Source organism: Gordonia humi, assembly GCF_014197435.1.
Classification (GTDB): domain Bacteria; phylum Actinomycetota; class Actinomycetes; order Mycobacteriales; family Mycobacteriaceae; genus Gordonia; species Gordonia humi.
On record NZ_JACIFP010000001.1, the window covers coordinates 2755298 to 2869714 of the forward strand.

Here is a 114417-nt window from a genome sequence, read left to right on the forward strand (position 1 = left end):
CAGCCCGGAACTGGCGACGGTGATGGCGCATGTGAAACTGCAGACCAAGGGTCGGCTGCTCGCGACGACCCTGCCCGACAGTCCGCTGCTCGCCCCGCTCGCCACCGAGTACTTCCCGGCCGCGGTGCGCGACAGATTCGCCGACGGCATCGCGGCCCACCGCCTGCACCGGGAGATCGTCACCACGTGCCTGGTGAATCAGATCGTCGACGACGGCGGCATCACCGGACTGCTCTCGACTCGGGAGACGACCGGCGCCGACACCGAGGCGGCCGCGCGCGCATTCGTCGTCGCCGACGGCGTGTTCGGCCTCACCGCCCTCGTCGACGCGATCCGCGCGCAACCGATCCCCGCGGCGGTCGGCGACCACATGACCCGCCGCGTCCGCGGACTGTTGGCCACCGCGTCCCGGTGGCTCCTCGCTCACCGCCCCCAGCCGCTGGCGATCGCGGCCGAGACCACCCGCTACGCCGACATCACCCGGTTCGCACCCGATCTCGCCCCGTGGTTGCGACCGAGCGGGGCCGATGCGATCGAGGCCGAGCACGCGGCGTACGTCGACGCCGGGTGCGACGGCGATCTCGCGCGCACCGTCGCGCAGATCACTCGGCGCGTGCACCTGCTCGACGTTCACGACCTCGCCGACATCGCCGACCGCGAACCCGACGAGGTCGGCGAACTGCTGTTCGCGGTGCTCGACCACTTCGGCATCGACCGGCTGATCGCCGCCGTCGACGAGCTGCCGCACGGCGACCGGTGGAACCTCCTGGCCCGTGTCGCGCTCCACGACGACCTCCTGGCCGTGCTCCGCGGACTGACCGGCTCCATCCTGGCGATGAGCGAACCGGAGGAGACGCCGCGGGAGAAGATCGCCGACTGGTCGGCCGGACGCAGCGCCCTCCTCCAGCGGTCCGGTGCGAGCATCGACGAGCTGACCGCACTCGGTCGCTGGGACATCGCCACCCTGTCGGTGGCGGTGCGCTCGTTGCGTAGTGTGATCGGGTAGGCGAAAGGAGCTGCGCGCGTGACGGATCAGGATCACCCGGCATCGGGGGAGCGACGGTTGTTCGACGACGGCGGTCACCGCACCGACGACGGCTACGTCGTGTCGGTACCGGTCCGCTGGTCGGATATGGACGTCTTCCAGCACATCAACCATGCGCGAATGGTGACTCTGCTCGAAGAGGCGCGGATACCGTGGCTGTTCTACGACGACAAGCCGACGGTCGCGATGCGCCAGGGCTGCCTCGTGGCCGACCTGCACGTGAAGTATCAGGGACAGATCAAGCACGACGAGTCGCCGATCGAAGTGACCATGTGGGTGCAGAAGCTGCGAGCCGTCGACTTCACCGTGGGCTACGAGGTGCGTCCGCACGGCGCCGAACCCGGATCCAAACCGGCCGTGGTCGCAAGCACCCAACTCGTGTCCTTCGACATCGACACGCAGCGGCCCCGCCGGATGACTCCGGAGGAGAAGGCGTACCTGACCGGATTCGTCCGCTCGTGAGCGACGACGCGCGCGGAGTGCGACCGTACCGCGACTCCGACCGTGCCGACATCGCCGCCTTCCTGGTCCGAGCCCGCCGCGCCGACGAGGCCGGCGTGCTCCGACTGCACGAACGCGACGACGCTCGCGTCGGACTGTGGGTCCGCACCGGATTCGACGTGCTGGCCACCCGGTCGGTGTTCGGATCGGTCACCCCGAACGACGTCGTCGCCGACGCCGCCGTCATGGCCGCCTCGGTTCAGGCGGGCGACGACCTGATCGAGATCGGCACGATGCCGACGGTCGCCTGGCACGGTGCGCTGCCGGGAAACAAGGGATTCGTGCACGTCGACGATGTCCCGGCCCGCGAAGTGGTCGGCCTGGCGCGCCGTGGGGCGGACGTGGCCCGCGACGAGTCGGGTGCGCTCGGCATGGCGTCGTCGTTGCTGGATCAGAAGGTGCTGTCGGTCGCGGGCGGCGGTGACGACGTCGACGTCACCATGCGCGCCGTGTTCGCGTTGACGTCGATGGGCTTCGTCCGCGATGCGAACGGCCGTGAGGTCACGGTCGACTCCCCGCTGGAGAACATCAGTCCCGATGAGCCCGTCCGCATCCGAGCGTCCGCCGCCTGGCTGCGCCTGGACGCGCGCTTCGGCTCGGTCTACCAGCGACGAAGCGTCCTGAACGTGCTGACCTAGCCCGGTCGGTCGGTTGTGCCGGTCTCGACTCGGCCCGACCGGTGTACGCCGCCGGGACGGGCGTGTCCGCGGCCTACGCGCCCGGAACGGGCACCAGCCAGGCCGCGGTGTTCGGAGGCAGCAGACCCTCTTCGAGCGGGGTGCTGACCAGAAGCACCTGGCCGGGCGGCAGCGGGATCGGCGCGGGCGAGGCGTTGAGGGCACAGATCAGGCCGCCGGGGCGACGGAACGCCAGGCAGCCGTCGGGGGCGCCGTACCAGTCGACGGTGTCGCCGGAGAACTCCGGGCGCGCATAGCGCAGCTCCAGTGCCTGCCGGTACAGCGACAAGGTGGAGAAGATGTCCTCCAACTGCGCTTCGACGGTCAGTCCCGCCCAGCTCGCCGGGATCGGCAGCCACGTGTTCGGGTTGGTGCTGAACCCGAACGGCGGTTCGGTGCCCTCCCACGGGATCGGCACCCGGCAGTCGTCGCGTCCACGATCGGTGTGGCCGGAGTACTCCCACACCGGATCGACGCGGGCCTCGTCGGGCACGTCTCCGTCGGGGAGTCCGAGCTCGGCGCCGTTGTAGACGAAGACGGTGCCGGGCAGGGCGAGTTCGACCAGCGCCATCGCCCGGGCGCGCATCGCGCCGACGGCGAGCGAGGCGGCGTCGGGTGCGTACCGGGTCACTTCGCGCGGCACGTCGTGGTTCGACAGGGTCCACGTGGGGACCGCGCCGACCGACGACGTCGCGGCCAGCGACTCGGTGATCGCGGCCCGGACGTCGGCGGCGTCGAAATCGGCGGTGGCCAACCGGAAGTTGAAACCCAGGTGCAGTTCGTCCGGTCGCACGTAGCGGGCGAACTGCTCGTTCGAGGACACCCATACCTCGCCGACATTGGCCGTGCCCGGGTACTCGTCCATCACGGCGCGGATCGCGCGATGGATCTCGTGCACGCCGTCGTCGTTGAACCGGGGATCGTCATCGGTGTGCCTGAGGACCTCTCCGGGACGATCCATGTCGGGCAGGCCCGCGGGTTTGGCCATGCCGTGGGAGACGTCGATGCGGAACCCGTCGATACCGCGATCGAGCCAGAAGCGCATGGTGGTGCGCAGATCGTCGAGGACCTCGGGGTTGTCGAAGTTCAGATCGGGCTGTTCCGGTGCGAACAGATGCAGATACCACTGCTCGGGGGTGCCGTCGGCGTCGACGACGCGACTCCACGCGGGTCCGCCGAACACACTGGTCCAGTTGTTCGGCGGCAGTGAGCCGTCGTCGCCGCGACCGTCGCGGAAGTAGTAGCGGGCGCGTTCGGGGCTGCCCGGGGCGGCGACCAGCGCCTGCGCGAACCACGGATGCTGATCGCTCGTGTGATTGGGGACCAGGTCCATCGTGACCTTGATGTCGCGGTCGTGAGCCTCCGCGACGAGTCGGTCGAAATCGGCGAGGTCGCCGAACACCGGGTCCACATCGCGCGGATCGGAGACGTCGTATCCGTGATCGGCCATGGGCGAGCGCATGATCGGCGACAGCCAGATCGCGTCGACTCCGAGGAGTTCCAGGTAGCCGAGCTTGTCGATCACGCCGGCGAGGTCGCCGACACCGTCGCCGGTGCAGTCCGAGAACGACCGCGGATACACCTGGTAGACGACGGCGTCGCGCCACCATGCGTCATCGTTGTCTGCGGCATCGGTCACGTACTGTTCGCTCACGGTCGCGATTCTTCCATATTTGTCAGCCCGGACTGTTGATCATCGAGTCCGCGGCCATCTCCATGTACTCCAGAAGCTTTCGACGATGATCGGCGTCGAGCACATCGTCGCCGATCGAACCGATCGCGATCCGCATGCATCGCAACCACGCGTCGCGCTCGAGGAGACCGATGCGATACGGCATGTGACGCATGCGGAGACGAGGGTGCCCGCGCTCGTCCGAATAGGTGTGCGGGCCGCCCCAGTACTGTTCGAGGAACATCCGCATACGACGCTCGGCCGGGCCGAGGTCCTCCTCGGGGTACAAGGGGCGCAGGATCTCGTCGTCCGCGACCTCCTCGTAGAACCGCGCGGTGATCTTGGTGAAGGTGTCGTGTCCGCCGACTTCGTCGTAGAAAGTGCTCACGCACACCATTGTCCACGACGGCGGCCGCCCGCCGCGGGCGGAGCGGGTCGATCTACGACGCTGTGTAGGGCCTATGGGGACACCGCCGTCCCGGTGCGATAAATTGGTCGACAGTGATCTGCACACGGCAGGTCGTGTGCGCTGACCTCCAGGCACTAGTCGAAAGGATGGGGTGTGGACAGTCTTCTTGTCCCCGTCGGAATGACAGTTGTCGTACTGTGCGGAATCGCAGTGCTGCTGTGCGTCGTCTCGATGGCGTTCTCATGGGGCGTCAAGCGCCCTCAGCCCAAGGAATACACGCTCGACCAGCGGTGGGACCGCGGCCCCGCCCTGTTCACGGCGACCGACATTCAGCCGATGACCCTCGCTCGTCACACCGAGCCGGGCGACACCGAAGGAGCGTCCGCAAGTGGCAAGTGGTGACATCGCCCATGTCGATCCGGCGTCGCTGCCGATGGGTTCCGCCGTCACTCCGAGCGGTCGCGTGTCGTCCGCTCTGTGGCCGGGCACCGGTTTCGGTACACCGCCGTTCGCTCGTGACGAGCTGATCCTCCTCGACGACACGCTGAAGGAGACCAGCGACGTCGCCGAGATCCGCTTCTCGGTCTTCATCGGCGACCTCGGCTCCGATGCCGTCGCCGGCGCCCGCGCCGCTCTCGAGCAGGCCCCGGAGCCGTACAACGGCGCCGTGCTCGCCGTCTCGCCGAACACGCGCGACGTCGTCGTCGTGTCCGGCAAGGACGTCGCCGGTCGCCTCAACGACCGGGTCGCCGAGCTGGGCGTGTCCGCCGCACTGTCGGCGTTCAAGCAGGGCAGGCTCGTCGACGGTCTCGTCTCCGCGTTGCGGGTGATGGCGACCGCGGTCTCGCGCCCGTAAGGTCCTCTCGTTCAGCAGAACAGCCCCCGGCCGAATGGTCGGGGGCTGTTCTGCGTCATCGGAGCCTCGAGGTCCCGAACGACCGCTTCGTCAGATCAGCTCGACGCCGCGTCGAACGCCCGCGCCCGCATCGCACGCTGTGCGGAGTCGCGACCCTCGAGGATCAGGCGACGCAGCGCGGCCGGGACGTCGGTCGCCAGGAGCGAGTCCGCCGCGGCGATCGCCTCATCGGACAGATCCCACGCGGGGTAGAGGCCGATCACGACGGTCTGCGCCACTTCGCTGGTCCGCCGCGCCCAGAGGTCGACGACGGAGTCGAAGTAGCGACCGGTGTAGGGCCGCAGGATCGCGCCCTGACCGGGTCGGGTCAGCCCCTCGACGATGGCGCGGACCGTCACGTTCGCGATCGCGTCGTCGTCGAACGCGGCCGTCCACGACGTCTCCTTCGCCTCGGCGGTGGGGAACGCTGCGCGGGCGGCGGCCGCGTGACGGACGCCTGCCGCGGTGTTGTCGCGCGCGGACTCCGCGACGATCACCGCGTCGTCGATGCTGCCGTGCGTGGCCAACGCCTTCACCAGACGCCAGCGGAGCTCGTCGTCGACCACCAGACCGGTCAGCCCGTGCGACTCGGGCGCGTCGCCGTCGAGCAGACTCCGCAGCACCGACTGCTGTGCATCGGTGGTGACACCGGCCAGCAGCGTGTTGACGAACGCGAGCTGGTGGTCTGATCCTGCCTCGGCCTCGCGGGCCAGTTCCAGAAGCCGGTCGGCGAACCGAGGCCACCCGGTCGCGGCGGCCCACGTCGGTTCGGCGTACGACTCCAGCGCGGTGGTGGCCTGCATCAGGACGCGCTGAACCACGCCGACCTCGGTCTCGGCGGCGATACCGCGAGAGACCAGCTCGACGAAGTCGCGCGCGGTCATCTCCGCCTGGCGGGTCATCTCCCAGGCGGCCGACCACACCAGAGTGCGGGGCATCGAGTCCTCGATGTCGCCGATCCGCGCGGTCGCCGTCGCGAGTGACGCGGGGTCGAGGCGGATCGAGGCGTAGGTGAGGTCGTCGTCGTTGAGCAGGATCAGCTCGCCCCGGTGCTTCCCGATGAGCTCGGGCACCTCGGTGCGCGGGCCGTCGACGTCGAGCTCGACGGATTCGGCGCGGGCGAGTCGGCCGGTGGGGGAGTCGGCGTAGACGCCGATCTTCATCCGGTGCACGCGGGTCTCGCCCGCCCCGGGCGCGGCGCCCTCCTGGACGACGGCGAACGAGGTGATGACACCGGAGTCGTCGGTGCTGAACTCGGGCCGCAGCACGTTGATGCCCGTGGTCTTGAGCCACTGGGCGCCCCAGTCCGACAGATCGCGACCCGAGGAGCGCTCCAGTGCGCCGAGCAGATCGTCGAATGTGGCGTTGCCGAAGCGGTGCGCGGCGAAGTAGTCCCGCAGCCCGGCCAGGAAGGGCTCGAGACCGACGTAGGCGACGAGCTGTTTGAGGACCGATGCGCCCTTGGCGTACGTGATGCCGTCGAAGTTGACCTCCACCGCGGCCAGATCGGGGATGTCGGCGGCGATCGGGTGGGTGGAGGGCAGCTGGTCCTGGCGGTAGGCCCACGACTTCTCGACATTGGCGAAGGTCGTCCAGGCGTTGGTGTACTCGGTGGCCTCCACCTGTGAGAGGACCGAGGCGAAGGTCGCGAACGACTCGTTGAGCCACAGGTCGTCCCACCAGGTCATGGTCACCAGATCGCCGAACCACATATGCGCCATCTCGTGCAGGATGGTCTCGGCGCGACGCTCGTACAGATAGCGCGTGACCCGTGACCGGAAGACGTAGTCCTCCAAGAACGTGACCGCGCCCGCGTTCTCCATGGCGCCCGCGTTGAACTCCGGGACGAACAGCTGGTCGTACTTGCCGAACGCGTACGGGACGCCGAACACGCGGTGGTAGAAGCCGAAACCCTGCTTGGTCTCGGTGAACAGGCGCTCGGCGTCCATGAACTCGGCCAGCGACGCGCGGCAGTACAGGCCGAGCGGGATCGTGCCGTGCTCGTCGGTGTACTCGTCGGTCCACGTCGCATACGGTCCGGCGATCAGGGCGACGAGGTAGGTGCTCATCAGTTCGGTGGTCGCGTACCGGTGCACCACGGCACCAGAGTCGATCGACTCCGGCTCGCCGACCGGGGCTCCGTTCGTGATGACCCGCCAGTCGGCCGGCGCGGTCACCGTCGTCGTGAACGTCGCCTTGAGGTCGGGCTGGTCGAAGCAGGCGAACATGCGCTTGGCGTCCGCGGTCTCGAACTGCGAGTACAGGTAGACGGCGCCGTCGGCCGGGTCGACGAAACGGTGGAGACCCTCGCCGGTGTTCGAGTACGCGCACTCGGCGACGACGGTCAGCGTGTTCTGCGCCGCGAGATCGGGCAGGGGCAGTCCCACCGACTCGTCGTACCCGGTCACGTCGAGCGGGGCGCCGTTGAGCGTCGCCGAGACGATGCGCGGGGCGATCAGATCGATGAAGGTCGACGCGCCCGCCGTCGCGGAGAAGGTGACGGTCGTCGTCGAGGCGAACCGTTCCTCGCCCGGTGCACCCGCACCGTCGGTCAGATCGAGGTCGACGACGTACGCGTCGACCTCGAGAAGTGCTGCGCGCTGCTGCGCCTGGTCACGTGTCAGATTCGGTGCGCTCACGCGGCCCATCGTACTGACGGCGGGGAATGCGGCGCGGCGAACGGTGGTTGAATCGGCACATGGCTGAAAACGATCGCGTTGACTTCTGGTTCGACCCCTTCTGCCCGTGGTGCTGGATCACATCGCGGTGGATCCTCGAGGCGGCCCAGGTGCGCACCCTGGACGTCCACTTCCACATCATGAGCCTGGCGGTTCTCAACGAGGGCAAGGACATTCCCGACTCGTACCGCGAGATGCTCAAGAACGTGTGGGGTCCGGTCCGCGTCCTCGCCGCCGCTCAGGCCCGCCACGGCGACGAGATCCTCGCCCCGCTGTACACCGCCATGGGCACCGAGCTCCACGACAACGGCAACAAGGACGTCCCGTCGGTCGTCGTCAACTCGCTGGCCGCGGCCGGCCTGGAGGCCGACCTGGCGAAGGCCGCCGAGTCCGACGAGTTCGACGCCACGATCCGCACCAGCCACCACGAGGGCATGGACAAGGTCGGCGACGACGTCGGGACGCCGACCATTCACGTCAACGGCGTCGCGTTCTTCGGCCCGGTGCTCTCGCGGATCCCGCGCGGTGAGGACGCGGGCAAGGTGTGGGACGGCGTCGTCGCCCTGGCGTCCTACCCGCACTTCTTCGAGCTCAAGCGCACCCGCGACGAGGACCCGGTCTTCGACTGAGCACTCCCGCACGACCGGTCCGGGTCCCGCGCCCGGGCCGGTCTCAGTAGGTGCCCGTCTCCGACAGCCCGTTGGGGAGTGATCCGGCGGCCACCGAGGCCGGTGGATGCGGTGCGGGCACGGCGGCGACGTTGCCGCTGCCGGTGCCCCGGACGAACCATCGGGGCCGGAACAGGATCGCGCCGCTGCGCGTGCGGTCGCGGAGGGCGGCGGCCCGCCAGGTCAGGATCGGGTGCGATGCGAGCAGGTTCACGACCCAGATGAAGAATCCGCGTTCGTGGACGGCGCGGTCGGCGAACTGGTCGAAGTCGACGGCGCTCAGCAGGTACTTGCCCGAGGAGAGCGCGCCGATCATCGGTGCGGCGCCGTCCGGCCGCGAGTAGTAGCCGTAGTTGTCGGCCGTGTACTCCTGGGCGCGTGAGAGCAGCGAACCGAAGATCGGCAGGCTCATGATCAGACTGCTCAGCAGTTGGCGCCAGTACGAGGTGTGTCCGGCCGCGATATGCCCGATCTCGTGGCCGATCACGAACTCCAACGCCTCCGGGCTGCGCGCGGCGCCGCCGACCTCGAACAGGTCCGAGTAGACCACCACGTACCGGCGGAATCCGTGGCCCGACGCGAACGCGTTGAGCTGCCCGTTCCCGTTCATCACGTAGGCGTCCGGCACGAACTCCATGCCGTAGCGCGCCGACGCCTCGACGACGATGCGGAACGCGTCGGGGAACTGTGTCGGCGTGATCTGGACCGCGTTGGCCCGGATGCTCGCGTAGCCGACGCCGCGCCCGAGGAACACCAGGATCGGCAGAGCCAGCGGGATCAGCAGGAACTCGCTGATGGCGCCGAGGGCGACGAACGTGATCACCGCGGCGTACGCGCCGAGTGCGGCGAGAACCGCGATCACCAGGACCGGGATCTCCCACGGATGTCGTCGCGGGCGACCGGCGTACGCGGCGGGCGGCTGCCAGACTGACGTCGCCCCGATCGGCCGGGGCTCGACGGGCAGGACCGAGTCGTCGACACCGGGCACCGACGGGATCGGCGCGCCGGGAAGGCGATGGTGGGGTATCGATTCAGCGGGGTCCACGCCTTGAAACTATAGTGACCCCATGCGCATTTACCTCGGGGCCGACCACGCTGGATTCGAACTGAAGAACCAGATCGCCGATCATCTGACGTCCGCGGGCCACGAGGTGGTCGACTGCGGCGCACACGAGTACGACGCCGTCGATGACTACCCGGCGTTCTGCATCGCGGCCGCCGAACGCGTCGTCGCCGATCCGGGCAGCCTCGGCTTCGTCCTCGGTGGCAGCGGCAACGGTGAGCAGATCGCGGCGAACAAGGTCACGGGTGCCCGCTGCGCCCTCGCGTGGAGCGTCGAGACCGCGCAGCTCGCCCGCCAGCACAACAACGCCCAGCTGATCGGCATCGGGGGACGCATGCACTCCACCGAGGAGGCGTTGGCCATCGTCGACGCGTTCATCGGAGCCGAATGGTCCGATGAGGCGCGTCATCAGCGTCGCATCGACATCCTCGCCGAGTACGAGACCACCGGTGTCGCGCCGGAGCTGCCTGAGCCGCCGCGCTGATTCCGATCGGGTAGGCGGTGCCGGAAGGCCATGCGCTGCACCGTCTCGCGCGGCGACAGCAACGATTCTTCGGTGGACAGCGAGTCCGCGTCACCAGCCCGCAGGGAAGGTTCGCCCGCGAGGCGGCCGACCTCGACGGGTTGGTGTTCCGTCGTGCCGAGGCGTGGGGCAAGCACCTGATCCACCGCTATACCGAGCAGAACGTCGGACCGGTCGACGCCGGCCCGATGGTGCACGTGCACCTCGGCATCTACGGCGCGTTCAGCGAGGAGCCGACGCCGATGGGCGCGCCGACCGGCGAGGTCCGGATGCGGATCGAGGGAGACGAGACCGGCAGCGACCTACGCGGTCCGGCGGCGTGCGAGCTGTATTCGCCCGCCGATCTCGACGCCCTCATCGGGCGGCTCGGACCGGACCCGCTGCGCGACGACGCCGACCCGGACAGGGCCTGGCGGGCGATCTCCCGTTCCCGCCGCGCCATCGGCTCCCTGCTGATGGATCAGAAGGTCATCGCCGGCATCGGCAACATCTACCGCGCCGAGGTGCTGTTCCGCGTCGGCGTCGACCCGTACCGTCCGGGAACGCGGATCTCCCGTGACGAGTTCGACGCGATCTGGGCGGATCTGTTGCATCTCATGCCGATCGGCATGCGGCGCGGACTGATTCACGTGGTCCGTCCCGAGGACGATCACGGTGCGCCCGCCTACGCCGTCGACCGTCCGCGCACGTACGTGTATCGGCGGGCGGGGGAGCCGTGCCGACTCTGCGGCACCACGATCGTGTGGCGTGAGATGGAGGGGCGAAACCTGTTCTGGTGCCCCGGCTGTCAGTCGTAGGCGATCCACAGCGGCTCCTCAGCAAGTCGAGGAGAGTCCTGTCAGAGTCGGCGGGCACAGTGGAGTCCATGAGCGATTCCACCGCACCGATCACCGTCCTGGCCGTGGGCGGCACGGGCGAATCGCGTCCCGGGGACCACCGACTCGAGGTGACCGGGATGCTCGCCGCCGTCACAGACGTCCTCGACGACCGTTTCCGCAGTCGCTGGGTGGGGTACCCGGCGAGCTACGGACCCACCGCGGGGCGACACGGCATGGCCTACGTCGACAGCGTCGCCTGCGGCGTGGCCGCCCTCGCGCGGGCGGTGCGCGCCGTCGACGGTCCGATCATGATGATCGGCTACTCGCAGGGGGCCGCCGTCGTCCGCACGTTCCTCGCCCATCCGGCGACCACGGATCTGCTGGCGCGGGTGATGGCCGTGGGCTTCGTCGCCGATCCCCATCAGCCTCCGGGGGCCGTCGACGGCTGCACCGGATGGGGCGTCGCGGGTCCGGGGGCGCCGGTTCCCGGCGACGTCCCGGCGTGCTGGGTCGGCACGTCCGCCGACGTGATCTGCAACGCCTCCGACGACTCGCTCGTCCGTGACATCGCGGATCTGACCGACTCGCTGTCGATCCTTCACCTCCGTCGGTGGATCACCGACATGGGCGCCGCCGTGCTCGGCAGGCGGATGCAGAACGCCGAACGGACGTCCGTGACGCCGCGGCAGTGGAGGCGTGACGCCCACCGAGTGCGCGCCGCCTGCCGCGAGGTCCGCGGATACCTGCCCGCGCGTATCGCCGTCGGCGGCCGGACGCTTCCGAATCCGATCGGCGGACGCCACGTCTCCTACGACGCTGAGCCGTACCTCCACGCGCCGTTGACCGACCCGGACATCACCGGCTGCCAGATGCTGGCGCAGTGGATGCAGGTCGAGGCGACGATGCAGCACGCGCGACTGGCACTCGCGGCGTAACCCTCAGACCCGCCGACGAGACCGGGCCCCTACCGACTGATCGTCGGAAGGGGCCCGGTCGTACGTCGCGTGGATGCGACGCGGGAGTCTAGCTGCCGGGGACGTACTGTCCGCCGACGGTGTTGCGCACCACGATGGCGGTGCCGCGTCCGACGTTGTCGAACACCCACTTGCCGTTCTCGGTGCTCACGTTGATGCAGCCGTGGCTGGCGTTCGAGACGCCCTGCTGGGCGACCGACCAGGGAGCGGCGTGGATGAAGATGCCGTCCCACGACATGCGGGTCGCGTACTCGACGTAGGTGCGGTAACCCTCCGGGGAGTCGACCGGCACACCGTACGTGGACGAGTCCATGTACATGTCGCGGTACTTCTCCATGGTGTGGTACACGCCGTTCGGCGTCGGGTGCTGGTTGGTGCCCATCGAGATCGGCATCTGCTTGACGAACTCGCCGTCCTTCCACCAGTAGATCTGGTGGGTGGCGTCATCGGCCAGGGCGACGTAGCCGGTCTCGGTCTGGACCTTCGGCATCGCCGGGATCGCGGGCTTGGCCGGAGTGGTCGACTTCGGCTTGGGCTTCGGCGTCTCCTTCGACTTCGGAGTCGTCGGGGTGGGCAGCTTCGGAGGCGTCGGGAGATCGGGGACCTCGACCGGCGGAAGGCCCGGGATGACCGTGACAGGCGTCGCAGAGGCGACGGCGGGGACGCCGGCGCCGAGGGCCGCCACGCTCACTGCGATAGCGGTCAGGCGAGCCGCACGGCTCGCACTCTTCTTCTTGAACACGTCGTTTCTACCTTCGTTTCGTCGTAACGACACGCCACCCCCGTGGACGCTCGCTGATCATCGTTACACAACCGTTGTCTCTCCGCCAACCGAAATCGCCGCGGGATCGGCTTCCGCCGTCCGATTAACGAGACATTTGCCCGTGAATCCGGTCACAGGAGTGTCCGATGTGATGCTCGTGTGGTCAGAGGGGAAGTGGGCTGGTGATGACCACGACGGCCTCGGCGGCGCCGTCGACGGCGGTGAACTCGTGCGGACGGTCGCTGCGCCAGGTGTGGACGTCACCGGAACGCAGCGTCGTCGTGGCGCCCACGTGGCCGGCCCGCACGATGCCGGTGACGACCGCGAGCTGCTCGCGGACGTCGCTGCCGTGCGCGGGGGAGACGTGGTGGGCGCCGCGCGGGAACTCGAGGCGGAACACCTCGACGGTCGCTCCGGTCGGATGATCGGTCGACGGCTCGAGTCGGCGTGTGGAGAGAAGGACGGTCACCATTCCGCCCGCCGCGGTGCCGTGTGCGCCGGGGGACTCGCCGAGGAGGGCGGTCAGTGGCACGTCCAGCGGCGCACACAGGGCGTACAGGGTCTCCACCGTCGGATTCCGGCGCCCGCTCTCGATCTCCGACAGCGTCGCCTTGCCGACGCCGGCGCGCCGGGCGAGTTCGGACAGGCTGAGCGCGCGCGCGGCGCGCAGTTCCCGCAGGCGATCGCCCGGGCCGTTGTCGTTCACCTCGATGATCCTATCCGTCATAACGTTCCGTTTACAGAACGTTCTGTTTATGGAACGATCGCAGCATGGCTGACGGGACGACAGGGCAGGGGGTGTCGATCGGCGTGCCGATCGGTGCCGGGATCGTGTGTGCGCTGGTGGGATTCACGTCGTCGTTCGCCGTCGTGCTGGCCGGGCTGCGCGCGGCGGGCGCCGACGCCGGTCAGGCCGCGTCGGGACTGCTGGCGGTGAGCGTGGCCATGGGGGCGGCGACCGTTCTCCTGTCGTGGCGGTTCCGGATGCCGATCACGTCGGCGTGGTCGACGCCCGGTGCGGCTCTTCTGGTGACCACCGGTGCGGTCGGCGGAGGCTGGGCCGCCGCGGTCGGCGCCTTCGTGTGTTGCGGTGTGCTCCTCGTCGTCACCGGACTGTGGCCGAGTCTGGCGGCCCTGGTGGCGCGTATTCCGACGCCCGTCGCGCAGGCGATGCTCGCGGGCGTCCTGCTGCCGCTGTGCGTGGAGCCGCTGCGCGGACTCGTCGCCGATCCCGTGGCCGTGGCGCCGGTCCTGGTGGTCTGGCTGGTCCTGTTGAAGGTCCGGCCGCGCTGGGCGGTACCCGCGGCGTTCGCGGCGGCGCTCGTGGTGATCGTGGTGGCGATCGTGCGCGACGGTTCGGGTCCGGCGCTCGGCGATCTGGTGCCGACGTTGACCTTCACCGCGCCGTCGCTCACGGTGAGTGCGCTGACCGGTGTCGCGATTCCCCTCTATCTGGTGACCATGGCGGCCCAGAACATTCCGGGGGTGGCGGTGATGGCCGGCTACGACTACCGGGTGCCGTGGCGGCCGGCCCTGACGGTGACGGGCGTCGGCTCGATCGTCGCGGCGGTGTTCGGCGGGCACGCGATCAACCTCGCCGCGATCAGTGCGGCCTTGGCCGCCGCACCGGAGGCCGACCCCGACCATCGGCGACGCTGGGTCGCCGGATTCACGGCGGGTGTGACGTACCTGGTGCTCGGTCTGGGGTCGGCGGGACTGGTCGCGGTGATCGTCGCCGCGCCGGACGGGGTCGTGCAGGCCGTCGCCGGGGTCGCGCTGGTCGGCGCGTTCGCGGGCGCCTGTGCGGGCGCCATGGGTGATGCCGACGGGCGCATCCCCGCGGCGGCGACCTTCGTCGTGGCCGCGTCGGGCGTGTCCGTCGTCGGCATCGGTTCGGCGTTCTGGGCGCTCGTCGTCGGTGTGGTGATGTGGACGCTCGGCGTCGGGCGGGTGCGCGCTCAGGCGTAGTCGGCGAACGGCTTCGGTCGCTTCGAGACCTCGTCCCACCTGATCGCGAGGCGGGTCGGGTCGGCGCGGTCGACGATCACCGGGAGGTTCTGACCGCTTTTCGGATACTTCTTCACCGGAACCGAGCAGTGGTGTCTGACCTTCTTCGGCGGAACGTCCGGCGCCGACACGACTCCGAGAATAAGCGCCGAATAGGAGATCGACGGAATGTCGCCGCCGCCGCTCGCGGGAGTGGGGCACACGTCCACCGTGAACTTGCCTAGGACCGGGTCTTTCATCCGCTTGGTCCGCCACCACAGCATCAGGCCCACGGCTCGGCGCTCCTCGTGTCATGTGTTCGGACGATCGATGTGACCATCGCTGTGTTCTACCACGCGGTCCGGGTGGATCCGGCGGTTAACCCGCATGCGTCGTGATCGGGATGGGATGCTCTTTGCGCATGTCCCTCACAAGGGGGACAAATCCGTGAAGGGGACGCTCATGAGAAGAACAATCGGCCTGGCCGCGACCGTGCTCGCGGCGGGCGCGTTGCTCGTCGGCTGCAGCAGCGACGACGACTCGAAGGACAACACGTCGTCCGACTCCTCGTCGGCCTCGACGACGACCGACACGTCCTCGGGCGGCGGCACTGTGGTGAAGGTCGACGGATCCGACCTCGACGGACTCGACCTCGACTCGGTGAGCTGCATGAAGCGGGCAGGCAAGATCACCATCGGCAGCACCGCGACCGCGGACGGGAAGGAAGCGCTCGGTGTGGTCATGAGCGACGGCAACCCGCCGAAGGTCGACACATTCGGCATCGTCTACGACGGCTCCGCGCTGGCCGTGGCCCCCGGTGTGGGGTCGGCCGAGGTGAAGGTGGACGGCGACGAGTACACCATCACCGGAACCGCCGCGGGAGCCGATATGGCGAATCCGACCGCGGGCATGCTCGAGAAGGACTTCGAGATCGTCGTCACCTGCAAGTGAGGTCATGAGCGCGTAGGCGCGAGAGCGATCAGGGCCCGGTCTCCACACTGGAGACCGGGCCCTGATTCGAATGAGCGGGCGACGGGAATCGAACCCGCGTAGCTAGTTTGGAAGACTAGGGCTCTACCATTGAGCTACGCCCGCGTCGCACTGCTGTGCGCTTGCAGAACACTACAGCAGACGCGTCGGGAAGTTCAAAATCGGTGCCGGGTTCGTGTCGTACGGCCGTCGGCCCGTACTATGTGCGTTTGGCCGTGTCCGACCTTCGGATCCGACCACGGGATGTGGCGCAGCTTGGTAGCGCATCCGCTTTGGGAGCGGAGGGTCGCAGGTTCGAATCCTGTCATCCCGACGATCACGAGTCGTCCGTAAGACCTAAGGAGCATCTACGCCGTGAAGAGCATCGTCGAGCAGCTGAGCCCGACCCGAGTCAAGCTGAATGTCGAGGTCCCGTTCGAGGAACTCTCCGGCGACTTCGACCAGGCCTACAAGGCTCTCGCTCAGCAGATCCGCATCCCCGGCTTCCGTCCGGGCAAGGCCCCCGCGAAGCTGATCGAGGCGCGCGTCGGTCGGCAGTCGATTCTCGAGCAGGTCGTCAACGACGCCCTCCCGAACAAGTACTCTCAGGCCGTCGCCGAGGCCGACGTCAAGGCCATCAGCCAGCCGGAGATCGACGTCGCCGAGCTCGTCTACGGCGAGCCCGTCAAGTTCACCGCCGAGGTCGACATCCGTCCGGAGATCGAGCTCCCCGATTTCGCGACCCTGTCGGTCGAGGTCGATCCGATCGAGATCTCCGACGCCGACGTCGAAGAAGAGCTCGAGAACCTGCGTGCCCGCTTCGGCACCCTGGTCGGCGTCGAGCGCGGCGCCCAGGACGGCGACTTCGTCTCCATCGACCTGGAGGCCTCGGTCGACGGCGAGGTCGTCGATGACGCCACCACCGAGGGTCTCTCCCACGAGGTCGGCAGCGGCAATCTCATCGAGGGACTCGACGAGGCGCTGCAGGGACTGTCCGACGGTGAGAAGAGCACCTTCACCACCAAGCTCGTCGCCGGTGATCACGCGGGCGCCGATGCCGAGGTCACCGTCACCGTCCAGTCGGTCAAGGAGCGCGAGCTGCCCGCCGTGGACGACGACTTCGCCCAGCTCGCCAGCGAGTTCGACACCGCGGACGAGTTGCGCGCGAGCCTGAGCGACCGGGTCGCCGAGGGCAAGAAGTACGAGCAGGCCGGCGCGATCCGCGACGCGGTCCTCGCTCAGCTGCTCGACACCGTCGAGTTTCCGCTTCCCGAGGCCGTCGTCGACGCCGAGGTCGAGGGCGTCCAGCACCAGCTGGTCCATGCCCTGGGCCACGACGACGCTCAGGTCGACAAGTTCCTCGAGGCGCAGGGCAAGACTCGCGACGAGTGGAACGCCGAGAGCCGCGAGGAGGCCGAGAAGTCGGTCCGCACGCAGCTGCTGCTCGACGCCATCGCCGACGAGGCCGGCACCGAGGTCGACCAGAACGAGTTGACCCAGCAGATCATCATGCAGAGCCAGCGCTACGGCGTCGCTCCGCAGGAGTTCATCCAGCAGCTGCAGAGCGCCAACCAGATCGGCGCCCTGTACGCGGACGTCCGCCGCAACAAGTCGCTCGCCGACATCATCGGTCAGGTGTCGGTCACCGACACCAACGGTGAGGTCATCGACACCGAGGCGTTCTTCGGCGGCGACGACGAGGACGAGACCGAAGGCGACGACGCCGACGCGTGATCTCCTCGCCCGCACGGGCCTTTCGACAGCCGGGACGGCGAGTACGTCCCGGCTGTCGTGTTCTCCGGGACCGGTTTCGCTTCGGGCGAAGGGGTTCCGCTGTAAGCGAATTAGGGGTGTCGGCGGAACAATCCGAGGCCCGGAATTGATTAATCTCGATGACAACGCCGCGACCTCCCGCGTGAGCACGGCCACCATTTCGACAGATAGGGACAACCAGTGAGCAATCTCTACACGCCCTCCATGAGCTCGGGCGTCGCCGGCCTGAACCTGACTGATTCGGTCTTCGAGCGACTGCTCCGCGAGCGCATCATCTTCCTCGGCACCCAGGTTGACGACGACATCGCCAACCGCCTCTGCGCGCAGATCCTGCTGCTGGCCGCGGAGGACGCGGAGAAGGACATCAACCTCTACATCAACTCGCCGGGCGGCAGCGTCACCGCGGGTATGGCGATCTTCGACACCATGCAGCTGGCGCCCTGCGACGTCGCGACCTACGCGATGGGCATGGCGGCCTCGATGGGCCAGTTCCTGCTCGCCGCGGGCGCCAAGGGCAAGCGTCACGCTCTGCCGCACGCCCGCATCATGATGCACCAGCCGTCGGCGGGCATCGGCGGCACCGCGGCCGACATCGCCATCCAGGCCGAGCAGTTCGCCGCCACCAAGCGCGAGATGAACCGCCTCAACGCCGAGTTCACCGGTCAGCCGCTCGAGACGATCGAGGCGGACGCCGACCGCGACAACTGGTTCACCGCGACCGAAGCCAAGGAGTACGGCTTCGTCGACCACGTCGTGGCCAACGTCGCGCGTCCGAACGCCTGATCGCCCACCGACCACCTCTCTCACCGGTTACGGAGACACCATGAACTACTCCTCCCTTCCCGCCGACGTGCGCGCCGGCATCCCGGACTCGGCGCTGGCACTGAAGAGCATGCAGGCCCGCTACATCCTTCCGTCGTTCATCGAGAACACCCCGAACGGTCAGCGCCAGTACGACCCGTACGCGAAGCTCTTCGAGGAGCGCATCGTGTTCGTCGGCACGCCGATCGACCAGACCGTCGCCAACGACGTCATGGCGCAGCTCCTGGTTCTGGAGAGCCAGGACCCCGACCGTGACATCACCATGTACATCAACTCGCCGGGCGGCAGCGTCCCGGACATGCTCGCCATCTACGACACCATGCAGTACGTGCACTGCGACGTCGTCACCGTGTGCCTCGGCGAGGCGGCGTCGGCGGCGGCCATTCTGCTGGCGGGCGGCACTCCGGGCAAGCGGGCGGCGCTGCCGAACGCGACCGTCCTGATCCACCAGCCGCGGACCGGCGGCGCATACCAGGGCCAGGTGTCCGACCTGGAGATCCAGGCCGCCGAGATCGAGCGCATCCGCAAGCGCCTCGACGAGATCCTCGCCTCGCACACCGGCCAGGACCCCGAGAAGATCCGCAAGGACACCGATCGCGACAACATCCTCACCGCCGACCAGGCCAAGGAGTACGGGATCATCGACGAGGTGTTCGACTATCGGAAGAAGTCGGCGCGCAAGTAGTGCGCGTTCGACCCGTCGATCTCGCTGTGCGCGAGTACCGTTGCCGGTGACGCGCATCATCCCCACGAAGCCCTAGAAAGCAGGTGCGACCCATGGCACGAATGGGAGACGGTGGCGACCTCCTGAAGTGCTCGTTCTGTGGAAAGAGCCAGAAGCAGGTCAAGAAGCTCATCGCCGGTCCGGGCGTGTACATCTGCGACGAGTGCATCGACCTGTGCAATGAGATCATCGAAGAGGAGCTCGCCGAGTCGAGCGGCGACGTGAAGCTCGACGAACTCCCCAAGCCCGCCGAGATCCGTGACTTCCTCGACAACTACGTCGTCGGACAGGACACGGCCAAGCGGACGCTCGCCGTGGCGGTCTACAACCATTACAAGCGGATCCAGGCGGGCGAGCGCAAGACCGACAAGCGGACGACCGGTGAACCGGTCGAGCTGGCGAAGTCGAACATCCTGATGCTCGGCCCGACGGGCTGCGGTAAGACCTACCTCGCGCAGACTCTCGCGAAGATGCTGAACGTTCCGTTCGCGATCGCCGATGCCACCGCCCTCACCGAGGCCGGATACGTCGGCGAGGACGTCGAGAACATCCTGTTGAAGCTGATCCAGGCCGCCGACTACGACGTCAAGCGTGCCGAGACCGGGATCATCTACATCGACGAGGTCGACAAGATCGCTCGCAAGAGTGAGAACCCGTCGATCACGCGCGACGTGTCCGGCGAGGGCGTCCAACAGGCTCTGTTGAAGATCCTGGAGGGCACTCAGGCGTCGGTGCCGCCGCAGGGTGGACGCAAACACCCGCATCAGGAGTTCATCCAGCTCGACACGACCAACGTCCTGTTCATCGTCGCCGGTGCGTTCGCCGGCCTCGACAAGGTGGTGGCCGACCGGATCGGCAAGCGCGGCATCGGTTTCGGCAACGACGTGCCGAGCAAGAACCAGGCGGACCTGAGCGACTACTTCGCCGAGGTGATGCCCGAGGATCTGATCAAGTTCGGTCTGATCCCCGAGTTCATCGGCCGTCTGCCGATGGTGGCGTCGGTGCGCAACCTCGACAAGGAGGCGCTCGTCTCGATCCTCTCCGAGCCGAAGAACGCACTGGTGAAGCAGTACACCAAGCTGTTCGAGATGGACGACGTCGAGCTCGACTTCACCCAGGACGCGCTGGAGGCCATCGCCGATCAGGCCATCCACCGCGGCACCGGAGCTCGCGGCCTCCGCGCGATCATGGAAGAGGTCCTGCTCCCGGTGATGTACGACATCCCCAGCCGCGACGACGTCGCCAAGGTGGTCGTCACCGGCGAGACCGTCCGCGACAACGTCCTGCCCACCGTCGTGCCCCGCAAGGACGACGACGGTCCCGCGGAGAAGTCCGCGTAAAGTTCGTCAGTCGGCTCACGCCCGAGGCGTCGGTTCCCGCTCCATCTCAGACAGAGAGCGGGAACCGACGCCTTCGGCGTATTCAAGTCTCGATACCGGCGCGACACATCCGTCGCCGGAGCATCGGGATCATCGCGCCGCTGCGGAGGTCGTCGTAGATCCATCGGGCGACGTCGCCGACGTGATCGCGAAGGCGATCCTCACGGATCTTCTCGGCGACGACGGCGTCCTCGACGTTCTGTCCTGGTTTGAGATCGCGCCAATATTTTCGTAACCCGTCGAACTCGGCGGCGAGCGAATCGCCCCAGCAATAGTCCGTGTACGCGATGGTTCCATCGACGAAGTCGAATCGGCGCTGGAGCACAGGGGACGGCAACTTGGCCTCGATCATCTGAGCGCGACTCCACGATTCGCCCGGATTCGCCGAGAGTGGATCGGCATGGCGCAGGGCGATGCGGACGACGGCGACTCCTGCGCGTCGTCGCTTGTCGATCTCGTTTTGGAGAGCTTCTCGCGACGCGCCCAGACGCAGTGCACTGTCGAGAGCGGCGAGAGCCTTCGGAAACGGTTTGCCCGCTGCGACGTCGACCGCGGTGCAGACGAGGTCGGATACGAGCACGCCGTCGACTTCAACGACACTGTCGTCGGGGAGGCCGGTGTGGATGTGCCGACTCGCCATCGTGCGTCCGCCGCTGCTCGTCGGCTTCGAGACGTGAACGACGGCATGATCGGGGAACAGCAATTCGAGACCGTGGACAGCCGCTGCCGAATCGTAGCTGAGTGGAAGACTCTGCGTGTCGGCGGCGGCGAGGGCTCGGAGTCGGTACTTCGCGTCCTGGACATCGTACTTCGGCAGCCGATCGCCCAGTACGTATGCTCCGGCCTCAATCTGTGCGAGGGTGCAGTCCCGCAGGCGGCGCTTGATCTCGGCGTCCGACATTCCCGTGTCGATCAGATCCGATCGGCGGATGACGCCGTGTCTTCCTTCAGGCCACATGCGAGCAGTGAACACCGGAACGTCAGATTTGTCTCTCCCGTTATCCACAGGCACGTTGCGATGAGTGTTCACGCCAGAGGCGTAGCTTCGCGCTCACTGTCGGACAAGGTGCGCGAACCGACGCCGCGGGCGTCCTTGCGCGGTTACGGTGGTCTCTATGAGCTACGACACAGTCGCTGGAATCATTCTCGCGGGCGGGCGTTCGCGCCGCATGGGGCAGGACAAGGCAGGGCTCGAGTTCGAGGGGGTGACGATGCTGACGCGGGTCGCGGGCGTCGTCGAGCAGCGGTGTGCGCCGGTGCTCGTCGCCGCGCCGGAGACCTCTCAGGCGTACCGAGAGCTGTCGCGGGAGTCGGATCTGCGGTGGGTCACCGACGAGAAGCAGGGGAGCGGTCCGCTCGGCGGACTCGCCGCGGCGCTCGCGGCCGCAGGTGCCGCCGGGGCCGACGTCGCGTTCGTGTGCGCCACCGACATGCCCCTCATCGGGACGGGTCTGATCGAGGAACTGCTCGCCGGACTCACCGAGCAGGCCGACGCCGTGATCGCGCGCGACGCACAGCGGGACCACCCGATGGCCGGTGTGTACCGGACCCGGGTCGCCGAGACTCTCCAGGCGTTGGTCGATGGCGGCGAACTCCGTATGACGGCGGCCGTCGAGGCGCTCGACACCCGACGCGTGAGCGTCACCGATGAGAACTGGCTCACCAACGTCGACGCGCCCGAGGACCTGCACCGACTGCGCGTCGGGAGCGTTTCCTAAGATTGAAGGGTGAGCAACCCCGAGCTGAGTAACGCCCTGCCCAAATCCTGGGACCCGTCCGACCACGAATCGGCCCTGTACCAGGGCTGGGTGGACGCCGGATACTTCCGTGCCGACGCCACGAGCGACAAGCCCGGCTACTCGATCGTGCTGCCCCCGCCCAACGTGACGGGATCCCTGCACATGGGTCACGCCCTCGACCACACCCTCATGGACACCCTGACCCGCCGCAAGCGGATGCAGGGCTACGAGGTCCTGTGGCTGCCCGGTATGGACCACGCCGGGATCGCGACGCAGACCATCGTCGAGAAGCAGCTCGCCGCCGAAGGCACCAGCCGTGAGGAACTCGGTCGTGAGAAGTTCATCGAGCGAGTCTGGCAGTGGAAGGCCGAATCCGGCGGCACCATCCAGGGGCAGATGCGCCGCCTCGGCGACGGCGTCGACTGGAGCCGCGACCGCTTCACCATGGACGACGGTCTCTCGCGCGCCGTCCACACCATCTTCAAGAAGATGTACGACGACGGTCTGATCTACCGCGCCGAGCGACTGGTCAACTGGTCGCCCGCCCAACAGACCGCGATCTCCGACATCGAGGTCAAGTACCACGACGTCGAGGGCGAGCTGGTCTCGTTCCGCTACGGCTCCCTCGACGACGCGCAGCCGCACATCGTCGTCGCCACGACGCGTATGGAGACGATGCTCGGCGACACCGCCATCGCCGTCCACCCGGACGACGCCCGCTACGCCGACCTGATCGGCGCCGAACTCGACCACCCGTTCCTCGATCGCAAGATCCCGGTGATCGCCGACGACTACGTCGATCCCGAATTCGGTTCCGGCGCAGTGAAGATCACGCCCGCGCACGATCCCAACGACTTCGCGATCGGTCAGCGTCACGACCTGCCGATGATCACGATCATGGATCAGACCGCGGTCATCACCGGTACCGGCACGCAGTTCGACGGCATGGACCGCTTCGAAGCCCGGGTCGCCGTCCGCGAGGCGCTGGCCGCGCAGGGACGCATCGTCAAGGAGGTGCGCCCGTACCTGCACAGCGTCGGACACTCCGAGCGCGCAGGCGAGCCGATCGAACCGCGACTGTCCATGCAGTGGTGGGTCAGCGTCGAGAAGCTGGCGAAGGCCGCGGGCGACGCCGTGCGCGGCGGCGACACCGTGATCCACCCGACGAGCCAGGAACCGCGGTGGTTCGCCTGGGTCGACGACATGCACGACTGGACCATCTCCCGCCAGCTGTGGTGGGGGCACCGCATCCCGATCTGGTACGGACCCGACGGACAGATCGAATGCTTCGGTCCGGACGACACCGTGCCGCAGGGCTGGGAGCAGGACCCCGACGTCCTCGACACGTGGTTCTCCTCGGGCCTGTGGCCGTTCTCGACCATGGGCTGGCCCGAGAAGACCGCCGAACTCGACAAGTTCTATCCCACGTCGGTGCTCGTCACCGGCTACGACATCCTGTTCTTCTGGGTCGCCCGCATGATGATGTTCGGCACCTACGTGGGCGCCAGCGACACGGCCGGCCTCGCCGACCGGTCGGCGAAGGTCCCCTTCACCGACGTGTTCCTGCACGGACTGGTCCGCGACGAGCACGGCTCCAAGATGAGCAAGTCGAAGGGCAACGGCATCGACCCGCTCGACTGGGTGGAGCGCTTCGGCGCCGACGCCCTCCGCTTCACCCTGGCCCGCGGCGCCAACCCGGGCAGTGACATCTCCGTCGGCGAATCGCATGCGCAGAGCTCCCGCAACTTCGCCACCAAGCTGTTCAACGCCACCAAGTTCGCGCTCATGAACGGCGCGCGGCTGGGCGAACTCCCCGCCGCAGATCGGTTGACGATCTCCGACCGCTGGATCCTCGGCCGTCTCGACGAGGTCCTGGCGGACGTCGACACCGGCTTCGAGACCTACGAGTTCTCCAAGGCCTGCGAGGCGCTGTACCACTTCGCCTGGGACGAGGTCTGCGACTGGTACCTGGAACTCGCCAAGGTTCAGGTGGCCGAGGGAGGCGACCGCGCCGCGACCACCGCACTCGTCCTCGGCACGGTCCTGGACAAGCTGTTGCGCGCCCTGTCGCCGGTCATGCCGTTCGTCACCGAGACCCTGTGGACGACCCTCACCGGCGGCGAGTCCGTGGTGATCGCCCCGTGGCCGACCCCGTCGGGCGACGCGGCCGACGCCGACGCCGCTCGGGCCGTCGACGACCTGCAGAAGCTGATCACCGAGGTGCGACGTTTCCGCAGCGATCAGGGACTCAAACCGGGACAGCGGGTGGCCGCCGTCGTCGACGGTCTCGACGAGCTCGGCCTCGCACCGTTGCGCGGCCAACTCGACTCCCTGGCCCGCCTCGAGGCGGCGGACGAGAGCTTCTCCGCGACCGCGACCGTCGAGGTCCGCCTGTCGGCGGGCACCGCGACCGTCGCCATCGACACCTCCGGCACCGTCGACGTCGAGGCCGAGCGCAAGCGCGCCGCCAAGGACCTCGCCGCCGCGGAGAAGGAACTGGCGGGCACCACCGCCAAACTCGGCAACGAGCAGTTCCTGTCGAAGGCGCCCGACGCCGTGGTCGACAAGATCAAGGCCCGCCGGGACCTCGCCGAGGCCGACGTCGCTCGGCTGCGAGCCAAGCTCGACGCGTTGGGCGCCTGATGTCCGCCCCGTCGCCCGACGACCTCGCCGAACTGACGGCGGTCGAAGCCGAACTCGACACCCGCTGGCCTGAGACCAAGATCGAGCCGTCGCTGGCCCGGATCACCGCGCTCCTCGAACTCCTCGGGAACCCGCAGCACGCATATCCGTCGATTCAGATCGCGGGCACCAACGGCAAGACGTCGGTCACCCGCATGATCGACGCCCTGCTGCAGGCGTTCCACCGGAGGACGGGCCGGATCACCAGCCCGCATCTGCAGCTGGCGACCGAGCGGATCGCGATCGACGGCGCGCCGATCAGCCCGCGCCTGTACGTCGACACCTACCGCGAACTCGAGCCGTTCATCACCATGGTCGACGACTCGTCGACCGCCCAGGGCGGTCCGCGGATGAGCAAGTTCGAGGTGCTCACCGCGATGGCGTACGCCGCCTTCGCCGAGGCGCCGATCGAGGTCGCCGTGGTCGAGACCGGGATGGGCGGACGCTGGGACGCGACCAACGTCGTCGACTCGCAGGTCACGGTCATCACGCCGATCGCCATGGATCACGCCGACTACCTGGGCGACACGCTCGCCGAGATCGCCGGGGAGAAGGCCGGGATCATCAAACCCGGGCCGGCCGACGCACTGGTCCCCGCCGACCCGATCACCGTGGTCGCACCGCAGGCGGCCGAGGTCAGCGACGTGATTCTGCGGGCGAGTGTCGAGGCGGGCACGATCGTCGCCCGTCAGGACTCGGAGTTCACCGTGCTCTCCTCGGCGACCGCGGTCGGGGGACAACTGCTGTCCATCCGCGGACTCGGCGGCGTGTACGACGAGATCTTCCTGCCGTTGCACGGGGCGCACCAGGCGGCCAACGCCGCGCTCGCACTCGCCGCGGTGGAGGCGTTCTTCGGCGCCGGGGTGGACCGGCGACTCGACGTCGACACGGTGCGGGATGCGTTCGCCGCCGTGACGACGCCGGGACGACTCGAACGCATGCGCAGCGCGCCGAGCGTGTTCATCGACGCAGCGCACAATCCGCACGGCGCTCAGGCTCTGGCACGCGCCGTCACCTCCGAATTCGACTTCCGGCGCCTGATCGGCGTGATCGGGGTGCTCGGCGACAAGGACGCCCGCGGTCTGCTGACCGAACTCGAGCCGGTGCTCGACACGGTGGTGCTGACCAACAACGGCTCGCCCCGAGCCCTCGACACCGAGGACCTCGCCGACGTCGCCCGCTCGATCTTCGGGGACGAACGAGTGGAGACCGTGCCGTTCCTGCCCGACGCCGTCGAACGCGCTGTGGCCCTCGCCGAAGACGGCGAGACGGGCACCGTGTCGGGTGCGGGCGTGATCATCACCGGATCGGTCGTCACGGCCGGCGCCGGCCGCACATTGTTCGGGAAGGACCCGTCATGACCGAGAACCCGGAACGCCGAGTCAACCCGCCCGCGACCGACCCCTGGAAGGGATTCCGCGGCGTCATGGCGGGCACCCTGATCCTCGAAGTCATCATCGTGCTGCTGGCCCTGCCGATCGTCGCGAAGCTCGGCGGCGGTCTCGGTTGGGGATCGGGCCTGTTCCTTGGGCTCCTGACACTCGCGTTCATCCTCCTGTCCGGCATGTGCGCGCGTCCATGGGCGTTGCCGACCATCCTGGGCCTGCAGGTCGTGCTGATCATCGGCGGTCTGTTCCACTGGTCGATCGCCGTGGTCGGGGTGATCTTCCTTTGCGTCTGGCTGTACATCGCGTACATTCGACGCGACGTCGCTCGTCGGATCGAGCGAGGACTGCTGCCGAGCCAGCAGATGAACTGACACGACTGGCGTGTCGTTCGTTCGGGGGATCGAGTCGACTAGACTCGACATTCGAGATCTCGCCGCTCGGCGAGGGAGAAGGGTGGAGCGCATGGCATTGCGGCACGATCGGGTACGACGCGGCACGACGCGGATCGCCCTGGCGACGATGGCCTGTGCGGTCGCGATGTCGGCGGCGGTCACCGGGACGGCGCAGGCCGATACGAGCGAGTCCGCGGTCCCGACGCCGGACGCACCCCCGCGCAGTGCTCCGTCGGCGACGCTCGACGACGCCGTCAAACCCGGCGTCCCGCAACCGGTCGCCGAGGGGTCCTTCGGCTACATCGCCACACCGAGCGCCACCAAGTGGATGCACGATCGGCACCCCGAGGACGTCATCGCGAACCTGCCGGTGGGTCACCACAGCGACAACCAGATGATGGCGCAGCTGCTCGGCGGGCAGCTCGACGCGGCCGTCGCCCAGCGCGGTGCCTGTGTGCAGATCATCGTCGGCGGCCCCCGCGACGGAGGCCTGTTCACGTACGGTTTCTACGCGGTGGAGCCCGAATACTGCCCCCGCTGACGTGTGGCCGAGGCATCGGGTCGTTACAGTGTGCTGGTGACTGAACAGACTCTCGTACTCATCAAGCCCGACGGTGTGCAGCGCGGTGTCATCGGCGAAGTGATCTCCCGCATCGAGCGCAAGGGCCTGCGTCTGGCCGCTCTGGAACTGCGGACCGTCTCCGTCGAGGTGGCCTCCGAGCACTACGCCGAACACGCCGAGCGGCCGTTCTTCGGTTCGCTGCTGGAGTTCATCACCTCCGGTCAGGTGGTCGCCGCCGTCGTCGAGGGCCCGCGCGCCATCACCGCGTTTCGCCAGCTCGCCGGCGGAACCGATCCGGTCGAGAAGGCCACGCCCGGCACGATCCGCGGGGACTTCGGCCTCGAGACCCAGTTCAACCTGGTCCACGGCTCGGACTCACCGGAGTCCGCCGCCCGCGAGATCGCCCTCTGGTTCCCGAACTTGACCGCCTGACGAACACCCGAAGACCAGTAGAGCCGTGCGACCGGGACCCGGTCGCACGGCTCTACTCGTCCGCGGCGCACCAGCGGAGTCGGCGACGCGCGGAGGGGATTTCTCCATGCCGTGCGGGTCTTGCCCGATCCGTATGGGATACTTGCAGAGGTTCGTACGCGTCACACTTTGACACATGCGGATCAGGCGGAGCTCTCGACGACCCGCCCGCCGTCCGTCGCACCCCACCGGGTCCGGGTGAGCGGTGGTCGTCGGGGAACCGTCGACAGCCAGGCGTCGAAAGCAGACGCGAAGACCACACAACACCCGGTCGTCAGGCCGGCACACATTGGGAAGGCCCTCGCGTGGCCGCGTCGTACCAGCACACGGTGTGACGCGCCCGGGGGTCTCGAGGAGACCACGTGACCGATAACGGGTCGCCGGTGAACGCCGATACGGCGCATCTCACGGCGGAAGACATTCCCCTCCGACTCCGCGTGCACGCGCTCGCCCGCCTGGTGGGAACCACCAGCCGGGACGTGCTCGGGCACCTCGGAGAACTCGGAGTGACGGCGCGCACCGCGCAGTCGTCGATCTCGCGCGACGACGCCATGCTCGTCGCGCGACGCCTCGGTGTCGCCGCACCCGAGGACACCGCGCAGTCGGATGCGCCCGCCGCCGAGGAGTCGACGCCGGGCGAATCGACGCCCGACTCCCGGGCCGCGGACGCGTCGACGGCGGACGTGCGGCCGACCGCCGAACCGAATCTGTTCTCGGCCGTCGAGGTCGTGGAGCCGACGGCGCCGCCCGCGGCGTCCGAGCCCGCGGTGCCGCTGTTCCTGGCGGCGGAGCCGGGGGAGAAGAAGGCCGACGCCAAGAAGTCCGATGCCAAGAAGGAGACGGCGAAGAAGAGCGACGGCAAGAAGTCGGACGCCAAGCGATCCGCCGACAAAGCCGCCGCCGAGCAGGCCGACGACGCGGCGCGGCAGGACAAGAGCGCCGAGAACAAGAGTTCCGAGAACAAGGGCGCCGAGAACAAGAAGACCGACGACAAGAAGAGCGACGGCAAGAGATCTGACGGCAAGAAGTCGGACGCGAAGAAGTCCGACACCAAGAAATCGTCGAAGAAGGCCGACTCCAAGAAATCGTCGAAGAAGTCCGACGCCAAGGAACCGACGGTCGCGACCGAGGCCGACGGGGCGACCGAGACCGACGGGGCGACCGAGACCGACGGGGCGACCGAGGTCCGGGCGGACGGGCCCGCCGTCGAGACCACCGACGTCGTGCCGGCCGCCGAGAGCGAGACGGCCGCACCCGAGTCGGCGACCGCGGACGCCGACGCATCGCCCGCCGCGGACTCCGAGCAGACCGACGACCAGACGGACCAGTCCGACGACGGCGCGGGCGAATCGCGCTCTCGTCGCCGTCGCCGCGGCCGTCGCGGACGCGGACGCGGACGCGGCGACCAGCCGGAGGCCGGCGAGCAGGACGACGCCGAGGCCGCCGAGTCGACGGACGGCCCGTCCGAGGACGGACGGTCCGCGGAGAGCACCGACACCGAGCAGCCGACCGACGACGACTCGACCGATGATGATTCGGACGCCGACGACGCGTCCGACGATCAGGCGCCGAGCAGCAAGCGTCGCCGTCGCAGGCGTCGTCGCCGTGGCACCGGCGACTCCGACGACGCCGCGACCACCGACGATCCGCCGAACACCGTCGTGCACGAGCGCGAGCCGCGCACCAAGCGGGTCCGCGACGAGGTCCAGGGCATCTCCGGGTCGACGCGTCTGGAGGCCAAGCGTCAGCGTCGTCGTGACGGACGCGACGCCGGGCGTCGTCGTCCGCCGATCCTGACCGAATCGGAGTTCCTGGCCCGCCGGGAGTCCGTCGAGCGGGTGATGGTGGTCCGCGAGCGCTCTGCGAACGCCGCCGTCGCCTCGCACGAGTCGCACGCCGCGCCCACCGAGGACTACACGCAGGTGGCCGTCCTCGAAGACGGCGTCTTGGTGGAGCACTTCGTCACCACCGAGACCAGCCAGTCGATGGTCGGCAACATCTACCTCGGTCGTGTGCAGAACGTGCTGCCGGGCATGGAGGCCGCCTTCGTCGACATCGGTCGCGGACGCAACGGCGTCCTGTACGCGGGCGAGGTCAACTGGGAGGCCGCCGGACTCGACGGCCGCTCGCGCAAGATCGAACAGGCGCTCTCCCCGGGCGACTACGTCCTCGTCCAGGTCAGCAAGGACCCGGTGGGGCACAAGGGCGCGCGACTCACCACGCAGATCTCGCTGGCCGGCCGCTATCTCGTCTACGTGCCGGGCGGCTCGTCCACCGGGATCAGCCGAAAACTGCCCGACACCGAGCGCAAGCGGCTCAAGCAGATCCTGGCGAAGGTCGTTCCGTCCGAGGCCGGTGTCATCATCCGCACGGCGTCCGAGGGCGTCAGCGAGGACGAGCTGGCCGCCGACGTCGCGCGCCTCGAATCGCAGTGGAAGAGCATCGAGGCCTCGGCCGCCGAGCACCAGGAGAAGGCGTCGGGCAGCCCCCGAGCCCTCTACGAGGAGCCGGACCTGCTGGTCCGCGTGGTCCGGGACCTGTTCAACGAGGACTTCTCCAAGCTCGTCGTCGAAGGCGACAAGGCGTGGTCGCTGGTCTCCGGGTATGTCGGCGACGTGGCGCCGGACCTGTCCGAGCGCGTCGAGCGGTTCACCAAGGCGCATGCCGACTCGCCCGACTCGTTCGTGGTGCACCGGATCGACGAGCAACTCGCCAAAGCGCTCGATCGCAAGGTGTGGCTGCCCTCGGGCGGCACACTGATCATCGAGCACACCGAGGCGATGACGGTCGTCGACGTCAACACCGGCAAGTTCACCGGATCGGGCGGCAATCTCGAGGAGACGGTCACCCGGAACAACCTGGAGGCGGCCGAGGAGATCGTTCGTCAGATGCGCCTGCGCGACATCGGCGGCATGATCATCGTCGACTTCATCGACATGGTGCTCGAGAGCAACCGCGATCTGGTCCTGCGCCGTCTCACCGAGGCGCTCGCCCGCGACCGGACCCGCCACCAGGTGTCGGAGGTCACCTCGCTCGGACTGGTCCAGATGACGCGTAAGCGGCTCGGCACGGGTCTGCTGGAGGCGTTCTCCACGACCTGTACCGCGTGCGCCGGTCGAGGAGTCATCGTCCACGCGAACCCGGTCGAGGTGCGTCCCTCCGACGACGCCGGCCGCGGTGACGCGGGCGGCCGACGGTCGCGTCGGAAGAAGAGCGGCGGTCGCGGCGACGGCGCGCCGTCGCCGACCGCCCCGGAACAGCCGAAGGCGCAACAGCACAAGCCCGCCGCCGAGCATCCGATGTTCAAGGCGATGGCCCACCACGACGAGGACGGCGCGGCCGAGCCCGAGAACGCCGATACGGCAGATCGGGGTCGGGTCGACGCCGAACGCGCCGCGGAGCCGGAGACCTCGACACACGGGGGCCAGGCGCAGGACACTCGCTCGAACAACGCCGACGGCTCCCGCGGAAGCAGGCGTTCGCGTTCGAACGGCGGTCGTAACGGACGCCCGATCGACGGCGCCGCCGAGTCCGCACCGACGGCGACGGAGACGGGTACGGCGTCGGCCGATGCACCGGCACCCGTGACCGCGGACGAGGCCGCACCGGTCACGACCGTCACGCGGCGTCGCCGGGCGGTGCGTCGTACGTCGGCGCCCACCGCGGTGCCGCCCGAGCCGATCACCGTGACGCCCGACCACCCGGTGACCACCGTCGCCGCGCAGACGGCGGAGCCCGTCGTGGCGGCCACCCGGACACCTCGTCGGCGCAGCGGCCGTCGGGCGGCGGGACCTCCGCCGTCGGAGCAGTGACACACTACGCGATGAGTTTGACCTGATAGGTTGCGGTGCCGTAGCCTTGACAGGTCGCCTTCCGCAGACGCGCGCTGATGTGCGCGCAAGGCGCGGAAGCTGCTTCGAGAGGATTCTCGAGGCTGCAGTACACCACAGAATCGCCGATGAGCAGGATTGGCCTGCGGGTTCGGCCCGATGAGACGAGTTAAGAGGACAGCGGGAATGGCAACGTACGCGATCGTCAAGACCGGCGGTAAGCAGTACAAGGTCGCAGAGGGCGACATTGTGAAGGTCGAGAAGATCGACGCAGAGCAGGGCAGCAGCGTGTCGCTCCCTGTCGCGCTGGTCGTCGACGGTGCGAACCTGACCACCGATGCAGACAAGCTGGCCGCGAAGTCGGTCGACGCCGAGATCCTCGAGCACGTCAAGGGCCCGAAGATCCGCATCCACAAGTTCAAGAACAAGACCGGCTACCACAAGCGCCAGGGTCACCGTCAGAACCTGACGGTCCTCAAGGTCACCGGTATCAAGTAATCCTGCTCGGGCTCACCCCCGGCACCGAATTCCCTTTCTTCCCAGGAGGATTGATTCATGTCAAGCAAGAAGGGTGCATCAAGCACTCGGAACGGTCGCGATTCCAACGCCCAGCGCCTCGGTGTGAAGCGCTTCGGTGGCCAGGTCGTCAGCGCCGGTGAGATCCTGATCCGCCAGCGCGGCACCAAGTTCCACCCGGGCGTCGGCGTCGGTCGCGGCGGCGACGACACCCTGTTCGCTCTGCAGGCCGGCTCCGTCGAGTTCGGCACCAAGCGCGGCCGCAAGACGGTCAACATCGTTCCGCAGCCGTCCGAGGTCTGACGACCCGGTCGAACGCCGAACAACTCAGCTCTGCAGCAGGGCGGGTCAGGGTCACTGAGAACCCCGACCCGCCCTGCTTCATTCTCTCTCCGGCCTCTGCGGTCGTTATGTAAGGAGACGCCACGTGTCACGCTTCGTCGACCGCGTCAAGATCGATGTCGTCGCCGGTAACGGTGGGCACGGCTGCTCGTCGGTCCACCGGGAGAAGTTCAAGCCGCTGGGCGGACCGGACGGCGGCAACGGCGGTCACGGCGGCGACGTCCGCCTCGTCGTCGACCCGCAGGTGCACACGCTGCTCGACTTCCACTTCCGGCCGCACGCGCGGGGCACCAACGGGCGTCCCGGTGAGGGCGGCAACCGCAACGGTGCGAACGGTGACGAACTGGTTCTTCCGGTGCCCGACGGCACCGTGGTCCTCGACTCGCGCGGACAGATCGTCGCCGACATGGTCGGGGAGGGCACCGAGTTCATCGCAGCGCAGGGCGGCCGCGGAGGGCTGGGCAACGCGGCGCTCGCCTCGCGCGCCCGACGCGCCCCGGGATTCGCGCTGCTCGGCGAGCCCGGTGAGGAACGCGAGCTGGTCCTCGAACTCAAATCCGTCGCCGACGTCGGTCTCGTCGGCTTTCCGTCGGCGGGCAAGTCGTCGCTGGTGTCCGTGCTCTCGGCTGCGAAGCCGAAGATCGCCGACTACCCGTTCACCACGCTGACGCCGAACCTCGGCGTGGTGACCGCCGGATCGGACGTGTTCACCGTCGCCGACGTGCCCGGACTGATTCCGGGTGCGTCCGAAGGACGGGGACTCGGACTGGAGTTCCTGCGCCACCTCGAGCGATGCGCGGTGCTGGCACACGTCGTCGACTGTGCGACGCTCGAACCCGGCCGCGACCCGATCTCCGACATCGACGCGCTCGAAGCGGAGCTCGCGGCGTACAAGCCGGCACTGGACGCGGACCACTCGCTCGGCGACCTCGCCCACCGTCCTCGCATCGTCGTCCTGAACAAGGTCGACATCCCGGAGGCCGACGAACTCGCCGACCTCGTCGAGGCCGACATCGCCGAACGCGGCTGGCCCGTGTTCCGTATCTCCGCCGTCGCTCACAAGGGACTGGCCGAACTCACCTTCGCGCTCGCCGAGATGGTGCGCGAGTACCGCGCGACCCAGGCGAAGCCGGTCGCCCGCCGGACCGTGATCCGTCCGAAGGCCGTCGATCAGAACGAGTTCACCGTGGTGCCCGATCCCGCGGTGGAGGGCGGCTTCATCGTGCGCGGCGCACGCCCGGAGCGGTGGATCCGACAGACGCAGTTCGACAACGACGAGGCCGTCGGCTACCTCGCGGACCGACTCAACCGGCTCGGTGTGGAGGACGCCCTGGTCAAGAACGGCGCGGTGCCGGGCGCCTCGGTCACCATCGGCGACGTCTGCTTCGACTGGGAGCCGTCGACGCCGACGGGTGAGCACGTGCCGCTCACGGGCCGCGGAACCGACGTCCGCATGGAACGCAACGATCGCGTCGGTGCGGCCGAACGCAAGGTCGCTCGCGCCATGCGTCGGCAGCGCGCCGACGCCGAGTCGGAGGATTCGCTCGGCTGGGACGGCGATCTCCCCGACGACGATGAGTGAGCTGCGCGCCGGGATCGCGGGCGCCCGCAGCATCGTCGTCAAGATCGGCTCGTCGGCGCTGACCGACCTGGCCAGCGGGCTCGACCGGGACAGGCTCGACGCGCTCGTCGACGCCCTCGAAGCACGGATGCAGGCCGGATCGGACGTCGTCGTCGTCTCGTCGGGAGCCATCGGGGCGGGAATCGCCCCCCTCGGCCTGCGGAAGCGTCCGACCGATCTCGCGACCAAACAGGCCGCCGCCAGCGTCGGACAGCTGGCCCTGGCTCATGCGTGGGGGACGTCGTTCGCACGTTACCGGCGCGTGGTGGGCCAGGTCCTCCTGACCGCCGACGACTTCTCCGACCGGGCGCATCACGCCAACGCGCAGCGGACGCTCGACCGTCTGCGTGCGTTGCACGCCGTGGCCGTGGTGAACGAGAACGACACGGTGGCCACCAATGAGATCCGCTTCGGCGACAACGATCGTCTGGCCGCCCTCGTCGCGCACCTCGTCAGCGCCGACGCGCTGGTGCTGCTCTCGGACGTGGACGGTCTCTACACCGGCGATCCGCGACGCCCGGGGCCGGACGGTCGACCCGCACGTCTGATCGAGCAGGTCGACGGACCGGAGGACCTCGACGGAGTGATCGCCGGATCGGGTGGGGCCCTCGGCACCGGCGGCATGGCCTCGAAGCTCGCCGCGGCGCGGCTCGCCTCCGACTCCGGGGTGCCGGTGCTGTTGGCGTCGGCGTCGGACGCCGCGGCGGCTCTGCGCGACGCGTCCGTCGGCACAGCGTTCGCCGCACGTCCCGAGCGACTGTCGGCCCGACGTTTCTGGGTTCGGCACGCCGCCCAGTCGCACGGCCGCCTCGTCCTCGACGACGGTGCCGTCCAGGCTGTCTGCCTGCGACGACGTTCGCTCCTCGCGGCGGGCGTGACCGCCGCGCACGGCAACTTCTCCACCGGGGACGTGGTCGACCTCGTCGATCTGCGCGGCGAGGTCCGAGGCCGCGGAGTGGTCGGCTACGACGCCGACGACGTCGCCCGAATGATCGGACGCTCGACCGATGAGCTGCCCGCGGATCTGCAACGACCGCTCATCCACGCCGACCATCTGGTGCCGGTGTAGACGATCCCTCCCACGACCGGAGAGAGGGGAGTGCGCCCGACCCTCGGGTCGAGCGCACTCCCCTCAATCGACCGGAAAGTGAACCGGCGGTCCCTTACGCGCGATGCCGTCCGGCATCCTCCAACGGCGGGACCTCCACGAGCGGGTAGATGCCGTTCTCATCGTGCACCTCGGTGCCGACCACGGGCGGGTTGAAGACGCACAGCATGCGGAGCTGGGTCTTCGCGGTGACCGTGTGGCGGTCGTACTTGTCCATCATGTACATCGTCCCCGCGGCGAGCGGATAGGTGATGCCGGTCTCGCGGTCGAGGAGTTCACCCTCGCCCTCGACGAGCCAGACGGCCTCGATGTGGTTCGCGTAGTGGAACTCGTTGACCGATCCCGCCTTGATGGTGGTCTCGTGGAACGAGAACCCGACGCGGTCGCCTCCGAGGACGATCCGCTTGGAGACCCAGTTGCCCGACGGGTCGGCGACTTCGCGGTCGGTGCCGGTGATCTCTTCGGTGGTGCGGACGATCATGCGAAGACCTCCTCGACAGAAGCGAACAGGATGTTCAGGCCCTCGGTCAACTCGTCGTCGGTGATCGTGAGGGCGGGCAGCAGCTTCACGACCTCGCCCGACGGGCCGGACGTCTCCGCGAGCAGGCCGCGCTTGAACGCCGCGGCGCAGACCTCGCCCGCCTTGGCCGGATCGTCGAAGACGAGTCCCTGGGCCATGCCGCGGCCGCGGTGCTTGATGCCGTCGAACTTCGCGCACAGCTCGTCGAAGTGTTCGGAGATCGCGATGCCCTTGGCCTTGGTCGAGACGGCGAGCTTGTCGTCGGACCAATAGGTGTCGATGGCCGTCTTGGCGGCGACGAACGCGGGGTTGTTGCCGCGGAACGTGCCGTTGTGCTCGCCCGGCTCCCACACGTCGAGCTCGGGCTTGATCAGGACCAGCGCCATCGGCATGCCGTAGCCGCCGATCGACTTCGACAGGGTGACGATGTCCGGAACGATGCCTGCCTCCTCGAACGAGAAGAAGTCGCCGGTGCGGCCACAGCCCATCTGCACGTCGTCGACGATGAGCAGCATGTCCTGGCGCTTGCAGAGGTCGGCCAGGCCGCGCAGCCATTCGGCGCGCGCGACGTTGACGCCGCCCTCTCCCTGCACGGTCTCGACGATGACGGCGGCGGGCTTGTTGAGGCCCGACCCCTCGTCGTTGAGGACGCGCTCGAACCACGCGAAGTCCTCGGTGGCGCCGCCCATGTAGTTGTCGAACGGCATCGGCGTCGAGTGGACCAGCGGGATGCCCGCACCGGCGCGCTTCATCGCGTTGCCGGTGACCGACAGCGATCCGAGCGTCATGCCGTGGAAGGCGTTGGTGAAGTTCACGATGGCCTCGCGACCGGTCACCTTGCGGGCCAGCTTCAGTGCGGACTCGACGGCGTTGGTGCCGGTCGGTCCGGGGAACTGCATCACGTAGTCGAGGCCTCGCGGAGCGAGGATCTTCTCGGCGAACGTCTCGAGGAACTCGCCCTTGGCGCGGGTGTTCATGTCGAGACCGTGGGTGATTCCGTCGCGCTCCATGTAGTCGAGCACGGCGCGCTTGAGGATCGGGTTGTTGTGCCCGTAGTTGAGTGCGCCTGCGCCCGCGAAGAAGTCGAGGTAGGTGTTGCCGTCCACGTCGGTGAGACGAGACCCGACGGCGGTGTCGAACAGTGCCGGCCAGTCCCGGCAGTACGAGCGGACTTGTGATTCGTGCTTGGTGAAAGTGTCGTCGTCCAGTGCGTTGTGCATCGTCGTCATTTGGAGTTTTCCCCTTGGGTGTTGTCGATGTCCTATCGGATGGACATCGGCTCGAGCCGGTACAGGTCTTCCGGCTCGTGCGAGTCGCCGAAGAGTTCGGCCTCGAAGAAGGACTCGCGTGTGAAGTCGAGTCCGAGCGATCGTGCCGCCCCGGCGAACAGCCGCTGGGAAGCGGCGTTGTCGGGACTGATCGTGGTGTGGATCGCGGTGACCCCCGATGGAGCGCAGCGTTTGAACAGCTCGCAGAGCATCGTGCCTGCGATCGCCTTGCCGCGCTGATCGGCGTCGACCGCCACCTGCCACACCATGAGGGCGTCGTCGGCGTGCGGCCGACGATACCCGGTCACGAAGCCGACGGGCCTTCCGTCGACCTCGGCGATGATGGATGTGTCAGTGAACTCTGCCGCCCACAGCACGTAGGCGTAACTCGAATTCACATCGAGGACCTGCGAATCGCGGGCGATCTCCCACATCCTCAAGCCATCAGTAGCCCGGGGTCGCCGGTAGGCGACACCGTTGTGGTCGTCCAGATCGAACGTGTTTTCAGTTTCCGGGTTCATGACTTGATCGAGGCTAACGAGACCCCACCGTGATGTCACCCGCGTGGGCGACACACCGGCGTGATGTCCGATCTTTGCGCAGTTCATCCACCGGATGTGGGATAAATCACAGTAACGTCGATTCCAGGGTCGAGTGAGGGTTTCCGGTGCGTGTTTCATTGAGAATGAGCGGAATTACTATTTCGCAACGATGGTCCACTTTGACTGTTGCGAGGCGGTCGCCGCGCGTGCCGCCGCGGTTGACGATCACCACCGGCTTGCCGGCGTCGGCCGCGCGGCGTACGAAGCGGAGCCCGGACATCACGGTGAGCGATGACCCGGCGACGAGCATCGCCTCCGCGTCGTCGACCATCTCGTACGCGTGTGCGGTCACCTCGGCGGGCACCGTCTCGCCGAAGTAGACGATGTCGGGTTTGAGGACACCGCCGCAGGATGCGCAGTCGACCATGACGAAGTCGGCGGTGTCGTGCAGGACGGCGTCGGCGTCCGGGGCCACCTCGATGGCGCCCGCGCCCCGGACGCGGTCGGCGAATCCGGGATTGGCGTCCTCGAGTCGCTCGGCGAGTCGATGCCGGGAGATCCGGACGCCGCAGTCGAGGCAGACGACGCGACCGTACGAGCCGTGCAGGTCCAACACGGGTCGAGTGCCCGCCTTCAGGTGGAGCATGTCGACGTTCTGAGTGATCACGCCCGTCACGATTCCGGCGTGCTGGAGATCGGTGATCGCGAGGTGGGCGGCGTTGGGAGTCGCCGCGTCCATGTGGCGCCAGCCGAGATGATTGCGGGCCCAGTAGTGGCGGCGGAAGTCGGGGGAGCCGCGGAACTGGTCGATCGTCATCGGGTTCCTGGGCGTCGCGTCGGGGCTGCGGTAGTCCGGGATGCCCGACGGCGTCGACACCCCGGCCCCGGTCAGCACCACGGTGCGCCGACCGTCGAGGGCGGCGGCGGCCTCGACGGCCCGTCCGGCCGGGTCGGTGTCGGCGACGGTCTCGGGGGCGGGAGTCCAGGCGGTGGCGCGCGTACGCATGATTCGACGATACGATGGTCTACCGATATGACCAGGATCATCGCCGGAGAGTTCCGGGGCCGCAGGCTCGCCGTACCCGCCGACACCACGCGTCCGACGTCGGACCGCGTGCGGGAGGCCGTGTTCTCCATGATCGGCTCGCGCGCCGATCTGGAGGACATGCGGGTCGCCGATCTCTACGCGGGGACCGGTGCGCTCGGGCTCGAAGCGGTCTCGCGGGGAGCGGAGTCGGCTGTTCTCGTCGAGGCGGACCGTCGCGCGGCGAAAGTGGTGCGGGAGAACATCGCCGTCTGTCAGGCCCAGCGCCGCGTCCGCGTGGTCGAGCGCACGGTCGAGTCGTTTCTCGCGGCCGTCGCCGGTCCATTCGATCTCGTCTTGATCGATCCCCCGTACGACGTGTCGTCCGACGACGTCGCCGCCGTGCTGCGCTTGTTGATGCCCGCGCTCGCCGACGGTGCGTGGGTCCTTCTCGAACGTGGAACGCGCGGCGCCGCCGTCGACCTGCCGCCGGGGCTGGAGTCGGTGGCCGATAAGAAGTACGGCGACTCGATGGTTCGGCTCCTGCGCCGGGTAGATTCCTTCGCATGAGTGCAGCGGTATGCCCCGGTTCGTACGATCCCTTCACCCTCGGACATCGATTCGTCGTCGAGCGGACAGCGGCCCGTTTCGACCGCGTGGTGGTCGCCGTCGTGGTCAACCCCAACAAGCAGGGGATGTTCTCCATCGACGAGCGCATCGAGCTGATCCGCCGTGACTGTGCCGACCTGCCGAACGTCGAGGTTCGGAGCTGGAGCGGCCTGCTGGTCGATCTGGTGCGCGAGGACGATCTGCCGACCATCGTCAAGGGACTGCGGTCGGAGACCGACTTCGCCTACGAGACGCCGATGGCGCAGATGAACCGCGAACTCGCCGACGCCGAGACCCTGTTCATGCTCACCGACCCGAAGTTCGCCCACGTGTCGAGCTCCCTGGTCAAAGAGGTCGCCAAACTCGGCGGCGATGTGACGCCGTACCTGTCGTCGCACGTCCACGCCGCGTTGAGCGACAAGCTCATCGGCGTGCGATCGGTGTAGACCCTAAACCTCAACCGAAGATTTCGACACGCCGACACAACCTCGCCAGTCACAGGCGCAACATTCGGCACAATGGCCTCAATGATGTCAAGGCCTTGTGCCGGATCGGAGTAACCGTGTACCGCGTATTCGAAGCGCTGGACGAACTCGTCGCTCTCGTCGAAGAGGCGCGCACCGTCCCGATGACCGCAGGCTGCCTCATTCCTCGTGGGGACGTTCTGGAACTGCTCGACGACCTGCGTGACGCCCTGCCCGCCGAACTCGACGACGCCCAGGACGTGCTCGACGAGCGCGACACCCTCGTGTCCAACGCCCGTGAGACCTCCGACAAGCTGATCACCGGGGCCGAGAACGATTCGGAGGCGATGGTCGCCCATGCCAGGGCGGAGGCGGATCGCGTTCTCGCCGAGGCTCAGGCCCGGGCCGAGCGCATCGTCGCCGATGCGGGCGTCCACGCCCAGGAGGCCGTCGACGCCGCGGCCGAGGAGGCTCAGCGTCTGGAGGCCAGTGCCAACCGCGAGTTCGAGGCCGTGACGGGCCGCGCGCGCGCCGAGGCGGCACGCGTGGTCGAGGCCGGCGACGCCAGCTACCACAAGTCGGTGGCCGACGGCATCGCCGAACAGCAGCGCCTGGTCTCCGAATCGGAGACCGTCGCGGCGGCCAAGAGTGAGGCCGAGCGCATCGTCGACGCCGCGCATGCGGAGTCGGACCGACTGCGCGGCGAGTGCGACGTGTACGTCGACGACAAGCTGGCCGACTTCGAGGACATCCTCACCGGAACGCTCCGCTCGGTGAACCGCGGGCGGCAGCAGCTGCGCACCGGCGCGGGAATGCACGACTACGTCGAGTACCCGCACGGGGTCGACGAGGAGGTCGCGCCCGCGCAGATGGCGGGCTGACGCACGGCTTCTACCACTCGCGTAAAATACGTGATCGTGAGTGTCAAACCCTTTGTGATCGACGTACGCAGCGTGCCTCGTCGTGCCGGTTCCATGGTCGAAGTCGACCGCACCGTCGTGACGCCCGACCGCATCGGGGCGGAGATGATCGGCATCCCCGCCGACTCGGATGTTCATCTGGACCTGCGTCTGGAGTCGGTCACCGAGGGAGTCCTGGTCTCCGGAACCGTCAGCGGTTCCACCGAGGGGCAGTGCGGTCGGTGTCTCGAAGCACTCGACGACTCGGTGTCCGTCTATCTGACCGAGCTGTTCGCGTATCCGGACTCGGAGACCGACAAGACCTCCGATGACGAGGACGTGGAGCGGATCGTCGACGAGGAGATCGATCTCGAGCAGACGATCATCGACGCGATCGCTACGGAGCTGCCGCTGTCGCCGGTCTGCGCACCGGACTGCGCGGGTCTGTGCCAGATCTGCGGGGTCCGTCTGGCCGACGCCGAACCGGACCACGGTCACGAGGTCATCGACCCCCGGTGGGCCAAGCTCGCCGACAAGCTCGTCGATCCCGAGCCGGACGGCTCGGAGGGCGGGCGCGCATGAGCAAGCGTCCCGACCCGCAGATCCTGCTCGACGCGCTCGGCGTCCACATCGACCGCGACCTGCTGACTCTGGCGCTGACGCACCGGTCGTACGCCTACGAGAACGGCGGCCTGCCGACCAACGAGCGGTTGGAGTTCCTGGGCGACGCCGTGCTCGGCGTCGTCGTGACCGAGCGGCTCTACGTCGGATTCCCGGATCGTCCCGAAGGCGAGTTGGCCAAGATCCGCGCGAGCGTGGTCAACATGCACGCGCTGGCCGACGTCGCGCGGGGTCTGGGCGAGGGCGGCCTCGGCGCCCACATCTATCTGGGGCGCGGTGAGGAGCTCACCGGCGGTCGCGACAAGGCGAGCATCCTCGCCGACGGTCTCGAATCGGTGTTCGGCGCATTGTTCCTCGACCACGGCATCGAGTTGGCCAAGAAGGTCATCATGGGGCTGTTCGAGCCGATCATCGCCCGCGCGGGTGAATTGGGCGCCGGACTGGACTGGAAGACCTCTCTCCAGGAACTGTCGGCCGAGCGCAACGCCGGTCCGCCGCAGTACCAGGTCACCTCGACCGGACCCGATCACGACAAGGAGTTCACCGCCGTCGCGATCGTCGCGGGTCGTGACCTCGGTCAGGGCATCGGTCGCACCAAGAAGGAGGCCGAGCAGAAGGCCGCCGCGCTCGCCTGGCGGACGCTGAACGAGTCGACCGATCTCCTGGTGCCGGACGACACGGTGTCCGACGATGCGGCGCCCGCGAGCAACTGACGCGACGTGCCCGAACTCCCCGAAGTCGAGACCATCCGCTCCGGCCTGGCGCCGCATGTGGCGGGCCGTCTGATCGACGACGTCCAGGTGCTCCATCCCCGAGCGGTGCGGCGTCATGTCGGCGGTGCGACGGATCTCGAGAACCGCCTGCGCGGCAAGCGTTTCGACGCCGTGCAGCGACGCGGTAAGTATCTGTGGCTCACCGGTGCCGACGCCTCGGACGAGGTCGCCGTGGTGGTGCACCTGGGCATGAGCGGCCAGCTCCTGATCAGTGATCCCGAGGCGCCCGCGCAGAAGCATCTGCGGATCCGGTTGCGGCTCGACGACGGCAACGAGGTCCGCTTCGTCGACCAGCGGACCTTCGGCGGCTGGCACGTCGACGATCTGGTCGACGTGCACGGTCGGCTGCTGCCGGAGTCGGTGGCGCACATCGCGCCCGATCCGTTCGAGGATCTGTTCGACCCCGATCGGGTGGTGGCCGTGCTGCGTCGCAAGCAGACCGAGGTCAAGCGCGCAATTCTGGACCAGACCGTGGTGTCGGGCATCGGCAACATCTACGCCGACGAATCGCTGTGGCGCGCGAAGGTGCACGGCGCGCAGAAGACCGACCGCACCTCGAAGCCACGGCTGCGCGGTGTGCTCGACGCCGCGAGCGAGGTGATGGCCGAGGCCGTGAAGGTCGGCGGAACGTCGTTCGACGAGCTGTATGTGAACGTGAACGGGCAGTCGGGGTACTTCGATCGTTCGTTGAACGCGTACGGACGGGAAGGGCAGCCGTGTCGACGGTGCGGCACGGCGATGCGACGTGAGTCGTTCATGAACCGCAGCTCGTACTTCTGCCCGACGTGTCAGCGGAGGCGATAGGTACCGCCGACGTCGCGATGGCTGGGTGATCGGTACACGTCGACACGAGTCGGCACCCGGACTGGTCGCGTCGCTCGCCGGACTCGGCGCCGTCGTGAATGTGCTCGCCTCGGCGGGGGAATCATCGTCGGCCGCACGCGGTTAGACCGTGCGAAGTACTGCGTAACATCGTCTCCGAGTCCCGTGACCACGTACTGGTCACCCGGCTCGGAGCTACGGACACGAAGGAGCCGAGGACAGACATGACAGAACTGTGGGTGCAGCGCACCGGGACCCGCCGATACACCGGCAAGAGCTCTCGCGGCGCGGAGGTCCTCATCGGTTCGGAGGATGTCGAGGGCGTGTTCACTCCCGGCGAGCTGTTGAAGATCGCGCTCGCCGCCTGCACCGGCATGTCGACTGATCGACCGCTGTCCCGTCGTCTCGGTGACGACTACGACGCGACCGTACGGGTCTCCGGCGCCGCCGATCGGGAGAACGAGGTGTACCCGGTGCTGTCGGAGACGCTCGAAGTGGACCTGTCCGAGCTCGATCCCGAAGCGGCACAACGCCTTCTCGTCGTCGTCGAACGCGCCGTCGACAAGGTGTGCACCGTCGGACGCACCGTCAAGGCGGGGGCGCAGGTCGATCTGACGATCGAATCGGAATGACGCAGCGGCTCTCCGCCTGGGTGCACGGACACGTGCAGGGCGTCGGATTCCGGTGGTGGACGCGCTCGCGCGCCCTGGAGCTGGGGCTGGTCGGCTACGCGTCGAACCACGTCGACGGGCGGGTGCACGTGGTGGCCGAAGGTCCGCGCGAGAAGCTCGACGCTCTGGTGGCCGCCTTGCGGTCCGGGGACACACCTGGCCGCGTCGACCTGGTGGTCGAGGACTTCTCGTCGGCGCGCGGAGACCACAGCACGTTCTCCGAGAGATGACCGACCGCCGGTAGACTGGCCGGTCGTGCACCTGAAGAGCCTAACCCTGAAGGGTTTCAAATCGTTCGCGTCGTCGACGACGCTGCGATTCGAGCCCGGCATCACCTGTGTGGTGGGGCCCAACGGGTCGGGCAAGTCGAACGTAGTGGACGCGCTCACCTGGGTGATGGGGGAGCAGGGGGCCAAAGCGCTGCGCGGGGGCAAGATGGCCGACGTCATCTTCGCGGGCACCTCCGGGCGGTCGCCCCTCGGGCGCGCCGAGGTGACCCTGACCATCGACAACTCCGACGGCGCCCTCCCCATCGACTACTCCGAGGTCTCGGTGACGCGCCGGATGTTCCGCGACGGCGCGGGCGAGTACGAGATCAACGGGAACTCGTGCCGCCTCATGGACGTGCAGGAGCTGCTGTCGGATTCGGGCATCGGTCGGGAGATGCACGTCATCGTCGGGCAGGGGCGTCTCTCGGCGATCCTCGAGTCCAAGCCGGAGGACCGCCGAGCGTTCATCGAGGAGGCCGCGGGCGTTCTCAAACACCGCCGCCGTCGGGAGAAGGCGGTCCGCAAACTCGACGCGATGGCCGCCAACCTCGCGCGGTTGACCGACCTCACCACGGAACTCCGCCGACAGCTCAAACCGCTCGGCCGGCAGGCCGAGATGGCCCGTCGGGCGGCGACGGTGCAGGCCGATCTGCGTGATGCCCGGTTGCGCCTGGCCGCCGACGACCTCGTCGCGCGACGCACCGAGATGGCCGAGCACACCTCCACCGAACACGAGGTCCGCGCGCGTCAGGACGAGGTGGCCGCGCAACTCGACGAGGCGACGACGGCGCTGACCCAGGCACAGGAGCACCTCGCGCAGGTCGCGCCCGCCGCCGCGGAGGCCGGACGCGTGTTCCATCAGCTCGCGACCCTCACCGAACGCGTCGACGGCACACGCCGCGTCGCCGGTGAACGTGCGTCGCACCTGTCGAGTCCGGCGGCCGCGCCGAGCGGTCCCGATCCGGATCGGCTCGACGAGCAGGCCGAAGAAGCCGCGATGACCGAAGCCGAGCACGCCGAGGCCGTCGAGGAGGCCGCGGCGAGACTCGAATACGCGACCGCCGCGTTGCAGGCCGCCGAACAGGCGTCCGCCGCCGCCGAACAGGCGCATATGGCAGCGGTGCGGGCCGTCGCCGACCGCCGCGAAGGCCTCGCCCGGCTGGAGGGACAGGCCGCGAACCTGCGCACCAAGGTCGAGTCGGTCGACGGGGAGACGTCCCGGCTCACCGAGGCCATCGAGGCCGCGCATCGACGCGGTGACGACGCCCAGGCCCGACTCGACGAGCAGGCGGCGACCACCGCGCAACTCGAATCCCGGGAACAAGGGCTCAACGAACACCACGAACGGTGCATCGCGGCGCTGGAACAGACCAGCGAGACCGTCACGACACTGGAACAGACCGAGCGCGACGCCGAGCATGCGATCGCCTCCCTGACCGCCCGGATCGAAGCCCTCCAGATGGGCCTCGACCGCGGCGACGGCGGGGCGTGGCTGCAGGAGAACGCCTCCGACGGGCTGGGATCGCGGCTGTCGGATCTGATCACCGTGCACGACGGATACGAGGCGGCGCTCGCACTGGCGCTCGGGCCCGCCGTCGACGCGATCGCCACCGTCGACGGACTCGCCGCGGTCCGGGCCCTGGGCGCTCTCCGCGACGGCGACGGCGGACGGGCATCGCTCATCGTCGGCGGCCTGAGCGGGCGGACGCGCGGCGATCGTCCGACGCTGCCGTCCGGCGTGGTGTGGGCACGCGATGTGGTCGACGCCCCCGCCGAGGTCAGCGGGGCCGTCGACGTGCTGCTGGACCGTGTGATCATCGTCGACGACGCCGCGCGCGGACTGGATCTCGCGATCGAGCACGGGCTGATCGCGGTGACCGGCGACGGCGACCGGATGTCGGCGGCGACCGTCGAGGGCGGATCGTCGACCCGGCCGTCGACCCTCGAAGTGCAGTCGGCGATCGACGCCGCGGCCGCCGACCTCGTCGAGGCCCGCGCGACCGTGGACCGCGCGGCACACGAGCTGACGGCCGCGACGGCGTCCCGCGAGCAGGCGCAGGAGGCGGCCGAAGGATCGCTCGCCGCGCTGAACGAGTCGGACGCCAACGTCGGCGCCGCCTACGAACAACTGGGCAGGCTCGGCATGGAGATCCGGGCGGCCCGCGCCGAAGCCGACCGGCTGACCCGGCAGCGGCGTCTCGCCGAGGAGGGCCGTGCGGACAACCTCGCCGCGCTCACCGACGTCGAGGAGCGGCTCGCGCGCGCGGTCGACGAGGGCGACGACCCGACCGCCGCCGACACCGACAGCGAGATGCGCGAGGCCGCGGCCGCCGAGGTCGCCGAGGCGCGGTCGGTGGAGGTCGAGACCCGACTCACCCTGCGCACCGCGGAGGAACGCCTCGCCTCGGTGCGCGGCAAGGCCGAGAGCCTGCGCCGCGCGGCGGTCAACGAACGCGCCAACCGCGAGCGGCTCAAGAAGCAGGACGCCGCACGACGATACGCAGCAGGCGTTGCCAGCGCCGTCGTCGACGCCGGAGCGCTGCTGGCCGACGCCGTCGCGCGGGCCGCCGACGACGCCGCACGCGGGCGAGACGAACTCGAGGCCGTCAAGGCCGCGCGGACGGCGGAGGCCGACGAGCTGCGACGTCTCGTCGACGAACTGACCGCCACCATGAACCAGTTGCGCGACGCCGTCCACCGCGACGAGATCGCGAAGGCGCAGGCGGCGCTGCGCATCGAGCAACTCGAGGAGCAGATCCTCGAACAGTTCGCGATGGCGCCCGACGACCTCGTCGCCGAGTACGGTCCCGATGTCCCGATGCCGCCGTCCGATCTGGAGATGCGCGAGTACGAGATCGCCAAGGAACGCGGCGAACAGGTCGTCGCACCGGTGCCGATGCCGTACGACCGCGCCGCACAGGAGGCGCGGGCGAAGCGGGCGCAGAAGGATCTGAACGCGCTCGGCCGAGTGAACCCCCTGGCCCTCGAGGAGTTCGCGGCGCTGGAGGAGCGGTACACGTTCCTGTCGACACAGCTCGAGGACGTCAAACAGGCGCGCGAGGACCTGCTGGACGTGATCGCCGACGTCGACGCCCGCATCCTGCAGGTGTTCACCGACGCCTACGCCGACGTGGAGAAGGAGTTCACGCAGGTGTTCTCGACCCTCTTCCCCGGCGGCGAGGGCCGACTCGTCCTGACCGACCCGTCCGATATGCTCACCACCGGCGTCGAAGTCGAGGCGCGACCGCCGGGCAAGAAGGTCAAACGGCTGTCGCTGCTGTCCGGCGGGGAGAAGTCCCTGACCGCGGTCGCGATGCTCGTGGCCATCTTCCGGGCCCGGCCGTCGCCGTTCTATGTGATGGACGAGGTCGAGGCGGCGCTCGACGACGCCAACCTCCGTCGCCTCATCAGCCTGTTCGAGCAGTTGCGCGAGAAGTCCCAGCTGATCGTCATCACTCACCAGAAGCCGACCATGGAGATCGCCGACGCCCTGTACGGCGTGAGCATGCGCGGTGACGGTATAACTCAGGTCATCTCCCAACGGCTCCGCGGAGTCGACCTGCAACCCTCCACCTGAAAGGCAACCTCCCAGTGAGTACTGAAGTCCTGATCGGCATCGTCGTCGGAGTGGTCGCGCTGATCATTCTGATCGGCGTGGTCGGTTATGTGGTCAACCGCAAGCGGCAGATCTCGATCACCGACAAGCCTGCTCAGATGGAGCCGACCGACGGCACCGTCCGCGAGGTCGACAGATCCGGCGGATACAAGGCCGGATCGGGCTTCAACTTCAGCCAGGGCGGCGGAGGGTCGGCGACGATCGACAAGCCGAAACCGGAGCCGAAGCCGGAGCCGGAGCCGAAACCCGAGCCGAAGCCGGAGCCTGCGCCGACATCCGATCCCGGGCCGGTCGCGCCGACGCCCGAGGTCGAGACTGGGCCCGATGTAGAGACTGAGCCAGAGGTAGAGACCGGGCCGGAGGTTGAGACTGAGCCGAAGGTCGAGACTGAGCCGAAGGTCGAGGCTGGGCCGGACGTAGAGACGGGGCCGAAGGTCGAGACAGAGCCGACGCCGGAGCCGGAGTCGGAGCCGGATGTCGTCCCCGAACCTGCCGTCCCCGAACCCGCTGTCGAGCAGAAGCCCGAACCCGAACCGCAGCTCGACGAGATCGAGCCGACCGCCGGACGTCTGTCGCGTCTGCGCGGGCGCCTGTCGCGGTCGCAGGGTGCGATCGGCGCGAGCGTTCTCGGCCTGCTGGGTGCCGGAGACCTCGACGAGGACTCGTGGGAGGAGATCGAGGACACGCTCGTCATGGCCGACCTCGGCACCGCGGCCACCTCCACCGTCGTCGAACGGCTCCGGGAGGAGCTCGCCGCGGGCAAGGTCCGCACGGCCGACGACGCGCGCGCCGCGCTCAAGCGCATCCTCGTCGAGCAGCTGCATCCCGATCTCGACCGGTCGGTCCGGGCACTCCCTCATGCGAACGGCCCGGCCGTGGTCCTCGTGGTCGGCGTGAACGGCGTCGGTAAGACCACGACCACGGGCAAGCTGGCCCGCGTCCTCGTCGCCGACGGGCGTCGGGTCACGCTCGGTGCCGCCGACACCTTCCGCGCCGCCGCCGCCGACCAGCTCCAGACCTGGGGCGAGCGCGTCGGCGCGGGCATCGTCCGAGGCAAGGAGGGCGCCGATCCGGCGTCGGTGGCGTTCGACGCCGTCTCGACCGGCATCGACGACGGCGTGGACGTCGTCCTCATCGACACGGCCGGCCGCCTGCACACCAAGGCCGGTCTGATGGACGAACTCGGCAAGGTCAAGCGCGTCGTGGAGAAGAAGGTCGAGGTCGACGAGGTACTGCTCGTCCTCGACGCGACCGTCGGACAGAACGGCCTGATGCAGGCCAAGGTCTTCGGCGAGGTGGTCTCCCTGACCGGTGTGGTCCTGACCAAACTCGACGGAACGGCCAAGGGCGGCATCGTCTTCCGGATCCAGGAGGAGCTCGGCGTCCCGGTGAAGCTCGTCGGCCTCGGCGAGGGCGCCGACGATCTTGCGCCGTTCGAGCCCGAGGCGTTCGTCGACGCGCTGTTGTAGCGGTTCCCCTCCGCAACCATTGAATCCTGCTTCAATCCTTGGTAGACAAGGAGTGAAGCAGGGTTCAATCTTTCGTGAGGAGCGACGAGTGGCGTACCGGCCCACCGAGAACACGCGACGCAGCGCGCAGGCGAAACGCGCCGCGATGCTGTCGGCGGCGCGCGGTCTGGTCGCCGAGTCGGGATTCTCGGCCGCCACCGTCGCGGCGATCGCCGAGGGGAGCGGCGTCAGCGTCGGCTCGGTGTACTCGTACTTCGACAACCGGGACACACTGCTCGCCGAGGTGTTCCGAGACACGGCCGAGTACGAGTTCGCGCGGGTGTCGGCGGCGGTCGACGCCGCGGACTCGCCGGTGGCGCGGCTCGACGCGCTGATCGTCACCTTCGCCGAACGTGCGCTGCGCGGGCGTCGCCTCGCGTGGTCGCTGCTGTTCGAGCCGGTGATCCCCGCCGTCGACGCGCAACGGCTGCGTCTACGGCGGTGGTACCGCGACCTCGGTGCGCAGGTGATCGACGATGGCGTGGCGGCCGGTGTGTTCATTCCCCAGGACGCCGGGGTCACCGCGTCCGCGCTGCTCGGCGCGATCTCCGAATCGCTCGTCGGTGCGCTGAACCCCGACATCGCGCCGCCGGTCGCCGACGATCCCGACGCCCTGCTCGACACCATCCGCGCGTTCTGCTTCCGAGCCCTGGGCGCCACTGAGAAGGAGAGGTCATGACCGCAACCCACGAGGTGTTCAATCAGGCGCCGCCGCGCGTCGACGTCAACGAGTACCTGAGCAATCGTCCACTGACCGAGGCCGTCGAGGCCTACGGTGCGGGGTGGGCCGACGAGCGTCTCGCCGCCGCGGGCGCCCTCGTCGGTCGCGCCGACTTCCAACGGGACGCCGATCTCGCCAACACGATCACACCGACGCTGCACACGCACGACAGATGGGGCAATCGCGTCGACGAGGTCGAGTTCCACCCGGCGTACCACCGGATCATCGGCGATGCGATCGCACACGGCGCGCATACGAGCTGTTGGGCCGATCCGCGCGCGGGCGCACACGTGGCCCGCGCCGCGATGTTCACCCAGTTCGGTCAGATCGAGCCAGGGCACGCCTGCCCGGTCAGCATGACGCACGCCGTCGTCCCGTCGCTGCGCATCGACCCGGTGCTCGCCGAGCGGTGGGTGCCCCGCACCCTGTCGACCGACTACGACCCGAGCCTGGCCGATCCGGCCAAACCGTCCGCGATCTTCGGCATGGCGATGACCGAGAAGCAGGGCGGTTCGGACATCCGTGCCAACACCACGCGGGCCACCGACAACGGCGACGGCACGTATCGGATCACCGGCCACAAGTGGTTCTGCTCGGCGCCGCAGTCGGACGCGTTCCTCGTCCTGGCCAAGACCGAGCCGGGGGTCACCTGCTTCGTCGTCCCGCGCACCCTTCCCGACGGCACGCGCAACGTCTTCGCGATCCAGCGGCTCAAGGACAAACTCGGCAACAAGTCGAACGCGTCCAGCGAGATCGAGTTCTCGGACACGATCGGATGGCGTCTGGGCGACGAGGGCGCGGGCGTCCGCACGATCATCGAGATGGTCAATCAGACCCGCCTGGACTGTGCGCTCGGCAGTGCCGCGGGCATGCGCCAGTCGGTCGCCGAGGCCGCGTGGCACGTGCGCAACCGCTCCGCGTTCGGGGCGACGCTCATCGATCAGCCGGCGATGACCGCGGTGATCGCCGATCTGCAACTCGAAGCCGAGGCGGCCACCTGGACGGCGATGCGCCTGGCCGCGGCCTACGACGACGACTCCGACCAGTCGCAGGCCTTCCGGCGCCTGGCGACCGCCGTCGGCAAGTACTGGGTGTGCAAGCGCGGCCCCAACCACGCCTATGAGGCGCTCGAATGCCTCGGCGGCAACGGCTACACGGAGGCGTTCCCGCTGGCCCGCCGATTCCGCGAGCAGCCGGTGATGGCGGTGTGGGAGGGATCGGGCAATGTGATCGCGCTCGACGTGCTGCGCGCCATGGTCCGTGATCCGCTGTCGGTGGAGGCGCTCGACGCGGAGTTCGACCTCGCCCTCGGACAGCACCACGGTTACGACCTGCACGTGGAACGGACCCGCAAGCTCGTCGCGCAGGCGGGCGCCGACCCCGCCGGGGCGCCCGCCATCGCCCGCAGGCTCACCGAGTCGTTGGCCCTGGCGTTGCAGGGCTCCATTCTGATCCGGCAGGCGCCGTCGGTCGTGGCGGACGCCTTCGTCGCGGGCCGACTCGAGGACGCCGGACAGATGTACGGGGTGCTCGACCCCCGCTTGGACCTCGCCGCGATCGCCGCGCGCGCCTGAGGTGCGGTGTCGCCCGTCGTAACACGCCCGAAATACCGGACCGCCGGGTGTGACCGGGCGGAAACACGAGCGCACCGGTCAGGAAATCTGCACGCGAGAACCTTTCCTCACACGTCGAACACCGACGGGTGAGGAGGTTTGCGGAAAGTGAATGCAGCATTGCCGGACGACGTGTTCGGCGCCATCGACACCGGGAACACGGCCTGGGTCATCGTGAGCGCGGCTCTCGTGCTTCTGATGACTCCCGCGCTGGCGTTCTTCTACGGCGGACTGACCCGTGCCAAAGCGGTCCTGAACATGATGATGATGTCGTTCGGGGCACTCGGCGCGGTGACCGTCGTCTACGTCCTGTGGGGATTCTCGATGTCGTTCGGGAACACGCTCACCGGCAGCGGCGACATCGCGGGTATCTTCTCCAATCCGTTCGCGCTCTTCGGATCCGACCAGTTGACACAGGCACGAGAGGTCGGGGACGCCACCCACGTCGTGGTGTGGGGGACCACCGGCATCCCGGCGTTGGTCTTCATGGCGTTCCAGTTGACGTTCGCGGTCCTGACCGTGGCCCTGATCAGCGGCGCGGTGGCCGAGCGCGTCAAGTTCTCGACGTGGATCGTCTTCGCCGTCGCGTTCTCGACCATCGTCTACTTCCCGCTCGCCCACATGGTGTGGGGCGGCGGTCTGTTGTCGGGCTCGGAGGACGGTATCGCGGCGTGGATGTTCGGCACCACCGACGGTGCGGCGACCGTCGCGCCGATCGACTTCGCCGGCGGCACCGTCGTGCACATCAACGCCGGCATCGCCGCGTTGGTCCTCGCGCTGGTCGTGGGACAGCGGCGCGGATTCGGACGCACCGCGTTCCGCCCGCACAACATCCCGTTCGTGATGCTCGGCGCGGCGCTCCTGTGGTTCGGCTGGTTCGGCTTCAACGCGGGGTCGGAACTGGCCGCGGACGCGACCGCCGGTCTGGTGTGGATCAACACCGTCGCCGGTACCGCCGCGGCGATGGTCGGCTGGCTCGCCGTGGAGTGGTTCCGCGACAAGCACGCGACCAGTGTGGGCGCGGCATCCGGCGTCGTCGCGGGTCTCGTCGCGATCACCCCGGCCTGCGGGGCGTTGACCCCGCTGGGTTCGCTGCTCCTCGGGCTGGTGGCCGGCGGACTGTCGGCGTTGGCGATCGGACTCAAGTACCGCTTCGGATTCGACGATTCGCTCGACGTGGTCGGCGTGCACCTGGTGTCCGGTCTGTGGGGCACGATCGGCATCGGTCTGCTCGCCAAGGACACCGGTCTGCTCTACGGCCACGACGCTCGTCAGCTCGCGGTCCAGACGGTCATCGCGGTGGTCGCACTCGCGTTCACCGGTGTGCTGACCGCGGCCATCGCGTTCGCTCTCAAACCGCTGGGCTGGCGCGTCGATCGCGAAGCCGAATTCAGCGGCATCGACGCAGCTGAGCACGCGGAGAGTGCGTATGAGACCGCATAGGGGCGCCGAACCCGTTGCGGGAGGGCGGCAATCGCGCACTAGGCTCGAAGGAGAGGGAAGGTTCAAACCATGAAGCTGATCACCGCAATCGTCAAGCCGTTCACGCTCGAAGACATCAAGGCGGCCCTGGAACAGGTCGGCATCGTCGGCATGACCGTCAGCGAGGTGCAGGGCTACGGCCGGCAGAAGGGGCACACCGAGGTGTACCGCGGTGCCGAGTACGCGGTCGACTTCGTCCCCAAGGTCCGCGTCGAGGTGGTCGTCGACGACGATCTCATCGATCAGGTCACCGAGACCATCGTCGACGCCGCGCGCACCGGCAAGATCGGCGACGGGAAGGTCTGGGTGACACCGGTGGACACGATCATCCGGGTGCGGACCGGTGAACGCGGACCCGACGCGATCTAGCGCCCAGGCGCTCGCGGACTCGCGGGACGGCCTGTTGCGCGGTGAGGTCCACGGACAGGATCTGCGCGATGCGCTCGCGGATCGGACCGAGGGCTGGCTGGTCGATCGGGCCGCCGAGCTCGGGGTGGTCGACGGCGGCGGTTTCGCGATCGTTGCGGTCGGCAGCCTGGGCCGTCGGGAGTTGGTCGGCCACTCCGATCTGGATCTGATCCTGGTTCACGACGACCGGAACCGCGACCGACTGTCCGAGGTCGCGGACGGTTTCTGGTATCCGATCTGGGACGCAGGCATCGGTCTCGACCACAGCGTTCGGTCGGTCCCGGAGGCCATGAAGGTCGCACGCGAGGACGTGACGGCCGCGCTGGGTCTGCTCGACGCGCGGTTCGTCGCGGGCGACGAAGACCTCGCCGCGCTGATGATCTCGTCGGTGCGGGCGCTGTGGCGGGCCGAAGCGCGGATGCGACTGCCCGAGGTGATCGACGGCGCCCGCGCTCGGTGGGACCGGACCGGCGACATCGCGCATCGCGCCGAACCCGATCTGAAGAACGGCCGCGGCGGTCTCCGCGACGTGCAACTGCTCGACGCCCTCGCCCTCGCCCATCTCACCGACGGTCTAGGGCGCCTCGACCCGGGACGGCCGGAGTCGCCGCTCCGCGCGGCGTACGACGACCTGCTCGCCGTGCGCACCGAACTCCACCTGATCGCCGGGCGGTCCCGCGATCAGGTGCGGGCCCAGGACGCCGACGAGATCGCCGCGGTGCTCGAGGTCGGCGACCGCTTCGACCTCGCCCGCATGATCAGCGGTGCGGCGCGCACCGCGTCGTACGCCGTCGACGCCGGACTGCGGACCGCGCAGAACGCCGTCGGTCGCCGCGGCCTGTCTCGGCTGCGGCGGATGCCGATGCGCAGGCCATTGGACGAGGGCGTGGTGGAACACGGCGGAGAGGTGGTGCTCGCCAAGACCGCGATGCCCAGCGGCGACCCCGGGCTGGTGCTGCGTGTGGCGAGCGCCTCGGCGCGCAACCGGTTGCCGATCAACGCGTCGGTGTTGTCGCGGCTGGCGGCCTACGCGGCGCCGATTCCGGAGCCGTGGCCCGCCGAGGACCTGTCTGAGCTCCTGGTGCTGTTGGCCTCCGGCGACGATCTCATCGACGCCGTCGAAGCATTGGACGCGACCGGTCTGTGGGAGCGGATTCTTCCGGAGTGGGCCGCGATCCGCGATCTGCCGCCGCGCGACGCGGTGCACACGTGGACCGTCGACCGACATCTCATGGAGGCGGTCGCACAGGCCGGGGCGCTCACGACGAGTGTGTCGCGCCCGGACCTGCTGCTGCTCGCGGCGCTGTTGCACGACATCGGCAAGGGGCGCGGCCGGGACCACAGCGAGGTCGGCGCCGAACTGGCGGCCGGTGTCGCCGAGCGCCTGGGGCTGTGGCCGGAGGATCGTCGCCTGCTCGTGGAGGCGGTGCGTCTGCATCTGCTGCTGCCGCGTGTCATCACTCGCCGCGACGTGAACGATCCGGCGACCGTCGCGTGGGTCGCCGACCAGGTCGGACACGACGGTGTCCTCGTGGAGTTGCTCGGCGCACTCGCCGAGGCGGACTCTCGTGCGACCGGTCCCGGAGTGTGGGGCGAGTGGAAGGCGACGCTGATCGGCAGGCTGGTCGAGCGTGTGGTCGAGCACCTGGGCGGTCGGCCCGTTCCGGCGCCCCAGCCGCTCGATCCGCGGGTGCTGGCGCGGGCCGAGGTCGGCGGGGTGCAGGTGCACGCCGAGCCGGGCGAGAGTCCGAGCACGACCGTGGTGACGATGATCGCGCCGGACGGTGCGGGCATGCTGTCGAAGATGGCCGGAGTGCTCGCCCTGGCCGGTCTGCAGGCGCATTCGGCGACGGTCGACACGCACGCCGGCCATGCGATCGACCGGTTCGTCGTGGCTCCGACGTTCGGCGGTCCGCCCGACGCCGTCGTTCTGCGGCAACGCCTGGTCGCGGCCGTCGACGGCGCGATCGACGTGCACGAGGTGCTCGCCGAGCGGGCGTCCGCGCGGGTCGCACCGGCGCGGACGGGGCGCGCCGGAGTCCCGGCGTCCCGGGCGGTGGCGCCGCCCCGTGTGGAGTGGCTCCGCGACGACGGGACCGGGCACGATCTGCTCGAGCTGCGCGCCCGTGACGACGAGGGGCTGCTGGCCCGCGTGTCGGCGGGACTCGAACTCGCCGGAGCCGATGTCGTCTGGGCGACGGTGTCGACCATGGGCGCCACCGCCGTCGACACGTTCTGTGTGCGGCTGCCGGACGACTCGACGGCGACCCGCGAGTCGGTGGCGGCCGCGGTGCTGGCGGCGTGCTGAGGAGCGTCGGCGGAACGGCTGTCATTCGATCGGATTACGCTGGTCAGCAGCGATTCTATTCGCCGCCGCAGTGGGGTAGTTTTCGTGCCATGACTGATCCGAACGCGAACTTCCAGCCCGGCCAGCAGCCCCCGTTCCCGGGCCAGCAGCCGCCCCCGTACCCGCAGGGACAGCAGCCGCAGTTCGCTCCGGCCGGCATGCCGCCGGGACCGGGTCATCATGCTCCGGCGACGTTCTTCGTCCGCTCGTTCGATCAGGAGTTGGGTCCGTACGATCTGCCGACCCTCGCGCAGATGGCGGCGAACCGTCAGCTCAGGCCCGAGGACGGGGTCCGCGCGTCGAACGGCCAGCAGTACCAGCCGGCGTCGTCGCTGCCGGGAGTGTTCTCCGACAAGGAGTGGATGACCGCACTGTTGCTGTCGCTGTTCCTCGGCGGTCTCGGCATCGACCGCTTCTATCTCGGCTACAGCGGCCTGGGCGTCGCCAAACTCCTCACCCTCGGAGGCTGCGGCGTGTGGGCTCTCATCGACCTCGTGCTGATCGCGATGCGCAACGTGCCCGACTCGGACGGCCGGGCGCTCCGCTGACCGATGACGGACTTCGCTGATCCGGTCCCTCCGCCGACCTCGTCTCCGCAACCGGGGCGGCGGCCGGGCGTGCTCATACGGGGGACGTCGGAGTCGGCGCTGCTGACGTCGCTCGGAATCGGCGCGGTCGTCGTAGGCGCGTGTGTTCCGACGTCCGCGGTCGGCGACGGACCCGTGCTCTGTCCGTTCCGGCGTCTCACCGGGCTGCCGTGTCCGGGGTGCGGGCTGACCCGCTCGTTCGTCTACACGATGCACGGCGACCTGCCGGCCGCTTTCGCCGCGCACGCGTTCGGGCCGCCGTTGGTCGCGTTCAGTCTCGTCGCGGCGGTGACGGCCGTCGTCCGTCGTCGCCGGGGTCACGGTGCGGTGGACCTGCGTCGGGCGGTGCGGCATCCGCTCGTCGTCGTCGCGGTGATCGCCTGGCTCGGTTACGCGGTGGCGCGCGCGGCGGTCGGCACGTGACCGGTTCACCGGTCGAGTCGACGCGCTCGGCGACCGCGCCGACGGGGACGCCGTCGGGCATGGAAAGATGGAGGAATGTTCGAATCCCTTTCTGACCGGTTGACAGGTGCGCTGAAGGATCTGCGCGGCAAGGGTCGACTGACCGACGCCGACGTGGATGCGACGGCGCGGGAGATCCGGCTCGCGTTGCTCGAAGCCGATGTGTCGCTGCCCGTCGTCCGTGCGTTCATCTCGCGGATCAAGGAGCGTGCCAAGGGCGCTGAGGTGTCGGCGGCGCTGAACCCGGCACAGCAGATCGTCAAGATCGTCAACGAGGAACTCGTCGGGATCCTCGGCGGCGAGACCCGCCGCATCCAGCTCGCGAAGACCCCGCCGACGGTCATCATGCTCGCCGGCCTCCAGGGCGCCGGTAAGACGACGCTGGCCGGGAAGCTGTCGCACTGGCTGAAGGAGCAGGGGCACACACCGCTTCTCGTCGCCTGTGACCTGCAGCGTCCGGGCGCGGTTCAGCAGCTGCAGATCGTCGGCGAACGAGCGGGCGTCCCGGTGTTCGCACCGCATGCGGGCACCAATGTCGGCGGAGAGGGCGAACTCGGCGTCGACGGTTCGAAGGAAGCCGTCGAGGTGGCTCAGGCCGGTCTCGAGCACGCGCGCGCCCGACAGTACGACGTTGTCATCATCGACACCGCCGGTCGTCTCGGCATCGACGCCGAGCTGATGAAGCAGGCCTCGGACATCCGCGACGCCACGAATCCCGACGAGGTCCTGTTCGTCCTCGACGCGATGATCGGTCAGGACGCGGTCAGCACGGCCCAGGCGTTCGCCGAGGGCGTCGACTTCACCGGTGTGGTCCTGACCAAGCTCGACGGCGACGCCCGCGGTGGCGCCGCCCTGTCGGTCCGCGAGATCACCGGCCGCCCGATCATGTTCGCCTCCACCGGTGAGAAGCTCGAGGACTTCGACGTCTTCCACCCGGATCGCATGGCCGGTCGCATCCTCGGCATGGGCGACGTCCTCTCGCTGATCGAGCAGGCCGAACAGCACTTCGACGAGGCCGAGGCACAGCGGACGGCCGAGAAGATCAGCCAGGGCGAACTCACCCTGGAGGACTTCCTCCAGCAGATGCTGATGATCCGGAAGATGGGTCCGATCGGGAACCTCTTGGGCATGCTGCCCGGTGCGGGCGACATGAAGGAAGCGCTCTCGCAGGTCGACGACAAGCAACTCGACAAGATCCAGGCGATCATCCGCGGTATGACGCCCGAGGAGCGCGCCAACCCGAAGATCATCAACGCCTCCCGCCGCATCCGCATCGCCAACGGCTCCGGCGTCACCGTCACCGACATCAACCAGCTCGTCGACCGCTTCTTCGCGGCGCGCAAGATGATGTCCCAGATGTCCGGCCGCATGGGCATGGGCGGCGGCCAGCGGAAGAACAACCGCAAGGGCAAGAACAAGGGCGGCAAGAACAACCGCAAGGGCAAGAACAAGGGGCCGACGCCGCCGAAGGGCATGCGCGGCGGATTCCCCGGCATGCCGCCCGGCATGGGGATGCCGCCCGGCATGGACCTGTCGAACATGCCTCCGGGCCTCGACCAGCTCCCGCCCGGTCTCGAAGGCATCGACCTGAACAACCTGAAGTTCCCGAAGAAGTAGGAGCCCTCCCGTGGTGGCGCAGCGTTTCGCAGGCACCGATCCGTTCACCGGCGAACCGCTCGAGTTCTGGGTGTCCGGCGGAGTCGTCTCGTTCGACGAGGTTCCCGGCGCGGACACGGCGGTCGACGGCGGCTGGATCGTGCCGGGCCTCGTCGACGCCCACAACCATGTGGGCATCGCACCGGGGCTCGGCGTCACCATCGAACAGGCCCGCGGCCTCGCGTACCAGGACGTGCGGGCGGGCACGCTGCTGATCCGCGAGGTCGGTTCGCCGGTCGACACGCACCCGCTCGACGACGATCCGCGCTGCCCGCAGTTCCTGCGGGCCGGTAAGCACATCGCGCGGCCCAAGCGGTATCTGCGCGACTACGGCGTCGAACTCGACGATCCGGACGCTCTCGCGGCGGAGGTGGCGACGCAGGCGAAGGCGGGCGACGGCTGGGTGAAGCTCGTCGGCGACTGGATCGACCGATCCGTCGGCGATCTCGCCCCGCTGTGGACGCGGGAGCAGTTGGAGGCCGCCGTCGTCGCGGCGCACGAGAACGGCGCGCGGATCACCGCGCACGTGTTCGGCGCGGATGCGCTGCCCGACATCATCGGCGCGGGATTCGACTCGGTGGAGCACGGCACCGGGCTGAGCGAGGACCTCATCGACGAGATGGTGCGGCGCGACACGGCACTAGTGCCCACACTCATCCAGCTCGACACGTTCCCCGACATCGCCGACGGCGCCGACAGGTATCCCGTCTATCAGGCCAATATGCGCGCATTGCACGCCCGTGGTCGTGACACCGTCGCCAAGGCGCGGGAGGCCGGAGTCCGGATCTACGCGGGCACCGATGCGGGCGGCACGATCCGCCACGGTCGGATCGTCGACGAGATCGACGCGCTGACGCAGATCGGTTCGTCGCCGCTCGACGCGCTCTCGGTGGCGTCCGTGCGGCCCCGCGAATGGTTGGGCGTGGCAGGCATCGCCGACGGCGCGCGCGCCGACTTCCTCGTGCTCGACAGCGACCCGTCACGCGACCTGTCGACGCTGCGCCGTCCCGTGCACATCGTGTGCTCGGGGGAGAAGGTGGCGTGACGGCGGACCTCAGAGCACGATCTGGCCGATGCCGATGGCGATGAGGAGCACGGTGACCAGCCAGCCCGCGGCCCTGGTGACCTTCTCCTGATTCGATCGGGCCCGCGCGAACACGCGGCCGATCCACGAATGGGGGCGCGCTCGGACGATGACGAGGGCCAGACCGGCGAGGAACGGCAGGATCAGCGCGACGCTCGCGTACAGGAACAGGCCCAGATACTGGTGCACGGTCGGTACGTCGCTCGCGGTCAACACCGCCAAGCCGGCGTAGAACGGCGCGGACGTCGCCGACTGGGCCACACCGAGCACGAGACCGACCACGACGGTGAGCGGCCCGGGACTCCGCAGCGGCTCGAGTATGCGGTCGACGAGGTCGGACGAGTCGCCGCCCCGCCACGTGAGGAATGCGGTCAGAGCGCCGGTCAGGATCAACAGGATGCCGAACAACGGTGATGCGATCACCGCGTCGACGACCGATTTGAGGCCGCCGAAGACGAGCATCACGAGAACGGCCGTGAGGAGAACGCCGAGCCAGTCCCCGATCAACAGCAGGGGAGCGGTCTTGCGGTACATGCCCGGCGCGAGCATGATCGCGAGGGCAACCAGCACACCGATGAGTAGAACGTTCACGGAGTCGACGAATGCGAGCGACAAAGCGTGCAGCATGGGCTCTCCGGGTCTCCGGTCCGTCGTGCGGCACCCGCCGATCGGCTGCCGATTCCGCTTCACGCTACCGTTTCGGAAACGCCGGGCGGCATTCGTGCACGTCCACGCGGGTGCCCCGGGCGAGCCATTTGGGTATCGGCCCCGATCTCTGGCAAAATCTATCGACGGTTCGTCGGAACCGGCTACGGCCGACCGGCGGTCACCCCGAAAGAGATCGCAAAACCGGGCTCGTCGACCATCGGCGGGTCGCTGAATTGCGCTGTGACACAAGGAGACGCCACATGGCCGTCAAGATCAAGCTCACCCGCCTGGGTAAGATTCGCAACCCGCAGTACCGCATCGTCGTCGCCGACGCGCGGACCCGTCGCAACGGTCGCGTCATCGAGACCATCGGCAAGTACCACCCGAAGGAAGAGCCGTCGCTGATCGAGGTCGACTCCGAGCGCGCTCAGTACTGGCTGGGTGTCGGCGCACAGCCGACCGAGCCCGTCGCCGCCATCCTCAAGGTGACCGGTGACTGGCAGAAGCACAAGGGTCTGCCGGGCGCCGAGGGCACCCTGAAGACCGCTGCCGAGAAGCCGTCCAAGCTCGACCTGTTCAACGCCGCGCTCGCCGCCGCCGAGAACGAGCCGTCGGTCGCCGCCACCACCGCCAAGAAGAAGGCCAAGAAGGCCGAGGAGAAGGCCGACGAGGCCGCTGCCGAGGCTCCCGCCGCCGACGAGGCCGGCGAGGACAAGGCGCAGGCGTGAGCACTGTCGTCGCCGACGCGGTGGAGCACCTGGTCCGCGGGATCGTCTCGAACCCCGACGACGTCCGCGTCGACCTGATCACCGGCCGTCGCGGCCGGATGGTCGAGGTCCACGTGAGCCCCGAGGACCTCGGCAAGGTGATCGGTCGCAACGGCCGCACCGCAACCGCGCTGCGCACCCTGGTCACCGGCATCGGTGGCCGCGGCATGCGCGTCGACATCGTCGACACCGACCGCTGACCGGGTCCATGGACCTCGTCGTCGGCCGCGTCGTCAAGACGCATGGCGTCCGCGGGGAGATCGTCGTCGACGTTCGCACCGACGACCCGCAGACGCGTTTCGCCGTCGGTGCACGCCTGCTCGGGCGTGCGCCGAAGGGCGCGGGTTCGACCGAATACACGGTGACAGCCGCCCGGAACCACTCCGGGCGGCTGTTGCTGTCGTTGCAGGGCGTGTCCGACCGCACCGCCGCGGACGCGTTGCGCGGCACCCTGTTCGTCGTCGACGCCGCAGACGTCGACTCCGGTGACGACCCCGACGAGTTCTACGATCACGAACTCGAAGGCGCCACCGTGGTGACCGTCGCGGGCGATCCGGTGGGGACCCTCGAATCGATTCTGCATCTGCCCGCGGGCGACGTCCTCGCGATCCGCACCGCGGACCGGCGCGAGGTGCTGGTTCCGTTCGTCCGCGCCATGGTTCCGACCGTGACGCGCGAGCGCATCGAGATCGACCCGCCCGACGGCCTCATCGACCTCGACGACGCCGTCTCGGAGCGTGACTGACCCGCGATGAAGCTCGATGTCGTCACGATCTTTCCGGAGTACCTCGAACCGTTGAAGGCCGCCCTCCTGGGCAAGGCCGTCGATGCGGGCATCCTCGAGTTCGGTGTCCACGATCTGCGGGAGTGGACCTACGACGTCCACCACAGCGTCGACGACGCCCCGTACGGCGGCGGTCCCGGCATGGTGATGAAGCCGCAGGTGTGGGGCGAGGCGCTCGACGCGGTGTGCCCCGACGACGCGCTGCTCGTGGTTCCGACGCCCGCGGGCCGCCCCTTCACCCAGGAGACCGCGCAGCGATGGTCCACCGAAGACCACCTCGTCTTCGCGTGCGGCCGCTACGAGGGCATCGACCAGCGTGTCTTCGACGACGCCGCCCGCCGCGTGCGCGTCGAAGAGGTCTCCCTCGGCGACTTCGTCCTCATCGGCGGCGAGGTCGCGGTGCTCGCGATGGTCGAGGCCACCACGCGTCTGATACCCGGTGTGATCGGCAACCCGCGGTCGCACCGAGAGGATTCGTTCTCCGACGGGCTTCTGGAAGGCCCCAGTTACACGCGTCCCCAGGTCTGGCGCGACCTCGAGGTGCCGCCGGTCCTGCTCTCCGGCGACCACGCGAGGGTCGCGGCCTGGCGGCGCGAGCAGTCGCTCGAACGCACCCGGGAACGACGTCCCGACCTACTGCCCTGATCCGCATGGCCCTCGGCGTGTCGCGGAACCCGACGGGGTCCCGGCGCGTCTGACCCTGTGTGGGGACAGTGTGGACGGATATCGAGGTGGCCCTCGAACGCATCGCCAGCATGGACTCGGCCGCCGCGCGCGCCGATGCGGCAGAGATCCTGCGGATCGTCGCCGCGGTGCGGACCGCCGCCGGTCGGCTCACCGAGGCGTTCACCCCGACGCCCGGACTGGCGGGCAGTGCCGCGCGCGCCGCCGAAGGAGCCGCGGCCGATCTCGTGGATCGTCTGGCCGACACCGGCGAGCACCTGACCAAGGGCGGAGCGGTCCTCGGGCAGACGGCCGGAGTGCTCGCCTCGAGTGAGTCGATGCAGGGGCGCATCGCCGGCCTCTCCGTCGCTCGCCGGATGCCCGGAGGTCCCGGGATGGCCGATCGCGTCAGCGCGGCCGTGCACCAGTTGATGGCGGCGACGTACAACGCGCCGATGGCGGGCAACTCGTCGAGCGTCGAGAACGCCGCGCGAGATCGACCGACCGAACGGCGCGACCGCGTGTCGGGCACGCTGCCGGGCGGGGTCGACGGCATCGCCGGGACGCGCGTCGACGCGGTGACGGGACCGTCCGCACTCTCGGCGTCCGGCGATGTCGGGACCGGGCGCGTGTTCGCCGGGCCCGTGTTCGCTGACGGTGCCGTGACGCCGCCGACCGGGAGCGGCGCGGGCGGGACTCCGACCGTCGGGCCCGCGGGCCCGGCCCCGACGGCGTCGTCGATGGACACGCCGACGCCGTCTCCGTCGGTGGAATCCGTGATCGGCGGGGAGGGGCCGTCGGGCGCGGCGCCCGCGTCCAGTGCTCCGGCGCCCGTCCCGTCGACGGCCCGACCGTCGTCGACGACCGGTTCGACGATTCGACCGACCACTGGGTGGACGCTCGGGGCGACGAACGGATCGACCGACGGGGACGCGCCGCCGTTCGTGCCGCTCGGCGGACCGCCGACCGTGCCGGGCGCACCGTCGCAGACCTCGGTGGCCCCGCGCGCGGTGGCGACCGTCGCACCGCAGACCGGGGGACCGTCGGCACAGCCGGTGTCGACGGCTCGGACAGCGTCCGCGACGCCCGCGGCGGGTCCCGGTGCGGTCCGCCGCAACGATGAGGACCGCGCGCGGCCGACGGCGGGCTACCTGCGATCGTTGCGCGAGGGCGAACTCCTGCTCGGCTCCACTCCGATGGTGACGCCCGCGGTGCTCGCACCGCCGACCGGCGCCGTCGAGTCCGCACCGGTCGCCGATGCGGAGGTGGAGCAGGAGATCGATCGCACGCTGTGACCCGTATCGGCGGCGATTTCGCATGCGGGGAATCTTCTGGCAGAATATCTCAGGTTGCCTGTGCCGATCGAGTCCTCGGTCGCGCAGTGCACGAAGACCAGTGATTCGGGTACGAACCGGTCGAACCCCCGCAGTCCACTGCGAGCGGGCCGCCAGGTTCCTCTGCCTCACCGAACGAACGGACCTGACATGAACACCCTCGACTTCCTCGACAAGCAGTCGCTTCGCGACGATGTGCCCGACTTCGGCCCCGGCGACACCCTCGACGTACACGTCAAGGTCATCGAGGGCACCAAGGAGCGCATCCAGGTGTTCAAGGGCGTCGTGATCCGTCGCCACGGCGGCGGCGTCCGCGAGACCTTCACCGTCCGCAAGGTGTCGTTCGGCGTCGGTGTGGAGCGTACCTTCCCGGTGCACAGCCCGAACATCGCGAAGATCGAGGTCATCACCCGCGGTGACGTCCGTCGCGCCAAGCTGTACTACCTGCGCGATCTGCGCGGTAAGGCCGCCAAGATCAAAGAGAAGCGCTGATCTGACGCCCCTGTACGTCATTTCACGGCGGCCCCGGACCTCCTCGGTCCGGGGCCGCCGTCGTGTTCGCTAGGCTGTCTGGGTGGAAGACAACACCGACGACGACCAGAAGTTCGTCATCAAGGACGACGATGGCGCCGACGACGAGAAGTCGTCGGGGTGGAGCAAGCTCGTCAAAGAGGTCGCCGTCGTGGTCGCGATCGTGCTGGTGCTGATGTTCGTCTTCACTCAGTTCTTCTTCCGCCAGTACATGGTGCCGTCGGAGTCGATGGAGTCCACGCTGCACGGCTGCGCCGGCTGCACCAACGACCGGATCATCATCGACAAGATCTCCTACCGGTTCAGCGATCCGAAGCCGGGCGACGTCATCGTCTTCAAGGCCCCGTCGGAGTCGTGGGACGGCATGTGGGAGTCGCCGCGGTCGTCGAACGCGGTGGTGCACAAGATCCAAGACGTGCTCTCCTGGTTCGCCCTCTCGCCGCCGGACGAGAACAACCTCGTCAAACGCGTGATCGCGACCGGCGGGCAGACCGTGGAATGCCATAACGCCGACGGCAAGGGCGTCACGGTGAACGGCAAGCCGCTCGACGAGCCGTACATCGACCGGGAACTGCAGACGCAGACGTCCACCGACACCGACGGGGTGCTCGGCGCCGGATCGTGCTACGGCGACGACTTCGGTCCGGTCACCGTGCCCGACGGCAACGTGTGGGTGATGGGAGACAACCGGTCCAGTTCGGCCGACTCCCGCTTCCACCAGGAGGATCAGTATCACGGCACGGTGCCGGTCTCGGACATCCGCGGCAAGGTCCGTTGGATCGTCTACCCGTTCTCGCGCTTCGGCGGCGTCGGCGACCACGACCCGCAGGGCTGATCCGTCCGGACGTCGTAGATCATGAGTCGTACCGATCGTTGGCCGCCGCGTTCTCCCGTGCGCAGGGCGGCGTCGCTGCGGACGCTGGAGTTCACGTTGGCGCGTCATCGGCTCGGCCCCGTGGCCGGAGTCGACGAGGCCGGTCGTGGGGCGTGTGCCGGCCCGCTCGTCGTCGCGGCCTGCGTGCTCGGCACATCGCAACTCAAGTCGCTGGCCGATCTCGACGACTCGAAGAAGCTCTCGGAGGCCACCCGCGAGCGGTTGTTCGACGCGGTGACCCGCCACGCGGTCAGCTACGAGGTCGTCGTGATCCCGGCCGGCGAAGTCGACCGGATCGGCGTGCACGTGGCGAACATCGAGGGCATGCGACGGGCCGTCGCCGGCCTCGACGTGCCGCCGGGATACGTCCTGTCCGACGGCTTCAAGGTTCCCGGCCTGGGGGCGCCGTCGTTGCCGGTGATCGGAGGCGACGCGAACGCCGCGTGCATCGCCGCCGCGTCGGTGCTCGCGAAGGTCACACGCGACCGCATCATGGTGGAACTCGACGACACCGTCCCCGGCTACGACTTCGCCGTTCACAAGGGGTACAGCACGGCCCACCACATGTCTCGACTCGACGCGCTGGGGCCGTCGCGCGAGCACCGCATCTCGTACCGGAACGTCCGCGATAGGCTTGCATGATGAGCGCTGAAGATCTCGAGAAGTACGAAGCCGAGATGGAGCTGTCCCTGTACAAGGAGTACAAGGACATCGTCGGCCAGTTCACCTACGTCGTGGAGACCGAGCGCCGGTTCTACCTCGCGAACGGCGTCGACCTCATTCCGCGCAGCAGCGACGGCGAGGTCTACTTCGAGATCCACATGACCGACGCCTGGGTGTGGGACATGTACCGCCCGGCCCGCTTCGTCAAGCAGGTCCGGGTGGTCACCTTCAAGGACGTCAACGTCGAAGAGCTCGAGAAGTCGGAGCTTCGTCTGCCCGACGAGCCGTGATCGACCGCTGACGGCGAGTCCGGGAGATCTGAACCCGCAGGTGAATCTGTGCATGGCTTTCTCGTCGTCCACAGATCGGCGTTCGCGGCCGAAACCGTCTTCCGTCGGTCGGATGTGGGGGTCATCGTCGTGGCATGGGGGAGACAACCAGGCGCCCGGACCGGCGCAGAGAAATCGGTCGACTCGGCGAGGACGTGGCCGCCGAGTACATCGCGGGGCTCGGCTGGACGGTCCTGGACCGCAACTGGCGCACCCGGTACGGCGAACTCGATCTGATCGCGGCCGACGGCGACACGTTGGTGGTCGTCGAGGTCAAGACGCGCGCCAGTAGGACGTTCGACGATCCGGCCGCCGCGGTGACGCCGCAGAAGCTGCGGACCATGCGGCGGGTGACGCGCCAGTGGCTGTCCGAGCAGGACCGGTTCTGGCCGACGATCCGGTTCGACATCGTGTCGATCCGACTCGATCTCGCCGATCCGGACGACCTCGAACGCGCGACGCTGGCGCACCACACCGGCGTCGTCGACTAGGCCCGGCGATGACCACGCTGGGTCGGGTGCATTCGGTGGGGCTCAACGCGTTCGCCGCGGACGCCATCGAGATCCAGGCCAACATCAGCAGCGGGTTGCCCGGGTTCACCATCAGCGGCAGCGCGGACGCGTCGTTGAAGGAGGCCAAGGACCGGATCCGGGCGGCCATCGGCAACAGCGGTGTGACGTTTCCGGACAAGAAGGTCGTCGTCGCGCTGGCCCCGGCGAACCTGCCGAAGTCCGGTGCGGGTTTCGATCTTCCGATGGCGATCTCGATCCTGGTCGCGCTCGGTGCGGCGCAGACCGCGCTGCTCGGGGAGACGGTGCTGATCGGCGAGCTCGCGCTGGACGGCCGTCTGCGGCCGGTGCCGGGTGTGCTTCCGCTGCTGCTCGGGGCACGGGACGCGGGATTCACGCGGGCCGTCGTCCCGATCGCCAACGTTCGCGAGGCCACACTCGTCGACGGGCTCGAGATCGGCGGCGCGGACGCGCTCGCGGACGTCGTCGCCTGGCTCGCGGGCGAACGGGTCCTCGACACCGTGACCGACCACGACCCGGCGCCGCGAGCCCCGGTGATTCCGGACATGGCCGATGTCGTCGGACAACCGGCGGCCAGACATGCGCTGGAGGTCGCCGCGGCAGGCTCCCACCACATCCTGATGACGGGACCTCCGGGGATCGGCAAGACGATGCTGGCGAGCAGGCTCCCGGGCATCCTGCCGCCGCTCGACGCCGACGAATCGCTGGAGGTGACCGCGATCCACTCGGTCGCCGGCACCCTGCCCGCTCATCACCCGTTGATCCAGACGCCGCCGTTCATCGCCCCGCACCACAGCGCGAGCGTCACCGCGCTCCTCGGCGGAGGCACCGGAATGGCCAGACCCGGGGCGGTCTCCAAAGCACACCGCGGCGTCCTGTTCCTGGACGAGTGCGCCGAGATGGGCGCCAAAGTCCTCGATGCGCTCCGGCAGCCGCTCGAGGACGGCGTCGTCCGAGTGTCCCGGCGGGACGGGACCGCGGTGTATCCGGCGCGCTTCCAGCTGATCCTCGCCGCCAACCCGTGCCCGTGCGCTCCGGTCAACGACGTCGACTGCGTCTGCACGTCCATCGTCCGACGCCGTTACCTCGGACGACTGTCCGGTCCGTTGATGGACCGCGTCGACATCCGCGTGCAGATGGAGCCGCCCGGCAATGCGGCTCTGATGACCGAACAGGGCGAGTCGACGGCGGTCGTCGCGGCACGTGTCGCGCAGGCGCGGGGAGCGGCGCGCGATCGGTGGCGAGAACACCGGTGGCTGACGAACGCCGAGGTCCCCGGCAGCGCACTGCGGCGTCGATACCGGCTGGCGCCCGGCGCGATGCGACCCGTCGAGATGTTCCTCGGACAGGGACGGATCACCGCTCGCGGTGCCGATCGGGCCCTGCGACTGGCCTGGACCCTCGCCGATCTGCGAGGCGCCGCAATGCCCGACGTCGACGATGTGACCCAAGCACTCATGTACCGGGATCGGGGAACCAGATGAGCACGATGGACGACGCCGAACGCCGGGCGTGGGCGTATCTGACCGCGGTGGCCGAACCGCCCGCCGCATCGGTGATCGAGCTGGTGACCGCGGTCGGCGCGGTGGCCGCGGCCGACGCCGTCCGATCGCGGAAGGTCCCCGCCGGCCACCTCGCGGCGCTCGCCGCGACCGAGGCGAGGTATGCGACCGACACCGGTGAACGCGACGTCGAGACGGCCGACCGCATCGGCGCCCGTCTGGTGACGCCCGCCGACGAGGAGTGGCCCGCGTGGTCGTTGGCCGTACTCGACAGGGCGTCGACGGCCGTGCGTGGCGGCGGTCCCCTCGCGCTCTGGGCGCGCGGTCCCGGGTCGCTCGCCTCACTCGGCGACGCTGCCGTCGCGCTCGTCGGTTCGCGTGCCGCGTCGTCGTACGGGGAGTACGTCGCCGGTCGGTTCGCATCCGGACTCTCGGCGCAGGGGCGGACCGTCGTGTCCGGCGGCGCATACGGGATCGACGGTGCGGCGCACCGCGGCGCGCTGGCCGCGGGCGGGTTCACCGTCGCGGTCCTCGCGTGCGGCATCGACCGCGACTACCCGGCCGGTCATGCGCGCCTGCTCCAGGAGATCGCCGCGCGCGGTCTGATCGTGTCCGAGTACGCGCCGGGCACGACGGCGGCCAAGCACCGATTCCTCACGCGCAACCGGCTGGTGGCGGCGCTCGCGGGCGCGACGGTCGTCGTCGAGGCCGGTCGCCGGTCCGGTGCGGCGAACACGGCTGCCTGGGCCACCAGGCTCGGCCGTCCGTTGGGAGCGGTTCCCGGAGCGGTCACCAGCGCGACGTCGGTCGGCACGCACGCGATGATCGCGGACGGTCAGGCGGTCCTGGTCGCTGACGTCGACCAGGTCGCATCGCTCGTCGCGCCCGACGGGGAGGATCCGCGCGGCCGCGCGCCGACCCGTCGCACCGACGATTTGCCGCCCGATCAGTTCCGTGTGGTCGAAGCGCTGCCCGCCCGCGAGCCGATGTCGATCGACGAGATCTCCTTCCGCGCGGGCATTCCCGTCGACGCCGTCCGTCGCGCGCTGGCCGCGCTCGACGTCGAGACACTGGTCGAGGAGGACGGTGGTCTGTGGCGGCTGCGGCGGTGAATCCGCATCCGCTCGCGCGTCGCTCACTCCACCGTGAACCCGACCGAACTCGTACCCGGGACCGCACACAGCGGTGGCAGACCGGTGTGCGACGCGTCGTCGGGAATGCGCAGAGCGGCGGTCACCGTGTATTCTCCCGGCCGATCGACGGGCCACGTCGTCGCCGACATCGTGCCGTTCGCTTCGATGCGATGGCTGACGACGGCGGCCGGGCTCGACTGCGTCTCGACGTCGAGTGCGGTCGACTCGCCGCCCGCCAGCGGACTCAGCGCTGCTCGCACCGCATCGAGCGGCGGCGCGAACGTCGGGATCGACCGAGACGCGGATGCGATGGCGGTCCCGTCGCGCGTGATCGACGTGACGAGGAGACTACCGATGCCGTGCTTGGGGATCGAGCACGAACCCTGGGTGTCGTTGTGCACGGTCAACGACAGTCGGGGAGCGGTGCCGGACCGGTACACGTCGCGACCGGACCGCAACTCGGCGGTGACCGCGTCGGCGCGTCCGTCGTCGCCGACAGGACCGCACGCGACGACTGCGACACCGGTCAGAGCGATGACGAACGCACGGGCACGCATACGACCATTGTGCCGACTGCGGCACAGCGCCTCCGGAGGCTTCGTCGGACGCGTGCGCGACGGTTCGATCAGGACCCCCGCCGCCCGGCCTTAACCTGCGGAGACGCTGGTCTGTGCGCGCGCGTCCGCCGCGATCGGCGCCCGCGTCGGCGTAGGATCTGTGCGGGCACCGACCGGGCCGCGTGGCGAGCGCCGACACCGAGTGGTTAGGATCGCCTAAGAAGGAGGCTGTTCAATGGCCAAGCGGCAGAACACGATGACGGTGCTGCGCACCGAGGACCTGACCGGACACATCCGGCGGATCTGGCTCGGCGGTGAAGGGTTCGACGACTTCCAGGCCACCGAGCACACCGACATGTACGTGAAGATTCAATTCGCGGTCCCCGACCGCGACGAGCCGGTGCTGCGGACGTACACGGTCCGCACCTACGACCAGCAGGCGCGCGAACTCGCCATCGACTTCGTCGTCCACGGCGACGAGGGCGTCGCCGGACCGTGGGCCGCGCGAGTGCAGCCGGGGGAGAGCGTCACCTTCCTCGGACCGGGCAGCAAGTACCGGCCCGACCCGGCGGCGCCCTGGCATCTGATCGTCGGCGACGAGGCCGGACTGCCCGCGGTGGCCGCGGCGGTCGAAGCGCTGCCCGCGGACGCGATCGCCAAGGTGTTCATCGAGGTGGCCGGTCCGGAGGACGAGATCGACATCGCCGCACCCGCGGGTGCCGAGATCACCTGGGTCCACCGCGGCTACTCGTCGTTCGAGGCGCCAGACGAGGCCGCGGGCGACAACGCGCCGATCATCGCCGCGGTCAAGTCCGCTGAATGGCTCGACGGTGAACCGCACGTCTTCATCCACGGCGAGGCGCAGGCCGTCATGAAGAACCTGCGCCCCTACGTCCGCAAGGAGCGCGGCGTCAGCGCGGAGCGCGCGGGCTCCATCTCCGGATACTGGCGACGCGGCCGCACCGAGGACGGTTTCCGCGCATGGAAGGCCGAACAGGTCGCGATCAACCAGGCCGACGAGGAGAAGTGGTCCAAGGTCTGATCTCCGTCCTGGCCTACCCTGGGGACCATGGCCGACGTTCTGGACGCATTCGCCGATCACCTGCGGTACGAGAAGGCACGCAGTGAACACACGGTGCGCGCCTACCTCGGCGATGTCCGCGGGCTGATCAGTTTCGCCGGGGCACGCGGCGTCGCGATCGCCGACATCGACCTGCCGCTGCTCCGGTCCTGGCTGGCCGAACACACTCGACGCGGATCGGCGCGCACCTCGATCGCCCGCCAGGTGTCGTCGGCCAAGACCTTCTGCACGTGGGCGGTCCGCGAAGAGATCCTTGCGAGCAATCCGGCGGCGCGCCTGCAGGCGCCGAAAGCGCATCGCGTACTGCCCCACGTCCTCGCACCGGAGCAGGCCGTCGCGGCCGTCGACGCCGCGGCCGGTCCGTCCGATCCGGTCGGACTCCGTGATCGGCTGATCGTCGAACTGCTGTACTCGTGCGGCATCCGAGTGGGAGAACTGTGCGGTCTCGACCTCGGCGACGTCGACGCCGAGCGGCGCGTGATCCGGGTGATCGGCAAGGGCGACCGGCAGCGCACCGCCCCGTACGGCGGGCCAGCCGCGCAGGCCCTCGACGACTGGTTGCGCACGGGTCGTCCCGCGCTGGCGACCGCGGCCTCGGGGGAGGCGCTCGTGCTCGGCGTCAAGGGCGGACGCCTGGATCAGCGGATGGCGCGCACCGTGGTCCATCGGGCCACCGACGACGGCGACGGCAACTCCATCGGACCGCACGGTCTGCGGCACAGCGCCGCGACCCATCTCCTGGAGGGAGGCGCCGATCTGCGAGTCGTCCAGGAACTCCTCGGTCACTCGTCCCTGGCGACGACCCAGCTGTACACGCACGTCAGCGTGGAGCGGCTGCGGGCCGTGCACGATCAGGCGCATCCTCGGGCTTGAGCGGTTTCAGTCGGACGCGCAGGACGCCGAGCAGGCCCAGAGGATCCAGGTACACCGCGGACGTCCCGCTGCCGCGACGTGCGCCCCAGTGCAGGCAGGCCGCGGCTGCGCAGCCCTCGTGCCCGTCCCGCAGTGTGCCGACCACCTGGCCCCGCCCGACGTGATCGCCGCGGCGCACCTGTGCGACGACCGGCTCGTAGGTCGTCAGCAGCCCGTCACCGTGCAGGATCGACACCGTCGGCTTGCCTCCGACGCTGCCGGCGAAGTGCACGGTGCCCGCCCGCGCGGCGAGCACCGCGGCGCCCGCGACACCGGCCAGGTCGACCCCGCGATGACCGGCCAGCCATCGGTGGGCCGGCGGGTCGAAACCGCGCAGCACCCGCGGTCGCGGTGCGAGCGGCCAGTCGTACCGGGAGGCGGGCGCCGAGCCGGCCGCCCCGACGGATGCGAGCAGCAGCGTCGCGCACAGCACCGCCAGAATGCGAAGAGTCCTCATACAAGGTCAGACGCGTCGCCGAGGGCGCCGGTTCCGCGACGCGCCGCGCTCCGCGCCGATCGTCACTGATTTGCCTGGTCCAAGCCGATCGGAGTAGTCTGGCCGACGCACTCGGGTATGCCCGGGTGACTTCGCGCGTCCGCGCGGGCCGCCGGTGAGGACCACGGCCCACATGGTCGTCCTGCGCGGTCCCGAACTTATGAAAACGGTTCGGGTGCAGGCGATTGCGGGCGCCAGGGTCCGAACCCGACGTGGGGGAGGACGACAAACTGCTAGAGAGGACACATTCATGGCTGTCGTAACCATGAAGCAGCTGCTGGACAGCGGCGCGCACTTCGGTCACCAGACCCGTCGTTGGAACCCGAAGATGAAGCGCTTCATCTTCACCGACCGCAACGGCATCTACATCATCGATCTGCAGCAGACGCTGTCGTACATCGACCGCGCCTACGAGTTCGTCAAGGAGACCGTCGCCCACGGCGGAACCATTCTCTTCGTCGGCACCAAGAAGCAGGCGCAGGAGTCGATCGCCGCGGAGGCGACCCGCGTCGGCATGCCGTACGTGAACCAGCGCTGGCTCGGTGGCATGCTCACCAACTTCCAGACCGTGCACAAGCGCCTTCAGCGTATGAAGGAGCTCGAGGCCATGGAGCAGACCGGTGGCTTCGAGGGTCGCACCAAGAAGGAAATCCTCATGCTCACGCGTGAGAAGAACAAGCTCGAGCGCACCCTCGGCGGTATCCGTGACATGGCGAAGATCCCCTCTGCCGTGTGGGTCGTCGACACCAACAAGGAGCACATCGCCGTCGGTGAGGCTCGCAAGCTGAACATCCCGGTCATCGCGATCCTGGACACCAACTGTGACCCGGACGTCGTCGACTACCCGATCCCGGCGAACGACGACGCCATCCGCAGCGCCGCTCTGCTGACCCGCGTCATCGCCTCGGCCGTCGCCGAGGGCGTGCAGGCGCGTGCGGGCCAGGGCTCGGCAGACGCCAAGCCCGAAGCCGGCGCCGAGCCGCTCGCCGAGTGGGAGCAGGATCTGCTGGCCGAGGCTTCGGCTCCGGCGGAGGCCGCGGCTGCTCCGGCCGAGGCCGCTGCGGCTCCGGCCGACGCTCCGGCCGCTCCTGCCGCAGAATAGTCACTGCGGCGGGGGACGACTCGTCACACGAATCCTAAGAAGGAGGATCGCCTCACATGGCGAACTACACCGCAGCAGACGTGAAGCGTCTGCGCGAAATGACCGGTTCGGGCATGCTCGACTGCAAGAACGCACTGGCCAACAACGACGGTGACTTCGACAAGGCCGTCGAGGAACTGCGCATCAAGGGCGCCAAGGACGTGGGCAAGCGCGCCGAGCGCTCCACCGCCGAGGGGTTGGTCGCCGCTCGTGACGGCGTCATGATCGAGCTCAACAGCGAGACCGACTTCGTCGCCAAGAACGACGAGTTCCAGAAGCTCGCCGACGACGTTCTGACCGCGGCCGTCGCGCTGCGCACCAACGACGTCGCAGAGCTCGCCGCAGCTTCGCTGGGCGACGGCACCGTCGCCGAGGCGATCGAGGCCATGTCGGCCAAGATCGGCGAGAAGCTGGTCCTGCAGCGCGTCGCATCGTACGACGGCCCCGTCGCCGTCTACCTGCACAAGCGTGCGTCCGACCTGCCGCCGGCCGTCGGCGTCCTGGTCTCGTACACCGGTGAGGGCGACACCGCCGCGGAGGCCGCTCGCGGCGCCGCCATGCAGGTGGCCGCGCTGCGCGCCAAGTACGCCAGCCGTGACGAGGTTCCCGCGGACGTCGTGGAGAACGAGCGTCGCATCGCCGAGGAGACCGCCAAGGCCGAAGGCAAGCCGGAGCAGGCCCTGCCGAAGATCGTCGAAGGCCGTGTCAACGGCTTCTACAAGGACGTCGTCCTCGTGGACCAGCCGTCGGTCACCGACTCGAAGAAGACCGTGAAGGCGATCCTCGACGAGGCAGGCGCCTCCGTCGTCGCGTTCACCCGCTTCGAGGTGGGCCAGGCCTGATCGCCTGACACCGACTGAAGAACCGGCCCCGAATCCGCCCTCACGGCGGGTCGGGGCCGGTTCTCGTCTGCGCGCACCCTCGTCTCGTTGGGGGCGGCCGCAGCGACTAAGATCGAGAGGATTTGTGTCCGCGACCGAGCGAAGGAAAAGATGAGCGACACTCCTGCGATGAGCGAAGCGGGTCAGACCAGTCAGGAACGTACGGGCTTCAAGCGGGTCATGCTCAAGCTGGGCGGTGAGATGTTCGGCGGCGGAGAGGTCGGGCTCGATCCCGACGTCGTCGGAGCGGTCGCCGACCAGATCGCCGACGTCGTCGCCTCCGGAGTCCAGGTCGGCATCGTGATCGGCGGCGGCAACTTCTTCCGCGGTGCGGAGCTGCAGCAGCGCGGCCTCGACCGGGCACGCTCGGACTACATGGGCATGCTCGGCACCGTGATGAACTGCCTCGCCCTGCAGGACTTCCTGGAGAAGCGCGGCGTCACCACCCGCGTGCAGACCGCCATCACCATGGGGCAGGTCGCCGAGCCGTATCTGCCGTTGCGCGCGGTGCGTCACCTCGAGAAGGGGCGCGTGGTGATCTTCGGTGCGGGCATGGGCATGCCGTACTTCTCGACCGACACCACCGCCGCCCAGCGCGCGCTGGAGATCAAGGCGGAAGTGGTCCTGATGGCCAAGGGCGTCGACGGCGTGTACTCCGACGATCCGCGCATCAACCCGAACGCCGAACTGTTCCGCGAGATCACCCACCGAGAGGTGATCGAGAAGGAGCTGAAGGTGGCAGACGCGACCGCGTTCAGCCTGTGCATGGACAACAACATGCCGATGCTCGTGTTCAATCTGCTCGAACGTGGCAATATCGCCCGTGCGGTCGCGGGTGAGCCGATCGGCACCCTGGTCAGCACCGACCCGGCCGAACAGTAACCGCTCTCGCGCACGACCCCGTTCACCGAGACCCCGTTCACCGAGACCCCGCTCACCAAGACCCGTTCACCGAGACAAGGACACCCACAATGATCGACGAAGCTCTGCTCGACGCCGAGGAGAAGATGGAGAAGGCCGTCAACGTCGCCCGCGACGACATGGCGTCCATCCGCACCGGCCGCGCCAACCCGGCGATGTTCAACCGCATCGTCATCGACTACTACGGCGCCATGACCCCCATCACCCAGGTCGCGGGCATCAACACCCCGGAGCCTCGGCTGGTCGTGATCAAGCCGTACGAGGCGTCGACCATGCGCGACATCGAGACCGCGATCCGCAACTCCGATCTGGGCGTCAATCCGACCAACGACGGCAACGTCATCCGGGTCGCGATTCCGCAGCTCACCGAGGAACGCCGCAAAGACCTGGTGAAGCAGGCGCGTGGCAAGGGCGAGGACGCCAAGGTCTCGATCCGCAACGTGCGACGCAAGGCCGTCGACGAGCTCAAGCGCATCCAGAAGGACGGCGAGGCGGGCGAGGACGAGGTGACCCGCGCCGAGAAGGAACTTGACAAGACCACCCACTCGTACACCGACGCCGTCGACGATCTCGTGAAGAACAAGGAAGCCGAGCTGCTCGAGGTATGACGACCCCGACGACGTCCAAGGCCGGCCGGAACCTCCCCGCAGCGATCGGGGTGGGAGTCGGCCTCGGCGCCGTGCTCATCGCAGTCCTCGTCTTCGTTCCGATGGCCTGGTACGGCATCGTCTCGATCGCCCTCGGCATCGCGACGTGGGAGGTCTGCAAGCGGCTGCACGACGGCGGATTCGGCGTGCCCTTCTGGCCGCTGCTGGTCGGCGGGCAGGCCGCCATCTGGCTGTCGTGGCCGTGGGGGATCGAAGCGTCGTTCGTCGCCGTCGCCGCCACCGTCCTCGTGGTGATGGTGTGGAAGCTGTTCGCGCAGGGCCTGAACAGCGCACCGGTCGACTACGTCCGTGACGTGTCGATGTCACTGCTCGTCCTGGCCTGGCTGCCCATGCTCGCCGTCTTCGGTGCGGCGATGGTGGCCCAGGACGACGGACGGTACCGGGTGTTCACCCTCGTCATCGTCGTCGTCTGCTCGGATGTCGGCGGGTACGCCGCCGGCGTCCTGTTCGGCAAGCATCCGATGGCACCGGCCATCAGCCCCAAGAAGTCATGGGAGGGATTCGGCGGCTCCCTCGTCGTCGGCACGGCGGGCGCCGTCTGCTGCTCGCTGTTCCTGCTCGACACGCACTGGTGGGTCGGCATGGCCCTCGGCCCCCTCATGGTGATCGTGGCGACGACCGGCGACCTCGTCGAGTCGCAGGTCAAACGTGATCTCGGCATCAAGGACATGGGCACGCTCCTGCCCGGCCACGGCGGCATCATGGACCGACTCGACTCGCTCCTGCCGTCCGCGCTCGTGACCTGGGCCGTGCTCACGATTCTGATGTGATGCCGCGACCGCGCACGCCGTCGCCCGTGACGACCGCCGCCGTCACGGGGTGGACGGCGCTGATCGTGGCGCTGGCCGTCCAAGCACTCCTCGTCCATCGCCAGGACGAGTGGAACGCCCAGGTGCGCGCCGATCACTGCAGGCATCTTCCCGATCTGCCCGCCGCTGCCGTCTACGGTGTCGTGTCCACGGTGTTCGCCGTCGCCGCCGCCGCGGCGTTCGGCCGGTGGCTGTGGCTCATCTCGCACGGACCGCCCGGGCGGTGGTGGACGGCGGCCATGCCGATCGCGGGCGTCCTCGCGCTCCTGGTCCTCGCCATGTTCATCCTGCAGGCGTTCTCCGCTCCGACGGAAGCACGGTACGGGACAGACGGCAGCGGAACGCCCTGCGGCGTGGTGTAGCCGACGGCTGTCGGCGTGCGAGAATGGAAACCGTGACCAGCCTTCCCCTCGTCTTCGACGCGCCCAAACGAGGGCGTCCGCCCACTCACTTCGCCGACCTCGACGAGGCCGGTCGGATCAAGGCCGTCGCTGACCTCGGTCTGCCGAAGTTCCGCGCCAATCAACTCGCCAAGCAGTACTACGGGCGGTTGACCGGCGACGTCGCCGAGATGACCGACGTACCCGCGGGCAGACGCGACGAGATCGGCGAGGCGCTGTTCCCGACGCTGATGACGCCGGTCCGGCACATGGCCGTCGACGACGGCAGCACCCGCAAGACGCTGTGGCGCCTGCACGACGGCACGCTCCTCGAGTCGGTGCTCATGCGCTACACCGACCGGAACACCCTGTGCATCTCGTCGCAGGCCGGCTGCGGTATGGCCTGTCCCTTCTGCGCCACCGGACAAGGCGGACTCGACCGCAACCTCTCCACCGCCGAGATCGTCGACCAGGTGCGCGCCGCCGCCCGCGCGATCCGCGACGGCGAGTTCGGCGAATCCGGCCGCCTCTCGAACATCGTGTTCATGGGCATGGGCGAACCGCTCGCCAACTACAAGCGTGTCGTCGACGCCGTCCGCAAGATCACCTCGCCCGCGCCCGACGGCTTCGGCATCTCGGCGCGCCACGTCACCGTCTCGACCGTCGGCCTGGCACCGGCCATCCGCCGACTCGCCGACGAAGACCTCTCGGTGACCCTCGCCGTCTCCCTCCACACGCCCGACGACGAGCTGCGCGACACGCTCGTCCCCGTCAACAACCGGTGGTCGGTGGCCGAAGTGCTCGACGCCGCCCGCTACTACGCCGACAAGACCGGCCGCCGCGTCTCCATCGAGTACGCACTGATCCGCGACGTCAACGACCAGCCCTGGCGAGCAGACCTGCTGGGGGAGAAGCTTCGCCACAAGCTCGGCGGCCTCGCCCACGTCAACCTCATCCCGCTGAACCCCACCCCCGGCTCCGAATGGGACGCCAGCCCGAAACCCGTCGAAGCCGAATTCGTGCGTCGCGTCCGCGAACAAGGGATCTCGTGCACGGTGAGAGACACACGCGGCCAAGAGATCGCCGCTGCCTGCGGGCAGTTGGCGGCCGAGGAGAGATAGCGTCTTCGTTCGTCACCGGACGCGAGGGGCGTGGAAGACATCCCTTCGGCAGTCGCGGTGATGACGTTCGATAAGGAGAAAGACCGATCGCCCGGCGGGGCGATCGGTCTTTCGCTGTGTGTCTCTCTACCTTTTCCAGGTTCCCTTGCGGGGGATCATCTTGAAGCCGGCGTAGCCGATGAGGCCGACGGCGAAGACGATGAGCCAGATGTCCTCGACGTGGCCGACGTGGTTGCCGACCAGCATCGCCAGGCAGATCAGACCCGAGACGAACGCGGCGATCGCGTACGTGCGGGGGGCGGTGCCGCTCCAGCCGAAGCGGGCCGACGGTGCGTCGGCGGGCTCGCGGACCCAGCCGGTATCGATCGTTTCGACCTCAGTGCTTGCCACGTCCACTCCTTATGACAGCCGGTAGTAGTTCGGGCTACAGCATAACCCGAACCGCCCGCCGCCCTCGCACACGGTGCGCTGTGTCGACAGACGCGGCACCCGATGGGGAACAATGATCACCGTGAGGACACGCGTACTGATTCTCGGCTCCACCGGATCCATCGGCACCCAGGCACTCGAGGTGATCGCCGAGCACCCCGACCGCTTCGAAGCCGTCGGACTCGGAGCGGGCGGAGGCAACCTCGAACTCCTCGGCCGCCAGATCGCCGAGACCGGACTCGCACCGTCGCGGATCGCCGTGGCCGACGAGACCGCGGCCGCCGTCCTGGCCGACCGGATCGGCCCCGGCGTCCTCTCCGGCGACGACGCCATGGTGCACCTGATCGAGACCGTGGAGGCCGACGTGATCCTCAACGGCGTCGTCGGCGCCATCGGCCTGCAACCGAGCCTGGCCGCCCTCGAATCCGGAGCGCGACTCGCCCTCGCCAACAAGGAGTCCCTGATCGCAGGCGGCTCCCTCGTCCTCGACGCGGCGGCTCCCGGCCAGATCGTCCCCGTCGACTCCGAACACTCCGCGATCGCCCAATGCCTGCGCGGGGGCGCCGCGGGGGAAGTGGAGCGACTGGTCCTCACCGCATCCGGCGGTCCCTTCCGCGGATGGACGGCCGAACAGGTACGCGACGTGACGCCCGAACAGGCAGGCAGGCATCCCACCTGGTCCATGGGGCCGATGATCACCCTCAACTCGGCCACCCTGGTGAACAAGGCCCTCGAAGTCATCGAGGCGCACCTGCTGTTCGACGTGCCCTACGAGCGCATCGACGTCACCGTGCACCCGCAGTCGATCGTGCACTCGATGGTCACCTTCGTCGACGGCGCGACCATCGCCAAAGCCTCCCCGCCGAGCATGAAGCTGCCGATCGCCCTCGCCCTCGGCTGGCCCGACCGAGTGCCGGGGTCCTCAGCCGCGTGTGACTGGTCACAGGCGGCCACATGGACGTTCGAGCCCGTCGACGAGGCGGTCTTCCCGGCGATCGCGGTGGCCCGGCAGGCGGGAACCGCAGGCGGGAGCCTCACCGCGATATTCAACGCCGCCAACGAGGTCGCCGCCGAGGGATTCTTCGCCGGTGCGATCTCCTTCCCGCGGATCGTCGGAACCATCGCCGATGTGCTCGCCGACGCCGATCAGTGGACGCGGCCGCCGGGTACCCTGGACGAGGTTCTGGCAGCCGACCGGTGGGCGCGCGAACGCGCGGCGGCCCTCGTCGCTGCCGCACGGTGATCTGAGCGGAGTCGGCAGTTGAGTTACGTCCTGGGCATCGTGCTGTTCGCCGCGGCGCTCGTCATCTCCGTCGCCTGGCACGAGCTCGGTCACCACCTCGCGGCCAAGGCGACCGGCATGAAGGTCCGGCGGTTCTTCGTCGGCTTCGGCCCGACGATCTGGTCCAAGCGCTTCGGCGAGACCGAATACGGCTTCAAGGCGATCCCGGCGGGCGGATTCTGCGACATCGCGGGCATGACCCCGCACGACGAACTGTCGGTGATCGACGAGCCGCGCGCCATGTACCGACAGAAGACCTGGAAGCGGCTCGTCGTCCTGATCGCGGGCCCCGTGCAGAACTTCATCCTCGGTTTCGTGCTGATCATCGTCCTCGCACTCGGCTGGGGCCTGCCGGTGCTCGGCGACAAACCGGTCCACGCGACGCAGATCAGCTGCGTCGCCGCCACGACCGACGCACGGGGCAACCCGACCGAATGCACCGGCCCGGCGCCGGCGGAGGAGGCCGGCATGCGGGTCGGCGACCGGATCGTCGCCGTCAACGGCTCCTCGGTGGCCGACTCGTCGGACATCGTCGACAAGGTCCGCGACTCGTCGGAGACGGCGATCGTCACCGTGGAACGCGACGGCGAACGCATCGACCTGCAGATCCCGGTGACCCGGGTGCAGCGCATGACCGAGACGGACGACGGGCGGCTCGTCCCGGTCACCGTGCCCGCCATCGGCGTGACGATGGACAACACCCTCGTGCAGCACTACGACTGGGCGAGTGTGTGGGGCGGCGCGGTCTCGTTCACCGGCGACATGTTCACCGAGACCTACAAGGCGCTGGTCTCATTGCCCACCAAGGTCGGCGCCCTGTGGACGGCGGCCACCGGCGGTGAGCGGAGCGAAGACAGTCCGGTGAGCGTCGTCGGCGCCTCGCGCCTGGGCGGCGAAGCCGTCGAACGCGGCTACTGGGACCTGTTCTTCGGGCTGCTGCTGAGCATCAACTTCTTCCTCGGCGCCTTCAACCTGGTGCCGCTGCTGCCGCTCGACGGCGGACACATGATCATCGCGATCTACGAGAAGATCCGGAATCTGCTGCGTCGGGCCGTCGGACGGTCCGACGGCGGCCCCGTCGACTACTACAAACTGCTGCCGCTCACCTACGCCGTCGTGGTGGTGATGGGGGCGTTCATGGTCCTGACCGTGTACGTCGACATCATCAATCCGATCCGCATCTTCTGACCGGTAGTCTGGCAACGAGTCTTAGGAGTGATGTCAATGACCGAATCGTCCGGGCCGCTGGCCGTCGGCCTCGGGATGCCCGCCGGACCCCCTCCCGTCCTCGCGCCGCGCCGGAAGACCCGCCAGATCCAGGTCGGATCCGTCGGTGTCGGCAGCGATCATCCGATCTCTGTGCAGTCCATGTGCACCACCAAGACGCACGACGTGAACGCGACACTCCAGCAGATCGCGCAGCTCACCGCGTCCGGCTGCGACATCGTGCGCGTGGCCTGCCCGCGCCAGGAGGACGCCGACGCGTTGGCGGCGATCGCTCGAAAGTCGAAGATCCCGGTGATCGCCGACATCCATTTCCAGCCCAAGTACATCTTCGCCGCGATCGACGCGGGCTGCGCCGCGGTCCGCGTCAACCCCGGCAACATCAAGGAGTTCGACGGCCGCGTCAAAGAGGTCGCCAAGGCGGCGGGTGACGCGGGCATCCCGATCCGCATCGGCGTCAACGCCGGATCGCTCGATCCCAGACTGCTCAAGAAGTACGGCAAGGCCACCCCGGAGGCACTCGTCGAATCCGCCCTGTGGGAGGCGAGCCTGTTCGAGGAGCACGGCTTCGGCGACATCAAGATCTCGGTGAAGCACAACGATCCGGTGATCATGGTCGAGGCCTACCGCCAGCTCGCAGCGCAGAGCGACTACCCGCTGCACCTGGGTGTCACCGAAGCGGGCCCGGCGTTCCAGGGCACGATCAAGTCGGCCGTCGCATTCGGCGCACTGCTCTCCGAGGGCATCGGTGACACGATCCGCGTGTCCCTGTCCGCGCCGCCCGCGGAGGAGATCAAGGTCGGCGACGCGATCCTGCAGTCGATGAACCTGCGTCCCCGCAAACTCGAGATCGTCTCCTGCCCGTCGTGCGGACGCGCGCAGGTCGACGTGTACAAGCTGGCCAACGAGGTCAGCGCCGGTCTGGAGGGGATGGAGGTGCCGCTGCGCGTGGCCGTCATGGGCTGCGTCGTCAACGGTCCCGGGGAAGCGCGCGAGGCAGATCTCGGTGTCGCCTCCGGCAACGGCAAGGGACAGATCTTCATCAAGGGCGAGGTCGTCAAGACCGTGCCGGAAGCACAGATCGTCGAGACTCTGATCGCCGAAGCGCTGCGTATCGCCGAGGAGTCGGAGGAGACTGGAAGCGGTACACCTACCGTCTCGGTGAGCTGAGGCGCGTCAGGCCCGATCGGTGCGAAAGGTGCGAACGTGTTGCGTCTGCTGGGAGGACGCCCGTTGGGGGCGCGAGATGCTCAAGCGGTGACGCATGCCCTCGACATCGATCCCGTCGCGTCGTGCATGGTGGCGGCCCGCGTCGAGGCCTACGGACTCACCCCACGCCTGCTCGGCGGCCAGTTGTGGAGCGCGTCGACGCCCGAGGAGTCGCTGTGCTTCTCCGGAGCGAACCTGATGCCGCTGCGCGGCGCCGACGTCGATCTCGACTACTTCGCCGAGCGTGTGCTGGCCGCACCCCGCATGTGCACGTCCGTCGTCGGTGACGCCGGACTGGCGCTGGGCCTGTGGGAGCGGGTGGCCGACGAGTGGGGTGAGCCGCGGGAGATCCGCGCCGAACAACCGCTGCTCGCGTTGCAGGGACCGCCCGCCGTCGCGCCGGACCCCCAGGTGCGCCTGGTGCAGCAGTCCGACCTCGACGCGTACTTTCCGGCGGCCGTCGAGATGTTCCGCGGCGAGGTCGGCGTCGATCCGTGCGCCGGAGACGGCGGAGCGTCGTACCGGCGGCGGCTCGCCGCGCTCATCGCGGCGCGACGGGTGTTCGCGCGGTTCGAGGACGGACGCGTGGTCTTCAAGGCCGAGATCGGATCCATGTCGCGGCGGGTCGGACAGATCCAGGGGGTCTGGGTGGACCCGAGCGCGCGTGGCCGCGGACTCGGAGCGTCGGGGACGGCGGCGGTCGCCGCGGCGACGGCGCGACAGGGGCGGATCGCCAGCCTGTACGTGAACAGCTTCAACACCTCCGCGCGCGCCACCTATCGATCGGTCGGATTCGTACAGGTCGGCACGTTCGCGACGGTCCTCGTCGACTGACCGGTTACGCTCTTTCACGATGGTCCTTCGACGGTGTGTTGCCGCGCTCTGCGCTCTTGTCCTGACGATCGCGCTCGTGTCCTGTTCGTCCGACGACGACGGCCCCCGCGCGGCGGCCGACGCCTTCGTCTCCGCATTCGGCGACCACGACGTCGACGGTGCGGCCGGGCGGACCACCAACCCCGACGCGGCGCGCCGCGTGCTCTCGGCGGCGTGGGACGGACTGACCGCCGAGTCGATGTCGGCCCGCACCGGGCGCGTGCACGTCGAGCGGGACGTGGCCGATGTGGACGCGACCTACACCTGGAAGCTGCCCGGCGGCCGCACCTGGGAGTATCAGACGACCATCGCCCTGGGGCGCTCCGACACCGGGTGGACGGTCCGGTGGGCGCCGACCGCCGTGCACCCGAAGCTCGGCGCCGATCAGCGGCTGGTGCTGGGAGCCCTGAGTCCGCCGCGCGCCACCGTCAACGAGTCGGACGGATCCGAGGTGATGGTGAACGGGATCGTCACGACCGTGCTGTTCGACGGGCGGGCCGCCGTCGAAGCGGGTGACGTCGTCGGTCCGGCAGAACGGATCGCGGCCGTCATGGGACAGTTCGTCCCGGGGCTGTCGGTGCAGCGCCTCGCCGAACAGGCGACCGCCGCTTGGGACCCGATGCCGATCGGCGTGATCCCCGCGGGCGACGTCGAGCGTCTGCGCCCGGACCTGGACCTGCCGGGCATCGTGCTGCGCGACGATTCGGTTCTGCAGAAGCGGGATCCCCGGTTCGCCCCCGAACTGCTGACCCGTGTCGGGGCCGCCGTCGGCGCCGACGTGGTCGGCACCCCGGGATGGGAGATCTCGGTGGTCAACCCCAACGGACTCGTCGCCGATGTCGTGCACCGGAGCGAGAGCGTACCCGCGCCCGCGGTGTCGTTGACCTTGTCGCGCACCGTGCAGGACGCCGCGCAGCGCGCCGTCGACGCGGTGGCGGGCAGAGAAGCGATGACCGTGGCGGTGCAGGCATCGACCGGGAAGATCCTGGCGGTCGCCCAGAACGCCGCCGCCGACCGCGTCGGACTCCCGGCGACCGCCGGTCAGTACCCGCCCGGATCGACGTTCAAGATGGTGACGTCTGCGGCGGCGATGAACGGGGGCCTGTCCGCTCCGGAGGCGATCGTGCCGTGCCCCGGCGAGATCACGATCGGTGAGCGCACCATTCCCAACTACGACGGCTTCGCGCTCGGCCCGGTGCCGTTGCGGCAGGCGTTCGCGCAGTCGTGCAACACCACCTTCGCCGACCTCGCGTCCCGGATGGGGCCGTCCGATCTGGCCCACGCCGCCACCGCCATGGGACTCGGCGCGCATTACGACATCGCGGGCGTCGAGTCCGCGTCGGGATCGGTGCGCATCGAACCGGACCTGGTGCGACGCAGCGAGGACGGCTTCGGTCAGGGGACCGTGCTGGCGAGTCCGTTGGGCATGGCGCTCGTCGCGGCGACCGCGGCGACCGGGAGCCTGCCCGTGCCCCAGTTGATCAACGGTCGGGAGACGAAGGTGGAGGGGGCGAGAGTCACCCTCGACGGCGACGTCTACGCGCGCCTGCGCACCATGATGCGCGCCGTCGTCACCGAGGGCACGGCCACCGCGATCGCCGGTCAGGGCGAGGTGTTCGGCAAGACCGGTGAAGCCGAGGTCAACGGTGGTTCGCACGCCTGGTTCGCCGGTTACCGCGGCGACATCGCCTTCGCGACCCTCATCGTCCTCGGCGGCGGATCCGAAGCGGCCGTCGGCGTGACGCGCGACTTCCTGGCGGGGATCCCACCGGGTTTCAGCCCGTAACGGTCTGCGCTGCGCCGAGGGCGTCTCGCGCCATCGCCCGGTCTCGACCGCACGTGGACGGTACCTGTGTTCCGAGCCGACCCCGCACAGCCGTCGGCTCTGCGCACAGGTCCCGATCGCGCGAGCTTTCCCGTCGTAGGTCGAAGGACCGACTCGCACGTGCCGGACATGTCATCCTTATGTGACCTTCTTCACGAAAGGCGGCACAGGTCATGACCAACCCGAACCCTCCCAATCCGCAGGATCCGCTACAACAGTCTCCGGGATCCGGCGCACCGGGGTCCCCGCAGTACGGGCAGCAGCAACCGCAGTACGGACAGCCCCCGCAACAACCGCAGTACGGACAGTCCCCGCACCAGCCGCAGTACGGGCAGTCGCCGCAACAACAGCAGCAACCGCGGTACGGCGAGCCTCCACAGCACGCACAGCAACCGCCGCCGTACGGTCAGCAGCCTCCGGGCGGACAGCCCGGTTTCGGACAGCAGGCCGCTGGAGCGGCCGCCAGTTTCGGTGAACTCGGCAAGAGGTACACCGATATGGCCAAGGCCAACACGACGGTCAGCCCGCGGCTGGTTCCGTTCCTGTGGTCGACCGTCGGTGCCGCCGTCATCGTGTTCATCAGCGCCTTCCTGCCGTGGGTCTCGTACACCGGGGGATCGGTGTCGGGCACCGCGGGCGACGGCGTGATCACCCTGCTGCTGGCGTTGGTCACCGGCGGTCTGGCCGCTGCAACGATCTTCCTCGCCGCGAAAGCGCCGATCCTGCCGAAGGTCTCGGGCATCGTCGCGATCGTCGCCGGCGTCATCGTCACGCTCGTCGCGGTGATCGACATCTCGAATGTCGGCGACACCCGGGTCTCCGGCCTCGGCGTGTTCTACGGGTTCAGCGTCGGCTTCGGACTGTGGTTGACCCTCGTCGGCGGCATCGCCTTCGTCGTCCTCGGCATACTCGCGACGCTGACCGCCCGCCGCAACTGAGATCGCCGCAACTGAGATCGCCGTCCGACGGCGCCGATCACCGTCTGGGCACCACCATGAGTTCGCCGGTCTCCGGATTGTCGAAGACCATGACTCGATGGTCGTAGGTGTCCGACAGCAGTTCCGCTGTCATCACCTCACGGACGGGTCCGCAGGCGCGGACCCGTCCGTCCTTCATGACCGCGACCCGGTCGGCATACGCCGCGGCCAGCGACAGATCGTGGACGACGAGGAGCACGGTGCCGCCCGCGGCGGCGCGCTGCGCGAGGATCGACAGCACCTGTTCGCTGTGGCCGATGTCCAGGGCCGCGGTCGGTTCGTCGAGAAGCAGCACGGGGGTGTCCTGGGCGAGCGCACGAGCCAGCGAGACCCGGGCCTGCTGCCCGCCGGAGAGCTGAGCGAACGGACGGTCGAGGATCTCGTCGAGTTCGCAGGCGGTGATCGCAGCGTCGACCAGCTCGGCCGAACGCACCGCCTCGGGGGTTCGCGTCCACGGATAGCGGCCCATCTCGACCACCTCGCGGACGGTGAACGGAGTGTCGAGGCGATTGGTCTGGGTCACGAGCGCGCGCAGACGGGCCAGCGAACGGGCGTCGACGTGCGCGATGTCGTCGCCCCCGATGCTCACCCGCCCCACGTCGGGGGAGCGGATCCCCGAGATCACCGAGAGCAGGGTCGATTTGCCGCAGCCGTTGGGGCCGACGAGGGCGACGAGCTCGCCGGGCGCCACGTCGAGGTCGACCCCGTGCACCACGGTGCGGCCGCCGAGATCGACCCCGACCTCGTGCACCGAGACGGGGACGCCCGCCCGGACCGCGCTCACCAGCCGGCTCCGGCGCTCTTGCGGCGCAGCAGGATGAAGAACGCGGGGCCGCCGATCAGCGACGTCAGCATGCCCAGCGGGAGTTCGCCCGCGGTGAGCGTTCGGGCGGCGAGGTCGGCGGCCGCGACGACGAGCGCTCCGCCGAGAGCGCTGGCCGGGAGCAGGATCGCGTGCCGTGGTCCGACGATCAGCCGCATCACGTGGGGCACGATCAGACCGACGAACATGAGGATGCCGGTGAACGCGACGCCGGCCGCGGTCAGGACGGCGACCAGGACGATCACCTGGCGCCGCACCACCTCGACGTTCACCCCGAGGGACGCGGCCTGGACCTCGCCGAGCGCCAGCAGATCGAGTTTGCGCACCAGCACCATGCCGCCGGCGAGTCCGGCCGCCACCAGCGGCGCGACGATCGTGATCTGATCCCAGGACACGTTTCCGGCGAGCGAGCCGAGCTGCCAGAACACGATCTGCTCGCGTGCCGCGGTGCTCGCGACATAGGTCAGGTAGGCGATCACGCCCAGTGCGAATGCGTTGACCGCGATGCCGGTCAGTACCAGCATCACCGTCGACGACGCGCCGTCGCGCATGCTCAGCGTGTAGACGGCGAACGTGGTGAGCAGTCCGAACAGCCCGGCCGCGCCGGCGATCGCCCAGCCGTTGGTGCCGGTGCCGCCGATCACGATCATCAGGCAGGCGCCGATCGCCGCACCCGAGGAGATGCCGATGATTCCGGGTTCGGCCAGCGGATTGGCCAGCATGCCCTGCAGCAGACAGCCCGCCGCACCCAGTGCGACCCCGACCAGCAGTCCGAGGACGATCCGGGGGAAGCGGGTGACCCAGAGGGCGTTCTCTCCGTTCGGATGCGACGGCAGGGGACCGATGTCCAGATGCCAGTGGTGCGCGATCGATCCGAGCACCTCCGTCGGCGAGACGTGCACCGCACCGGTGCCCGCCGAGACGACGACGATCACGCCGAGAGCGAGGAGCAGCAGGGCGCCGACGAGCACGGTACGGCCGACCGACACCCCAAGCACCCGCTGACGCAGTGTCGTGCGCTCAGCCATAGATCGCCTTCGCGAGCGCGGTCAATACCTGGCCGGTGTCCGGACCGAACATCAGGATCTGGGTCTCGTCCATGGCGACGATCCGGCGGGCGCGTCCGGCCTTGGTCTCGGCGACGGCGGGCAGGTCGAGGACCTTGTCCAGGCCGCCGACCGAATCGGCGCCCTGTGTCATCACCAGCAGCACATCGGGGTCGGCCTTCATCATCTTCTCCGCGCTCACCTGGGTGAATGCGGCCGTCAACCCGGATTTCGTGCCCGCGTCCACACCGCCCAGGTTCTCGATCAGATCGTCGGCGCCCGAACCGGGGCCCGCCAACAGGATCAGATGCTCGCCGCGGATGTAGAGGAACGCCATCGTCGGATCCCCCGACGGATCGGGGATCGACCGCCGCGCCTGCGCGATCTGTGCCTGGGTGCGGGCGACGAGCTTCTCACCGGCGTCGGGCACGCCGAGCGCGCGTGCGACGTCGCGGATCAACTGCGGAGTGCCCGCGACCGAACGTTCCGACGGGAACGTCACGACGTCGATCCCCGATGCGCGCAGAGCGTCGACCGCGTTCGCCGGGTTCGTGTCGGTGCCGGCCAGCACGATCGTCGGATCCGCCGCGAGCACCTTCTCAGTGTTGATGGTGTGCCCGGTCTCGGTCACCTCGGGGACGGCGAGCGCCGACGGAAAGGTCGTCGACCGGTCCCGTCCCACCACGTGCGAACCGAGCCCGAGCGCGTACACGATGGTGCCGAGCGTCCCGTTCCGATCGAGCGCGACGATGCGTTGCGCCGTCGGTGACACGGGCGGATCCTGCTCGACGGGAACGACGTCGGTGTCGGCGATGCGCGCCACCGTCGGGCCCGAGTGCAGCGTCGCGGTGGAGGACGCGCGCAGTGCGCCGGTGTCGATCGGCTCGGTGGTGCACGCGCCCACCGCGAGCGCCGACAACAGCGCGACGCACGCGGTCATGACGCGAAGCCTGCGCGGGGACCTGTGCACCGGGAGAACCTGCCTGTCCGTCGAGTCGCGGGGGAGGCGGGAAGCCTCGAGACGTGTTAGGAACACCTTACCTACGGTCGGATCGACGACGAGGCCCGGTCCCGGCTGCTGCGGACCGCGGTGCGCGACGTGGAAGAATCGACGATATGACAGTTCGAGCTCCGTTGACCCCCGGTGTCGTCTCGCCGACCCTGCCCGTTCCCGACTCCATCGCCCGACCGGAGTACGCGTGGAAGGACACCGTCAACGAGGGACACGAGCCGTGGGTGCAGACCCCCGAGACCATCGAGAAGATGCGCGTCGCGTCGAAGATCGCGGCCAACGCCCTCGCCGAGGCCGGACGCGCGGTGGCGCCCGGCGTCACCACCGACGAGCTCGACCGCATCGCCCACGCCTACATGATCGACCACGGCGCGTACCCGTCGACACTCGGTTACAAGGCGTTTCCCAAATCGTGCTGCACCTCGCTCAACGAGGTGATCTGCCACGGCATCCCCGACTCCACGGTCATCCAGGCCGGCGACATCGTCAATATCGACGTCACCGCGTACATCGACGGCGTGCACGGCGACACCAACGCCACATTCCTCGCCGGTGACGTCGCACAGGAGGCGCGCGACCTCGTCGAACGCACCCGCATCGCGACCGAGCGCGCCATCAAGGCCGTCAAACCGGGACGTGCGCTCAACGTGATCGGCCGCGTGATCGAGGCGTACGCCACCAGATTCGGATACAGCGTGGTGCGCGACTTCACCGGTCACGGCATCGGTGAGACCTTTCACAACGGTCTCGTCGTGCTGCACTACGACCAGCCTGCCGTCGACACCGTCCTGGAACCCGGCATGGTGTTCACCATCGAGCCGATGATCAATCTCGGCGGCCTCGACTGGGAGATGTGGGACGACGACTGGACGGTGGTGACCGCGGACCGTCGCTGGACCGCTCAGTTCGAGCACACGCTCGTCGTCACCGACACCGGCGCCGAGATCCTGACGCTCCCAGACGCGTGAGAGCGGCTCCGGACGGTCGGTGCGGGCGGTGAGCCGCGGCGGGGCGCTGCTGATCGGTGGCACCAGCAGTGACGCGGGTAAGAGCCTCATCGTGGCCGGGCTGTGCCGTGCGCTGGCCCGGGACGGTGTGCGGGTCGCGCCGTTCAAGGCGCAGAACATGTCGAACAACTCGGCGGTGACCCTCGACGGCGGCGAGATCGGTCGGGCGCAGGCGCTGCAGGCGGTGGCGTGCGGGTTGGCGCCCGACACCCGATTCAACCCCGTGCTGCTCAAACCCGGCAGCGATCGTCGATCGCATGTGATCGTCCGCGGGCGACCGTACGGGGACGTGGGCGCCGCGGACTACCACGCGCGACGGGCCGCGCTCGCACAGGTCGTCGCGGACGAACTGGCGTCGCTGCGCGCCGAGTACGACGTGGTGATCTGCGAGGGGGCCGGGTCGATCGCCGAGGTGAACCTGCGCGCCACCGATATCGCCAACATGGGTCTGGCCCGCGCCGCCGATCTGCCGGTCCTGCTCGTGACCGACATCGACCGCGGCGGCAGTCTGGCTCACCTGTTCGGCACCGTCGCCCTGCTGGACCCGGACGACCAGGCTCTCGTCGCCGGCTTCGTGATCAACAAGTTCCGTGGCGACCCGTCCCTGCTCGACCCCGGCCTGACCACGCTCGCCGAACGCACCGGACGTCCGACGCTCGGCGTGCTGCCGTTCGCCGACGACCTCTGGATCGACGCCGAGGACTCGCTGGCCTCCCCGGTCGGACGCCGCGTCGGGGGACCGACCGCGTACACCGGCGGGCCGCGCCTGAGCGTCGCGGCCATCCGCCTGCCGCGCACGTCCAACACCACCGACGTCGAGGCCCTGGCCTGCGAACCGGACGTGGACGTCACCTGGGTGGACGATCCGGCAGCCGTCGTCGCGGCCGACCTCGCCGTGCTGCCGGGCTCCCGGGCGACCGTCGACGACCTCGCCTGGATGCGCGGCCGCGGCCTGGCCGACGCCGTCGTTCGACGCGGTCGGGACGGCAGGCCCGTCCTCGGGATCTGCGGCGGCTTCCAGATGTTGAGCCGTCGGATCGACGATCGCGTCGAATCCGGTCGCGGCGTCGTCGACGGACTGGGGCTGCTCGACGTCGACATCGAGTTCGCCGCAGAGAAGACGCTGCGGCGCTTCGCCGGACGGCAGGACGACCACCCGGTGACCGGCTATGAGATCCACCACGGAGTGGTGCTGCGCACCGCCGAGCGGACGTGGCTCGTCGACGACGAGACCGGTCCGGAAGGCGCGCGCTCGGGCGCCGTCGCCGGAACCCACTGCCACGGGCTGCTCGAATCCGACGACTTCCGGCGCTCCTACCTGCGCGAAGTGGCCTGTGCGGTCGGGAAGCCGGAGTTCGTGCCCGCGCCAGACGTGTCCGCCGCTCGCGTCCGTGAGCGGCAGCTCGACCTCATCGCCGATCTCGTCACGACCCACCTCGACATGGGAGCCGTCCACCGATTGCTCGCCGAGGGTGCCGGGTCGCCGCCGTCCGTCCTATCCTGGCTGAGTGGAGACCGAGCACCTGACCATCGACCATGACGGATTGAGCTTCGACGTGCATCTGTCCGGCCCGGCGAGGGGCCCGGTCGCCGTGCTGTTGCACGGCTTCCCGGTGGACTCGCGGTGCTGGGACGAGGTGATTCCGCGGCTGCACGAGTCCGGGCTGCGGACCGTGGCCATCGACCAGCGCGGTTACAGCCCCGGCGCACGACCGGACGCCGTCGACGACTACGCCCTCGACAAGCTGACCGGCGACGTCCTCGCGGTCCTGGGACACCTCAACATCGCGTACTCGATGGTCGTCGGTCACGACTGGGGCGGCATCGTCGCGTGGCATCTGGCGGCCAAGAACCCGGACCGGTTCACCAGCCTCGTCGCGATCAGCACCGGGCACCCGTCCGCGGCCCGTGATGCGCTCACCGCGGGCGACCAGCGCGACAAGTCGAGCTACATCAAATGGTTCGTACAGCCGGACGCCGAGGAGAAGCTGACCGCCGACGGCGGCAGCGTCCTGCGCGAGTTCGGACTGACCGACGACGAGATCGCGTCGCTGCTCGAACCCGGAGCCCTGACCGGCGGACTGAACTGGTACCGCGCCAACTTCACCGGTGACATCGCGACCAAGCTCGCGTGCCCGCCCGTCGAGATCCCGACGACCATGGTCTGGAGCGATCAGGACCCGGTCCTCGGCCGCACCCAGGCCGAACTCAGCGGACGCTACGCGTACGGCGACTACCGCTACTCGGTGATCGACGGCGTCGATCACTGGGCGCCGCAGAAGGCGCCCGCCGCCGTGGCGAGCGAGATCGCCCTGCGGTCGAGCATGTTCTGAACCCGGACAGACGAGCAGCGGCGTCGATCGCGGTCATACGCCGACCGCGATCGACGCCGCTGATCTGTCTGTCCGGCGACCGTCTCAGACGTCCAGACCCAACAACGCGTTCTCGAGTACCTCCGGCAGCGCCGGGTGGATCCAGTACTGGCCGCGTGCCATCTCGTGCGCGGTCTGTCCGAAGTGCATCGCCTGGATCACCGGTTGGACGATCGACGACGCCTGCGCACCGAGGATGTGCGCGCCGAGGATGCGGCCCGTGCCGCGTTCGGCGATCAGCTTGCATACGCCGACGGTGTCCTCCATCGCCCAGCCGTAGGCGACGTCGCCGTAGTTCTGGACCTTCACCGCGATGTCCAGCCCCTGCTCGCGCGCCTGCGCCTCGGTGAGGCCGACGGTCGCGATCTGCGGGTGGGTGAACACCGCGGCGGGGACGAACCGGTGGTCGAACGATTCGAGGTCGTCGGCGTCCCACCCCTTGAGGAGGTTGTTCTGCACCACGCGCTGCTCATGATTGGCGACGTGTTTGAGCTGGTAGGGCGAACTGACGTCGCCGAGCGCCCACACGCCGCGGGCGGACGTCCGGCCGTGCTCGTCGACCGGTACGCGACCGTCGTCGGTCAGCGACAGGCCGACGGTCTCCAGGGCGAGACGGTCGCCGTTCGGGGTCCGACCCGTCGCGACCAGCAGGGCGTCGACCTCCAGCGGGTCGCCGGAGGCGAACTCCAGGCGGACCCCGCCGCCGGGCAGCGAGGAGGCCGCGGTGACCGGGGAGTTGCGGCGCACGTCCCACTGCTGTTCGGCGATCGCGGTGAACCGGTCCGCGATATCGGCGTCGAGCGCGCGCAGCAGGGTGTCGCTGCGGGCGATCACCGTGACCCGCGTGCCCAGCGCGGAGAACACGTGCGCGAACTCGGCCGAGATGTAACCGCTGCCCAGGATCGCCATGCGCTCGGGGAGCTCGGGCAACCGCATCACATCGGCGTTCGTGTGGAACGGCACACCGGAGTCGGCGATCACGTCGGGCACCGCGGTCCGCGCGCCCGCGGCGATCACCACCTCGGTCGCCAGAACCGTCTCGCCGTTCGCGGTGACCAGTCGGTAGCGGCCGGTGGCCTCGTCTCGGCCGTCGAAGACGACGTGACTGGCATACACGGTGACGTTCTCGCACCGGTCGACGCGGTACTCGCGTCCGCCCGCCTCGATCGGATCGATGCGACCGAACACGCGGGCGACGATCGCCGGCCAGTCGACGTCGTCGACCCGAGCATGCACCCCGTACTTCGCGGATTCGCGCGCGGCGGCCGCGATGTCGGCCGCGTACACGAACATCTTGGTGGGAATGCAGCCGACGTTCATGCACGTGCCACCGAACAGTCCCTCCTCGAAGATCGCGATGCTCGTGGCGTCGAACCGCTCATCGGGAATCGAGTTCCCGCTGCCGGCGCCGATGATCGCCAGGTCGACGGACTGCGCCGTCGTGCCAACCGTTGTCATTCTCCGAACTCGCTTTCCATCCAGGAGCCGACCTCCCCGTACGCCTTCGCGCGTACGGACTCGATCGACAAGAACACATCGTGACGTGCGTCGGGCACCGCCACCGCCAGCACCCGCTGCCCGAGACAGCCCGACCACTGCGCGATCTGCCGCACGTCGAGCACGCAGTCGGCGGTGTCGACGGCGGGCTCGTACTCGCTGCGGAACGCCGACTTGTCGGACCTGAGCACCAGCGTCGGAACGCCCGTGTCTATTCCACGGTGGATCCGCCGGTGACCCGCGCGCACCGCCGACATCCAGCCGAACGTCGCCGGGAAGCCGCCGAGCGGCTTCCGGACCAGATCGTAGGTCCATTCGCCGTGCACATCGGAGTGCAGGCTGTCGCCGTACGCCGACGACAGGGTGCGGGGGATGGCCTGCTTCCCGCGCACCGAGCCGACGGTGTCGATGAGTCGGGTGGCGGCCGTGGTGCGCAGCACCGCCTCGCCCTGCAGATCGAGCCACGGGCTGTTCAGGAGTAGTCCGATCACGTGCCCGTGGCGTTCGGGATCGTCGGTCCGGAGGCGGTCGAGCCACAGCGGGGTCACCAGACCGCCCGTGGAATGCGCGGCGACGATGACGCGAGGCGTGCCGCCCGCGGCGCTGACCTCGTCGGTCACGATGTCGAGGGCCGCGTTCAACTCCTCGTCGTAGTACGCCAGATCGCTGGTGTAGTGGGGCTGGTGGTGGGCGGACAGCGACCGCCCGCACTTGCGCAGATCGAGAGCGTAGAAGGCGTAGCCCTGCGCATGGAAGAAGTCCGCCAGCTCGGTCTGGAAGAAGTAGTCGGTGAAGCCGTGCACGTACAGCACGGCCCCGCGCGGGGTGTCGACGGCGTCCGGCCTGCGGACCAGATGCGCGTTGATCGGATCCTCCCCGTCCGGATCGGGGGACAGTGGCAGGGTGCGGACTTCGTAGCCGGTGAGGAACTCGTCGGGGCGCCAGTCGGTGATCACGCCACAACTCTATGATGTGTGGCGAACGGTCGTCGGACGCGCAGCGGCGGTGCTGTCGCTCACGACACATTTGCGTGCACCGATGCCACGTGTCAACGGGCGATGGTGAACAATGGCCCGGAGAGATTCTCGGGTGGTCCCACGAAGAATCAGCAGTGCACACCGACAGCGGAAGAGAGCAGCAGCGTGTCGCAGAAGGTCATCAAGACGGACGTGGCGTTGATCGGCGCCGGAATCATGAGCGCCACGCTGGGTGCGCTCATCCGGCAGCTGGAGCCGAGTTGGTCGATCAGTCTGTTCGAGCGGCTCGACGCCGCGGCAGCCGAGAGCAGCGACCCGTGGAACAATGCGGGCACCGGTCACTCGGCGCTGTGCGAGCTCAACTACACGCCGGCCGGTGCGGACGGCGAGATCGACATCACCAAGGCGCTCAACATCAACGAGCAGTTCCAGATGTCGCGCCAGTTCTGGGCGCACGGTGTCGACAACGGCGTGCTCGGCAGGCCCCACGAGTTCATCAACCCGATTCCGCACGTCAGCTTCTGCCACGGCGCAGACGGCGTCGACTACCTTCGGAAGCGTCACGCCGCGCTGAGCAGCCAGACCCTGTTCGAGGGCATGGAGTTCATCGACGACGACGCGACGTTCGCCGAGCGTCTCCCGCTGATGGCCGCGGGTCGTGACTTCTCCGATCCGGTCGCTCTCAACTGGTTCACCCAGGGCACCGACGTCGACTTCGGCGCCCTCACCCAACAGCTCCTCGGCTACGTCGGCCGCGACGCCGACCTGTACTTCGGCCACGAGGTCCGCAACCTGTCCAAGCAGTCCGACGGCAGCTGGATCGCCAAGATCCGCAACACCCGATCGGGTGAGACGATCCGCGTCGAGGCGCGTTTCGTGTTCGTCGGCGCCGGCGGCGGTGCGCTGCACCTGCTTCAGAAGTCGGGCATCAAGGAGGCCAAGGGATTCGGCGGCTTCCCGGTCAGCGGCGAGTTCTTCCGCTGCACCAACCCCGACGTGATCGCCGAGCACTCGGCCAAGGTCTACGGTCAGGCGGCCGTCGGCGCCCCGCCGATGTCGGTGCCCCACCTGGACACCCGGGTGATCAACGGCGACAAGGGTCTTCTCTTCGGCCCGTACGCCGGCTGGTCGCCGAAGTTCCTCAAGACCGGCGGCGTCATGGATCTGCCGAAGTCGGTGTCGCCGAGCAACCTGCTGCCGATGATGTCGATCGCTCCCAAGGAGTTCGGCCTCCTCAAGTACCTGATCTCCGAGCTCGCCGCGAACTTGAACGACCGCGTCGCCACCCTGCGGGACTTCGCGCCCAAGGCGATCGGCGACGACTGGGAGCTGATCACCGCGGGCCAGCGCGTCCAGGTGATCCGCGGTAAGGGCGCCAGCGGAAGCCTCGAATTCGGTACCGCCGTCGTGACGTCCGAGGACGGCTCGATGGCCGGTCTGCTGGGTGCGTCGCCGGGTGCGTCGACTGCCGTCCCGGCGATGATCTCGGTCCTCGAGAAGTGCTTCACCGCGCACTTCGACGGCTGGAAGCCGAAGCTGACCGAGATGATCCCGTCGTTCGGCCAGAAGCTCAACGACAATCCGTCGCTGTACCGCGAGATGTGGGACTGGACCAACAAGAGCCTGCAGCTCACCGGCGTCGACGCCTGACGCGATGACGGCATCGGGTGCGCGCTTCCCGTTCAGCGCGGTGGTCGGTCAGGATCGGCTCAAGCTGGCCTTGATCCTGTCGGCGGTCTCGCCGGGGATCGGCGGCGTGCTCATCCGCGGCGAGAAGGGCACCGCGAAGTCGACCATCGTGCGTGGACTCGGGCCGTTGCTCGGCGAGGACTCGCGCGTCGTGGACCTGCCGATCGGCGCCACCGAGGACCGGGTCGTGGGATCGCTCGACCTGACGCGTGTTCTGCGCGACGGTCAGGCCCACTTCACACCGGGTCTCCTCGCGCAGGCCGACGGCGGGGTGCTCTACATCGACGAGGTCAACCTCCTGTCCGACCACCTCGTCGACGTCCTGCTCGACGCCGCGGCGAGCGGACGCGTCACCGTCGAACGCGACGGCGTCTCACACACCCAGTCGGCGCAGTTCGTCCTCGTCGGCACCATGAATCCCGAGGAGGGCGAGCTGCGCCCGCAGCTCCTCGACCGGTTCGGACTCGTGGTCGACGTCGCCGGTCCACGCGAAGTGGACGAGCGAGTCGCGATCGTCACCTCGCGGATGGCCTACGACGCCGATCCGGAGGGCTTCGTCACCGAGTACGCCGACCGGGAATCGGAGTTGTCGGCCCGGATCGGTCGGGCCCGAGAATCGGTCGCGGCCGTCGTCACGCCGCCCGCCGAACTGCGGCGCATCTCCGGCATCTGCGCGCACCTGGATGTCGACGGACTGCGCGGGGACATCGTGATGGCCCGCACCGCGGCCGCCCACGCCGCATGGCGCGGCGCCACGGAGGTCGGGGAGGAGGACGTCCGCGTCGCCGCCGAACTCGCGCTCCCGCATCGTCGTCGACGGAATCCGTTCGACGAGTCGTCGATGTCCGAGGAACAACTCGACGACGCACTCGACGCCGGTCAGGACGCCGCGGACGAGCCGCCCGCGCCCGACGACGGACACGGAGACGGCGACGACGGACCGGGGGACGATCGCCCCGACTCCGGATCCGAGGACCCGGACGGACCGGACCCCGACGGTCCCGACGACGACGGACCGGACACCGATCCGCCCGGCGGCGGAGGAGGAGCGACCGGTCCGCGGTTCGGAGCGAAACCGGGTTCGGGTTCGGCCCGCATCCGAACCTTTCGCGCCGACGGCGTCGGCGACGGCGATCCCGGCAGACGCTCGCGCGCCCGGAGCACCCGCGGAGCCACCGTCCGCGACGTCGACTTCACGGCCGCGACCCCGGTCCACCTCTTCGGCACCGTCCTGGCGGCGGCACGACGCGGTGTCGGCCGCGGACTGCCCGCCGTGCAGCCCGACGATCTGCGGGGCGCCGAGCGGATCGGCACCGAATCGAATCTCGTGGTCTTCCTCGTCGACCTGTCCGGATCGATGACCGCGCGCTCGCGGCTGGCGGCCGTGCGCGAGGCCTGCGTCGAACTGCTCCGCGACTCCTACACCCGTCGCGACCGCGTCGCGGTGGTCGTCGCCTGCGGCACGGACGCCTACGTCGCGGTGCCGCCCACCCGATCGGTCGACATCGCCGTGGCCCGACTCGCCCAGGTCCGCACCGGCGGACGCACCCCGCTCGGCGAGGGGCTGATGCGCAGCGTCGAGGTGATCGACCGTGCCGCACGCACCGATCCGCACCGGCGGCCGCTGCTCGTGGTGGTCTCCGACGGTCGCGCGACCGGCGCCGAGGACGCCGCGCGCCGCGTCGAGGCGGGTGCCGACGAGGTGGTCCGGCGCGGTGTCACCAGCGTCGTCGTGGACTGCGAACAGGGCTTCGTCAGACTCGGCACCGCCGTGTCGCTGGCCGCACGACTCGGTGCGCAGTACGTGCGCCTGGGCGATCTCGCCGAGATCGGGCTCGCGGCCGGTGTGCGCGGAGTCGCCTGAGCCGGAGGCTCCCTGAGTTCCCGATGGCCGGAGGCTCCCCGAGTTCCCGATGGCCGGAGGCTCCCCGAGTTCCCGACAGCCGGAGGCTCCCCGAGTTCCCGACGGCCGAAGGCGCCCCCGAGTTCCCGACGGCCTAGGCTGAATCCATGCCTCAAGGAGTCCCCGACAGCGTTCCGAACGACGGCCTGACCACTCGTCAGCGTCGCAACCAGCCGGTCCTCGGCGTCCACACGGGCCCGGGCAAGGGCAAGTCGACGGCGGCGTTCGGCATGGCGATGCGCGCCTGGAACGCCGGTATGGACGTCGCGGTGTTCCAGTTCGTCAAAAGCGCCAAATGGAAGGTCGGCGAGGAGTCGACGATGCTCGCCCTCGGGCGCCTGCACGAGGAGACCGGTGAGGGCGGCCCCGTCCAGTGGCACAAGATGGGGCAGGGATGGTCGTGGATCCGGCGCAGCGACGACGCCGAGGCCGACCACGCCGAATCGGCTCGTGCCGGATGGGCGGAGATCGCCCGACGGATCGCCGCCGACGAACACGACTTCTACGTCCTCGACGAGTTCACCTACCCGCTGCACTGGGGCTGGATCGACGTCGACGATGTCGTCGACGCGCTGCGCGACCGGCCCGGTAAGCAGCATGTGATCATCACCGGCCGGTACGCGCCCGACGCGTTGATCGAGGCCGCCGATCTGGTGACCGAGATGACCAAGATCAAGCACCCGATGGACGCCGGCCGCAAGGGACAGAAGGGCATCGAGTGGTGATCGGCCCGGCGACGACCCCCGCGGTCGTCATCGCGGCACCGGCGTCGGGCAGCGGCAAGACCACGATCACCACCGGTCTGATCGGCGCGCTCACCGCCGCGGGCCACACGGTCGCGCCCTTCAAAGTGGGACCCGACTACATCGACCCGGGCTATCACGCCGTCGCCGCGGGACGCCCCGGACGCAACCTCGACCCGAACCTCGTCGGCGAGGACCGGACGGGCCCTCTGTTCGTCCACGGCTGCGTCGGCGCCGACATCGCCGTCGTCGAGGGCGTCATGGGGCTGTTCGACGGCCGCATCACCGATGATCCCGGAACGCTCGGTCTCGGCTCCACCGCCCATGTGGCCACCCTGATCGGCGCACCGGTGATCCTCGTCGTCGACGCGGGGGGTCACAGCCAGTCGTTGGCCGCGCTGCTCCACGGATTCGTCGGCTACGATCCGGCGGTGCGGGTGGCGGGCGTCGTGCTCAACCGGGTCGGATCCGACCGTCACGAGGTCGTGCTGCGGCAGGCCTGTGAGCGGGTCGGCCTGCCGGTGTTCGGCGTGGTGCGCCGCGACGGAGCGCTGAGCGTCCCGTCCCGCCACCTCGGCCTGGTTCCGGCCGCCGAGCGCAGCGCCGACGCGGTGGCGGCCGTCGCGGCGATCACCGCCCGAGTCGGCGCCGGACTCGACGTCGACGCCGTCGTCCGACTCGCCGAGTCGGCGGCGCCGGTCTCGGCGAGTCCGTGGTCGGCGGGCGACGAGATCGCCGAGCACCGTGCCACCCGGCGACCGGTGGTCGCGATCGCGCAGGGAGCGGCGTTCACGTTCGGATACGCCGAACATCCGGAACTTCTGGAGGCCGCGGGCGCCCAGATCGTCGCCTTCGACCCGCTGCACGATCGGCTGCCCGCGGAAGCCGCGGGCGTGGTCATCGGCGGCGGCTTTCCCGAGGAGCACGCCGCGGACCTCGCCGCCAACCGGGACCTTCGATCCGACCTCGCGGCGCACGTCGCGGCGGGACGCCCGGTGCACGCCGAATGCGCCGGACTGCTGTATCTGACGTCGATGCTCGACGGGCACCGGATGGTCGACGCGGTGGAGGGCACCGGTGCGTTCGGTCCGCGGCTCACACTCGGTTACCGCGACGCCGTCGCCGTCGCGGATTCGGTGCTGTACCGGACCGGAGAACGGATCACCGGACACGAGTTCCACCGGAGCACCGTCGACTTCGCCGGGACGCGGACACCCGCGTGGGCCTGGACCGGCCCGGACGGGACGCATACGGCCGACGGCGTCGTCGCGGGCGGGGTGCACGCGTCCTATCTCCACGTCCATCCCGCCGGTGCGCCCCGGGCGATCGGCCGGTTCGTGCAGGCGGCACAGGAGAGCGGATGAGCGACACCCGAGGAATCGACAGCCGGGACTTCATCGAGGTCAGTGCCGCCGTCGACGCGCTCGCGGCCAAGGACGGCAACGACCCCACCGCGCTGCGGGACGTCCTGGAGGCCGTCCTGCTGGTGGGGCAGGGGCTCGAGCTCGACGACGCGCTGCAGCGGATCGTCGAAGTCGCCGCGGGTGTGCTGGACGCGCAGTACTGCGCTCTCGGTGTCCGCGGACCGGAGTTGAGCCTGCAGGCGTTCGTGCACACGGGCATCAGCGACGAGCAGTTGGCCACGATGGGGCCGCTGCCGGTGGGGCGCGGTGTCCTCGGCGAACTGCTGCACAACCCGAAGGTGCTGCGCATCCCGCGGCTGTCCGATCATCCGGCGTCGATCGGCTTCCCACCGAATCATCCGCCGATGGACACGTTTCTCGGCGCGCCGATCATCGTGCGCGGCGAGCTGTTCGGCAGCATCTACCTGACCGAGAAGCTGGGCGGCGCCGAGTTCACCGAACTCGACGAGAAGATCGTCGGGGTGCTCGCGGTGGCGGCCGGCATCGCCGTCGACAACGCTCGCTCGTACGAGAGCGCACAGACGCGCATGCGGTGGATGCAGTTGCTCGCCGACCGCGGCAGCGAGCCGCTGCGCGGCATCGTCGTCTCGGAGACGCTCGACGGGATGTGCGCCGACGTTGCAGCGCTCACCGAGGCCGTGGACGTCTACATCGTGACCGGCGCCCGCCTCGACGCGCACACCGGCGCCGACGTCGACGTGTCCGACCTCGCGACCGTCGTCGAGGCCTCGGGCGGCGTGCTGTCGGTCCGTCACTTCGACATGGAGCGGCCCTGGCTGCGCGATGGCGCGTCGTGGGCCACCGTCCAACCGGTGCAGAGCGAGCCCGGGCAGTTCCGCGCACTCGTGCTGACCCACCGCGAGCGACGCTTCTGGACGGCCGAGGAGTGGGCCGGGATGGCCGGTGTCGCCCGCGTCGCGTCGTTGTCGATCGCCTACTCCGAACAGCAGAACCTGACACGCGACATGGCGCTGCTGGAGGAGCGGCACCGGATCGCGCGCGACCTGCACGATCTGGTCATCCAACGGCTGTTCGCGATCGGCATGTCGATGCAGGCGATGCGGGCGGGGACGCGGGATGCGGCGCTCGACGGTCGCATGGACCAGATCATCTCCGACATCGACGCCACCATCGCACAGATCCGGACGTCGATCTTCGACCTCAGGAGCGACGGGACCGCCACCCGGACCCTGCGCCGTCGAGTGCTCGACGTCGTGTCCGAACTCGCGGCGCACGCCGCGATCAGCCCGGCCGTGACGTTCGTCGGGCCGGTCGACACGATCGTGCCCGATGCGCTGTCGCCGCACATCGAGGCGGTGCTGCGGGAGGGGCTGTCGAACGCGTTGCGACACTCGGGCGCCGATCACATCGGGGTGCGCATCGTCGCCGCGGAGGAGTTGCTGGTGGAGGTGGTCGACAACGGCCGCGGCATTCCGGCCGATGTGACGCAGTCGGGGCTCCGGAATCTGGCCCGGCGCGCGGACGACTGCGACGGCGTGTTCACGGTGACGTCGACGCCGGGGGACGGCACGACGATCAGCTGGGTGGCTCCGCTGACCTGACGTCAGTCCACGAGTTCGCGGTCGACGACCGCCGAGTCGGGGACGATGATCACGTCGCGGTCGGTGGTGAGCACGTGCAGGAACCCCGGCTCGGCTTCGAGGACGTAGCCGTCGATGACGCCGTCGTCGGTGCGGATCCGCTCCTGGCCCATCCACGGGGCGTCGTTCACGGCGGCCAGGACGAGGACGCCGACCGCGACGATCAGTCCGGCCCGTCGACTGACGGTGACCAGCACGTCGTGCACGAGGCCGGTGCGCCACCACCCGCGCAGGACGATGATCACCGCGAACACCGCGACGGCGCCGACGATCGTCCACGGGTTGTCGAAGGTGATCGTCATGGAGACGGCCATCGTCACGAGCAGGACCACGGTGAGGATCGTCGAGAGCGTGATGGTGCCGCGGTGCACGTCCGACGGCCAGAACACCCGCATGCCGAACACGGGCAGCAGGACCGCGACGAACACTCCGGTCAGGATCGGCTGCCCGGCCACCGTGCCGAAGGCGATAGGGAAGGCGTCCGAGAAGTCGAAGGTTGACTTAGGACGTATGTAGTCGATATGCCCGCTGACCTCGGTCTTCGAGTCTGGACAACCTCGCTGGGCTGACTCTACGCTCGGCGTGTCGGTGCCCTCGTCGTCAGTACCGGCGACGGCCGGTCTTCGAGCGCCGCAACTGGCGGTTCTGGACGTCCTCGACGGTCGAGACCAACTGATCCTGACTCATGCCGGTGTTCACGGTGCCGATCAGCGGTCCGGCGACGGCCGACGCGAGCGACTCGAACATTCCTCCGGCGGCCTCGGGGAGGTACGCGGCGAAGTCGGTCGCGGTCTTGGCGCCCCACGCGGCCGTAGCGCCGCCGACGTTGGCGATCAGTGCGGCCGGGTCACCTGCGAGCGCCTGACCCCACGCGGGCAGGGCCTTCGCGATACCGGCACCGATCTCGGTGACCGCCGGGGCCTTCGACTTCGCGAGGGCGAACTGTCCCGACCCGATGCCGAGGGGCGTGTGGTCGGCGAAGCTCTGCCCGACCGTGAGGGCGAGTTCGTCGTCCTTGGACAGCGACGCCGTCGTGGTCGCCTGCGCCGTCGTGGTGGGCTTGCCGACGACGGCCTCGAACTGCTCGCGCATCCACCGGGTGAGCATCGACTCATCGGCCGGGGTCGACTCCGGCGTCGTCGTCGCTGCGGTGTCCGGCGTCGAGGGGGTGTCGATCGTCGTCGTCGAGTCGGGCGTCGTGGTGACTGCGACCGGGTCGGTCGGGGTACCCGCCGGGGCGGCGCCCTTGCGCTGGATACCGGCGCGCAGCTTGTCGTCGTTCTCGCGGCCTGCCAGGCCGGACCCCCACGGGGCGCCGCCCTGGTCGTTGAAGATCGCGGCGGCGATCTCGGCCTGCTGCTCGGGGGTCGCCTGCCCGGCGGTGGGGGCGTACTTGGTCCCGCCGTTGGCGTCCCACGTGCCCTTTGCGATCTGGAACAGGCCCGACGCCTCGTTGCCGCCGCTGTTGGCGTCCTGTACCTGCTGCACGATGTCGGCCTTGCCGCCGCTCTCGCGCTGAATGAGGTGGTCCCATTCGGGATCGGTCGACGAGTAGGTCCCGTCGTCGTTCTTCTTCAGCGGGATCGTGTCGACGGTCGACGGTGCCGACGAGGTGGTCGACGAGGTGCTCGTCGAGGACCCCGACGACGTCGAGCCCGACGAGGTCGACCCGGTCGTGTCGGCGGCGAAGTTGAACGACGACGGCATGTTGACGACGAACACCTTGTCGAGGGTCTTGTCCTTCATCGCCTCGTCGAGCGTGGGGACACCCTGCTCGTACTCGGCGGTGAGCTTGCCCGACGTCTTGCCGGTGAACTGCGAGCCGAGCCCGCTGCTCGCGGTCTGGGCGCCGTCCATCGCGGTATCGGGCGAGGTGCCGATGCCCTCGCCGACGGGGCCCGATGCGCGCAGGTGGACGTGGTCCTGATGCCCGCTGTAGTCGGCGGCGAAGTAGCTGCCGTCGTCCTTCTGGCGGCCGTGCCAACCGAGCTGTTGCCCGGTACTCGGGTTCTGCCAGATGATCTGTTCGATCGCCGTGTTCGAGGGCGCCTGACCCATGAGGGCCTCGGCGAATCCCTGCATCGCTTCGACCGACCCGCTGAAGTCGATGCCTCGGTTGAGGTGCTGCGGGTTCGGGGCGTAGCCGCTCTCGTTGCGGTCGCTCTCCTGGTGACCGGGGTAGGTCGAGGGCTGCACGCCGTGAGCTGCTGCGAGCTTGTTGACCCAGTCGGGGAAACCCGACCCGCCGTAGCCGATGCTCGTGCCGGTCGGCAGGCCGTACCCGCCGCCGTCGGCGAAGCCGGGCATCGCGTTGAACATCGAGTCGAGGAACTGCGCCGACGGGGTCCACCCTGCTCGGATCGCTTCGAGCAGCGGGAGAGTCTGCGGCGTAACCCGCTTGGTCGGCGTGATGTACTCGCCGGGCATGATGCCCGCGAGGATCGAGTCCTTACCGGCCACGGCGCCGGGGAGCATCGGCACGCGACCGCCGGACGCGAACATCGGCAGGTCGGGCGTGTCGACGTCGAAGTTCACGGTCTTGTTGATGACGGGGATCGTGAACGACCAGTGCAGACCGAAGTTGTTCCACTTCTCGATCAGCCAGTTGAGCGCCGACCGGAACCCGTCCTTCAGTCCGTCCCACATGCCCGACAGGGCGTCGCCGATCCGGCCGGGCAGGCCCTTGAAGAAGTCGACCGCCGTGTTCCACTTGTCGACGATCCAGTCGACGGCGCCGCCGACGATGCTCTTCGCGTCGGTGATCCGATCCGAGAACCATTGCAGCGCAGGCGAAATGACGTTGTCTACGGCCCACTGAATCGCGGTCGCCGCTGCCGAGAACACGGCGCCGACGATGGCGCCGAGTAGCTGGATCGCGGGTATCAGAATCGGCATGATGACGCCGACGAGCTGGGTCAGGATGCCGATCACCTGCACGATGACCGGGAGCAGTGCGCCGACGATCTGCACGAGCGAGGGGAACAGCTGCTCGGCCACTTCGAGCAGCGGGGGCACGAGGGGGAGCAGGGCGCCGAGCAACTCGCCGATCGCCCCGACGATCTCGGGGAGCAGCGGGGCGAGCATGTTCAGCATCGACACCCAGTAGTCGCCGATGGTCGAGGCGATCTGCGCAATGATCGGGATCAGCTGCTCTAGCGCAGGCTGAAGCGCCTCGACGAGCTGGGCGATAACGGGGGCGAACGCCTCGAAGATGGTCGTCAGGACCGGGGCGAGGGCGCCGAGCAGCTGACCGGTGATCTCGCCGACGAGCGGGAGCAACGGCGCCGTCGCGGTGATCAGCGCCGAGAACGCCTCGCCAAGGGGACCGATCGCGGGTGCGAGTCCCTGCACGAGTCCGGTCAGCGCCGTTCCGACCGTTTGCAGGACCGCCGAGAGCGGCGGGAGCAGCGGGGCGAGAGCGTTCGCCAATGCCGAGATGAGGTCGGCGAGGACCGGGAGCACGGGGGCGAGCGCCGTCGCGAACGCGGCGCCGAGGGCGCCGAGGGGCTCGGCGATCGTCACGAGCGCCTTGCCGAGCGCCGAGAACAGCGGCATGAGTGCGGGCATGACCTGCGAGGCCATCGTTGTCAGGGCTGTGAGCAAGCCATAGATCAGCGGTGAGAGCGACTGCAAGAACGACACGAGTCCGGCGAAGAACGACGGATCGAGCGAGGCGAACACGTGACCGATGGTCGCGGCGATCGTGCCGAGCGAGGCGCCGATCTGACTCATGAACGGGGCGATGTTGGCACCGAACGCGGCGAAGCTCTTGAACATCGAGTTCAGGCCAGGACCGAGCGCCGACACCATGTTCGCGACCCCGCCGAGGGCGGTCTGTAGCTGCGGGGCGACGCTGACGAGGCTCGCGGCGATGCCGTTGAACAGGCCCGACGTCGCCGAGGCGATCTCTTTCATCTGCGGGGTGATCGAGCCCATGAGCGTCGAGAGCGAGGCGAACCCGGCTTGCATCTCGCTCGCGAACACGGACGAGACCGACGCCTTCAGTTCGTCGAACGCGGGTTGTGCGGTGGCTGCGGCCTCCTTGATGCCGTCCATGCCGAGGGCGATGGTCCCCGCCATCGCGCCGAAGGCGATGCCGACGCCTGCACCCGCGACGGCGAGCCCGCCGAGGGCGCCGCCTGCGATGCCGATCGCCCCGCCGAGGGCGGCGACGGCCGATGCCATGAGGCCGATCTTTCCGGCCGACTTGGTCAGGCCGCCGACCCCGCCCCCGTCGCCTCCGTTACCGCCGACGTTGTTGTGGTGGGTCGTGATGGTCGAGGTCTGGTTCTGAGCGAGCGCGCGCAGGCGTGCCTGTACCTCGCGGTAGGCCGCCTCGTCGATGTCGGGGCGGACCGAGACGCGCAGGTCCATTCGCGAGAGCCGAAGCCGGGCGTCGGTCTCGAACGCGCGCCATGCGGCCTCGTCGACGGTCGGCGTGACGTTGACCTTCAGCGGCCGGGCGGCGAGCTTGGTCTCGGCGTCGGCCTTGAACCCGGTCGCGTCGACGCGCAGCTTGACGTCGTGAGCGAGGTTAACCGACTTCAGCCGGTCGCGGGCCTCCTGGCGGAACCGGCCGCCGGTCGGTCGAAGGTCGACCCCGGCGTTGAGGTTCATCGCTTTGAGGTCTCGCCGAGCCTTGCTGTGGAAGCCTGCGGCGTTCGGGACGAGCGCGACGGAACCGTCGCCGACTCTGAAGGTTGACATTGTCTGGGGATGCCTAACTCACGACTCGCGACCCTCCCCGGTCTGCGAGGTCTTTCATTCCCTCGCCGTCGATGAGTCGATCATCCCACGACTGTCAAAACTCAGACGTTGCTGCGAAACCCGAATCCTGTTGTCTTGCAACGGTTGACGTCAACACTCGCACGGACCGAGGTCGACTGCGATCGAGGTGACCGGCCGCCGAGTCGGATGTTCGGCGGGCGCTGTCGACCCCGACGCGAGTGTCCGGCGACGAGCACGGTCGGCGGTAGGTCGGCGTCCTCGCGCTGCTCGCGCCACGAGTCGAGGTCGACGGGCGTCGTATCCGATCCGACGTCGCGGAACTCGGGCTCGTCGTCGTAGGTCCCGCCGTTGAGGTCGCCGTCCTCCTCGTAACCGGCGACCTCGACGGCGATGACCTCTCGACCGAACACGTCGAGCGAGACCCTCACGCGACACCCCCGCGTGCTGCGGTCATCGCGGATCGGATCGCGGCCGTCGACGCCTGGGCGTCCTGGCGGCGCTGTGCTCGGCGGTGCCGGGCGTCGCGCATCTCGATCTCGTCTAGCTCGCGGGCGATGGTCGTTCGCATGTGTTCCTCTTGCTGTGCGTAGTCCTCGGGCGTCGGGTCGGGCTCGGTGTAGCTCCACCCGCTCGCGAACTCGACGAGGGTCCACCAACCCGCCGGGTCGTCCGGCCACGGTCCGTTGACGGTCCCGCCCTTGCCGCGGGGGAGCTGGCGCACGAACCGACTGTCGTCGAGCAGGTCGGCGGGGACCGGCGCGTCGGCGCCGTGGTGGGCCCGCCATGCCGCGAGGCGAAGGCATCGCACACACTCCCAACCGACCGGGCTTGCGAGGCTGTCGAGTGAGCCGACGCGGGCACACTTGATGTAGGTCGTGCGCGCGGTGAGCACGTGCCCGCGATGGCACGTCTCGGGGACGGCGAGCTTCTTCTCGGTCATCGGCCGTCGTCCTCCCGCCGGGCTTGGTCCCACATCTGGAAGTCTCGCGAGGTCCACCCTCGGATCGGCTGCCCGTTGGCCTTCAGTAGGCCCCGCTCGTCAAGCCATGCACGGAACTCGACCTCGCGGGTCTCGCTCGCGAGCCGAGCCCGCCAATGAGCATCGGCGCGCAGGCGATGACCGACGGCCCGCTCGCGCTCGACCTCGTCGCACGACAGGCCGTAGGCCAACGAGCAGTGCTGCTCGTTGGTCTCGTCGACGTGCAGCGGGACGACGGCGAGCCAGACATCGCGGAACGACGACGGACGGAACTCCTCGGGCACGTCGGCGAACGTCAGCTCGTGCGGCGCCTTCGCGTCGGCCTCGGGGACCTTCGACGGCCGGGCACCGATCCGGCGCGCCACTACCGGGCCCGCTTACGCGGCGTGCGTGCTGGACGTCGGGACGTCGCGACGGGCTCGTCGTCGGTGCCGGTCTTGCTCGGGGCGTACGGGCCCCGCGTGGCGAACGGCTGCACGCCCCCTCGGTTCGGCACGTCGTCGGCCGCCGCGTCGCCGATCCGGCGATCGAGGACCGTAACGAGCTTCGCTGTCAGCTCGGCCTGAGACCGCGATGCGGCGAGCAGCGGGTTCGCTTTCTCGGTGCCGTGAGCGGTGAGCAGCACGGCGCCGACGGTCGCGAGCTTGTGTTCGAGGTCGCGTGCGAAGTCGGTCGCGGTCACGAGTCGGTCGATCAGTGCGAGGTCTGACGGATCGAGGGTGACACCCTCGTCTTGGGCCCAACCGACGTAGTGCTCGCGCAGCTGCTCGCCGGTGACCTCGGCGGTCACGCGGTCTCCTCGGCGTCGGCGACCGTGGCGAGGGTCGCGTGGGCCTGGGCGATGGTCGCCTTGATGCCCGCGACGGTGACGTTCGTCCGGGCGAGGTCGGTCACGGCCTCGGCGGCGAGGGTCTCGGCGGTGGTCTTGTGCTCGGCTGCGGTTGCCATGAGGTCTCCCTGTTCGTGGTGGTCCCCGGTGACATCCATAGTTGCATGGGCTGTCAAAACTCAGCGATCGCGAAAACCGTTGTCTACCTGCGTGTTTGCTTGCCTTGACGTCAACTCGAACAGGGCCTCGTCGGCCGTCGTCCCCGCCGGTCTCGGTGTTCGACCCCGCTGGGCGGGCGTCGTCCTGGTCCCTGGTCGCCCCGTTGGTGGGCGAACGGGCCGTCGACGTGTCCTCAGTGGGGTCGACGGCCTGGCGGCGCTCTGAGAGCCGCCGATCGCACCCGCTGGGCGGCGCCGAGCGGCGCAACGGCGCTGGTCACGTGGGTCACGTGCTGGGCCCGCTGACGGGGCGTCGTCGGGGTCCTGGGCCCCGCTGGGGGTGCAATACCCGCTCTGACCTGGGGTTATGGCGCCTTTAAGGGCGGGTCACGCTGAGGTGGACAGTACGGGGCGGGCTCGGACCTCGCCCGGCGGGGGAGGGGTCCCACCCCCTGCCCTCTGGCTGTGCCGTGCTGCGGCCTGGCTGCGCCGCTGACCTCCTCGACGCCCGGTCCCCGGCTGATCCTCGTCGCCGACGCTCGGGCGCTCTCAGGGCCTCTCATGCCCTCGTCGACCCCTGGCGCTCGACGCCTCGGGACCACCTCGACGGCCGTGGGTCACGTAGCGCGGGCCTGGGTCACGTGGTGGGTCACGTATTCGGCCCTACGTGACCCATCTCGAAAATGCCCGGTGACCTGCTTATTCTCTACTTCGTGCAACCCCTTGGGTCACATGGGTCATGTACTTCTAGAAACTCCCCATAGAACTCTCTACCGCTCTGTAGGGCTGCATAGACCCCTATGTCTAAACCGTAGGGGAATAAAATGGGGGAGACGTGACCCGGTTGACCCATAGCCTGCTGAATATGGCTCTGACCTGGGGTTATGTCTGGGTCACGTGAGGTGACCCAGGTAGGTGACCCGAGGCCCTGCATACATGCAGGCGTTGAGCACTAACCCTCACATAGGACCCCTGGGTCGGCGATGTCGTAGTTGAGCGTCAATGCCTGCGCCGGCATGTGAGGGATGAGCGCCAACCGAGGCATTGCCGGCCGAGGTCCCCTCTATCCGCGAGCCCTCGGCGGGGGGCTGCATCGAGGCGACCCCTACCCGGCGGGCCTGCATACGACAGCGACCCCTACCCATTGCGGGTAGGGGTCGCGTGCGACGGGATCGGCCTACGTCTCGTCGGTGAACTTCAGGGTGCGGGCGACCTTGACCTTCGCCACGCGAGGGTGATCGGCGCGCCACTCGTCGACCTCGTCGGTCGTGACACGCGGGGCTGCGCTGGTCTCCTCGACGAGGTAGGCGCCGCTGTCACTCGCAGCGGTCAGGCGATGCACGCGGGTGAACTTGTGATCGCCGAGTCCGGGGATACGGCCTCGACCCTTGCCGGGCTCGTCGACCCGAGCGCCGGGGAACACGGCGAGGATGTCGCGGCGCAACTCGCGAGGGCCTTTGAGGCCGACGCCGACGGCGCCGCCGGGCTCGGTGGCCTCGGCGAGGTCCCACAGGAAAGCGTGCACGCCGTCGAGGGTGAGGACCGGCGCGTCGATCTCGTCGGGGCCGATCGGTCGGAAGTGCTGCAACGCCCGGCCGACGAACGACGACGTCGACCAGGTCTCGGCGGTCTCGGCCTTGATGTCCTCGGGGACCGCGAGGGGGTCGCCGTTGGCGGCGTAATTCGCTCGCACCTCGTCGAGGGCGTCGAGGTACATGTTCAGCACGCCCGACCCCTCGGCCTCGAACAGGTCGCGGAACAGGCCCCGATGGTCGCCGGTCTGTCCGGTCGCCTCGCGGTGGTCGGCGCCCCACGGGAGCGATACGGCGATCATGCGGCGCCGAATACCGGTGTCCTGCTTGCCGAAGTTCATGTCAGTGTCGTTGGTCAGGAACGTGAGCAGCGGGCGAGGGGCCTCGCCGGGCGTGCCGTGCTTGCGCTCGGTGTGCATCGTCGCCGACCCGGTGAACTCCTTCAGAAAGTCGGTGTCGATCGCTGCGGCGGTGCCGATCGCCTCGTCTACGGCGACCAAGCGGGCCCCGGTGATCGAGTCGGCGATGTTCCCTCGGTGCTTGCCGGTCGCGTTGCGCTTGAGGAAATACCCGCCGTCCATCGTCCTGAAGTACCGGGCGAACAGGGCACGAGGCAAATCGGCGCCGAACGTGCCCTTGCCCGACCCACCGGGGCCGTTCATCACGAGGAACTGATGAGTGACCGCCGAGAACGTCGGGACCTGGGCGGCGACCTGGTAGCGCCGGACGAACCGAGCCCGCTCGGCGCCGCTGGCGAGGTCGGGTTCGCCGTCGTCGGCGGCCGGGCTGAAGGCGTGAGTCATCCACTCGTCGAGGCGCTCGGCGGTCGCGGTCGGGTCGAAGGCGACGGCGAACCGTTCGGTCACGAGGTCGGCGGCGCTGTAGGGGCGCAGCGTGCGGGTCCTGGTGTCGAGCACGCCGTTCGCGCAGGGCCACTCGTGCTCGGGCAGGTTGTCGAAGTCGGTCGACGACGAGAACAGCATGTCGCGGGCCGACTCGATGACCGACCGTGCCAGGCGCAGCGACCCCGGTACGTCGCCGAACTCGCCGTTGCCGACGATGCACTGAAGGCCCTGGTCCTCGCGTAGCGCGTGCCACATGCCGACGACGCGGGGGTCGTCGGCCGTCGAGAGCTGCCACAGGCGCTCGGCGTCGTCGTACCGGGCCCAGACCTTGCGGTCGTCGACCCAGCGCAGGCGATCGCGGTAGTACGTCGCGAAGATGGTCGCGAGGTCGCGTTCGCCGTCGGTCGCGCGCTTGTCGATGATGCGGGGGACCGTGACCGGCGGGGCGTCGGCGGGCTCGGAGGTCGGCACGGTGACGTTCTCCCGCTTGTGCTCGGCGTCGGCGAGCCACGCCGAGAACACGGCGAGGTCGAGGTTGGCGTCGTCGGCCGCGTACCCGCCGAGGGTCGACAGGATGGTCCGGCCGGACTCGACGTCGGCGCGCAGCTTAGACACGGCCCCGCATACGGCCCGCTGCCATTCGAGGCTCGCGCTGGTCAGGTCGCGCCGGGCCTCGCCGTCGGTCCCGCCGAGGACCTCGGCCCCGAACGCGGTGCGGATGCGGTCGAGGGCGGCGCTCACGCCGTGGTGTCCCTCGGCCGCGAGTTGGACAACCTGGTGAACGCGGGCCGTCATCGCGTCGTGGGCCCCGACCGACATCTCGTCGGCGAGCTTGTCGTCGGCCGTCGCGCGGGTCATCGCGCCGGACATCGGCAGGTCGGCGAACGGAACCTCGATCGCACACCAAGCAAGGGCCTCGTCGACGTCGCCGAACTCGACGATGTCGGCGCGCGGGTTCGGCGCGGTGCCCTTCAGATAAGCGTCGAGCCACGCCGTCGGCAGGTCGGGCAGGTCGTCGACGTTCGGGGCGTCGCACGGCTCGCCGTCGAGGTCATACCAGCGGTAGCGGCGATCGCCGACGACGGACGGCGCAACGACGGCGTAGCGGTGTCCGGGCTGGATGATCTCGACGTCGGCGCCGACCTTGCCGCTGAGTCGCACCCCCGCCGGTACGCGGTAGAAGTGGATCGCCGACCCGGTCTCGATGTCGCGGGACGTCGAGGCGTACGTGAGGGGGAGCGGTCCCAGCTTGTCGACCTTCGCGCGCATCGTCTTGACGCCGTGCTTGTCGCCGTACTGGTCGACGTCGATACCGACGACCCCGTCGGCCAGGCGCAGGGCGACGTTGCCGTCGTGATCGTCGAGCGCCGCGAGGGCCTCGTCGAGGTGGGGTCGCGGGTGGTCCCATCCGGTCGTGCCTTTGGGCGGCGGGAACTTGGCCTCGGCGGGGAGCGGTAGCGGCGTACCGAGCCCGCTGCCTGCGAGTTTCGTTGCTTCGGCTGCGACGTTGCGGGTAGAATCCGGGGCGTGTCGCGACGTCTTCAGGTGGACGTCATCAACATGCCCGGCCGGACCCCCGCCCCTCGCGGGGGTTCTGTCGTTGTGGCTCACGTGTGTCTTTCCTTCAGGTGGTCGAGGTCGGACCGTCTCCCCGGTCGCCGTGGCTGACCCGGTCCGAACCTCTGGTGTCGACTGTCGCGATGCCACTCGCGACAGGTAGTGCGTCGATCCGGTGCCGCTACGCGGTCCGGCGGGGCGTCGGTGCGGTCAGGTAGGCGACCGCGACGTCCCGCTCGACCCTGCTGCCCGGCCGGATCGCCGTGCAGGCGATGACCCGGTGAGCGACCCGACCGGCGGTCCGGGTGTCCTCGACCCAGACCTCGGCCCCGCGCAGGACCCCGGCGGGGCGCCAACACCTCGGGCAGGTCGGGACCGAGTACCCGTCGGGGTCGGCGCCCCGGCGGCCGGTGAGCGTCCTCACGCGGCGCCGCCGTCGTCGTCGCCGTGGGCGTCCTGCCATGCGGCCTCGACCGCGTCGGGGTCCTCGGCGAGGGGGTCCACGGGCTTACCGTCGAACCCGAACGTCGCGGTGCCGTCGGCGATCGCCTGGCGGATGCGCTCGCGGCGCTGCTCGGCGAGCTGGGCCCGCTTGGTCGTCGCCGTGTCCCGCGTGCCGTCGACGTACTGACCGAGCCCTCGGCGGTAACCGGGGGTCGAGCGCCGTTCGGCGTCGGTCTGATCGGTCGGCAGGTATCGGCCGAATCCGTTGTGCGCCATGTCAGTTGGTCCCCTCGGTGAGCAGTGCGACGACGGCGTCCGACGCGCCGAGGTCGTCGAGCGTGGCGTCGATGACGCCCCACGTCGAGGCGAACGTGACGTCGTCGAGTCGAGCGGCGAGGACGTCGGGGCGGCCGTCGACGTTCGGGGCGAACCCGCTCTCGATGGCCTTGCGGGTCCAGTGCAGCGTCCGGGCGATGGTCGTCAGCTGGTCGCGCAGCGAGCCACGACGACCCCACGCGGCGACGGCGTCCGGGCCCTTGCGGATAGCCTCGTCGGCGTCCGACACCCCGGCGAGCGCCGAGACGATGTCGGCGGCCTCGGCCGCGAGGGCCTCGACCTCGGTGCGGATCGAGCCGAGCGCCTGGTCTGCCAGCGCCTCGACGTCGGCGGTCAGGTCGGCGGCGACCTGGTTGGACAACACCCGCCGGGCACGAGCAGCGGCGTCGATCTGCGCCCCTCGCATCTCGGCCTCGGCGATCTCGGCGAGGATGTCGTCGACGGCGTCGCCCGCTGCGGCCTGCTGGCGGGCCTTCGCGACGAGGCGCTCGACCGGGTCGACCGGCGCGGTCACGACGAGCTTGTTCAGCACGCGGTCATACTCGCGAACGCGGCGCTTGATCTGCTCGGCGATCGCCTCCGGCGGGCTCCCGCCGGTCAGCGACGGCCGTCGCGGCGTGCTGGGGGCGTGCTGGGCGATCGAGGCCGCCATGAGGCGATCGCCGTTGGCTGCGGCGGCCCGCTTGTTGTGCTCGGCGATGTCGGCCTTGCTGCCCGGCGCGCGGCGTGCGGCCTGGGCGTCGGCGAACCCGCTGAAGGTGGTGGTCTCGGTGGTGCTGCTGGTCTCGGTGGTGCTGCTGGTCATGGTCAGTTCTCCTGGTAGTTGAATCGGACACCCTGGGCGAAGGTCTGGCGGGCGTCGCTGATGTAGGGCTTCTCTCCGGCGTCGCGCATACGGACGATGCGCTTCGCCATGCGGTCGGCGACTGATCGCTTCATCGGTGCCTTGCCGGTCGGCCACTTCAGGCCGACGCGGCGGGCGATGTCGCCGACCTCGATGCGGTCGCCGAGGGTGAACGGCTCGGTCGTGGTGCTGGTCATGGTCAGTTCTCCTGTTCGGTGAGGTCGACCCACTCGGCGAGGTGCAGGTCGACGGCATCGGCGAGGCCCTGAAGGCGCGCCGACCGCTGTTCCTCGCTCAGGTGCGGGGCGGCCTCGATGACGAACCGGGCGAGGGCGTAGACCGCCGGGGCGAGGCCGATCAGGCCCTCGGGGTCGAGGAACATCGACTCGCCGTTCTGCGAGAGTCGGACGAGGTCGCCGACGACGTCGATGTGCACGCGGTTCGGGATGTTGTCAGCCACGGTCGGCCGCCTTGAAGATCGGGCCGAACACGGACCGGATGACCTGCGCCTGTGCGCGGGTGAGCGGCGGGGCGTCCTTGGCGGCGAGGCGACCGGCGGCCTTGATCTCGT

The 114417-nt window shown here is 69.1% G+C and carries 115 protein-coding genes and 2 tRNA genes (2 of these 117 only partly in view); 81 read left to right on the forward strand and 36 right to left on the reverse strand.

The window, feature by feature from the left end:
* The 3 genes in view from BKA16_RS12525 to BKA16_RS12535 are tightly spaced (at most 18 nt apart) and all read left to right on the forward strand, a layout consistent with a single transcriptional unit that may run on beyond the window.
* Window positions 1-1006, forward strand: partial view of an NAD-glutamate dehydrogenase gene (locus tag BKA16_RS12525; RefSeq protein ID WP_183370960.1) — the final stretch only. The gene continues 3539 nt to the left of window position 1, outside the view; the window shows 1006 of its 4545 coding nt (coding positions 3540-4545); its start codon lies beyond the left edge, outside the window; it ends in the stop codon at window positions 1004-1006.
* A gap of 18 nt (window positions 1007-1024) precedes the next feature.
* Window positions 1025-1507 carry a thioesterase family protein gene (locus BKA16_RS12530; RefSeq protein WP_183370961.1) on the forward strand — a complete coding sequence of 161 codons (483 nt, stop codon included), beginning with the start codon at window positions 1025-1027 and terminating at the stop codon, window positions 1505-1507.
* A complete protein-coding gene (locus BKA16_RS12535) occupies window positions 1504-2184 on the forward strand; it encodes a DUF8185 domain-containing protein (RefSeq protein WP_183370962.1) in 681 nt (226 codons plus the stop codon). The genes BKA16_RS12530 and BKA16_RS12535 overlap by 4 nt, the downstream gene beginning before the upstream one ends.
* A 73-nt stretch (window positions 2185-2257) precedes the next feature.
* Here BKA16_RS12535 and BKA16_RS12540 read toward each other — a convergent pair whose 3' ends face one another.
* On the reverse strand, window positions 2258-3877 hold the full coding sequence (locus tag BKA16_RS12540) for an alpha-amylase family glycosyl hydrolase (protein WP_183370963.1): 1620 nt from the start codon (window positions 3875-3877) through the stop codon (window positions 2258-2260).
* A 22-nt stretch (window positions 3878-3899) separates the two neighbouring features.
* A complete protein-coding gene (locus tag BKA16_RS12545; protein WP_183370964.1) occupies window positions 3900-4292 on the reverse strand; it encodes a globin in 393 nt (130 codons plus the stop codon).
* 165 nt (window positions 4293-4457) lie between these two features.
* Between BKA16_RS12545 and ctaJ the strand changes: the two genes are divergently transcribed.
* Together ctaJ and BKA16_RS12555 are read left to right on the forward strand one after the other, a co-directional pair.
* Window positions 4458-4706, forward strand: coding sequence for an aa3-type cytochrome oxidase subunit CtaJ (gene ctaJ, locus BKA16_RS12550; RefSeq protein WP_183370965.1), 249 nt, complete (start codon window positions 4458-4460; stop codon window positions 4704-4706).
* Entirely contained in the window at window positions 4693-5160 is a 468-nt protein-coding gene (locus BKA16_RS12555; protein ID WP_382427278.1) for a DUF5130 family protein, read from the forward strand. The genes ctaJ and BKA16_RS12555 overlap by 14 nt, the downstream gene beginning before the upstream one ends.
* A gap of 95 nt (window positions 5161-5255) precedes the next feature.
* Here BKA16_RS12555 and pepN read toward each other — a convergent pair whose 3' ends face one another.
* Entirely contained in the window at window positions 5256-7838 is a 2583-nt protein-coding gene (pepN, locus tag BKA16_RS12560) for an aminopeptidase N (protein WP_183370966.1), read from the reverse strand.
* A 59-nt stretch (window positions 7839-7897) separates the two neighbouring features.
* Here pepN and BKA16_RS12565 point away from each other — a divergent pair, with 59 nt between their 5' ends.
* Window positions 7898-8506, forward strand: coding sequence for a DsbA family protein (locus BKA16_RS12565; RefSeq protein ID WP_183370967.1), 609 nt, complete (start codon window positions 7898-7900; stop codon window positions 8504-8506).
* 43 nt (window positions 8507-8549) lie between these two features.
* Here BKA16_RS12565 and BKA16_RS12570 read toward each other — a convergent pair whose 3' ends face one another.
* Window positions 8550-9590, reverse strand: a complete 1041-nt coding sequence (locus BKA16_RS12570; RefSeq protein WP_343067408.1) for a M48 family metallopeptidase — start codon at window positions 9588-9590, stop codon at window positions 8550-8552.
* A gap of 22 nt (window positions 9591-9612) precedes the next feature.
* Here BKA16_RS12570 and BKA16_RS12575 point away from each other — a divergent pair, with 22 nt between their 5' ends.
* The 3 genes from BKA16_RS12575 (at window position 9613) to BKA16_RS12585 (ending at window position 11884) form a co-directional block, all read left to right on the forward strand.
* Window positions 9613-10092, forward strand: coding sequence for a ribose-5-phosphate isomerase (locus tag BKA16_RS12575; protein ID WP_183370968.1), 480 nt, complete (start codon window positions 9613-9615; stop codon window positions 10090-10092).
* Window positions 10093-10109: 17 nt separating this feature from the next.
* Entirely contained in the window at window positions 10110-10928 is an 819-nt protein-coding gene (locus BKA16_RS12580; protein ID WP_183370969.1) for an Fpg/Nei family DNA glycosylase, read from the forward strand.
* 68 nt (window positions 10929-10996) lie between these two features.
* Window positions 10997-11884 carry a PE-PPE domain-containing protein gene (locus tag BKA16_RS12585; RefSeq protein ID WP_183370970.1) on the forward strand — a complete coding sequence of 296 codons (888 nt, stop codon included), beginning with the start codon at window positions 10997-10999 and terminating at the stop codon, window positions 11882-11884.
* An 88-nt stretch (window positions 11885-11972) separates the two neighbouring features.
* On the opposite strand, the gene BKA16_RS12590 is transcribed toward BKA16_RS12585, so the two are convergent.
* Together BKA16_RS12590 and BKA16_RS12595 are read right to left on the reverse strand one after the other, a co-directional pair.
* On the reverse strand, window positions 11973-12665 hold the full coding sequence (locus BKA16_RS12590; protein WP_183370971.1) for a L,D-transpeptidase family protein: 693 nt from the start codon (window positions 12663-12665) through the stop codon (window positions 11973-11975).
* A gap of 184 nt (window positions 12666-12849) precedes the next feature.
* Window positions 12850-13413 carry a helix-turn-helix domain-containing protein gene (locus BKA16_RS12595; protein WP_183370972.1) on the reverse strand — a complete coding sequence of 188 codons (564 nt, stop codon included), beginning with the start codon at window positions 13411-13413 and terminating at the stop codon, window positions 12850-12852.
* Between the two features lie 44 nt (window positions 13414-13457).
* Here BKA16_RS12595 and BKA16_RS12600 point away from each other — a divergent pair, with 44 nt between their 5' ends.
* The gene (locus BKA16_RS12600; protein ID WP_183370973.1) at window positions 13458-14654 is read left to right on the forward strand and encodes a benzoate/H(+) symporter BenE family transporter; all 1197 of its coding nucleotides are present in this window, start codon (window positions 13458-13460) and stop codon (window positions 14652-14654) included.
* Here BKA16_RS12600 and BKA16_RS12605 read toward each other — a convergent pair.
* A complete protein-coding gene (locus BKA16_RS12605) occupies window positions 14645-14965 on the reverse strand; it encodes a hypothetical protein (RefSeq protein WP_183370974.1) in 321 nt (106 codons plus the stop codon). The genes BKA16_RS12600 and BKA16_RS12605 overlap by 10 nt on opposite strands.
* Before the next feature lie 169 nt (window positions 14966-15134).
* Between BKA16_RS12605 and BKA16_RS12610 the strand changes: the two genes are divergently transcribed.
* Window positions 15135-15623, forward strand: a complete 489-nt coding sequence (locus BKA16_RS12610) for a lipoprotein LpqH (RefSeq protein ID WP_183370975.1) — start codon at window positions 15135-15137, stop codon at window positions 15621-15623.
* Window positions 15624-15696: 73 nt separating this feature from the next.
* Here the strand turns inward: BKA16_RS12610 and BKA16_RS12615 are convergent.
* Window positions 15697-15767 (reverse strand) — tRNA-Gly (locus BKA16_RS12615).
* A 134-nt stretch (window positions 15768-15901) separates the two neighbouring features.
* On the opposite strand from BKA16_RS12615, the gene BKA16_RS12620 reads away from it, so the two are divergent.
* The 5 genes from BKA16_RS12620 (at window position 15902) to clpX (ending at window position 20300) form a co-directional block, all read left to right on the forward strand.
* A tRNA-Pro gene (locus BKA16_RS12620) sits at window positions 15902-15975 on the forward strand.
* A 41-nt stretch (window positions 15976-16016) separates the two neighbouring features.
* Entirely contained in the window at window positions 16017-17375 is a 1359-nt protein-coding gene (tig, locus tag BKA16_RS12625) for a trigger factor (protein ID WP_183370976.1), read from the forward strand.
* Window positions 17376-17618: 243 nt separating this feature from the next.
* A complete protein-coding gene (locus BKA16_RS12630) occupies window positions 17619-18197 on the forward strand; it encodes an ATP-dependent Clp protease proteolytic subunit (protein ID WP_183373048.1) in 579 nt (192 codons plus the stop codon).
* A 40-nt stretch (window positions 18198-18237) separates the two neighbouring features.
* Entirely contained in the window at window positions 18238-18921 is a 684-nt protein-coding gene (locus BKA16_RS12635; protein WP_281378409.1) for an ATP-dependent Clp protease proteolytic subunit, read from the forward strand.
* A gap of 92 nt (window positions 18922-19013) precedes the next feature.
* Complete coding sequence (gene clpX / locus BKA16_RS12640; RefSeq protein ID WP_183370977.1) at window positions 19014-20300, forward strand: ATP-dependent Clp protease ATP-binding subunit ClpX; 1287 nt, start codon at window positions 19014-19016, stop codon at window positions 20298-20300.
* An 82-nt stretch (window positions 20301-20382) separates the two neighbouring features.
* Here the strand turns inward: clpX and BKA16_RS12645 are convergent, their stop codons facing one another.
* On the reverse strand, window positions 20383-21297 hold the full coding sequence (locus BKA16_RS12645; protein ID WP_183370978.1) for a hypothetical protein: 915 nt from the start codon (window positions 21295-21297) through the stop codon (window positions 20383-20385).
* Between the two features lie 157 nt (window positions 21298-21454).
* On the opposite strand from BKA16_RS12645, the gene mobA reads away from it, so the two are divergent.
* The 11 genes from mobA (at window position 21455) to proB (ending at window position 34951) form a co-directional block, all read left to right on the forward strand.
* On the forward strand, window positions 21455-22057 hold the full coding sequence (gene mobA, locus BKA16_RS12650) for a molybdenum cofactor guanylyltransferase (RefSeq protein ID WP_183370979.1): 603 nt from the start codon (window positions 21455-21457) through the stop codon (window positions 22055-22057).
* 9 nt (window positions 22058-22066) lie between these two features.
* Window positions 22067-24721 (forward strand): valine--tRNA ligase, encoded by a 2655-nt coding sequence (locus tag BKA16_RS12655; RefSeq protein ID WP_183370980.1) that lies wholly within the window; start codon window positions 22067-22069, stop codon window positions 24719-24721.
* Window positions 24721-26121: a bifunctional tetrahydrofolate synthase/dihydrofolate synthase gene (gene folC / locus BKA16_RS12660; protein WP_183370981.1), complete on the forward strand. Its 1401-nt coding sequence runs from the start codon at window positions 24721-24723 to the stop codon at window positions 26119-26121. Before BKA16_RS12655 ends, folC begins: the two co-directional genes overlap by 1 nt.
* On the forward strand, window positions 26118-26519 hold the full coding sequence (locus BKA16_RS12665) for a DUF4233 domain-containing protein (protein ID WP_183370982.1): 402 nt from the start codon (window positions 26118-26120) through the stop codon (window positions 26517-26519). The genes folC and BKA16_RS12665 overlap by 4 nt, the downstream gene beginning before the upstream one ends.
* A 91-nt stretch (window positions 26520-26610) precedes the next feature.
* Window positions 26611-27081, forward strand: a complete 471-nt coding sequence (locus BKA16_RS12670) for a hypothetical protein (RefSeq protein ID WP_183370983.1) — start codon at window positions 26611-26613, stop codon at window positions 27079-27081.
* A gap of 36 nt (window positions 27082-27117) precedes the next feature.
* Window positions 27118-27534 (forward strand): nucleoside-diphosphate kinase, encoded by a 417-nt coding sequence (gene ndk / locus BKA16_RS12675; protein ID WP_183370984.1) that lies wholly within the window; start codon window positions 27118-27120, stop codon window positions 27532-27534.
* Window positions 27535-27935: 401 nt separating this feature from the next.
* Complete coding sequence (locus tag BKA16_RS12680; protein WP_183370985.1) at window positions 27936-31385, forward strand: translation initiation factor IF-2 N-terminal domain-containing protein; 3450 nt, start codon at window positions 27936-27938, stop codon at window positions 31383-31385.
* Between the two features lie 204 nt (window positions 31386-31589).
* Window positions 31590-31901: a 50S ribosomal protein L21 gene (gene rplU, locus BKA16_RS12685; RefSeq protein ID WP_183370986.1), complete on the forward strand. Its 312-nt coding sequence runs from the start codon at window positions 31590-31592 to the stop codon at window positions 31899-31901.
* Between the two features lie 57 nt (window positions 31902-31958).
* Window positions 31959-32222 (forward strand): 50S ribosomal protein L27, encoded by a 264-nt coding sequence (gene rpmA, locus BKA16_RS12690; RefSeq protein WP_183370987.1) that lies wholly within the window; start codon window positions 31959-31961, stop codon window positions 32220-32222.
* Window positions 32223-32346: 124 nt separating this feature from the next.
* Window positions 32347-33843, forward strand: a complete 1497-nt coding sequence (gene obgE, locus BKA16_RS12695; protein WP_183370988.1) for a GTPase ObgE — start codon at window positions 32347-32349, stop codon at window positions 33841-33843.
* Entirely contained in the window at window positions 33836-34951 is a 1116-nt protein-coding gene (gene proB / locus BKA16_RS12700) for a glutamate 5-kinase (RefSeq protein WP_183370989.1), read from the forward strand. Before obgE ends, proB begins: the two co-directional genes overlap by 8 nt.
* Window positions 34952-35045: 94 nt before the next feature.
* On the opposite strand, the gene BKA16_RS12705 is transcribed toward proB, so the two are convergent.
* The 4 genes from BKA16_RS12705 to BKA16_RS12720 form a co-directional block, all read right to left on the reverse strand.
* The gene (locus BKA16_RS12705) at window positions 35046-35471 is read right to left on the reverse strand and encodes an ectoine synthase (protein WP_183370990.1); all 426 of its coding nucleotides are present in this window, start codon (window positions 35469-35471) and stop codon (window positions 35046-35048) included.
* A complete protein-coding gene (gene ectB, locus BKA16_RS12710; protein WP_183370991.1) occupies window positions 35468-36739 on the reverse strand; it encodes a diaminobutyrate--2-oxoglutarate transaminase in 1272 nt (423 codons plus the stop codon). Before ectB ends, BKA16_RS12705 begins: the two co-directional genes overlap by 4 nt.
* Window positions 36740-36771: 32 nt before the next feature.
* A complete protein-coding gene (gene ectA / locus BKA16_RS12715) occupies window positions 36772-37299 on the reverse strand; it encodes a diaminobutyrate acetyltransferase (RefSeq protein WP_183370992.1) in 528 nt (175 codons plus the stop codon).
* Window positions 37300-37405: 106 nt separating this feature from the next.
* A complete protein-coding gene (locus BKA16_RS12720) occupies window positions 37406-38326 on the reverse strand; it encodes a Sir2 family NAD-dependent protein deacetylase (protein ID WP_183370993.1) in 921 nt (306 codons plus the stop codon).
* Window positions 38327-38353: 27 nt separating this feature from the next.
* Here BKA16_RS12720 and rsmD point away from each other — a divergent pair, with 27 nt between their 5' ends.
* From rsmD to BKA16_RS12815, 19 genes are all read left to right on the forward strand, one after another.
* Window positions 38354-38914, forward strand: coding sequence for a 16S rRNA (guanine(966)-N(2))-methyltransferase RsmD (gene rsmD / locus BKA16_RS12725; RefSeq protein ID WP_183370994.1), 561 nt, complete (start codon window positions 38354-38356; stop codon window positions 38912-38914).
* Complete coding sequence (gene coaD / locus BKA16_RS12730; RefSeq protein WP_183370995.1) at window positions 38911-39399, forward strand: pantetheine-phosphate adenylyltransferase; 489 nt, start codon at window positions 38911-38913, stop codon at window positions 39397-39399. The genes rsmD and coaD overlap by 4 nt, the downstream gene beginning before the upstream one ends.
* A 116-nt stretch (window positions 39400-39515) precedes the next feature.
* Complete coding sequence (locus BKA16_RS12735) at window positions 39516-40298, forward strand: DivIVA domain-containing protein (RefSeq protein WP_183370996.1); 783 nt, start codon at window positions 39516-39518, stop codon at window positions 40296-40298.
* 36 nt (window positions 40299-40334) lie between these two features.
* Window positions 40335-40898: a YceD family protein gene (locus BKA16_RS12740; protein WP_343067409.1), complete on the forward strand. Its 564-nt coding sequence runs from the start codon at window positions 40335-40337 to the stop codon at window positions 40896-40898.
* Entirely contained in the window at window positions 40895-41650 is a 756-nt protein-coding gene (gene rnc, locus BKA16_RS12745) for a ribonuclease III (RefSeq protein ID WP_183370997.1), read from the forward strand. Before BKA16_RS12740 ends, rnc begins: the two co-directional genes overlap by 4 nt.
* A gap of 6 nt (window positions 41651-41656) precedes the next feature.
* Window positions 41657-42514, forward strand: a complete 858-nt coding sequence (mutM, locus tag BKA16_RS12750; RefSeq protein WP_183370998.1) for a bifunctional DNA-formamidopyrimidine glycosylase/DNA-(apurinic or apyrimidinic site) lyase — start codon at window positions 41657-41659, stop codon at window positions 42512-42514.
* A 242-nt stretch (window positions 42515-42756) separates the two neighbouring features.
* A complete protein-coding gene (locus BKA16_RS12755) occupies window positions 42757-43164 on the forward strand; it encodes an OsmC family protein (protein ID WP_183370999.1) in 408 nt (135 codons plus the stop codon).
* Window positions 43161-43433 carry an acylphosphatase gene (locus BKA16_RS12760; protein WP_183371000.1) on the forward strand — a complete coding sequence of 91 codons (273 nt, stop codon included), beginning with the start codon at window positions 43161-43163 and terminating at the stop codon, window positions 43431-43433. Before BKA16_RS12755 ends, BKA16_RS12760 begins: the two co-directional genes overlap by 4 nt.
* Before the next feature lie 25 nt (window positions 43434-43458).
* Window positions 43459-47049, forward strand: coding sequence for a chromosome segregation protein SMC (smc, locus tag BKA16_RS12765; protein WP_183371001.1), 3591 nt, complete (start codon window positions 43459-43461; stop codon window positions 47047-47049).
* Between the two features lie 14 nt (window positions 47050-47063).
* Window positions 47064-48557 carry a signal recognition particle-docking protein FtsY gene (gene ftsY, locus BKA16_RS12770; protein WP_183371002.1) on the forward strand — a complete coding sequence of 498 codons (1494 nt, stop codon included), beginning with the start codon at window positions 47064-47066 and terminating at the stop codon, window positions 48555-48557.
* 88 nt (window positions 48558-48645) lie between these two features.
* Window positions 48646-49275 (forward strand): TetR family transcriptional regulator, encoded by a 630-nt coding sequence (locus tag BKA16_RS12775; protein ID WP_183371003.1) that lies wholly within the window; start codon window positions 48646-48648, stop codon window positions 49273-49275.
* A complete protein-coding gene (locus tag BKA16_RS12780; protein WP_183371004.1) occupies window positions 49272-50891 on the forward strand; it encodes an acyl-CoA dehydrogenase family protein in 1620 nt (539 codons plus the stop codon). Before BKA16_RS12775 ends, BKA16_RS12780 begins: the two co-directional genes overlap by 4 nt.
* Before the next feature lie 147 nt (window positions 50892-51038).
* A complete protein-coding gene (locus tag BKA16_RS12785; RefSeq protein ID WP_183371005.1) occupies window positions 51039-52373 on the forward strand; it encodes an ammonium transporter in 1335 nt (444 codons plus the stop codon).
* A gap of 69 nt (window positions 52374-52442) precedes the next feature.
* A complete protein-coding gene (locus BKA16_RS12790) occupies window positions 52443-52781 on the forward strand; it encodes a P-II family nitrogen regulator (RefSeq protein WP_183371006.1) in 339 nt (112 codons plus the stop codon).
* Window positions 52756-55128 (forward strand): [protein-PII] uridylyltransferase, encoded by a 2373-nt coding sequence (locus tag BKA16_RS12795; protein WP_183371007.1) that lies wholly within the window; start codon window positions 52756-52758, stop codon window positions 55126-55128. The genes BKA16_RS12790 and BKA16_RS12795 overlap by 26 nt, the downstream gene beginning before the upstream one ends.
* An 89-nt stretch (window positions 55129-55217) precedes the next feature.
* Window positions 55218-55715 (forward strand): NINE protein, encoded by a 498-nt coding sequence (locus BKA16_RS12800; RefSeq protein WP_246371757.1) that lies wholly within the window; start codon window positions 55218-55220, stop codon window positions 55713-55715.
* A gap of 69 nt (window positions 55716-55784) precedes the next feature.
* Window positions 55785-56177, forward strand: coding sequence for a DUF2752 domain-containing protein (locus BKA16_RS12805; protein ID WP_183371008.1), 393 nt, complete (start codon window positions 55785-55787; stop codon window positions 56175-56177).
* A gap of 75 nt (window positions 56178-56252) precedes the next feature.
* Window positions 56253-57833, forward strand: coding sequence for a signal recognition particle protein (gene ffh / locus BKA16_RS12810; protein WP_183371009.1), 1581 nt, complete (start codon window positions 56253-56255; stop codon window positions 57831-57833).
* A gap of 13 nt (window positions 57834-57846) precedes the next feature.
* Window positions 57847-58917, forward strand: coding sequence for an amidohydrolase family protein (locus BKA16_RS12815; RefSeq protein WP_183371010.1), 1071 nt, complete (start codon window positions 57847-57849; stop codon window positions 58915-58917).
* Window positions 58918-58926: 9 nt separating this feature from the next.
* Here the strand turns inward: BKA16_RS12815 and BKA16_RS12820 are convergent, their stop codons facing one another.
* The gene (locus tag BKA16_RS12820; protein WP_183371011.1) at window positions 58927-59583 is read right to left on the reverse strand and encodes a hypothetical protein; all 657 of its coding nucleotides are present in this window, start codon (window positions 59581-59583) and stop codon (window positions 58927-58929) included.
* A gap of 281 nt (window positions 59584-59864) precedes the next feature.
* Between BKA16_RS12820 and rpsP the strand changes: the two genes are divergently transcribed.
* The 12 genes from rpsP (at window position 59865) to dprA (ending at window position 68693) form a co-directional block, all read left to right on the forward strand.
* Window positions 59865-60332 carry a 30S ribosomal protein S16 gene (rpsP, locus tag BKA16_RS12825; protein ID WP_183371012.1) on the forward strand — a complete coding sequence of 156 codons (468 nt, stop codon included), beginning with the start codon at window positions 59865-59867 and terminating at the stop codon, window positions 60330-60332.
* Complete coding sequence (locus BKA16_RS12830; protein WP_161896119.1) at window positions 60329-60571, forward strand: RNA-binding protein; 243 nt, start codon at window positions 60329-60331, stop codon at window positions 60569-60571. The genes rpsP and BKA16_RS12830 overlap by 4 nt, the downstream gene beginning before the upstream one ends.
* Before the next feature lie 8 nt (window positions 60572-60579).
* A complete protein-coding gene (gene rimM / locus BKA16_RS12835) occupies window positions 60580-61116 on the forward strand; it encodes a ribosome maturation factor RimM (protein WP_183371013.1) in 537 nt (178 codons plus the stop codon).
* A 6-nt stretch (window positions 61117-61122) separates the two neighbouring features.
* Window positions 61123-61800, forward strand: coding sequence for a tRNA (guanosine(37)-N1)-methyltransferase TrmD (trmD, locus tag BKA16_RS12840; protein WP_183371014.1), 678 nt, complete (start codon window positions 61123-61125; stop codon window positions 61798-61800).
* A gap of 86 nt (window positions 61801-61886) precedes the next feature.
* Window positions 61887-63113, forward strand: coding sequence for a hypothetical protein (locus tag BKA16_RS12845; RefSeq protein WP_183371015.1), 1227 nt, complete (start codon window positions 61887-61889; stop codon window positions 63111-63113).
* A gap of 189 nt (window positions 63114-63302) precedes the next feature.
* Window positions 63303-63644, forward strand: coding sequence for a 50S ribosomal protein L19 (gene rplS / locus BKA16_RS12850; protein WP_183371016.1), 342 nt, complete (start codon window positions 63303-63305; stop codon window positions 63642-63644).
* 82 nt (window positions 63645-63726) lie between these two features.
* Entirely contained in the window at window positions 63727-64518 is a 792-nt protein-coding gene (lepB, locus tag BKA16_RS12855; RefSeq protein ID WP_183371017.1) for a signal peptidase I, read from the forward strand.
* Window positions 64519-64539: 21 nt separating this feature from the next.
* Window positions 64540-65199, forward strand: coding sequence for a ribonuclease HII (locus BKA16_RS12860; protein WP_183371018.1), 660 nt, complete (start codon window positions 64540-64542; stop codon window positions 65197-65199).
* Window positions 65199-65510 carry a DUF2469 domain-containing protein gene (locus tag BKA16_RS12865; RefSeq protein ID WP_183371019.1) on the forward strand — a complete coding sequence of 104 codons (312 nt, stop codon included), beginning with the start codon at window positions 65199-65201 and terminating at the stop codon, window positions 65508-65510. Before BKA16_RS12860 ends, BKA16_RS12865 begins: the two co-directional genes overlap by 1 nt.
* A 134-nt stretch (window positions 65511-65644) precedes the next feature.
* Complete coding sequence (locus BKA16_RS12870) at window positions 65645-66040, forward strand: YraN family protein (RefSeq protein WP_183371020.1); 396 nt, start codon at window positions 65645-65647, stop codon at window positions 66038-66040.
* Between the two features lie 8 nt (window positions 66041-66048).
* The gene (locus BKA16_RS12875; RefSeq protein WP_183371021.1) at window positions 66049-67563 is read left to right on the forward strand and encodes a YifB family Mg chelatase-like AAA ATPase; all 1515 of its coding nucleotides are present in this window, start codon (window positions 66049-66051) and stop codon (window positions 67561-67563) included.
* Complete coding sequence (dprA, locus tag BKA16_RS12880; RefSeq protein ID WP_183371022.1) at window positions 67560-68693, forward strand: DNA-processing protein DprA; 1134 nt, start codon at window positions 67560-67562, stop codon at window positions 68691-68693. Before BKA16_RS12875 ends, dprA begins: the two co-directional genes overlap by 4 nt.
* Window positions 68694-68716: 23 nt before the next feature.
* On the opposite strand, the gene BKA16_RS12885 is transcribed toward dprA, so the two are convergent.
* Window positions 68717-69271: a hypothetical protein gene (locus tag BKA16_RS12885; RefSeq protein WP_183371023.1), complete on the reverse strand. Its 555-nt coding sequence runs from the start codon at window positions 69269-69271 to the stop codon at window positions 68717-68719.
* 235 nt (window positions 69272-69506) lie between these two features.
* Here BKA16_RS12885 and BKA16_RS12890 point away from each other — a divergent pair, with 235 nt between their 5' ends.
* Complete coding sequence (locus tag BKA16_RS12890) at window positions 69507-70313, forward strand: siderophore-interacting protein (RefSeq protein ID WP_183371024.1); 807 nt, start codon at window positions 69507-69509, stop codon at window positions 70311-70313.
* A gap of 27 nt (window positions 70314-70340) precedes the next feature.
* A complete protein-coding gene (locus BKA16_RS12895) occupies window positions 70341-71225 on the forward strand; it encodes a tyrosine recombinase XerC (protein ID WP_183371025.1) in 885 nt (294 codons plus the stop codon).
* Here the strand turns inward: BKA16_RS12895 and BKA16_RS12900 are convergent.
* A complete protein-coding gene (locus tag BKA16_RS12900) occupies window positions 71173-71721 on the reverse strand; it encodes a M23 family metallopeptidase (RefSeq protein WP_183371026.1) in 549 nt (182 codons plus the stop codon). The genes BKA16_RS12895 and BKA16_RS12900 overlap by 53 nt on opposite strands.
* A gap of 289 nt (window positions 71722-72010) precedes the next feature.
* On the opposite strand from BKA16_RS12900, the gene rpsB reads away from it, so the two are divergent.
* The 7 genes from rpsB to rlmN all read left to right on the forward strand — a co-directional run bounded on the left by rpsB (window position 72011) and on the right by rlmN (window position 77681).
* Window positions 72011-72862 (forward strand): 30S ribosomal protein S2, encoded by an 852-nt coding sequence (gene rpsB / locus BKA16_RS12905; RefSeq protein WP_183371027.1) that lies wholly within the window; start codon window positions 72011-72013, stop codon window positions 72860-72862.
* Between the two features lie 56 nt (window positions 72863-72918).
* Window positions 72919-73743, forward strand: coding sequence for a translation elongation factor Ts (gene tsf / locus BKA16_RS12910; RefSeq protein WP_183371028.1), 825 nt, complete (start codon window positions 72919-72921; stop codon window positions 73741-73743).
* Between the two features lie 150 nt (window positions 73744-73893).
* The gene (gene pyrH / locus BKA16_RS12915; RefSeq protein ID WP_183371029.1) at window positions 73894-74664 is read left to right on the forward strand and encodes a UMP kinase; all 771 of its coding nucleotides are present in this window, start codon (window positions 73894-73896) and stop codon (window positions 74662-74664) included.
* A gap of 89 nt (window positions 74665-74753) precedes the next feature.
* The gene (frr, locus tag BKA16_RS12920; protein ID WP_183371030.1) at window positions 74754-75311 is read left to right on the forward strand and encodes a ribosome recycling factor; all 558 of its coding nucleotides are present in this window, start codon (window positions 74754-74756) and stop codon (window positions 75309-75311) included.
* Complete coding sequence (locus BKA16_RS12925; RefSeq protein WP_183371031.1) at window positions 75308-76141, forward strand: phosphatidate cytidylyltransferase; 834 nt, start codon at window positions 75308-75310, stop codon at window positions 76139-76141. Before frr ends, BKA16_RS12925 begins: the two co-directional genes overlap by 4 nt.
* On the forward strand, window positions 76141-76542 hold the full coding sequence (locus BKA16_RS12930; RefSeq protein ID WP_183371032.1) for a hypothetical protein: 402 nt from the start codon (window positions 76141-76143) through the stop codon (window positions 76540-76542). The genes BKA16_RS12925 and BKA16_RS12930 overlap by 1 nt, the downstream gene beginning before the upstream one ends.
* Window positions 76543-76574: 32 nt before the next feature.
* A complete protein-coding gene (rlmN, locus tag BKA16_RS12935) occupies window positions 76575-77681 on the forward strand; it encodes a dual-specificity RNA methyltransferase RlmN (protein ID WP_183371033.1) in 1107 nt (368 codons plus the stop codon).
* A 126-nt stretch (window positions 77682-77807) separates the two neighbouring features.
* Here the strand turns inward: rlmN and BKA16_RS12940 are convergent, their stop codons facing one another.
* Complete coding sequence (locus BKA16_RS12940; protein ID WP_183371034.1) at window positions 77808-78071, reverse strand: DUF2631 domain-containing protein; 264 nt, start codon at window positions 78069-78071, stop codon at window positions 77808-77810.
* Window positions 78072-78183: 112 nt separating this feature from the next.
* Between BKA16_RS12940 and dxr the strand changes: the two genes are divergently transcribed.
* The 6 genes from dxr to BKA16_RS12970 all read left to right on the forward strand — a co-directional run bounded on the left by dxr (window position 78184) and on the right by BKA16_RS12970 (window position 85461).
* Window positions 78184-79353, forward strand: a complete 1170-nt coding sequence (gene dxr / locus BKA16_RS12945; RefSeq protein ID WP_183371035.1) for a 1-deoxy-D-xylulose-5-phosphate reductoisomerase — start codon at window positions 78184-78186, stop codon at window positions 79351-79353.
* 18 nt (window positions 79354-79371) lie between these two features.
* Entirely contained in the window at window positions 79372-80580 is a 1209-nt protein-coding gene (locus BKA16_RS12950) for a M50 family metallopeptidase (protein WP_183371036.1), read from the forward strand.
* Between the two features lie 36 nt (window positions 80581-80616).
* On the forward strand, window positions 80617-81786 hold the full coding sequence (gene ispG, locus BKA16_RS12955) for a flavodoxin-dependent (E)-4-hydroxy-3-methylbut-2-enyl-diphosphate synthase (protein ID WP_183371037.1): 1170 nt from the start codon (window positions 80617-80619) through the stop codon (window positions 81784-81786).
* A 36-nt stretch (window positions 81787-81822) separates the two neighbouring features.
* Complete coding sequence (locus BKA16_RS12960; protein ID WP_183371038.1) at window positions 81823-82659, forward strand: GNAT family N-acetyltransferase; 837 nt, start codon at window positions 81823-81825, stop codon at window positions 82657-82659.
* Window positions 82660-82678: 19 nt separating this feature from the next.
* Window positions 82679-84484 carry a penicillin-binding transpeptidase domain-containing protein gene (locus BKA16_RS12965; RefSeq protein ID WP_183371039.1) on the forward strand — a complete coding sequence of 602 codons (1806 nt, stop codon included), beginning with the start codon at window positions 82679-82681 and terminating at the stop codon, window positions 84482-84484.
* Between the two features lie 212 nt (window positions 84485-84696).
* Window positions 84697-85461: a hypothetical protein gene (locus BKA16_RS12970; RefSeq protein WP_183373252.1), complete on the forward strand. Its 765-nt coding sequence runs from the start codon at window positions 84697-84699 to the stop codon at window positions 85459-85461.
* Window positions 85462-85498: 37 nt separating this feature from the next.
* Here the strand turns inward: BKA16_RS12970 and BKA16_RS12975 are convergent, their stop codons facing one another.
* From BKA16_RS12975 to BKA16_RS12985, 3 genes are read right to left on the reverse strand one after another with little or no spacing between them, the layout of a single operon-like run.
* The gene (locus BKA16_RS12975) at window positions 85499-86284 is read right to left on the reverse strand and encodes a heme ABC transporter ATP-binding protein (protein ID WP_183371040.1); all 786 of its coding nucleotides are present in this window, start codon (window positions 86282-86284) and stop codon (window positions 85499-85501) included.
* Window positions 86281-87351 carry a FecCD family ABC transporter permease gene (locus BKA16_RS12980; protein WP_183371041.1) on the reverse strand — a complete coding sequence of 357 codons (1071 nt, stop codon included), beginning with the start codon at window positions 87349-87351 and terminating at the stop codon, window positions 86281-86283. The genes BKA16_RS12975 and BKA16_RS12980 overlap by 4 nt, the downstream gene beginning before the upstream one ends.
* A complete protein-coding gene (locus BKA16_RS12985; protein WP_183371042.1) occupies window positions 87344-88309 on the reverse strand; it encodes a heme/hemin ABC transporter substrate-binding protein in 966 nt (321 codons plus the stop codon). Before BKA16_RS12985 ends, BKA16_RS12980 begins: the two co-directional genes overlap by 8 nt.
* A 176-nt stretch (window positions 88310-88485) precedes the next feature.
* On the opposite strand from BKA16_RS12985, the gene map reads away from it, so the two are divergent.
* Genes map through BKA16_RS13000 form a run of 3 tightly spaced genes read left to right on the forward strand, consistent with a single transcriptional unit; the run spans window position 88486 to window position 91721 of the window.
* Complete coding sequence (gene map, locus BKA16_RS12990) at window positions 88486-89349, forward strand: type I methionyl aminopeptidase (protein WP_183371043.1); 864 nt, start codon at window positions 88486-88488, stop codon at window positions 89347-89349.
* 28 nt (window positions 89350-89377) lie between these two features.
* A complete protein-coding gene (locus BKA16_RS12995; protein ID WP_343067414.1) occupies window positions 89378-90928 on the forward strand; it encodes a cobyric acid synthase in 1551 nt (516 codons plus the stop codon).
* Window positions 90918-91721 carry an alpha/beta fold hydrolase gene (locus tag BKA16_RS13000; protein WP_387996199.1) on the forward strand — a complete coding sequence of 268 codons (804 nt, stop codon included), beginning with the start codon at window positions 90918-90920 and terminating at the stop codon, window positions 91719-91721. The genes BKA16_RS12995 and BKA16_RS13000 overlap by 11 nt, the downstream gene beginning before the upstream one ends.
* An 84-nt stretch (window positions 91722-91805) precedes the next feature.
* Here BKA16_RS13000 and mtr read toward each other — a convergent pair whose 3' ends face one another.
* Window positions 91806-93218, reverse strand: a complete 1413-nt coding sequence (gene mtr / locus BKA16_RS13005; RefSeq protein ID WP_183371044.1) for a mycothione reductase — start codon at window positions 93216-93218, stop codon at window positions 91806-91808.
* Window positions 93215-94213, reverse strand: coding sequence for an alpha/beta fold hydrolase (locus BKA16_RS13010; protein WP_183371045.1), 999 nt, complete (start codon window positions 94211-94213; stop codon window positions 93215-93217). Before BKA16_RS13010 ends, mtr begins: the two co-directional genes overlap by 4 nt.
* A 186-nt stretch (window positions 94214-94399) precedes the next feature.
* Between BKA16_RS13010 and mqo the strand changes: the two genes are divergently transcribed.
* The 5 genes from mqo to BKA16_RS13035 all read left to right on the forward strand — a co-directional run bounded on the left by mqo (window position 94400) and on the right by BKA16_RS13035 (window position 101555).
* Entirely contained in the window at window positions 94400-95884 is a 1485-nt protein-coding gene (gene mqo / locus BKA16_RS13015) for a malate dehydrogenase (quinone) (protein WP_183371046.1), read from the forward strand.
* A 4-nt stretch (window positions 95885-95888) separates the two neighbouring features.
* A complete protein-coding gene (locus BKA16_RS13020) occupies window positions 95889-97787 on the forward strand; it encodes an AAA family ATPase (protein WP_183371047.1) in 1899 nt (632 codons plus the stop codon).
* 146 nt (window positions 97788-97933) lie between these two features.
* Window positions 97934-98551, forward strand: a complete 618-nt coding sequence (gene cobO / locus BKA16_RS13025) for a cob(I)yrinic acid a,c-diamide adenosyltransferase (protein WP_183371048.1) — start codon at window positions 97934-97936, stop codon at window positions 98549-98551.
* Window positions 98545-99933 (forward strand): cobyrinic acid a,c-diamide synthase CobB, encoded by a 1389-nt coding sequence (locus BKA16_RS13030; protein WP_183371049.1) that lies wholly within the window; start codon window positions 98545-98547, stop codon window positions 99931-99933. The genes cobO and BKA16_RS13030 overlap by 7 nt, the downstream gene beginning before the upstream one ends.
* Window positions 99930-101555 (forward strand): GAF domain-containing sensor histidine kinase, encoded by a 1626-nt coding sequence (locus tag BKA16_RS13035; protein WP_183371050.1) that lies wholly within the window; start codon window positions 99930-99932, stop codon window positions 101553-101555. Before BKA16_RS13030 ends, BKA16_RS13035 begins: the two co-directional genes overlap by 4 nt.
* A gap of 2 nt (window positions 101556-101557) precedes the next feature.
* Here the strand turns inward: BKA16_RS13035 and BKA16_RS13040 are convergent, their stop codons facing one another.
* The 14 genes from BKA16_RS13040 to BKA16_RS13105 form a co-directional block, all read right to left on the reverse strand.
* Window positions 101558-102049 (reverse strand): hypothetical protein, encoded by a 492-nt coding sequence (locus tag BKA16_RS13040; RefSeq protein WP_183371051.1) that lies wholly within the window; start codon window positions 102047-102049, stop codon window positions 101558-101560.
* Window positions 102050-102194: 145 nt separating this feature from the next.
* Window positions 102195-106301: a transglycosylase family protein gene (locus BKA16_RS13045; protein WP_221246836.1), complete on the reverse strand. Its 4107-nt coding sequence runs from the start codon at window positions 106299-106301 to the stop codon at window positions 102195-102197.
* Window positions 106302-106402: 101 nt separating this feature from the next.
* Window positions 106403-106750 (reverse strand): hypothetical protein, encoded by a 348-nt coding sequence (locus BKA16_RS13050; RefSeq protein WP_183371052.1) that lies wholly within the window; start codon window positions 106748-106750, stop codon window positions 106403-106405.
* Window positions 106747-107262 (reverse strand): hypothetical protein, encoded by a 516-nt coding sequence (locus BKA16_RS13055; RefSeq protein WP_183371053.1) that lies wholly within the window; start codon window positions 107260-107262, stop codon window positions 106747-106749. Before BKA16_RS13055 ends, BKA16_RS13050 begins: the two co-directional genes overlap by 4 nt.
* Complete coding sequence (locus BKA16_RS13060; RefSeq protein WP_183371054.1) at window positions 107259-107666, reverse strand: hypothetical protein; 408 nt, start codon at window positions 107664-107666, stop codon at window positions 107259-107261. Before BKA16_RS13060 ends, BKA16_RS13055 begins: the two co-directional genes overlap by 4 nt.
* Complete coding sequence (locus BKA16_RS13065; RefSeq protein WP_183371055.1) at window positions 107666-108091, reverse strand: hypothetical protein; 426 nt, start codon at window positions 108089-108091, stop codon at window positions 107666-107668. Before BKA16_RS13065 ends, BKA16_RS13060 begins: the two co-directional genes overlap by 1 nt.
* Window positions 108088-108249, reverse strand: a complete 162-nt coding sequence (locus BKA16_RS13070) for a hypothetical protein (RefSeq protein ID WP_183371056.1) — start codon at window positions 108247-108249, stop codon at window positions 108088-108090. Before BKA16_RS13070 ends, BKA16_RS13065 begins: the two co-directional genes overlap by 4 nt.
* A gap of 1216 nt (window positions 108250-109465) precedes the next feature.
* Window positions 109466-112276 carry a bifunctional DNA primase/polymerase gene (locus BKA16_RS13075; RefSeq protein WP_183371057.1) on the reverse strand — a complete coding sequence of 937 codons (2811 nt, stop codon included), beginning with the start codon at window positions 112274-112276 and terminating at the stop codon, window positions 109466-109468.
* Between the two features lie 127 nt (window positions 112277-112403).
* Window positions 112404-112646 (reverse strand): hypothetical protein, encoded by a 243-nt coding sequence (locus BKA16_RS13080; protein WP_183371058.1) that lies wholly within the window; start codon window positions 112644-112646, stop codon window positions 112404-112406.
* Window positions 112643-112942 carry a hypothetical protein gene (locus BKA16_RS13085; RefSeq protein WP_183371059.1) on the reverse strand — a complete coding sequence of 100 codons (300 nt, stop codon included), beginning with the start codon at window positions 112940-112942 and terminating at the stop codon, window positions 112643-112645. Before BKA16_RS13085 ends, BKA16_RS13080 begins: the two co-directional genes overlap by 4 nt.
* A gap of 1 nt (window position 112943) precedes the next feature.
* On the reverse strand, window positions 112944-113807 hold the full coding sequence (locus BKA16_RS13090; RefSeq protein ID WP_183371060.1) for a hypothetical protein: 864 nt from the start codon (window positions 113805-113807) through the stop codon (window positions 112944-112946).
* A 2-nt stretch (window positions 113808-113809) separates the two neighbouring features.
* On the reverse strand, window positions 113810-114043 hold the full coding sequence (locus BKA16_RS13095) for a hypothetical protein (protein WP_183371061.1): 234 nt from the start codon (window positions 114041-114043) through the stop codon (window positions 113810-113812).
* 2 nt (window positions 114044-114045) lie between these two features.
* On the reverse strand, window positions 114046-114306 hold the full coding sequence (locus BKA16_RS13100; protein ID WP_183371062.1) for a hypothetical protein: 261 nt from the start codon (window positions 114304-114306) through the stop codon (window positions 114046-114048).
* Window positions 114299-114417, reverse strand: the 3' portion of a protein-coding gene (locus BKA16_RS13105; RefSeq protein ID WP_183371063.1) for a hypothetical protein. Its footprint extends 25 nt past the window's final position; only the last 119 of its 144 coding nucleotides appear in the window; the start codon falls outside the window, past its right edge — the gene reads right to left on this strand; its stop codon occupies window positions 114299-114301. Before BKA16_RS13105 ends, BKA16_RS13100 begins: the two co-directional genes overlap by 8 nt.

Bases quoted from the DNA above. Each gene is read 5' to 3' on its own strand.
- BKA16_RS12545 (WP_183370964.1), bottom strand. From the start codon at position 4,292: ATGGTGTGCGTGAGCACTTTCTACGACGAAGTCGGCGGACACGACACC.
- BKA16_RS12565 (WP_183370967.1), top strand. From the start codon at position 7,898: ATGGCTGAAAACGATCGCGTTGACTTCTGGTTCGACCCCTTCTGCCCG.
- BKA16_RS12575 (WP_183370968.1), top strand. From the start codon at position 9,613: ATGCGCATTTACCTCGGGGCCGACCACGCTGGATTCGAACTGAAGAAC.
- BKA16_RS12585 (WP_183370970.1), top strand. From the start codon at position 10,997: ATGAGCGATTCCACCGCACCGATCACCGTCCTGGCCGTGGGCGGCACG.
- BKA16_RS12595 (WP_183370972.1), bottom strand. From the start codon at position 13,413: ATGACGGATAGGATCATCGAGGTGAACGACAACGGCCCGGGCGATCGC.
- BKA16_RS12600 (WP_183370973.1), top strand. From the start codon at position 13,458: ATGGCTGACGGGACGACAGGGCAGGGGGTGTCGATCGGCGTGCCGATC.
- BKA16_RS12610 (WP_183370975.1), top strand. From the start codon at position 15,135: ATGAGAAGAACAATCGGCCTGGCCGCGACCGTGCTCGCGGCGGGCGCG.
- BKA16_RS12630 (WP_183373048.1), top strand. From the start codon at position 17,619: ATGAGCTCGGGCGTCGCCGGCCTGAACCTGACTGATTCGGTCTTCGAG.
- BKA16_RS12635 (WP_281378409.1), top strand. From the start codon at position 18,238: ATGAACTACTCCTCCCTTCCCGCCGACGTGCGCGCCGGCATCCCGGAC.
- clpX (WP_183370977.1), top strand. From the start codon at position 19,014: ATGGCACGAATGGGAGACGGTGGCGACCTCCTGAAGTGCTCGTTCTGT.
- BKA16_RS12645 (WP_183370978.1), bottom strand. From the start codon at position 21,297: ATGTGGCCTGAAGGAAGACACGGCGTCATCCGCCGATCGGATCTGATC.
- mobA (WP_183370979.1), top strand. From the start codon at position 21,455: ATGAGCTACGACACAGTCGCTGGAATCATTCTCGCGGGCGGGCGTTCG.
- folC (WP_183370981.1), top strand. From the start codon at position 24,721: ATGTCCGCCCCGTCGCCCGACGACCTCGCCGAACTGACGGCGGTCGAA.
- BKA16_RS12665 (WP_183370982.1), top strand. From the start codon at position 26,118: ATGACCGAGAACCCGGAACGCCGAGTCAACCCGCCCGCGACCGACCCC.
- BKA16_RS12670 (WP_183370983.1), top strand. From the start codon at position 26,611: ATGGCATTGCGGCACGATCGGGTACGACGCGGCACGACGCGGATCGCC.
- rplU (WP_183370986.1), top strand. From the start codon at position 31,590: ATGGCAACGTACGCGATCGTCAAGACCGGCGGTAAGCAGTACAAGGTC.
- rpmA (WP_183370987.1), top strand. From the start codon at position 31,959: ATGTCAAGCAAGAAGGGTGCATCAAGCACTCGGAACGGTCGCGATTCC.
- proB (WP_183370989.1), top strand. From the start codon at position 33,836: ATGAGTGAGCTGCGCGCCGGGATCGCGGGCGCCCGCAGCATCGTCGTC.
- BKA16_RS12705 (WP_183370990.1), bottom strand. From the start codon at position 35,471: ATGATCGTCCGCACCACCGAAGAGATCACCGGCACCGACCGCGAAGTC.
- ectB (WP_183370991.1), bottom strand. From the start codon at position 36,739: ATGACGACGATGCACAACGCACTGGACGACGACACTTTCACCAAGCAC.
- ectA (WP_183370992.1), bottom strand. From the start codon at position 37,299: ATGAACCCGGAAACTGAAAACACGTTCGATCTGGACGACCACAACGGT.
- BKA16_RS12720 (WP_183370993.1), bottom strand. From the start codon at position 38,326: ATGCGTACGCGCGCCACCGCCTGGACTCCCGCCCCCGAGACCGTCGCC.
- rsmD (WP_183370994.1), top strand. From the start codon at position 38,354: ATGACCAGGATCATCGCCGGAGAGTTCCGGGGCCGCAGGCTCGCCGTA.
- coaD (WP_183370995.1), top strand. From the start codon at position 38,911: ATGAGTGCAGCGGTATGCCCCGGTTCGTACGATCCCTTCACCCTCGGA.
- rnc (WP_183370997.1), top strand. From the start codon at position 40,895: ATGAGCAAGCGTCCCGACCCGCAGATCCTGCTCGACGCGCTCGGCGTC.
- BKA16_RS12755 (WP_183370999.1), top strand. From the start codon at position 42,757: ATGACAGAACTGTGGGTGCAGCGCACCGGGACCCGCCGATACACCGGC.
- BKA16_RS12760 (WP_183371000.1), top strand. From the start codon at position 43,161: ATGACGCAGCGGCTCTCCGCCTGGGTGCACGGACACGTGCAGGGCGTC.
- BKA16_RS12780 (WP_183371004.1), top strand. From the start codon at position 49,272: ATGACCGCAACCCACGAGGTGTTCAATCAGGCGCCGCCGCGCGTCGAC.
- BKA16_RS12790 (WP_183371006.1), top strand. From the start codon at position 52,443: ATGAAGCTGATCACCGCAATCGTCAAGCCGTTCACGCTCGAAGACATC.
- BKA16_RS12800 (WP_246371757.1), top strand. From the start codon at position 55,218: ATGACTGATCCGAACGCGAACTTCCAGCCCGGCCAGCAGCCCCCGTTC.
- ffh (WP_183371009.1), top strand. From the start codon at position 56,253: ATGTTCGAATCCCTTTCTGACCGGTTGACAGGTGCGCTGAAGGATCTG.
- BKA16_RS12820 (WP_183371011.1), bottom strand. From the start codon at position 59,583: ATGCTGCACGCTTTGTCGCTCGCATTCGTCGACTCCGTGAACGTTCTA.
- rpsP (WP_183371012.1), top strand. From the start codon at position 59,865: ATGGCCGTCAAGATCAAGCTCACCCGCCTGGGTAAGATTCGCAACCCG.
- rimM (WP_183371013.1), top strand. From the start codon at position 60,580: ATGGACCTCGTCGTCGGCCGCGTCGTCAAGACGCATGGCGTCCGCGGG.
- trmD (WP_183371014.1), top strand. From the start codon at position 61,123: ATGAAGCTCGATGTCGTCACGATCTTTCCGGAGTACCTCGAACCGTTG.
- rplS (WP_183371016.1), top strand. From the start codon at position 63,303: ATGAACACCCTCGACTTCCTCGACAAGCAGTCGCTTCGCGACGATGTG.
- BKA16_RS12860 (WP_183371018.1), top strand. From the start codon at position 64,540: ATGAGTCGTACCGATCGTTGGCCGCCGCGTTCTCCCGTGCGCAGGGCG.
- BKA16_RS12865 (WP_183371019.1), top strand. From the start codon at position 65,199: ATGAGCGCTGAAGATCTCGAGAAGTACGAAGCCGAGATGGAGCTGTCC.
- BKA16_RS12870 (WP_183371020.1), top strand. From the start codon at position 65,645: ATGGGGGAGACAACCAGGCGCCCGGACCGGCGCAGAGAAATCGGTCGA.
- BKA16_RS12875 (WP_183371021.1), top strand. From the start codon at position 66,049: ATGACCACGCTGGGTCGGGTGCATTCGGTGGGGCTCAACGCGTTCGCC.
- dprA (WP_183371022.1), top strand. From the start codon at position 67,560: ATGAGCACGATGGACGACGCCGAACGCCGGGCGTGGGCGTATCTGACC.
- BKA16_RS12885 (WP_183371023.1), bottom strand. From the start codon at position 69,271: ATGCGTGCCCGTGCGTTCGTCATCGCTCTGACCGGTGTCGCAGTCGTC.
- BKA16_RS12890 (WP_183371024.1), top strand. From the start codon at position 69,507: ATGGCCAAGCGGCAGAACACGATGACGGTGCTGCGCACCGAGGACCTG.
- BKA16_RS12895 (WP_183371025.1), top strand. From the start codon at position 70,341: ATGGCCGACGTTCTGGACGCATTCGCCGATCACCTGCGGTACGAGAAG.
- BKA16_RS12900 (WP_183371026.1), bottom strand. From the start codon at position 71,721: ATGAGGACTCTTCGCATTCTGGCGGTGCTGTGCGCGACGCTGCTGCTC.
- rpsB (WP_183371027.1), top strand. From the start codon at position 72,011: ATGGCTGTCGTAACCATGAAGCAGCTGCTGGACAGCGGCGCGCACTTC.
- tsf (WP_183371028.1), top strand. From the start codon at position 72,919: ATGGCGAACTACACCGCAGCAGACGTGAAGCGTCTGCGCGAAATGACC.
- pyrH (WP_183371029.1), top strand. From the start codon at position 73,894: ATGAGCGACACTCCTGCGATGAGCGAAGCGGGTCAGACCAGTCAGGAA.
- frr (WP_183371030.1), top strand. From the start codon at position 74,754: ATGATCGACGAAGCTCTGCTCGACGCCGAGGAGAAGATGGAGAAGGCC.
- BKA16_RS12925 (WP_183371031.1), top strand. From the start codon at position 75,308: ATGACGACCCCGACGACGTCCAAGGCCGGCCGGAACCTCCCCGCAGCG.
- BKA16_RS12930 (WP_183371032.1), top strand. From the start codon at position 76,141: ATGCCGCGACCGCGCACGCCGTCGCCCGTGACGACCGCCGCCGTCACG.
- dxr (WP_183371035.1), top strand. From the start codon at position 78,184: ATGATCACCGTGAGGACACGCGTACTGATTCTCGGCTCCACCGGATCC.
- ispG (WP_183371037.1), top strand. From the start codon at position 80,617: ATGACCGAATCGTCCGGGCCGCTGGCCGTCGGCCTCGGGATGCCCGCC.
- BKA16_RS12965 (WP_183371039.1), top strand. From the start codon at position 82,679: ATGGTCCTTCGACGGTGTGTTGCCGCGCTCTGCGCTCTTGTCCTGACG.
- BKA16_RS12970 (WP_183373252.1), top strand. From the start codon at position 84,697: ATGACCAACCCGAACCCTCCCAATCCGCAGGATCCGCTACAACAGTCT.
- BKA16_RS12980 (WP_183371041.1), bottom strand. From the start codon at position 87,351: ATGGCTGAGCGCACGACACTGCGTCAGCGGGTGCTTGGGGTGTCGGTC.
- BKA16_RS12985 (WP_183371042.1), bottom strand. From the start codon at position 88,309: ATGACCGCGTGCGTCGCGCTGTTGTCGGCGCTCGCGGTGGGCGCGTGC.
- map (WP_183371043.1), top strand. From the start codon at position 88,486: ATGACAGTTCGAGCTCCGTTGACCCCCGGTGTCGTCTCGCCGACCCTG.
- mtr (WP_183371044.1), bottom strand. From the start codon at position 93,218: ATGACAACGGTTGGCACGACGGCGCAGTCCGTCGACCTGGCGATCATC.
- BKA16_RS13020 (WP_183371047.1), top strand. From the start codon at position 95,889: ATGACGGCATCGGGTGCGCGCTTCCCGTTCAGCGCGGTGGTCGGTCAG.
- cobO (WP_183371048.1), top strand. From the start codon at position 97,934: ATGCCTCAAGGAGTCCCCGACAGCGTTCCGAACGACGGCCTGACCACT.
- BKA16_RS13035 (WP_183371050.1), top strand. From the start codon at position 99,930: ATGAGCGACACCCGAGGAATCGACAGCCGGGACTTCATCGAGGTCAGT.
- BKA16_RS13045 (WP_221246836.1), bottom strand. From the start codon at position 106,301: ATGTCAACCTTCAGAGTCGGCGACGGTTCCGTCGCGCTCGTCCCGAAC.
- BKA16_RS13055 (WP_183371053.1), bottom strand. From the start codon at position 107,262: ATGACCGAGAAGAAGCTCGCCGTCCCCGAGACGTGCCATCGCGGGCAC.
- BKA16_RS13070 (WP_183371056.1), bottom strand. From the start codon at position 108,249: ATGGCAACCGCAGCCGAGCACAAGACCACCGCCGAGACCCTCGCCGCC.
- BKA16_RS13085 (WP_183371059.1), bottom strand. From the start codon at position 112,942: ATGGCGCACAACGGATTCGGCCGATACCTGCCGACCGATCAGACCGAC.
- BKA16_RS13090 (WP_183371060.1), bottom strand. From the start codon at position 113,807: ATGACCAGCAGCACCACCGAGACCAGCAGCACCACCGAGACCACCACC.
- BKA16_RS13095 (WP_183371061.1), bottom strand. From the start codon at position 114,043: ATGACCAGCACCACGACCGAGCCGTTCACCCTCGGCGACCGCATCGAG.